Here is a 100,534-nt window from a genome sequence, read left to right as displayed (position 1 = left end):
CGACGCGATGCGGCTGCGGGTGCGCACGATGACCCTGCCCGACAGCTACCAGGACCACGACAGCCCGGACAAGATGTACGCCGAGGCCGGCCTCGACGCCGCCAGCATCGTCCGGAAGGTCGAGGACATCCTCCCCGAGCGTCAGGAAGGGCGTTCGCGTCTCCGCCTCGCTTGAGGGCGTCGTCGCGCGCCACGATCCCGGGCCGCCTGTGGCCCGGATCGCCTTGTCGTGCACGTCATTCGATGACAAAAGCCGGCTTGCTGCGGTGCGATGCCCAAAACGAAGGCATCGCCCGCGTTCCCGTGACGATTCGAGCGTGATGGCAGAGGCGACCCCAAGCGGTTCTTCCGACCTCGGCCCGGTGCTGATCACCGGCGCGAGCGGCTTTCTCGGGCCGGCCCTGGTCGACGTGTTCCGCAACGCCGGATTTCCGGTGCGCATCATGGTGCGCGCCACGAGCCCGCGCACGAACCTGACCTGGTCCGACGTCGAGGTCGTCGAGGGCGACATGCGCGACCCGGAGGCCTGCGCGGCCGCGATGCGGGGCCAGCGCTACCTGATCCACGCCGCCGCCGACTATCGGCTCTGGGCGCCGGACATGGAGGAGATCGTCCGGACCAACCGCGACGGCACCCGCAACCTGATGCGCGCCGCCCTCGAGGCGCGCGTCGAGCGCGTGGTCTATACGTCCAGCGTCGCCACCATCGAGCCGCCGGACGACGGCGTCACGCCCTCGGACGAGACGCGGCCGCTGACGCCCGAGACCGCCATCGGCGCCTACAAGCGCAGCAAGGTCGTGGCCGAGCGCGTGGTCGACGCGATGGTGGCCGGCAGCGGACTGCCCGCGGTGATCGTCAACCCGTCGACGCCGATCGGCCCGCGCGACGTCAAGCCGACGCCGACCGGGCGCATCATCCAGGAGGCGGCGCTCGGCAAGATGCCGGCCTTCGTCGACACCGGCCTCAACCTCGCCCACGTCGACGACGTGGCCGCCGGCCACCTGCTCGCCCTGCGCAGGGGGCGGATCGGCGAGAAGTACATCCTCGGCGGCGAGAACGTGCTGCTCTCGCAGATGCTCGGCGACATCGCCCGCATGGTCGGCCGCAAGCCCCCGACGGTGAACCTGCCGCGGGCCGTGGTCTACCCGATCGCCTTCGTCTCCGAGCAGATGGCGCGCATCACCGGCAAGCAGCCCTTCGCCACGATCGACGGCATCCGCATGTCGCGCTACCGGATGTTCTTCTCCGACGCGAAGGCGCGGGCCGAGCTCGGCTACGCCGCCCGCCCCTACCGGGAGGGGCTGTCCGACGCGATCGACTGGTTCCGCGGCGCGGGATACCTGCCGGGAGCCGAGCGATGAGCGCGTCCGGCACCGCCACGGAGCTGCGCTCGGGCAAGGGTGCGAACGACGAGAACTTCCCCGTCGCCTCGCACCTGATCCATCCGAAGAATCGCGGCGCGATCCTCGCGTTCTACGATTTCGTCCGCGCCGGCGACGACGTCGCCGACCATGCCGCGCTGTCGCCCGAGCGCAAGCTCGCGCTTCTCGACGGTCTCGCCGACGCCCTGACCGGCGCGGGGGCCGCCGACCCGGAGGCCGAGCCGCTCAAGCGCGAGCTCGCCGCCCGCGGGCTGCCGCCGCGCCACGCCCTTGAGCTGCTCGACGCGTTCCGGATGGATGCGCGCAAGAACCGCTACGCCGACTGGGACGAGCTGATCCATTACTGCCGCTACTCGGCGATGCCGGTCGGTCGCTACGTCCTCGACGTGCACGGCGAGGATCCCGCCCGGGTCTGGGCCGCCTCGGACGCGATCTGCGCAGCGCTGCAGATCGTCAACCATCTCCAGGATTGCGGCAAGGATTTTCGCACTCTCGACCGGGTCTACATCCCGCAGGACGCGCTCGATCGGCACGGCGCCACCGTCGCCATGCTGGGAGCCGCCAAGGCGACGCCGCAATTGCGCGCGGTCATCCGCGACTTGGCCGAGCGGACGCTGGGCCTGCTCGACGCGGGCAAGGTGCTGCCGGACCTGATCGACGACCTGCGCCTGTCGCTGGAGATCGCGGCGATCCACCGGCTCGCCGTCGTCCTCGCCCGCGGGCTGCTCGATCGCGATCCGCTCTCGGAGAAGGTCCATCACGGCAAGGCCGGCTTCGCGTTGACGGCGCTCGGGGGCATCGGCGCGACGCTGGCCCGACGGCCGTTCCGAGGCCGCATCGTCCGCGCGGCGCCGCAGGGCAAGGCTTACCCATGACCGTCACCGCCACCGCGACGGCCCTGCCCGCCGACGAGGCCCCGGCCCTGCCGGCGGCCGGCTCGTCGTTCTACACCGCGATGCGCCTGCTGCCGAAGGAGCGGCGCGAGGCGATGTACGCCGTCTACGCGTTCTGCCGTGCGGTCGACGACGTCGCCGACGACGGCGGCGCGGCCGACCTGCGCGCGGCCGAGCTCGACCGCTGGCGCGCCGACATCGACGGGCTCTATGCCGGCAGGCCCGCGGCGCGCGTGCGCGACCTCGTGGTTCCGGTGCAGCGCTACGACCTCAAGCGGGAAGACTTCCACGCCGTGATCGACGGCATGGCGATGGACGCGTTCGAGGACATCGTCGCGCCCGACGCGGCGACCCTCGACCTCTACTGCGACCGGGTCGCCAGCGCCGTCGGGCGCCTGTCCGTGCGGATCTTCGGCATGCCGGAGGCGCTCGGCATCGAGCTCGCCTGGCACGAGGGCCGGGCGCTGCAGCTCACCAACATCCTGCGCGACATCGACGAGGATGCCGAGCGCGGCCGGCTCTACCTGCCGCGGGAAAGGCTCGCCGCGATCGGCCTAACCGATCCGACGCCGCACGCGGCGATCACGCATCCGCGCATCGGCGAGGTCTGCGCCGCGCTCGCGGCGGAGGCCGAGGCGCATTACGCCGCGACCTGGGCGATCATCGCCAAGAGCCCGCGCAAGCCGACCAAGGCGGCCCGTCTGATGGCGGCGGCCTACCGGCTCTACCTCGTCGCGCTGCTCAAGCGCGGCTGGGCGATGCCGCGGGCGCGGGTGAAGCCGAGGAAGCTCGCCCTCGTCGCCGTGGCGCTTCGGCACGGGATCGTCTGATGGCGACGGTCCACGTCGTCGGTGCCGGGCTCGCGGGCCTGTCGGCCGCGGTGTCGCTGGCGGAGCGCGGGGCGCGCGTTGTCGTGCACGAGGCGGCCAAGCAGGCCGGCGGCCGCTGCCGGTCGTACTACGACCCGACGCTCGGTCTCGAGCTCGACAACGGCAATCACCTGCTGCTGTCGGGCAACGCCGACGCCCTCGAGTTCCTGAAGCGCGTCGGCGCGCCGGACGACGCGCTGACCGGCCCGGACGAGGCCGCCTTCCCGTTCGCCGACCTGAAGACCGGCGAGCGCTGGACCCTTCGCCCGAATGCGGGCCGGGTGCCGTGGTGGGTGCTGAGCAAGGCGCGCCGCGTGCCGGGCAGCCGCGCGCGCGACTACCTCGCACCGCTCGGCATCCTGCGGGCGGCAGCCGGCAAGGCGGACGGCGCCGGCGGGACGATCGGCGCCAGCATGGCCTGCGAGGGCGCGCTCTACGACCGGCTCTGGCATCCGGTCCTGCTGGCGGCGCTGAACACCGAGGTCGCCGAGAGCGATGTCGGGCTGGCCGCCAAGATCCTCCGCGAGACGCTGGGCGCCGGCGGGGCGGCTTGCCGCCCGCTTGTGGCGGTGAAGGGCCTGTCCTACGCCTTCGTCGACCCGGCGCTGCGGTACCTCGCATCGCACGGCGCCTCCGTCCGCTTCGGCCGGCGCCTGCGCGGGTTGGGCCTCGGCGCGGCCGGCGTCGAGCGGCTCGACTTCGCCGACGGGGCGGTCGACGTGGCGGCCGGCGATTCGGTGGTGCTGGCCCTGCCGCCCTGGGTCGCCTCCGAGATGCTGCCCGGCCTGTCCGCGCCGAAGGCGTTCCGCTCGATCGTCAACGCCCATTTCAAGATGGTGCCGAAGGCGGGCTCGCCGCTGATCCTCGGCATGGTGAACTCGCTGACCGAGTGGCTCTTCGCCTATCCCGACCGCTATTCGGTCACGATCAGCGGCGCCGACCGCCTGCTCGACGTGCCGCGCGAAGACTTGGCCAAGCAGATCTGGGCCGAGATCGCGACCGTGGCCGACCTTGCCCGTGAACTGCCAAGCTGGCAGATCGTCAAGGAGAAGCGCGCGACCTTCGCCGCGACGCCGGCCGAGGCCGCGCGCCGCGCCGGCGCGGAGACGGCGTGGTCGAACCTCGTGCTCGCGGGCGATTGGACGGCCACCGGGCTGCCCTCGACGATCGAGGGGTCGATCCGCTCGGGCAAGACGGCCGCACTCGCCCTGTCGTGCGATCCGGCACGCACGCGCGGCGCCGCATGAGGCAGGACCGAGACGAGCATGCGTTCGGACCGGCGACGGGCCGGTACGGCCCATGCGTAGGCAGGACGAGACGGGCGAGCCGTGATCCGATCCGGGACGATCGGGCGCGGATCGAGAGTTGTGGCCGTTTGAGGCGAGGATGATGCGAGAGGCTGTGAACAAGGTCGAGGCGCTGCAACGCCCGAAGACCCAGGCGATTTCCCTCGACGACGTCGATCACGGCGTCGCGCGGGCGACCCGCGCCCTGACCGCCCTCGCCCAGGCCGACGGGCACATCTGCTTCGAGCTCGAGGCCGACGCCACGATCCCGTCCGAGTACATACTGTTCCACCAGTTCCGCGACACCCGTCCGCCCGAGGGCCTGGAGTCGAAGATCGGCAATTACCTGCGTCGCACGCAGGAGAAGCATGGCGGCTGGGCCCTCGTCCACGAGGGGCCGTTCGACATGAGCTGCACGGTGAAGGCCTACTTCGCCCTCAAGATGATCGGCGACGACATCGAGGCGCCGCACATGCGCCGGGCGCGCGAGGCGATCCTGTCGCGCGGCGGCGCGGCGCAATCCAACGTCTTCACCCGCTTCATCCTGGCGCTCTACGGCGAGGTGCCGTGGTCGGCGGTGCCGGTGATGCCGGTCGAGGTGATGTTCCTGCCGAAGTGGTTCCCGTTCCACCTCGACAAGGTGTCGTACTGGGCCCGCTGCGTGATGGTGCCGCTCTTCGTGCTGCAGGCGACCAAGCCGCGGGCGAAGAACCCGCGCGGCGTCGGCATCGGTGAGCTGTTCCTGACGCCCCCGTCCAGCGTGCGCCGCTGGCCCGGCAGCCCGCACGCGACCTGGCCGTGGACGCCGATCTTCGGCGCGATCGACCGCGTGCTGCAGAAGGTGGAGGCCTACTTCCCCCATCGCATCCGCCTGCGGGCGATGGAGAAGGCGCGGGCCTGGGTCAGCGAGCGCCTGAACGGCGAGGACGGGCTCGGCGCGATCTTCCCGGCCATGGTCAACACCGTGCTGATGTATGAGGCGATGGGCTACGGCCCGGACCATCCGCAGGTCCGCGTCGCCTGCGACGCGATCGAGAAGCTCGTCGTGGTGAAGGCGCACGAGGCCTACGTGCAACCCTGCGTCTCCCCGGTCTGGGACACCGCTCTGGCCGGGCACGCGCTGCTCGAGGCCGGCGGCACCGATGCCGAGGGGCAGGCCCGCGCCGGCCTCGACTGGCTGCTGCCGCGCCAGGTGCTCGACATCGCCGGCGACTGGGCGGCGGCCAAGCCCAAGGTCCGCCCCGGCGGCTGGGCCTTCCAGTACGCCAACGCCCACTACCCGGACCTCGACGACACCGCCGTCGTGGTGATGGCGATGGATCGCGCCATGCGCCAGCACGGGCTGGTGGCCAACATGCCGGACTACACCGCCTCGATCGCCCGGGCGCGCGAATGGGTCGAGGGCCTGCAGTCGAAGGACGGCGGCTGGGCGGCGTTCGACGCCGACAACAACCACATGTACCTCAATCACATCCCGTTCTCGGATCACGGCGCGCTGCTCGACCCGCCGACCGCGGACGTGACCGCTCGCGTCGTGTCGATGTTGTCGCAGCTCGGCGAGACCCGCGAATCGTCGAAGGCCCTCGATCGCGGCGTGACCTACCTGCTCAACGACCAGGAGCAGGACGGCAGCTGGTACGGCCGCTGGGGCATGAACTTCATCTACGGCACGTGGTCGGTGCTGTGCGCGCTGAACGCGGCCGGGGTCGATCCCGCCTCGCCCGAGATCCGGCGCGCCGTGGAATGGCTGATCCGCATCCAGAATCCGGATGGCGGCTGGGGCGAGGACGCGTCGAGCTACAAGATCGATCCGGCGTTCGAGGCCGGCTCCTCCACCGCATCGCAGACCGCCTGGGCGCTGCTCGCACTGATGGCCGCCGGGGAATGCGACGACCCGGCCGTGACCCGCGGCATCAACTTCCTAGCGCGCACGCAAGGAACCGACGGCTTCTGGAACGAGGAGCGCTACACCGCGACCGGTTTCCCGCGGGTGTTCTACCTGCGCTACCATGGCTATCCGAAGTTCTTCCCGCTCTGGGCGATGGCGCGCTACCGCAACCTCAAGCGCGGCAACAGCCGCCGGGTGGCGTTCGGGATGTGATCGGCCGACTTTGCGCGATCCGAGCGGAGCGGGCACGGGCGGGAAGGACCGTCTGCGCCACCCCGGGCTCGGCGAGCGGTCGGGGTGATTTGTAGGACGGACCGCCGGTGATCGCTTCGCGGATGCCACCCTTTACGATCGTCGACCCATGACCCGCGTGGAGCCGGCGTCCCCTGCCCGCGCGGTCGGTCTCCATGCGCCCGACCCCGCGTCGAGCCTTCCGGTGCTCGCCGTCACGGGCCTCGCCAAGGAACGCCGGCTCGCTTCGGGCCCCGGCGTCGAGGCGGTGGGCGCCGGCGGAAATCCCGCCCGTCTCGCCGCCCTGCTGGCGTCGCGGGACCCGCCCGGCTGCCGCGCGATCGTCAGCATCGGCATCGCGGGCGGTCTCGATCCGAACCTCGTTCCGGGCGACGTGGTGGTCGCGGCCGGAATCGTCGCGGCGGACCGGCGCTACGAGGCCGATCCGGCGGTCGCGGCCGCCCTGCTCGCGCGCCTCGGTCTGCCCGGCGACACGATTCGCTCCGGCGACCTCGCCGGCGTAGATGCTGCGGTGATGAGCGTCGCGGGCAAGGCCGAGCTGCGGGCGCGCACCCGGGCGCTCGCCGTCGACATGGAATCGCACGTCGCCGCCGCCTTCGCGGAGCGGCACGGTCTGCCGTTCGCGGCGATCCGCGTGGTCTGCGATCCGGCGCACCGGGCCTTACCCGCCTTCGCCGCGCAGGCCCTCAAGCCGAACGGCGAGCCCGACATGCTCGCCGTCCTCTCGGCTGTCGCACGAGGATCGGCCCGGATCGGCGATCTCGTCCGCCTCGCCCGCGATTCGAACGCCGCCTTCGGGGCGCTGAGCCGCTGCCGCACGCTCCTCGGCCCGAGCCTCGGGGTGCCGCCGCACGAGGATCGCCGCGGCGCCTGAGCGTGCGGCTTCGGCGATCCTCTAGCTCGCCTGCTACCACTGATAGCGAAGTCCCGCGGTGACGCCGTGGGCGACGCCCGTGCGGGTGCCGATGGCCGCCTGATAGTCGACCCGCCAGCCCAGGTCGTCGGTGAGGCTGCCCTGCAGGCCGGCGCCGGCGCTGACGAAGTCGTCGCGCAGGAACGGCACGGCCACGGCGGCGGTGGCGAGACCGTTCTGGACGCTGGCGAGACGCACGGTGCCGCTGCTGCCTTGCGGACCCGTGGCGAGGTTGTACGCCAAGCGCACCGACGGGATCAGTCCGGCGTGCCCGTAATAGGCCAGCTCGCCGCCGAAGCGCACCGTGGTTTGAACCAGGGTGAGGTCGCGATACGCGATGGTGTTGCCCGCCGCTCCGGTCTCCGTGAAGCCGTCGACGGTGCCGGATAGGTGGGTGATGCCTGCGAACGGCGTCAGCCCGAGGTCGCCGGCTCGGATCGGCACGCCGGCCTCGCCGTCGATCGCGAAGGCGCTGCCCGAGCTGCGCCCGGACGCGGTGAGCCCGTAGGCCGCAGGTCGGCGGATCCCGTCGAGGCTGACCTCCGGCGCGCCGCCGACGATGCCCTGGGCGTAGAAGTCCGCACCGTAGTAGCCGGCATAGGCCGAGACCGTGAAGGCGCTCTGGTCCTGCCGGAAGCCGCCGGCGCGGCTGAGCGACCCGCCGCCGCCGCCGACGGCGACGCCCGCGCGCCAAGCTCCGGGCAGCGGAAGATCGAGTCCGGCGCTGCCCTGCGCGATGGTGCGGTCGAGGGCGAGGCCGCCGTTGCGCGGCTGGTCGGCGAACACAACATCGCCGCCGATCCACAAGCCGCCGGACTGGCTCCAGGGCCCGGCGAGGCCCTGGCCGCGGCGCAGGGCGGCGAGGTGGTCCTGCACGCCCCGTGTCGCCGACGCGGCGAAGCCGAGGGTCGCGCCGCCGAGCCCCTGAAGCACCACGGGCGCCGTCTGCTTCATCACCGCGAGGGAGAGCGGATCGACGTAGGTGGGCAGCGTCAAGCGATAGGCGAGCAGCACCGAATCGTTGTTGATGCCGGCATCGTAGCCCTGACCGTTGATGCTGCCGTGCCGGGTGAGGAAGTCATTGTCGTTGCCGACGAGCAGGAAATAGTCGTTCGGCGCCCGCTCGCTCAGCACCGGCACGAGACCGAGGGCCTCGAACTTCTCCGAGAGCGTGGTCTGGGTCGCCGGGTTGGTGTTGAGGTTCATGCCGAAGCGCCCGAGCTGGACCGGGTTCAGCAGGTTGACGATCTCGGTCGTCTGCGCCGGCTGGACCCCGGGCCGCAGGGTGCCCCCCGGCGAGATCGGGGTGGCCCCGTCGTAGGGGGTGCCGGCGATGTTTGTGGCCTGCGCGATGTCGACCAGCAGGACGCTCTTGTAGACGATCGGCGTGGTGTTGCCGGTGCCGAGCCCGTTCGAATCGCGCGAGAGCGCGAGGAACTGGGTGTCGTTGAGGGCCAGCATGTCGCTCTGTGCCGCCGTCCGGTTCGGCGCGCCGCCGTTGCCGGTGTCGCGGTAGGTCGGCAGCTGCAGCACGTATTCGCGCGCGGGCGCGGCCGGTACCGCGCTGCCGGCGAGGTCGTAGATCAGGATGCGGGTGTTGTTGCGCTGCTGCTGATTCGGGCCGGAATCCTGGAGCGCGGCGCTCTGCAGGATGGTGACGAGGCTGCGGCCGTCGGGGGCCAGCGACAGCGCCTCGAAGCCCTGGTTGTTGCGTCGGCCGGTGTCGGGCGGGTTGATCGAGTTGAAGTCGATCGCCCCGGTCGTGCGCGGCCGGATCGCGTCGGGCACGCCGAGCACGCCCTGAAGCTGCCCGCCGGCGCTGAAGTAATAGATGTTCGGCCCGTACTCGTCGCTGACGTAGAAGGAAACGTCGATTCGCCGCGCGAGACCTTCCGCATCGAGGCTGATCCGGCCTGCGCTCGGCCCGCTCGCCGCCGAAGGCAGCACCGCGCCGAGCTGGGTCGTGGTGCCGGATGCCGGATCGAGACCGCTGAAGCGCCGGCCGTTGGCATCGGTGAGCACGATGCCGCCGTTCGGCACGATCGCGATCTGCCGCTGGGAGGCGATCGATTGCGGCAGGCCCGCGCCGGGATCGGGCGTGAAGCTGAGATTGAAGCGGTTCAGCCGGCCGGCGTAATCGGAGAACAGCCCTCCGCTCGGATCGTTGTAGCCCCGATCGGGCAGCGTGTAGAGCGTGCCGCTGTAGGTGGCCCCCAAGCGCCGCCAGCTGGCGAGGTCGATCGCGAGCGCGGAGAACGAGCCCAGCGTGTCGCCGAGGAAGTCGCGGGTGGTGGCCGGCAGCCGGCCGACGCCCTGGAGACCCTGGTTCACGAAGGTCGCATCGCCGACCGTCACCGCCACCGGGCCGTCGGCCGTCGTCAGGTTCGGCGTGCGGATCGCCTGGGCCGAGGCCGCGTCCGTCAGGAACGCGAGCACGCCGAATGAGCCCACGGCTCGCGCCGCGCCGTACCGTGTCACCATCGCGGGATCCCCCAGCCACTCAAGCTGAGCCGCAGCTAGGGATCGGGCATGACGGCCCGGTGACGGCAGGAAGGATATTTGTCCTGCGTTGGGTCGGCTGCAGACACCGTGTCGCGAAAGGCACGACGCTCCACCGAGCCTCGCCGAAACGAAGGAGGCCCGCACGGTTTCCCGGGCGGGCCTCCTCGAATGCGCGTGGCCGAGCCGTCAGGCCGCGGTGCGGTTGCGGGCTTCGCGCTTGGTGTCGACGCCGGAGGCTTTGATCTCGGAGAGCTTCTGAGCGACGTTGCGGGAGAACACGAACTCTGCCGGGCGCTGGTTCTCGAGGCTGACCTCGGGGGCCATCTCGCCCTCGGTCTTGATCCCGCGGATGGCGTGGATCAGCGGCTTCCAGGGCTTGCGCACCGAATCGACCACCGAGGAGGCCTCGTAGCCCGAGTGGACCATGCAGTCGGCGCACTTCTCGTAGTTGCCGGTGCCGTAGGAATCCCAGTCGGTCTCCTCCATCAGCTCCTTGAACGTGGCCGCGTAGCCCTCGCCGAGCAGGTAGCAGGGCTTCTGCCAGCCGAACACGGTGCGGGTGGGGTTGCCCCAGGGCGTGCAATGGTAGGTCTGGTTGCCGGCGAGGAAGTCGAGGAACAGGCCCGACTGCTGGAACGCCCACTTCTGGCGGCCCTTCTCCTTGCCGGCGCGGAACACGCCACGGAACAGGTCCTTCGTCGCCTTGCGGTTCAGGAAGTGCTGCTGGTCGGGCGCGCGCTCGTAGGCGTAGCCGGGCGAGACGGTGATGCCGTCGATGCCCATCTTGGTCACGCTGTCGAAGAAGTCGGCGATCTTGTCCGAGGACGAGTTGTTGAAGAAGGTGCAGTTGATGGTGACGCGGAAGCCCATCTCCTTCGCCTTAGCGATCGCCGCCACGGCCTTGTCGTAGACGCCGCGCTGGCAGACCGAGCCGTCATGCATCTCCTTGTCGCCGTCGAGATGGATCGACCAGGTGAAGTACGGGCTCGGCTTGTACTCCTTGATCTTCTTCTCGAGCAGCAGCGCGTTCGTGCACACGATCGCGAACTTCTTCTGCGCGATGATGCCCTCGACGATCTGCGGCAGGTCCTTGTGCAGCAGCGGCTCGCCGCCGGCGATCACCACCATCGGGGCGCCGCACTCGCGCACGGATTCCAGCGCGTCCGCCACGGGCAGGCGCTTGTTCAGGATCTCGTCGGGGTAATCGATCTTGCCGCAGCCGGCGCAGGCGAGATTGCAGCGGAACAGGGGCTCCATCATCATCACGAGCGGATAGCGCTTCCGGCCGGTGAGATGCTGCTTGATGATGTAGCTGCCGATCGTCGCGACATACCGGAGGGGGATTCCCAAGATACGGCTCCTGTTTGCGTAGCCCCGAACCAAGGGGCTGCTTAACGTGAAAAAAATTCGAATTCCAGCGCTCTAGCCTGGAACCGATCTGAACGGGCCGGTCCTGGGCCGTTTCGCGTGCGTGTTTGCGGGGCTGACGCAACCGCGCCACAGCCCGAGGGCCGTTCCTGCGAACGCGTCCTGCTTCGGGGGGGACCCCATCCTGCCAATGCGTCGGCAATGCGACGGCAGTCCCGCGAAACACCGCATCCCGTGATATTGCGGTGCGAAACGGCGCCGGCGCCACACATCAATGGGGAGAGCCACCCGCGTCGGAGGTCGCTGCGTTGCAATCGCAGGGCTGCAAGATTACTGAGCGCTGCGGCCTTGGCGCAACGATCGTGCCTCGGATGCGTCCTCATCCCGCGTCGTCCGGTGCGTTCACCGGGTCGGCGCCGCGTCTTCGGCCACACGGCATCGTGAGACGACCGCGTCTCGATCAGGTCCGATCCTGCCTCGATGCGACCGGGTGGATGTGGCGAAGGTCTCGCGCCGTCGACGGGTCCCGCGGGAACCGTCCCGGCAGCATACAAGATGTGAGAGTCGTGCGGCCTCGAAGGGCAGCCGCTCCAGGCAGGTAGGGTACTCGTGATCGAACGTCTCGTCGCGTTTTCCGTCCGACATCGCTGGGTCGTGATCGCTCTGGTGGCCCTGGTCACCGCCGCCAGCACCGGCATCGCGGCGCATCTGTTCCGCATCAACACCGATGTCGAGCGGCTGATCGATCCGAAGGAGCCCTGGCGCCAGGACGAGATCAACTACGAGAAGGCGTTCCCGCAGCGCACGAACACGGTCGTCGCGGTGATCGACGGCAAGACGCCGGAGCAGGCGGAAGAGGCCGCGAGCGCCTTCGCCAAGGCGATCGCCGTCCACAAGAACCTGATCGAGACGGTCTACCGGCCCGACGGCGGCCCCTTCTTCGAGAAGAACGGCCTGCTGCTGCTGCCGCAGGCGGAACTGGAGAAAACCACCGAGCAGCTGGTGCAGCAGCAGGGCCTGCTTGGGCCGCTCGCCTCCGATCCGAGCCTGCGCGGCGTGATGCGGGTGCTGGCGCTCGGCGCCCGCGGCATCAAGAGCGGCGACGCCAAGATCGAGGATCTCGACAAGCCGATGGGCGAGATCGACCGGACGTTGCAGACGGTGCTCGACGGCAAGCCGGCGCGGATGTCCTGGCAGCTCCTGCTGTCGGGCGGCGAGAGCAAGACCACCGACCTGCGCAAGTTCGTGCTGATCCAGCCGGTGCTCGATTTCAACGCGCTGCAGCCGGGCTACACCGCGACGAAGCTGATCCGGAACGTCGCCAAGGAGCTGAACATCGATCCCGAGCACGGGCTCGAGATGCGTCTCACCGGCCCGGTCGCGGTCGCCGACGACGAGTTCGCGACGCTGTCCGACGACGCGCTGCTGAATAACCTCGTCACCGTCGGCGCCATCGTCCTGTTCCTCTGGCTCGCCCTGCGCTCGGCGCCGCTGGTCGTATCGGTGCTGATCACCACCTTCTCCGGCCTGATCGTCACGGCGGCGCTCGGGCTGCTGATGGTGGGCGAGCTCAACCCGATCTCGGTAGCCTTCGCGGCTCTGTTCGTCGGCCTCGGCATCGATTTCGGCATTCAGTTCTCGGTGCGCTACCGCGCCGACCGCTACGAGCAGCCGACGCTCGAGGACGCGATCCGCGCCGCCGCGCGCGGGGTCGGCTGGTCGCTGACCCTGGCGGCGGTGTCGCTGATTGCCGGCTTCTTCGCCTTCCTGCCGACCGCGTTCCGCGGCGTGTCCGAGCTCGGCCTGATCGCCGGCGTCGGTATGGTCGTCGCCTACCTGTTCGCGATCACCCTCCTCCCGGCGCTGATCGCCGTGTTCCGGCCGAAGGGCGAGAAGGCCGCCGTCGAGACCACGTGGCTCGCAGGCGTCGATCCGTGGATCATCCGCAATCGCAAGCCGGTGCTGATCGTCGTCGGCCTCGTCACGCTGGCCGGCGCCCCGCTGCTGTGGAAGCTGCCCTTCGATTCGAACCCGATGCACTTGCGCAGCCCGCACGTGGAATCGATCGCGACCTATCTCGACCTGATCAAGGATCCCGCCACGAGCCCGAACGTCGCCGACGTGCTGGCTCCGAGCGTCGACGCCGTGCCCGAGGTCACGAAGAAGCTCGCCGCGCTGCCGCTGGCCGCCGACATTATGAGCATCGACACCTTCGTGCCGCGCGACCAGGACAAGAAGCTCGCCACCGTCGCCGAGACGGCCGAGCTGCTCGATCCGATCCTCAACCCGACGCGCAAGCCGCCGCCGCCGACCGATGCCGACAACGTCAAGGCCTTGAAGGACACCGCGGCCGCCCTGACCGGCATCGCCGGCGGCAATGCGCCCGGCAGCAAGACCGCCGGCCGTCTCTCCGGCACGCTCGACAAGCTGGCGGCCGCTAAGCCGGCGACGCGCGAGGCCGCCTCGGTCGCCCTCACCACCGATCTCGGCCCGCTGCTCTCGCGGCTGCGGACGGTGCTGCATCCCGAGAAGATCACCCTCGCCAACCTGCCGCCGCAGCTGAAGGCCGAATGGGTCGCCGCCGACGGCCGCGCCCGCATCGAGGTGCATCCGAAGGGCAATTCCAACGACGACGAGGTGCTGCGGCAGTTCGCATCCGAGATCCAGAGCGTCGCGCCGCACGCCACCGGCGCGCCGATCGCCACGACCTCGTCGAGCTACACCATCCTCGGCGCCTTCGTGCAGGCGGCGGTGACCGCCCTGGTGCTGATCTTCATCATCCTCTCGGTGGCGCTGCGGAAGCCTTGGGACGTGGCGATGACGCTCGGGCCGTTGGTGCTCGCCACCTTGTGGACGCTGATGGCGCTGCACGTCGTCGGCATGCCGCTGAACTTCGCCAACATCATCGCCCTGCCGCTGATGCTCGCGGTCGGCGTGGCGTTCCACATCTACTACGTGATCGCCTGGCGGGCCGGCGTCACCGACATGCTGGCCTCCAGCCTGACGCGGGCGATCTTCTTTTCCGCGCTGACCACGGGGACCGCTTTCGGCTCGCTGGTGCTGTCGAGCCATCCCGGCACGGCGAGCATGGGCAAGCTGCTGGCGCTGTCGCTGTTCTTCACGCTCATCGCCGCCTTCTTCGTGGTGCCGGCCTTCCTCGGTCCGCCGCCGGCCAAGCCCGATGCCGATCGCCCCGAGGGGGAAGAGGCCGGCCGGTTGCCCGGCACGGGCCAGGCCGTCCGCCCGGAGCCCGCCGCCGTGAAGTGACGGACGGCAGGCCTTTCTGCTCAAACGCACGGCGTCGTCCCACGGGGACGGCGCCGTTCTCGTTTGGTGGGCAGGCTTTTATCCGCGAGCGACCTCAATCGGCGTGCAGGCTGCGATCAGTGCGCGGGCTTCGCGATGCCGGTCCCGGTCGGCTCGGTCACGTTCGCCTTGGCGGATGCTCCCGCGGCCTTGGAGGCCTGCGGCAGGCTCGTCGCATCGATGACGTCGAAGCGGACGCCGTCCTCGGCCTGCTTCAGCGCGGCATTCGCCTCGTAGTACTTGCCCTGGTCCAGCAGCGTCGCAGCCTGGTCGACATCCGCCGTCGTCTTCGCCAGCGGCACGACGGCCATGATGAAGTTCACGTTCACGCCGGCCAGCTTCAGCTTCTCGGCCGCGCCCTTCCGGTCGCCCTTCTCGAGATTTTTGTTGGCATCGGCCACAGCTGCCGCCTTCTGCGGCGTGGCGACGAAATCCTCGTCGAGCAGCAACTGCCCGTCGACCGGCAGCCACGCGACGGGCTGCTTCATGTCGCCGACGCCGGTGCCCTTGGCCGGCATCGCCTTGGCGGCGGCGGGCGGCTTGAGATCGGCCTCCGCCTTGGTGAACACGCTCTCGTCGGTCTTCGCCTTTGCGAGGACCGCCTGCGCATCGTGGACCAGCGTCTTGGCCTGGGCCGGGTCGGCATCGAAGATCGCGATCCGGGCGAGATGCAGGTCGCGGAAGCCCTTCGCCCCATCGGCCGACAGCTTGCCGACGTCCTTCTGGATCGCGGTTTCGTGGGAGGCGGCGGTCGTCGCGGCTTGGTCGGCGGCGTAGGCGGCGCCCCCGAGGGCGACGGAGGCGGTGAAGACGGTGGCGAGGAGGGTGTAGCGGGTCATGACGACATCTCCGATCCGTCCCATGCGGCGGCGAGGGTCTGTTGCGACGATCGTCTTGTGCCCTGGGGCTGCTGTCGGAACGCGGGCGCCGAAGCCCACGTTGCATGAAATTTTGGTCATCAATCGGACATGCTTCCGAAACGCAAGTCCTGATGAGCTATTTGCGAAGATATACAGTCGTTTGACGGTGTCGTTTCTGAAGCGTTTGAGGCGAAAGCTTCTGCGGGCTCCGTGATGACGTCGTCATCGTCTATTCGGTGCGAAATCCGAAAACCCGCCGCAGACGATCCCCGACCGCGCGACCGCATCCACGGAGGCCCGCGCGACGAGCGCGTCCCGCTCCGCGGCGTAGGCGTAGCCCGGCGCCTCGCCGAGGAAGCCGCCGGCGGTGGCCGGGTGGGTGTAGAGCTCGGTCAGGCCGTCGGGCAGGTGCGCGAGCAGGCCGGCCACGCGGGCGGGCGTCATCGCTCCGGACCAGGCCAGACCCAGGGTTCGATCGGGAATGGTCAGCCCCATCATCCGGGCCCGGACGGCGAGCAGGGTCGCCCAGGGTGCCGTATCGAGGGCCACCCGCGGGGTCGCACCGGGCTCGGCGCGCTTCAGCACCGCCCGCGGCTCGCGCGGCACGCGGATCGAGCGCATCCCGTAACGCGGCCCGATCGACAGCACCGCGCCGGCGATCAACGGATGCACGTGGAAGTGCTTGTGCGCGTTCACGTGATCGAGTGGCAGGCCGGTGATGCGGTAGGCCTCGAACTGCGCGGTGATCTCGGCGGCGAGCTGGCGGCGGGCTGCCGGCTTCAGCGCGAGGTCGAGGCCGAGGCGTTCCATGTCGCGACGCATCAGGCCGGCGTCATCGGTGAGATCCGGCAAGGTGGCGGCCGGCAGCGTCGGCCACGCCTCGACGAGCACCAGGTGCAATCCCACGCGCAGCGACGGCATCCGCTTGGCGCGGGCGACCGCGTCCGCGGCGGCGGGGGCCGAGACCATCAGGCTCCCCGCCGTGAGGATGCCGTCGCGATGGGCCTGCTCGACCGCCTCGTTGACCTCCGGGCTCAGGCCGAAATCGTCGGCGGTGACGACGAGACGCTTCACGAGACACTCCGGTGTACGGGGGCGCGGCTGTTTGCCGGGGGCCTCGGGCCCGGACCCCTGAACGAAGACGGCCGGGCTTTGGGGCCCGGCCGTCTGGATCGGTCATGCGATGGGGCTCATGCGCCCTTATCAGGCGGCCTTGGCGGTGCCCTGACGCTCCTTGAGGAAGCGGTAGAACTCCACGCCCTCGCGCAGGCGGCGCTTCATCATGTCGGGCGAGCGCACCATCTCGGAGACGATCGAGGCGATCTTCGGAGCGCGGAAGTAGAACTTCCGGTAGAACTCCTCCACCGCCGCGAAGATCTCGGCGTGCGACAGGTGCGGGTAGTGCAGCGGCGCGATCTGCACGCCGTTCTCATCCACGAGCTCGGCGTTCTCAACGTCGAGCCAGCCGTTCTCCACCGCCTGCTTGTAGAGGAAGGTGCCGGGGTACGGCGCCGCCAGCGAGGCCTGGATGGTGTGCGGGTTGATGCGCTTGGCGAAGGCGATCGTCTCCTGGATCGTCTCGCGGGTCTCACCCGGCAGGCCGACGATGAAGGTACCGTGGATCGCGATGCCGAGGTCGTGGCAATCCTTGGTGAACTTCTCGGCGACCTCGACGCGCATGCCCTTCTTGATGTTGTTCAGGATCTTCTGGTTGCCGGATTCGTAGCCGACCAGCAGCAGGCGCAGGCCGTTGGCCTTCAGCACCTCGAGGGTCTCGCGCGGAACGTTCGCCTTGGCGTTGCACGACCAGGTGACGCCGAGCTTGCCCAGCTCGCGCGCGATCTCCTCGGCGCGGGGCAGGTTGTCGGTGAAGGTGTCGTCGTCGAAGAAGAACTCCTTCGTCTGCGGGAACTCCTTCAGGCAGTACTTGATCTCCTCGATCACGTGCGCGACCGAGCGGGTGCGATAGGTATGCCCGCCCACCGTCTGCGGCCACAGGCAGAACGTGCAGCGGCTCTTGCAGCCGCGGCCGGAATAGAACGAGATGTAGGGGTGCTTGAGGTACCCGATGAAGTACTTCTCCATCTCGAGATCGCGCTTGTACACGCTCGTGACGAAGGGAAGCTGATCCATGTCGGTCATGATCTCGCGGTCCTCGTTGTGGACCACGACGCCGTCGGCGTTGCGATAGGACAGACCCTTGATCTCCGACATCGGCGTACCGTCGGCGACTTCCTTGACGGTGAAGTCGAACTCGTTGCGGGCGCAGAAGTCGATGCACGGCGCCTGGGCCATCGCGCCGGCGGCGTCCACCGCGACCTTCGCGCCGATCAGGCCGGCGATCAGCTTGGGGTTGGCGGCCTTGAGCGCTTCGACGGTCTTCACGTCCGACTTGAACGACGGCACCGAGGTGTGGAGCACCACCATGTCGAAGTCGTTGGCCTGGGCCACGATCTCGGCCAGCTTGATGTTGTGCGGCGGCGCGTCGATCAGCTTCGAGTTCGGCACCAGGGCGGCCGGCTGGGCGAGCCAGGTCGGGTACCAGAACGACTTGATCTCGCGCTTGGCCTGGTAGCGGGACCCGGCGCCGCCGTCGAAGCCGTCGAAGGTGGGAGCCTGGAGGAAGAGCGTGCGCATGGGGTTCAAGGCCTCAGAGCAGGGCGATCGGATCGAAAGGATGACGGATCGAGGATGGCAAGTTTAAACGACGGGACGGCAAGGTCAGACGGTGGGCGACTCAGCATCCTGGCCGAGATTGCCCTCCGGAATAAGCGTTCCATCCGCAACGACGCGATAATCGTGACCTTTCCATGTCACCGCCCCCGATACGAAGCTCCATGAGAAGTTCGCGAACGAGAGGATGTCGCGGATCGGCAACAGCCAGTACGGATGGGGGCCAATCCCGAAGGCACGCTCCAGCCGCATCGACAGGATGATGCGGCAGGCGAGTGCCAGAGCCGCGACGCCGAGCGCGGTCGCGCCGGCCTCCGGCATCAGCGCGGCGATCAGCGCGATCGGGAAGGCGTGGGTGACGATCGAGCCGGCATAGCCGGCCGGGTCGACGTTGCGGATGGTGCGATTCCAGCGCAGCTCGTGGCTCCACAGGCCCGCGATCGCGGTGTCGACGCAGGTATGCCCGATGGTGAAGTTCGGGATCGCGACCCGGCCGCCGAGCCCGCGCAGCGCCTCGCCGATGGCATAGTCGTCGGCGAGGTCGTCCTTGAAGGTGGCGAACCCGCCGATCTTCGCCAGCGACGCGGCGGTGAAGGCGATGGTCGAGCCGAAGCACGGCTTGGCGAGGCCGAGCGCCGTGCCCATCACGACGTTGGGCAGGAACTGCACGTCGATGGCGAGCGCCGAGAGCTGCGCGAACACGCCCCGGTCGCCGGGAACGCCGTGGTACAGGCAGGTCACCCCGGTCACGCCGGGGGCGGACAGCTCGGCCACGACGCGCTCGAGATAGTCGGGGCGCACCACCATGTCGCTGTCGGCGAGCACCACCACCTCGTGCCGAATCACCTCCGACATGTTGATCAGGTTCGAGACCTTGCGGTTCGAGCCGTGCTGGCGTGCGTCGACGACGAGGTCGATGCTGAGCTGCGGGAAGGCCGCCTCGATGCGCCGCACGACGCCGATCGCCGGGTCGCCGGCGCTCTGCACGCCGAACACGATCTGCACCGGGCCGGCATAGTCCTGGGCGCAGAAGGTCCGCAGGTTCTCGAACAGGTTCGGCTCGAGGCCGCAGAGGGGCTTCAGCACCGTCACCGAGGGCCGCGCCGCATCGTCGGCGAAGGCGGGCGCCACCTTCGCGGAGCACCGCCCGGTGAGGAACGCCGCGGTGAGCGCGTACAGGCAACCCGCGAGCGCGGGGACCAGAAGGATCGGCGAGAGCCAGGTCAGGTCCATGGGAACGTCGCTCGGTCGCAAGGTGCGTGGGATCGATGGGCCGCGGCGTGCGGCACGAAAGCTCTGTGCAGGCCGTTCAAGGCGCCGGTTTGGCGTTCAGCATGCCGTCGGTGCGTTCGCGCAGGAATTTCAGCACCGCGTCGGCGCCGCCGGCCTTGAGCGGCTGGCCGAGGCTCGCCCGCTGACCCGCGACCTCGCTGACGTTGCCGTTGAGCAGGACGTCCTGGATGCGGTTGTCGGAATTCACGACGAAGTCGATCTGCGAATCGTCCCCGTCCGGGGTGGTGACGTGGGTGAGGACGCGCTGGTTCGTGCCGCTCGCCTCGCTCTTGCGCGTCACCTCGAACTTCGCGCCGGCCGCCCGTGCGAGGCGGTTGGCGTAGGTCACGACGAAGTTGCGGCGGAACGCTTCGGTGATCGCGCCCTGCTGCTCGGGCGAGAACTCCGCCCACTTGGCGCCGATCGCCAGGCGGACCATCGCCGGGTAGTCGAAGGACCGCTCCAGGGTCGGGCCGACCGCGTCGATGCGGTCCTTGAGGGTGCCGGCCCCGTTCTTCACGGCGGCGTCGAAGCGGGCGTAGAGCCCGTCGACAACCGCGACCGCCGGGTCGTCGGCGGCGAAGGCCGGAACGGTGCCGGCGACGAGCGTCAGCGCGAGGATCAACCGGCGCATCAGGCGCACTTCTTCAACTCCGGCACCGTAGTGTCCTCGATATGGGCGCTCTGCCCGCGGGGGGGCGCATAGCTGTAGAACGGTCCGAGCGTCGCGGGTGCGGGGACGGCCCCGACCCGGCGAAAGGTGGTCCGGCCCTCCTCCTGCGCGCAGGCCCCGGGCTCGCTCGCCTCGCGGCGCAGGCGGCCCTCCTGCGTGTGCCAGAGCCACAGGCCGGGAACGCCGACGAGGAGGTCGGCCAAGCGCTTGACCAGGGACAGGGCGAGCGCCGCCTCGGCCGGGATGCCGAACAGGGCGCAGAGCGCGATCAGCCCGCCCTCCTGCGCGCCGAGCGCGCCGGGGACCGCGAAGGCGGCGCCGCGCACGGCCTGGGCCAGGCTCTCGATCACGATCGCCTCGGCGAAGCTCACCGAATAGCCCATGAAGTGCAGGCAGACGTAGACCTCGAGCGAGCCGATGACCCAGCCGACGAGGTGCACGCCGATGCCCGAGACGATGCGCAGGGGCGCACCGTAGAGGCGTCGCAGGTTGTCGTAGAGCACGTCGACGGCGCCGAGCGCCTGCCATTCGCGGCCCGAGGCGAAGCGGTCGACGATCCCCTGGATCAGGCGGTGCCCGGCGCGGCGCTGGATCAGGTAGAACGCGCCGATGGCGGGGGCGGCGATGGCGAGGCCGCCGGCGACGGTGCGCACGATCGGCCCGTCGCCCGCGAGCCAGATCAGGAGCCCGAGGCCGGCGACGGTGAAGAGCAGCTGGGTCAGCGCCTGCGTCATCATGTCGACGAACATGCTGGCGCCGGCTAGGCCCCCGGCGATGCCGCGCTTGGCCAGAAGGCGCGCGCCGATGAAGTCGCCGCCCACCGTCGCGACCGGCAGCAGCGTGTTGATGCCCTCGCGCACGAAGCGCAGGTTGATGCAGGCGGCCAAGCTCGGGCGGCCGGCGACGGGGAAGATCACGAACCAGCCGAGGCCGGCCCAGGCGACGGCGACCGCGCGCGCGGCGACCACCGCCAGCGCGCCCCAGCCGGCACTCACCACCGCCGCCGCCACATCCTCGAGACCGGAAGACAGGAACAGGCCGACGACCGTGCAGAGGCCGGCGATCAAGGCCAGGGTCGTCAGACGCTTCATGATCCTCTTTCAAGCTCGGGGGTGGCTTGATGCTGGATTCTCGCCGCGATTTCGACCGAAAAAGACCGCTGCGGACGAGGAGTAAGGCTCAAGTTGCAGCAACGATCGGCAATGTCTATCACCCGATAGACACAGTGCGGACCAAAGCGGCATCAGGGGTTTCGCCCCGAGCAGACCGCCCGCGCAGCGTATCACGAAGGGATCACCATGGACCGCGACGCTTCCCACTCGGCTGGAGAGGCCGTGCTCGACGACGCCCGTACCGACGGCTTCGTCCGCGGCGACCCGGGCGTGCCGGCGCCGCACTCGCCGGTGATGGCCTGGAACGAGTGGGACCCGCTGGAGGAGGTGATCGTCGGCTCGCTCGACGGCGCCACGATCCCGACGCACCACCTGACCGTGATCTTCAACCTGCCGCGCGCCGCGCAGCCGTTCTACCGTTTCGCCTCGGGCTTCCGGTATCCGGCCTTCATGAAGAAGCTCGCGCAGAAGGAGCTCGACAATTTCATCGGCATCCTCGCCGGCGAGGGCGTGAAGATCCGCCGCCCGGACAGCATCGACTTCTCGAAGAAGTACCGCGCCCCGCGCTGGTCGTCCCGCGGCTTCTGCGTCGCCTGCCCGCGCGACCCGTACCTGGTGATCGGCGACGAGATCATCGAGAGCCCGATGTGCTGGCGCTCGCGCTACTTCGAGGGCGACGCCTACCGCTCGCTGTTCAAGGAGTATTTCCGCAACGGCGCGCGCTGGACCTCGGCGCCGCGGCCGCAGCTGACGGACGAGCTCTACAACTACGATTATCGCGTGCCGAACCTGAAGGCCGGCGAGCCGATGCAGTTCACGGTCAACGAGTTCGAGCCGGTCTTCGACGCCGCCGACTTCGTCCGCTGCGGCCGCGACATCTTCGTCACCCGCTCGAACGTCACCAACCTGATGGGCATCGAGTGGCTGCGGCGCCACCTCGGGTCCGGCTTCCGCGTCCACGAGATCGAGAGCCGCTGCCCGCAGCCGATGCACATCGATTCGTCGTTCATGCCGCTCGCGCCCGGCAAGGTGCTGGTCAACCCGGACTACATCGACGTCGAGAAGCTGCCGGCGGTGCTGAAGAAGTGGGACGTGCTGGTCGCCCCGCGTCCCGACCCGGTCGAGGGCTTCATGAGCAAGATCTCGATGTGCTCGCCCTGGACCTCGATCAACGTGCTCGCCATCGACGAGAAGAAGATCGTCGTCGACCAGAGCCAGCCGACGCTGATCAAGGCGCTCAAGGATTGGGGCTTCGATCCGATCCCGGCGCCGTTCCTGAGCTACGGCCCGTTCGGCGGCTCGTTCCACTGCGCGACGCTCGACGTGCGCCGTCGCGGAACGCTGAAGTCGTACTTCTAGGATTTCACTGATCGTCCGCCGCATGATCCCCTCCCCCTCTGCGGGGGAGGGTGGGCCTCGCGTCAGCGACAGTCGGGAGAGGGGAGCGGCCTCTCCGGAAGCGTTGCCCCCTCACCCGACCCGCTTCGCGGGCCACCCTCCCCCGCAGAGGGGGGAGGGAAACCGGCCTCAGCGCGAGAACTTCTTGTACTTGATCTTCTTCGGCATCAGCGAGTCGGCGCCGAGGCGGCGCATCTTGTCGGCCTCGTAGTCGGAGAAGTTGCCCTCGAACCACTCGACGTGGCTGTCGCCCTCGAAGGCGAGGATGTGGGTCGCGATCCGGTTCAGGAACCAGCGATCGTGGCTGATGATCACGGCGCAGCCGGCATAATCCTCCAGCGCGTCCTCGAGCGCCCGCAGCGTCTCCATGTCGAGATCGTTGGTCGGCTCGTCGAGGAGGAGCACGTTGGCGCCACCCTTCAGCGTGCGCGCGAGGTGCACGCGGTTGCGCTCGCCGCCCGACAGCGTGCCGACCTTCTTCTGCTGGTCGCCGCCCTTGAAGGCGAAGGCCGCGCAGTAGGCCCGCGAATTGATCTCGCGCTTGTTGAAATAGATGATGTCGTTGCCGCCCGAGACTTCCTGCCAGACCGTGGCGTTGGGATCGAGCGCGTCGCGCGACTGGTCGACGTAGCCGAGATGCACGGTCTCGCCGACCGAGATCGCGCCGCCGTCGGGCTTCTCCTGGCCGGTGATCATCTTGAACAGCGTCGTCTTGCCGGCGCCGTTCGGGCCGATGACGCCGACGATGCCGCCCGGCGGCAGCTTGAACGACAGGTCCTCGATCAGCAGCCGGTCGCCGAAGGCCTTGTTGAGGTGGTCGAACTCGATGACGTTGTTGCCGAGCCGCTCGTCGATCGGGATCACGATCTGGGCCGCGGCATCGACCTTGTTGTTCTGCTTGGCGACCAGCTCCTCGTAGCGCGTGATGCGCGCCTTCGACTTGGACTGGCGCGCCTTCGGCGAGGCGGCGATCCACTCCTGCTCGCGGGCGATCGAGCGCTGGCGGGCCATGTCCTCGCGGCCCTCCTGCTGCAGGCGCTTCTGCTTCTGCACCAGCCAGGCCGAGTAGTTGCCCTCGTACGGGATGCCCTTGCTGCGATCGAGCTCGAGGATCCAGCTGGTGACGTTGTCGAGGAAGTAGCGATCGTGGGTCACGATCAGGATCGCACCGGGATAGTTCTTCAGGTGGCCTTCGAGCCAGTTCACCGTCTCGGCGTCGAGGTGGTTGGTCGGCTCATCGAGCAGCAGCAGCTCCGGCTCCCACAGCAGCAGCCGGCACAGCGCGACGCGGCGGCGCTCGCCGCCCGACAGCGTGGCGACCGGCTGCTCGTCGCTCGGGCAGCCCAAGGCCTCCATGGCCTGGTCGACCTTGGATTCGAGCTCCCACAGGTTCTTCGATTCGATCTCGTCCTGGAGGCGGGTCATCTCGTCCGCCGTCTCGTCGGAGTAGTTCATCGCGAGCTCGTTGTAGCGGTCGAGCAGCGCCTGCTTCTCGGCGACGCCCTCCATCACGTTCTCGCGGACCGACTTCGTCGGATCGAGCTGCGGCTCCTGCGGCAGGTAGCCGACGCGGGCGCCCTGGGCGACGAAGCCCTCGCCGGTCCACTCGGTGTCGATGCCGGCCATGATCTTCAGCAGGGTCGACTTGCCCGAGCCGTTGATGCCCAGCACGCCGATCTTGGCGTCGGGGTAGAAGGACAGGTTGACGTTGTCCAACACCTTCTTCCCGCCGGTGTAGGTCTTGGTCAGGCCTTTCATGTGGTAGATGAATTCGCGGGCCATCGCAGGCATCCTATCAGGTTCGGCGGGGCCGGCGCGGGAGCGCGCCCGGCCCGATGACGGGTACAGGGCCGCACGGGCAGGCACGCGCCATGCCCGCGGCGAACCCTGCGCGGTACGGTTCTGCGGAGCGTGCGCGTCGCACCCTTCCCCGCAATCCCTGGAGATGATCCCGCTCGCGTATCAGGACGGCCGGTGCCGGGCAAGGATCGGGGCGTGGTGGCCGCTGTGGGACTCGAACCCACACGGGCGAAGCCCGAGGCATTTTAAGTGCCTTCCGTCTACCAATTTCGGCAAGCGGCCCCTCGATGTGCCGAAGCGGTAGCCGCCGGCGTCGGCGAGATCAAGCGTTCGGCGTCCAGCCGTAGAGCCAGGCGTAGCGCGCGCGCATGCCGTCGGGCCCGAGGCGGCGCATCACCGCGTCGCGCACGAAGGCGGTGAGGCCGCCGGCATGGTAGGTCCGGCCGTTGCCGCGGGCGGCGCGCTGCACCCGGCGGACGCGGCGCCGGCGCGCCTTGGTGTAGGCCGCGAGCGCGTCCGCGACCGGATGCTCGGCGAGGCACCGCGTCAGGATCGAGCAGTCCTCGATCGCCAGCGCCGCCCCCTGCGCCAGGAACGGCAGCACCGGGTGGGCGGCATCGCCCAGCAGCGCGACCCGGCCGCGCGCGATCGGCCGCGCCACCGGGCGGTCGGCGAGCGACCAGACCAGCCAGGAATCCGGCACGGTCAGCAGCTCGAGCAGCTCCGGCGCGCAGGTGCGGAAATGCGCGCGCAGCACCGCCGGATCCCCGAGCCGGCCCCAATCCTCGTCGCCCTGCCGCTCGGGCACGATCGCCACGACGTTGAGGTCGCGGCCGGCATGGATCGGGTAGTGGACCACGTGCCGGCCGCGCCCGAGCCACAGACCGGTCGCCTCGCCGGCCAGCGCCTCGGGCACGGCCTCGCGCGGCACGATCGCCCGCCACGCCGCCATCCCGGCGGTCGCGAGCGGGCGTGGGTCGAGGTGCCCGCGGATGCGCGAGCGCAGGCCGTCCGCCCCGATTACCAGGTCGGCCGAGAGGCTGTCGTTGCGGGTGCCGTTGCAGCTTTCGAGGGCGAGGGTGACGGCGTCCTCGGTCTCGGTGAGGCCCATGACGGCACGGCCCATCATCAGGCGGATGCCGGGGCGGGAGCGCACCGCGTCGAGGAGCAGGGTCTGAAGGTCGGCCCGGTGGATGACGTAGTACGGCGCGCCGAACTGCTCGCGGGCCTTGGCGCCCAGCGCCACCGCCCCGATCCGCCGGCCCGAATCGAGGGCGCGGACGGTCACGCCCGGCGGCTCGGAGCCGGCGCGCCGGAGCGCCGCCGCGAGCCCGAGATCGGCGAGCACGCGGCTCGCGTTCGGCGAGAGCTGGAGGCCGGCGCCGACCTCGCTGAAGCCGGTGCGGCGCTCGACCACCGTCACCGCATGGCCGGCGGCGTTCAGCGCCAGCGCCGCGGTCAGGCCGCCGATCCCGCCTCCGACGATGGCGACGGTCAGCGGCGGCTGAGGGTCTCGGGGCATGACCCTATTCGGCCGCCGCCTTCTGATCGTGCCAGACGCATGCCGCCGGGTCGGCATGGCCGGCCTTCAGGTCGGCGCGGTGGCGATATAGCGTCGAGCAGTACTGGCAGATGATCTCGTTGTCGGCGCCCATGTCGAGGAACACGTGCGGATGATCGAACGGCGGCAATGCGCCGATGCACATGAACTCCCGCGAGCCGACATGGATGACCGCGACGCCGAGCTCGTTGTGGAAGTGCGGTACCGCCCTGTCAGCCATCGCGCCGTCCTGTGCCTTGGGACCCCTCGCACCGGGTCGCCCGAGCCCCGCTTATGCCGCCGTGCGTTCGTCCGGCGCAAGCCTGGGGGCGAACGCCGGTCACTTGGCGCCTCGGCGGCCACGCCGTACATAAGCGTTCGAAGACCGACCCGGCGCGGACAAGCCCCTCGATGACCCAGCAAGACCAAGCGACGCGGCGCGTGCCCCAGGCACCGATCCACGGGCCGGAGGGGTTCGCGGGCATGCGCCGTGCCGGACGCCTGACGGCGGAAGGCCTCGACGTGCTGATGGAGGCGACGCAGCCGGGCGTGACCACCGAGGCGCTCGATAAGCTCGCCTACGAGTTCGCGATGGATCACGGCGCCTACCCGGCCTCGCTGCTCTACCGCGGCTATCCGAAGTCGATCTGCACCTCGATCAACCACGTGGTCTGCCACGGCATCCCCAACGACAAGCCGCTGCGCGAGGGCGACATCGTCAACCTCGACATGTGCCTGATCCTCGACGGATGGCACGGCGATTCGAGCCGGATGGCCTTCGTCGGCGAGGTGCCGCGCAAGGCGGCGCGCCTGTGCGAGATCACCTACGAGGCGCTGATGCGGGGCGTCGCCGCGGTGAAGCCCGGCGGATCGACCAACGACATCGGCCGCGCGATCCAGTACTACGCCGAGGGCGAGCGCTGCTCGGTGGTGCGCGACTTCTGCGGCCACGGCCTCGGCCGGAGCTACCACGATGCGCCGACGATCCTGCACTACGTCGAGGCGAGCTACGACGTGCCGCTGCGGCCGGGGCAGTTCTTCACCATCGAGCCGATGATCAACCTCGGCCGGCCGGCGGTGAAGGTGCTCTCCGACGGCTGGACCGCGGTGACGCGCGACCGCTCGCTGTCGGCGCAGTTCGAGCACACGGTGGCCGTCACCGAGACCGGCGTCGAGATCTTCACGGTCTCGCCGAAGGGGCTGCACCAGCCCGGCAACCCGGGCGCTTGAGCTCGTGACGGGCCCGGGCGACGCGGCCGAGGACGGATTGTTCGCCGAGCGGCCGGCCGTCGCGCCGAAGCCCGAGGAGCCGCCGCACTATCTCGGCCACCGCGATCGCCTGCGCGAGCGCTTCGCCAAGCAGGGTGCCGACGCCCTGCCCGACTACGAGATGCTCGAGCTTGCCCTGTTCCGCGCGATCCCGCGGCGGGACGTGAAGCCGCTGGCCAAGGCGCTGATCCGCCGCTTCGGCAGCTTCGCCGAGGTGCTGAGCGCCGATCCGGCCCGGCTCGCCGAGGTCGAGGGCGTCAGCGCCGGCGTGGTCGCCGACCTCAAGTTGATGGAGGCGGCGGGCCGCCGGCTGGCGCGCGGCGCGATCGCCCAGCGCGCGCTGCTCTCCTCCTGGGCCGAGCTCATCGAGTACCTGCGCGCCACCATGGCCTTCGCCACCCGCGAGGAGTTCCGGGTGCTGTTCCTCGACAAGCGCAACCACCTCATCGCCGACGAGATCCAGGGGCGCGGGACCGTCGACCACACGCCGGTCTACCCGCGCGAGGTGGCGCGGCGGTCGCTGGAGCTCTCGGCCACCGCGATCATCCTGGCGCACAACCACCCGTCCGGCGATCCGGCGCCCTCGGCCGCCGACGTGACGATGACGCGCGAAGTGATCGCCGTGCTCAGCCCGCTGAAGATCGTGGTGCACGACCACGTCATCCTCGGCCGGTCAGGCCATGCCAGCCTAAAAGGCCTGCGCCTCATCTGACGCGTGTTTGGAACGAGCCCCGAACGAGGCCGTAATCCCTTTGCGTGGCGCGCCTCTTGCCTCTAGCGTGACGGATCTGGGAGAGACTGAATGGCGGCCGTGGCCTTCGACGAGATGACCGCCTTCGCAGGCGCCGCAACGAGTCCCGACGACGTCCGCGAGGCCTACGGTCAGCTGAAGAACTGGCTCGACACGACGCCGGCCGACCACTTCAACACCCGCCGCAGCCAGGCCGAGCTGCTCTTCCGGCGCATTGGCATCACCTTCGCGGTCTACGGCGACAACGAATCGACCGAGCGGCTGATCCCGTTCGACATCATCCCGCGGGTGATCACCAAGCCGGAATGGGGCTTCCTGGAGCGCGGGCTCAAGCAGCGCGTCACCGCGATCAACATGTTCCTGAAGGACATCTACGGCGCGCAGGAATGCATCAAGGCCGGCATCATCCCGGCCGACCTCGTCTACAAGAACGCGCATTACCGCATGGAGATGCGGTCGTTCCGGGTGCCGCACGACCTCTACGTGCACATCGCGGGGATCGACATCGTCCGCACCGGCGAGAACGACTTTTTCGTGCTCGAGGACAACGCCCGCATCCCGTCCGGCGTGTCGTACATGCTCGAGAATCGCGAGGTGATGCTGCGGCTGTTCCCGGACCTGTTCTCCCGCCACCGCGTCGCGCCGGTCGAGAACTATCCGGACGCGCTGCTGGCGACGCTCCGCAGCCTCGCGCCGGCGACGGCGACCCGCGACCCGACCGTCGTGCTGCTGACGCCCGGGCGCTACAACTCGGCGTTCTACGAGCACTCGTTCCTGGCCGACAAGCTCGGCGTCGAGCTGGTCGAGGCGGGCGACCTCTTCACCAAGGACGACGTGGTCTACATGCGGACCACCGAAGGCCCGCGCCGGGTCGACGTGATCTACCGCCGCCTCGACGACGACTTCCTCGATCCGCTGGTGTTCCGGCCGGATTCGATGCTCGGCGTGCCGGGCATCATGAACGCCTACGAGCGCGGCAGCGTGACGCTCGCCAACGCGGTCGGCACCGGCATCGCCGACGACAAGGCGGTCTACAGCTACATGCCGGAGATCGTGAAGTTCTTCACCGGCGAGGAGCCGATCCTGCACAACGTGCCGACCTATCGCTGCCGCGAGAAGGAGGCCTTCTCCTACGTGATGGACAACCTATCCGAGCTGGTGGTCAAGGAGGTCAACGGCTCGGGCGGCTACGGCATGCTCGTCGGGCCGCACGCGACCAAGCGCGAGATCGAGGAATTCGCCAAGCGCCTGCGCCACGCCCCGGACGGCTTCATCGCCCAGCCGACGCTGTCGCTCTCCACCTGCCCGACCTTCGTCGCCTCCGGGGTGGCCCCGCGCCACGTCGACCTGCGCCCCTTCGTGCTGTGCGGCGCCGACGAGATCCGCATCGTGCCGGGCGGTCTCACCCGCGTGGCGCTGAAGGAAGGATCTTTGGTGGTGAATTCCAGCCAAGGGGGCGGTACGAAGGACACCTGGGTTCTCGACGCGTGATGGCGTGACGCCTGCTTTCACCGAGAACCGCCCAGCGGTGGACGCCCCCGGGCCGAAGCCGAAGAGACCCCAGCGAAACAGCCATGCTCTCCAGGACTGCCGACAACCTCTACTGGCTCTCGCGCTACGTCGAACGGGCGGAGTTCGTCGCCCGCATCCTCGATGCGGCGCATCGCCTGGCCTCGCTGCCGACGAGCTACGGCGGGGGCGAGACCAACGAGTGGGCCTCGGCCCTCGCCTCGGCCGGCGATCCGGAGGTGTTCAAGCCGCACTACGACGGCGTGAATGCCGCGACGGTGTGCGACTTCCTCGCCTTCAGCCCGCACAACCCGTCCTCGATCCGCTCCTGCATCGAGAGCGCCCGCGAGAACGCGCGCAGCGTGCGCACCGCGCTCACCACCGAGATGTGGGACACGATCAACGGCGCCTGGCTCGAGCTGCGGTCCTACGAGAAGAAGGACCTCGACCGCGACGCGTTCACGCGCTTCCTCGATTGGGTGAAGGGCATCTCGCTGACCTTCGACGGCTCGGCCTACCGGACGATGCTGCGCAACGACACCTACTGGTTCACGCGTCTCGGCACCGCGATCGAGCGGGCCGACAACACCGCCCGCATCCTCGACGTGAAGTACAAGATCCTGCTGCCGGACACCGAGAAGATCGGCGGCAGCCTCGACTACTTCCAGTGGACGACGATCCTGCGCGAAGTCTCGGCCTTCAACGCCTATCACTGGGTGTATCGCGAGAGCGTCAAGCCGTTGCTGGTCGCCGACCTCCTGATCCTCAACCGGCAGATGCCGCGCTCCTTCGCCAACTGCTACGGCGTCCTCGTCGAGCATCTCGACCTGATCGCCGACGCCTACGGACGCCGCGGCGCCAGCCAGCGCCTGGCGAGCAACCTGCTCGCACGGCTGGAAAGCGAGGATATCGACCGGGTCTTCGCGTCCGGCCTGCATGAGTTCGTGATCGCTTTCATCGGCGAGAACAACAAGGTCGGCGCCGCCATCGCCGAGCAGTATCTCGGCTGAGGCTTAAGCCGCAGCGGAATACGCGCAGTTCCGCTTCCGCGGTTGCGCGCTCCGTCGGAACGTCGTGTAAAACGTGTGACTCCGGGCGCCGCGGCGTCCATCGCGGGCGCCGTGTCGCCGAGACCGGCGGAGCCAGGACGGGCAGAATCGACGCATGCGCATTCGCGTGGTCCACGAGACCATCTACAGCTACGAGCAACCGGCACGCGGGCTGATCCAGGTCCTGCGGATGACGCCGCGCGACCATGACGGGCAGTACGTCCGGCGCTGGCGGATCGAGCCTTCGGTCGACGGACGGCTCACCGAGCGTGAGGACGGCTACGGCAACGTCGTCCACTGGTTCACGCCGGACCAGGCCTCCGACGCGCTGGTGATTCGCGTCACCGGCGAGGTCGACACCCACGAGACCCACGGCATCGTCCGCGGCGCCGTCGAGCGCCTGCCCGAGACGTTCTACCTGCGCGACACCGACCTCGTGCTGCCGAGCCCGGAGATCCAGGCGCTGTCCGACGCAGTCGCCGGCGCCGGAGACCCGGCCGCCCTCCCCTTCCTGCACCGGCTGATGGCCGCGGTGCACGCGCACATGGCCTACACGCCAGGCCCCGCGAGCGCCGCCGTGCCCTCGCCGAAGGCCTTCGAGGCCGGGGCCGGCGTATGCCAGGACTTCGCCCACGTCTTCATCGCCGCCGCCCGCCACCGGGCGATCCCGGCGCGCTACGTCTCCGGCTACCACCGCCCGGAGGGGAGCGACGCCGAGCAGGAGACGCCGCACGGCTGGGCCGAGGCGCTGGTGCCGGATCTCGGCTGGGTCGGCTTCGATCCGACCACCGGTGACGCCACCACGGAAGCCTATATCCGCGTCGCATCCGGGCTCGACTACCTCGGGGCTGCCCCGATTCGCGGCAGTCGCACCGGCGGCGGCACCGAAACGCTGGACGTGAAGCTCCGGGTGGAGCAAGCCCAGGCGGCACCGCAATCCTGACGCTCCGCGCCTCTTCGAAAAGCCTGATCCCATGACTTACTGCGTCGGCGTCCTCGTCGAGGAAGGCCTGGTGATGATCGCCGACACCCGCACCAATGCGGGGCTCGACGACATCTCGACCTATCGCAAGCTCCATCACTTCAATGTGCCGGGCGAGCGGGTGATGATGCTGGCCTCGGCCGGCAACCTGTCGGTGACGCAATCGGTCCTGAGCCTGCTCTCCGAGGGCGTGCCCGGCGACAACGGCGAGGCCAAGCTGAAGCTCGTCGAGACGACGACGATGTTCGAGGCGGCCCAGCTCGTCGGCCGCGCGATCCGCCACGTGCGCGCGATCGAGAAGGCGGGCTTCGAGGCGGCGAGCCTGCGCTTCTCGGTCTCGCTGCTGTTCGGCGGCCAGATCGGCAGCGAGCCGATGCGGCTGTTCCTGATCTACTCGGCCGGCAACTTCATCGAGTGCAGCACCGATGCACCGTTCCTGCAGATCGGCGAGCACAAGTACGGCAAGCCGATCCTCGACCGGGCGGTGAAGTTCGAGACCGAGCTCTACGATGCGCTCAAGGTCGGACTTGTCTCGATGGATTCGACCATGCGCTCGAATCTCGGCGTCGGCCTGCCGATCGACATCGCGCTGGCGCGCCGCAACGCCCTCGACCTCGAGGTGAATCATCGGATCGAGGCCGGCGAGGGCTACTTCCACGACCTGCGCGAGCGCTGGTCGGCGGCGCTCCGCGCCGCGCATCGGGCGATCCCGCGCCCGCCCTACGGGCCTGCCGCCGCGAAGTAGTTTCTCACGCCGGACATCCTCCAACCGTGAGCTTCACCCTGAGGTGCCGCAGCGAAGCGGAGGCCTCGAAGGAGCCCTGCAGCGCGCGCGCGATTTTTGGAGCCCCCCTTCGAGGTCGCCGACGCGGCACCTCGGGATGAGATCGAGATTGGAGACGAGGCTGAATTGGCGAGCGTCGAATTCTGATCCTGCGTAAGGCTCACGGTGGCCCGTCCGAGGCCGCTTCCCAGGCGCCCAACAGCGCCCGAGCTTCGGCGGAAGGGTCGTCGACCTGCATCAGGCCGCCCATCACGGCCACGCCCGCCGCGCCCGCTCGGCGACACGCGGCGGCGGTGGCGACGTCGATGCCACCCAGCGCGACGACCGGGATTCCGATCCGCGCGGCCGTTGCGATCGCGCCGAGGCCGAGGGCGGGACCGTAGCCGGGCTTGCTCGCCGTGGCGAAGATCGGGCTCAGGGTCGCGTAATCTGCGCCTTCCGCCGCCTCGACGTCGCGCAGGCCGTGCGCCGAGACGCCGACGAGCGCCGAGGTGCCGAGGCGGCGCCTGGCATCGGCGATGGCGGCACGATCCGCGCCGCCGCCGAGATGGACGCTCGCGCCGAGGGCCGCGGCAAGCTCGAGATCGCCGCCGACCGAGAGCACGCCGCCGGCCTCGCGGACGCGTTCCGCGATGCGCTCCGCCAGCACCCGGCGCTCGGGCGGTGGCAGATCCCTGTCGCGAAACCAGACCCACCGGCACCCGCCGTCGAGCGCGGCGGCGATGGTCTCCCCTAGGGGGCGGGGCCCGTGCCGGTCGGTCACCGCAAGGAGCGGCGACGGCAGGCTACGAGCCGACAAGGCCGAGCTGCGGGCTCGACGGCTCGGCCCGGCCGCGGCGCGGGATTCGGCCGGCGCGGTGGGCATCGCGGCCCGCCTGCACGGCGTTGCGCATCGCGCGCGCCATGCGGACGGGATCGTCGGCCTTCGCCACCGCGGTGTTGATCAGGCAGGCGTCGGCGCCCAGCTCCATCGCGATCACCGCGTCGGAGGCCGTGCCGATGCCAGCATCCACGATCACCGGTACGCTCATGCGGCGGCAGATCAGCTCGAGGTTGGCCGGATTGGCGATGCCCATGCCGGAGCCGATTAGCGAGCCCATCGGCATCACCGCGGCGCAGCCGATGTCGGCGAGCCGCTGGCAGACGATCGGGTCGTCGTTGCAGTAGGGCAGCACGACGAAGCCGTCGTCGACGAGGTGGCGGCAGGCCTCGATCAGCTCGGCGACGTCCGGGTACAGGGTCTCGCGGTCGCCGATCACCTCGACCTTGATCCAGTTGGTGTCGAGCGCCTCGCGGGCCAGCTCGGCGGTCATGATCGCGTCGCGGGCGGTCTCGCAGCCGGCGGTGTTCGGCAGGAAGCGGCGTCCTTTCAGGATCTTCACGGTGTCCGAGCCGTGGCCCTGCAGCGAGACCCGGCGGATCGAGGCGGTGGCGACCTCGGCCCCGGAGGCCGCGACCGCATCGCGCATGATCACCTGCGTCGGGTAGCCCGCGGTGCCGATGAACAGCCGCGAGCCCAGCGTGACGCCGGCGATGACGAACGGGTCGTCGGCCTCCGGTCGGAGGGGTGTGAACGTGTCGACCATCTTCTAGCCTCCCTGCATGGCGCGTACGATCTCGATGCGGTCGCCCTCGGAGATCGGTGTGGTGTCCCAGTCGCGGCGGCGGACGACGCGGCCGTTGAGCGCGATGGCGACGCCCTGCGGATCGGTGCTGCCGGTCTCCTCCGCCGCCTGCGCGAACAGGGCGGCGACGTCGGCGGCCTCGATCTCGCGAGCCTGTCCGTTCACCGTCAGCTTCATGCCGACGCCCTCAGCTCGGCGCCCGGCGCGAACCGCGCCAGCGAGAAGTCCTGCGCGACCGCCGGCATCGCGCCCGTCGTGACGAGGGCGGCGATCGCGTCGGCGGTCACCGGGGCGAGCAGGTAGCCGTTGCGATGGTGGCCGGTGGCGACCACCAGGCCGGGGGCGATCTCACCGAGGATCGGCGCGTCGTCGTCCGAGGTCGGGCGGAACCCGCTCCAGACGGCCTCGACCTCCATCTCCTCGATGCCGGGCAGCACCCGGCGCGCGCCTTCGAGCAGGGCATAGAGCCCGCCGGCGGTGACGCCGGGGCGGAAGCCGCAATCCTCGACCGTCGCGCCGACGACGATGTGGCCGTCGCTCTTCGGCGCCATGTGGACCTGCTCGGTCCAGACCATGTGGGAGAGCGTGCCGGTGCGGGCCGTGGTCTTCAGCGCCAGCGACTGTCCCTTCAGCGGGCGCACGGGCAGGGCGAGGCTTTGCGGCAGCAGGCCGCCCTCGCCGCTCCAGGCGCCGGCGGCGAGCACCACGGTCTCGGCCACGACCACGCCGTCGGCGGTGCGCAGGCCCGCGACGCGGCCGCCCGTGCGTTCGAGGGCGACGACCGGGCTGTTCTCGACGAGCGCCACGCCGGCGGCACGGCACGCCTCGACGAGCGCCGCCATCACCCGGCTCGGGTCGACCTGATGATCGAGCGGGCAGAGCACGCCCGCGGTGACCGAGGGGCGGAGGGCCGGCTCGCGGCGACGCACGTCGGCACCCGCGATCCACTCGGCGGCGACGCCCGAGCGGCGCTGCAGGTCGAAGCGGAAGCGCAGGCGCTCGACCTCGTCGCGCCCGATGGCCAGCACCAGCGTCCCGTCCTCGCGGTAGTCGATGTCGAGGCCGGACGCCGCTTCGAGCTCGGCGCGAAACCCCGGCCAGCGCCGGAGCGAATCAAGCGCCAGCGGCAGCAGCGGGTCGGAGCCGGGCTCGTGCTCGGCCGCCGGCGCCAGCATGCCCGTGGCGGCGAGGCTCGCGCCGGAGCCGATGGTCTCCCGCTCGACCACGACGACGGACCGCCCGGCCTGCGCCAGCCGCCAGGCGATCGACAGTCCGATCAGGCCGCCGCCGACGATCGCGACGTCGGCACGCGCCGGCAGCGGGACGGTTGGCCGGGCGCTGCCGCTCGTCCGGCGCGTCCCGATCGGTGATGCTGCGTGACGACCCGAATGACGACCCAAGTGATCCTCCGCGTGCTGTCGCAGAGACCGGGCCTGACGCTTCATCTGAGAAGCTGGGGCACCCCGTCGTCGAAGACGGCGCCCACGGTCCAATCCCTACGCCGGTGTGAACCGGATCAGGTTCGAAGGATTTCCGCGCCGCGGGCCCTCACGAGCCTGCCAGCGGTTTCTCAGCCCCTTGCCGGGGATCTCCCTGGAACACCGCAGATGTGGTCCCGCCGGCCGCCTCGGTCAACCCCGCGGGCCGATCCCCTCCTGCGGATGCGCGCGATTCGTCGTCGCGCCGAGACGGACCGGAAACCCTGTCGGCAGATGGCCGCGCGGTTCCGTCCGGCGGCGGGCACGCCGCCACGCATCGTTCACCGGCGTCGTGCTCGTCTATGCGTCCTCGATCGGCGGGGGCGAAGGTAGGCGATGCGGACGATCCTGATGCTCTGCCTCGCGGCCGGCCTCGTCGCGGGGGTGCTCGGCGGCATCGGCAACCGCCTGACCAGCCGCAAGGCCGCGGCGCCGCCCGTGCCGACGGTGCAACTGGTTGCGTCCGCGCCGACGGCGATCGCGCTCGGTGCCGACCGCAACGGCCACTTCCTCGCCGACGCGCTGGTCGACGGGCGATCGCTGCGCATGATGGTCGACACCGGGGCCACGACGTGCAGCTTCGCGGAAGAGGATGCCGCCCGCCTCGGCATCGTCGTCGGGCCGCGGGACTTCACGCGCCCGGTGATGACCGCCAACGGGACGATCCGCGTCGCGCCGGTGCGGATCGGCACGATCCGGATCGGGCCCGTCACCGTGCGCGACGTCGAGGCCGTGATCGTCCCGAGCGGACGCCTCGGCACGAACCTCCTCGGCATGTCGTTCCTGAAGCGCGTGCGCGACTTCAGCATCGCCGGCGGGACGATGACGCTGCGGGGCTGAGGCCCGCCTCAGCCCCGGCCGCGGTGCGGCTTCGGGCGCGGGCGATAGACCATCATCGGCTCGGCGAACCCATCGAGCACGTGCTCGCCGAGCGGCACCGGATCGCCCCACAGGAAGTCGACGAAGGGCTTCGACATCAGCAGCGGCTCGCCGAGCGTCTTGTTGAGCCGGGCGATGCGGCTCGCCATGTTCACGTCGCGGCCGATGACCGTGAAGTCGAGGCGCGTGCCCGAGCCGACGTTGCCGTAGGCCGCCTCGCCGTGATGGAGCGCGATGCCGGCCATCATCGGCACTGCGAATTGGTGGAGGGTGTTGGCCTCCTCCAGTGCCGCGAGCGCACTTTGTGCCGCCGTCAGCGCCCCCTTGGCGGCGCCGCCGAGGTCGTCACCCGGCTCGCGGAAGATGGCAAGCAGGCCGTCGCCGAGATACTTCAGCACCTCGCCGCCCTCCCGCTCGATCGGCGGCACGAGGCAGTCGAAGAAGATGTTGAGCAGATCGACCGCCTCTTCCGGCGTCATGTTCGCCGAGATGCGGGTGTAGTCGCGCATGTCGGCGAACAGGATCGCCGAGCGGATGCGCTTCACCTGCCCGCGGCGGATGTCGCCCGACAGAATGGCGCGGTGCGGCTCGTCGCCGACGTAGATGCGCAGCACCGTGTCGAGCTGCTTGGTGACGATCCGCATCTCCATCACCGCGGCCAGGGCCGGCATGATGAAGCGCAGGATCGCCACGTCCTCGTCTCGGAATCCGTCCGGGTCGCGGGTGGCGAAGGTGATGCCGTTGTGCGTGCCGTTGGTGAAGAACAGCGGCACCACGATGTAGTGGCGGTAGCCGGCGGCCCTCAGGTCGGGGATCACCGAGTAGGCGTCGTCCGGCGTCTCGGCGAGGTCGAGGATCAGCCATTCGCCGTCCTCGTGCACCTTGCGGAACGGGCTCGCCGCGTAGGCGCGCTCGGAGGCTTCGCCGTGCGGGAACAGGCGCACCGTCGTGCCGGACTCGCGCGTCCAGATGCGGCCGATGCCGGAATATTCCGAGTGCAGCGTATCGATCGCCGTCGAGGTCCGGTCCACCGGAACGCCGACCGCGTTGAGGCGCTCGGCGAAGCCCGCGATCAGGTCGTCGGGCTCGGGCAGGCGGGCGCCCTCGCTCAGCAGCCAGTCGCGGATCGCGACGCAATCCTGCAGCGCGCCGAACGGCACGTCGTCCGCCTCCGAGCCGTCGGCTGCGGCGGTCGGCGGCACGGGTGGATGCTGGCGACGCTCAAGCATACGGCCAAGGTGGGTTCACGAACCGCCAAAGCAAGGTTCCAGCTGACGATGGCGAGATCGATCCGGATCGAAGACCATCATCCCTTCGCCGCCTGGAACGCGAGATCGCGCCGCGAGCACGGCGCGATCCGACGATCGCATTCGGCGAATTCGAGAATGGCGTATCCGACGCTCAGTTGTCCAGGAAGCTCCGCAGCTTCCGGCTCCGGCTCGGATGCTTCAGCTTACGCAGGGCCTTCGCCTCAATCTGACGGATGCGCTCGCGGGTCACCGAGAACTGCTGGCCGACCTCCTCGAGGGTGTGGTCGGTGTTCATGCCGATGCCGAAGCGCATGCGGAGCACCCGCTCCTCGCGCGGGGTCAACGAGGCGAGGACGCGCGTCGTGGTCTCGCGGAGGTTGCTCTGGATCGCCGCGTCGATCGGCAGGACGACGTTCTTGTCCTCGATGAAGTCGCCGAGGTGGCTGTCCTCCTCGTCGCCGATGGGCGTCTCGAGGGAGATCGGCTCCTTGGCGATCTTCAGGACTTTTCGGACTTTCTCGAGCGGCATGGCCAGCTTCTCGGCCAGCTCCTCCGGGGTCGGCTCCCGCCCGATCTCGTGCAGCATCTGGCGCGAGGTGCGGACGATCTTGTTGATCGTCTCGATCATGTGCACCGGGATGCGGATGGTGCGCGCCTGGTCGGCGATCGAGCGGGTGATCGCTTGGCGGATCCACCAGGTGGCGTAGGTCGAGAACTTGTAGCCGCGGCGGTACTCGAACTTGTCGACCGCCTTCATCAGGCCGATGTTGCCCTCCTGGATCAGGTCCAGGAACTGCAGGCCGCGGTTGGTGTACTTCTTGGCGATCGAGATCACGAGGCGGAGGTTGGCCTCGATCATCTCCTTCTTGGCCTGGCGGGCTTCGCGCTCGCCCTTCTGGACCATGTTGACGATCTTGCGGTACTCGCCGATCTCCAGGCCCGTCTCGGAGGCGAGCGTCAGGATCTGCTCACGCAGGTCCGAGACCTGCTTCGAGCCCTTCTCGACGAGGTTCTTCCAGCCCTTGCCGCCGAGCGTCCCGACGCGGGTCATCCAGTTCGGGTCGAGCTCCCAGCCCTGGTAGTGGCGCAGGAACTCGTCGCGGGCGACGCCGTGGCTCTCGGCGTAGCGCATCAGCCGGCCCTCATGCGAGATGAGGCGCTTGTTGATGTCGTACAGCTGCTCGACCAGGGCCTCGATGCGGTTGTTGTTCAGCGACAGCGACTTCACGTCGGCGACGACGGTGTCCTTGAACTCGGCCTGCTTCTTCTCCTGGGCCGGCGTAGTCTTCTCGCTGTTCGCCTTGCGCTCGGTCTCCTCGTTCTGGAGCTTGCGCAGCTTGCGGTAGTTGTTGGCGATCGCGTCGAACGTCTCGAGCACGCGCGGCTTGATCTCGGCTTCCATCGCCGCGAGCGAGACGTTGTTCTCCATGTCATCGTCGTCGTCGCCGCCCTCGGGCGTCGGCGCTTCCGGCTCGCCATCCTCGCCCTCGGCGGCCGCCTCCGCGATCTGCGGGTTCTTGCCGTCGGGGCCGGCATAGGTCGCTTCGAGATCGATGATGTCGCGCAGCAGCACCTTGCCGTCGACGAGCTCGTCGCGCCAGATGATGATCGCCTGGAAGGTCAGCGGGCTCTCGCACAGGCCGGCGATCATCGCCTCGCGCCCGGCCTCGATCCGCTTGGCGATGGCGATCTCGCCCTCGCGCGACAGCAGCTCGACCGAGCCCATCTCGCGCAGGTACATCCGCACCGGATCGTCGGTGCGGTCGGTCGGCTCCTTGGTCGCGGTGACGACGGCGATGGCGCGCGTCGGGGCGACCTCGGCCACCTCCGTGCCCTCGGCGCTCTCCTCGTCGTCCGACGCCTCGCCATTGGCCGGCTTGTCGGCGGCAGCCTCGTCGGTCTCCTCGGCCTCGACGACGTTGATGCCCATCTCGGAGAGCTGGGAAAGGACGTCCTCGAGCTGGTCGGGGTCGGACTGCCCCTCGGGGAGGACCTCGTTGACCTCCTCGTAGGTGATGTAGCCGCGCTTCTTGGCGAGCTTCACCATCCGCTTGACCGAAGCATCCGTCAGGTCGAGGAGCGGCCCATCGGTCTGCTCTGCCGGAGCGGTGTCCGTCTCGTCCCGTTCCGTTGCCTTCGTCGCCATGATCAGCCTATTGTTTCGGCGCGCCACGATGCGGGGGCCTTTCGGCCACGCCGCGCCGTCGGCGCCGCAATGCGTGTGAGACCCGGGCGAACCGCTTCGACCGCGTCGTATTCTCGAGTTCGGTATGCAAGCGAGACGCTTGACCGATTGTTAACCATGCCGCGAAGGCGTGTCGTATTCCGCCATCGCACAGGCCCTACGACACAGTCGAGTCGTTCGTGTCCTGCAGGTCCGCCTCGGTCTCCGCTCCCGCGATCACCGCCAAGCGCTCCTTGACGTCGCACAGCCAAGCGAAGTTCGCCTCTGTTTCTTCTTCGACGAGCGCACGTTCCGCCTGTCGGAGTTCGCTATTTAGCGCGCCGGCCTTGCGGTGCAAGATCACGGCCTGCCGCAAAGCGTCCTCCAGCTTGACGAGATCGGCGTGCGGATCGAGGGCCCAGCGGTCGCCCGGGCGCACCCGTGTCGCCAGCCGCGCGCTCGCCGCCTCGAGACCGGCCCGCGCCAGCCGATTCTCGACCACCGCCACGTCCGGGTCCGCCGCGTCGGCGGCGCGGTCGAGCAGAACCGAGCGCAAGGCCACCGCATCCGCGTCCTCGAGATCGAGGGCGGCGAGATCCTCGGCTTCGAGCCCGAGCAGCTCGGGATGCACGAGGAGGCTCGCCACGATCATCGCCTCGCGCGAGCCGCCGCTGCCGGAGAAGCCGTTCGAGCGGGCGAGGCCCGCGCTCGGCCCGGCCGTCAGCCGCGGCGAGGGCGGCGGATCGCCGGGACGCGGCTTGCGGACGTAGGCATTCGGCCGCCCGCCCGGCTGGTAGGCGCCGCGCTGCTGCGTCGCGCCGCGCGGCGAGAGCCCGCGCAACCGCTCCTCGATCTCGTCGCGGTAGTAGCCCCGCACCGTCTCGTCGCGGATGCCGGCGACGAGGCCGCGCAGCGTCTTGGCCAGGCCCGCCCGGCGCTCGGGCGTGTCGGTCGAGCCGGTCTCGACGGCGCGGCTCCACAGCATCTCGACCAGGGGCTTGGCCGCCTCGACCACCTTGTCGATCGCCCCCGAGCCGCCCGAGCGCAGCAGGTCGTCCGGGTCCTGGCCCTCCGGCAACATCGCGAATCGCAGCGACCGGCCCGGCTCCAGCATCGGCAGCGCCACGTCGAGGGCGCGGAAGGCGGCGCGCTGCCCTGCACCGTCGCCGTCGAAGCACAGCACGGGCTCGTCGGCATGCCGCCACAGCAACGCCAATTGCTCCTCCGTCAGCGCGGTGCCGAGCGGAGCGACGGTGTTGGCATGGCCCGCCATCGTCATCGCGATGACGTCGACGTAGCCCTCGACAGCGATGATCGTGCCGCGATCGTGGGCGCCCTTCCGCGCCCGATTCAGGTTGTACAGCACCTGCCCCTTGTGGAAGAGCGGCGTCTCGGGCGAGTTCAGGTACTTCGCCTTGGCGTCCGCCTGCATCGCCCGGCCGCCGAAGGCGATCACCCGGCCGCGCACGTCGGCGATCGGGAAGATGATGCGGTCGCGGAACCGGTCGTAGGGAACGGCGATGTCGTCGCCGGTCACCAGCAGGCCGAGCTCGCCCATCAGCGCCTTGTCGACGTCCTTGCCCGCCAAGTGGTCGCGCAGGCCGTAGCGGTCGGCCGGAGCGTAGCCGAGGCGGAAGCTCCTGCGGATCTCGGGGCCGAGCTCGCGCCGGTCGAGATAGGCGCGGGCGGCCGCGCCCGCGGGCGAGGCCAGCCGCTCCTCGAACCACGCGGTGGCCAGCTCCATCACCTCGATCGCGCCGCGGCGCTTGGTCTCCATTTCGCGGGTGTCGGCGGTGGGAGCCGGCAACGTCACGCCGGCGTCGGCGGCGAGCCGCTCGACGGCTTCCGGGAAGCTCAGGCCTTCGGTCTCGATCAGGAAGCTGAAGATGTCGCCGTGCTTGCCGGACGAGAAGCAGTGGTAGAACTGCTTCTGGTCGTTGACGTAGAAGGACGGCGTCTTCTCGGCGTTGAACGGCGACAGCCCGCGCCACTCGCGCCCGGCCTTCTTCAGCTTCACCCGCCGGCCGACCACGTCGGAGGCGGGAAGCCGGTTGCGGATCTCTTCGAGGATGTGGGGCGGGTAGCGCACGGAGATGCGGGACTCTTTCGGCAATCGCTCATCATAGCCTGAACCGCCCTAACGAGTCCCCACGGCCGAAAGGCGTCCCGCTTCCGGCAAGCCGTTGACGCGTCGCGTTGTATATACGATCTTCCCGAGGTGCGGCACCGAGACACGCCGGAATGTCGGACGCCTACGAGTGGGACGAGGCCAAGCGTAGCGCCAACCTGCATAAGCACCACATCGACTTCATGGATGCGCTCGAAGTCTTCGCGCATCCGCATATCCTGATCCGATCGGATCGAAATGGAGAGGAGCGGTGGGGCGCACTGGGTCAGGCCGGGGAACGGGTCATCGTGGTCGTCTTCACGCCGCGCGGGCCCAACCGGCGTCTGATCTCTGCGCGTGCCGCGAGGCGAAATGAGAAAGAGCAATATCACGCCTACGTCGCTGGACGATCGTAGCCGCGGCCGCACCGATTGGGCTGCCGTGGATCGGCTGAGCGATGAGGCGATCGCCGAGCGTGTCGCGGCGGACCCCGACGCAGCTCCCCTCGATCTCGACTGGGCGGCCGGGGAGCCGGTGGTTCCAGCGCGCAAGGTCGCGATCTCGATCCGCCTCGACCGGGATCTCGTCGAGCACTTCAAGCGCGGCGGCGACGGGTACCAAAGCCGCATCAATGCCGTGCTGCGTGCCTACGTGGAGGCACGCGGCAAAGGCGATCGTGCTTGACCGGACCTCTCACGCCTTGGCGTTCAGCGCCGCCTTCACCAGCCCGCTCGCCTTCGCGAAATCCATGCGGCCGGCATAGGCGCCCTTCAGCACGGCGATCACCTTGCCCATGTCCTTCGGGCCGGCGGCGCCCGCCTCGGCGATCGCGGCGTCGACGGCGGCCTTGGTCTCGGCCTCGTCCATCTGCCGGGGCAGGTAGCCCTCGATGATCGCGATCTCGGCGCGCTCGTTCTCGGCGAGCTCCGGCCGGCCGCCCTGCTCGTAGACGGAGGCCGATTCGGCGCGCTGCTTGATCATCTTCTGCAGCAGCGCCAGGATCTCGTCGTCGGTCGCCGGCTCCTTGCCGAGCCCGCGCGCCTCGATGTCCTTGTCCTTCAGCGCCGCCTGGATCATGCGGATCGTGGCGAGCTTGGCCTTCTCGCCGGCCTTCATGGCCTCCTTCATCTCGGTGGTGAGGCGGGCGCGCAGCATCGATGTTGTCCTTGTTGTGCAGAAACGGGTGGCTGGCCTGCGGTTTGCAGCGATTGAGCCGCCTTCGACGCGGCCCCACATTGACCCCATCGCCGCGGGCTCGATAAGACCGCGGCACACGATCATCAGCCGCCCGCTCGCGCCGTCTCGACGGCGCCGGTCGAGGCCGGACATAAGCGAGATCACGCCGATGCTGCAAGACAGCGCTTCCGCGCCGAAAGACGGCGCCGCCGCTCAGGCGCGCCCCGCCCCCGCCCCCTGGGCCGAGCCCGTCGCAACCGCCCTGCTGGTTCTGGCCGACGGCACCATCCTCGAAGGCTTCGGCATCGGCCAGACCGGGATCGCCGACGGCGAGGTTTGCTTCAACACCGCGATGACCGGCTACCAGGAGATCCTGACGGATCCGTCCTATGCCGGGCAGATCGTCACCTTCACCTTCCCGCATATCGGCAACACCGGCACCAACGACGAGGACCTCGAGAGCCTCGACGCGGCCCCGGCCTCGGGCGTGCGTGGCACGGTGATCGCCTCGGCCGTGACGCAGCCGTCGAGCTGGCGCTCGTCGTCCCACCTCGATGCGTGGCTGAAGGCCCGCGGCATCCTCGGCATCACCGGGATCGACACCCGCGCGCTGACCGCCCGCATCCGCGACCACGGCATGCCGAACGCGGTGATCGCCAACGATCCCCAGGGCAACTTCGACCGCGAGGCGCTGAAGGCGCGCGCCGCCGCGCTGGCGCCGATGGAAGGCCTCGACCTCGTGCCCCCGGTCACCAGCCGCGAGCGCTCCGACTGGAGCGAGTCGACTTGGACGGTGAAGGCCGGCTACGGCCGCGGCGTTCCGGGCGAGGGCCTGCGGGTTGTTGCGATCGATTACGGGGTGAAGCGCAACATCCTGCGCCTGCTGGCCGAGGCCGGCTGCTCGGTCACGGTCGTGCCGGCCACCACCAGCGCGGCCGACATCCTGGCGTTGAAGCCCGACGGCGTCTTCCTCTCGAACGGCCCCGGCGATCCGGCGGCGACCGGCGAGTACGCCGTCCCGGTGATCCGCGAGCTGCTCGCCGAGAAGGTGCCGACCTTCGGCATCTGCCTCGGCCATCAGCTGATGGGGCTCGCGCTCGGCGGCCGCACGGTGAAGATGGGCCAGGGCCATCACGGCGCGAACCATCCGGTCAAGGACAAGACCACCGGCAAGGTCGAGATCGTCTCGATGAACCACGGCTTCGCCGTCGATCCGGCGAGCCTGCCGGAGACCGCGGTCGAGACCCACGTCTCGCTGTTCGACGGCTCGAATTGCGGGCTGACGCTCACCGACCGCCCGGCCTTCTCGGTCCAGCACCACCCGGAAGCCTCGCCGGGCCCGCGCGACAGCCACTACCTGTTCGAGCGGTTCGTGACGCTGATGCGCTCGGGCACGCCGGAATCCCGCAAGCCCGAGACGGCGGCCTGATCGACCGGTTCCGCCGCCCTCGCAACGCCGAAGACGCCGCGCTCCGCCATGTGGCGGGCGGGGCGCGTGACGATCGCGCCCGGCGGTCGGAAGCAACCGCCGCCTGCCGTCGGTGTTGTTGGTCCACACGATGGATCGACAGCCCGAAAGGCGCATCATGGCCGAGCACGACGCAGACCGCCCCTCGCTGAAGGGGTTTTCCGCGAACGCGGACCGCAACGGGCAGGATCTCGGGCAGGATTCGCCTCTCGACGTCGGCAGCCCGGCCCGGACCCAGGCCGATCTGAAGGGCGACCCGGCGGGCGAGGCCGAGACCGCGCGGATCGCCTCGGGCATGCCGAGCGAGGACACGACCGACCAGACCGAGGCCGAGACGCCGGCCGAGAACCTGCGGGCGATCCGCGGCGAGGGTCAGCCGGGCGCCTCCGCCTCCGAGGCGATCGACCGTGCCACCGCGCCGGTCGGCCACGACGACGGCAAGCGCTGATGGCCCGCGACACGGACGAGGCCTCGCAGACCGTCACCCGCAAGCCGGACGATCAGGTCGGCAGCAGCGGCGAGCCCGCGGCCGGCGGCGGCGGCCACACCGCCGAGCAGTCGGCGATCACCGACATGGGCACGGGCGGCAAGTCCGACCCCGAGCGCAAGTCCGACTGGAAGCAGGGCGGCGAGCCCGGCCGCGCTCCGCCGACGCCCGGCGGATCGTCGGGCGGGCATTCCGACCAGAAGGCGTCGCGCGGCCCGCAGGCCGACGAGACCGTCGCCTCCGGGCATTACAAGGCCGAGCGCGAGGAGGGCGAATGAGCGATCACGACAAGCCGGCGGACGAGACGCCGGACACGGAGAAGCCCGCGAATTCCGCACCCGATGCGGTGATGGACCCGAACGAGAAGACCGAGGGCCATCCGGGCATGGGGCCGAAGGGCGGCGGCACTGACAAGGATACCGACCCAGGCGGCGGGTGAGGCTCGCCGACGGAGCCCTCCTCTCCTGTCGGGAAGCCTTCGCTCCCTCATCGCGGCAGACGCACCTTCCCTCCCCCCTCTGCGGGGGAGGGTGGGCCTCGCGTGAGCGAGGGTCGAGAGAGGGGAGCGACCTCTCCGGACAGCGCGCTCCCCTCTCCCGACCCGCTTCGCGGGCCACCCTCCCCCGCAGAGGGGGGAGGGAGCTGCCCCTAGTTCGATAGCATCACGATATCGACCCAACGAAAAAGGGCCGGGCAATCGCCGCCCGGCCCTTCGTTTTCCGATCTCCAGCTATCCTCAGCTCGCGCTGCTCGCCGCTCCGCCCGAGCGCTCGAAGCGCTTGCGGTCGTTCGGGTCGAGGTGGGTCTTGCGCAGGCGGATCGACTTCGGGGTGACTTCCATCAGCTCGTCGTCCTGAATCCAGGCGAGCGACTTCTCCAGCGTCATCCGGATCGGCGGGGTCAGGCGCACGGCCTCGTCCTTCGAGGTGGTGCGGATGTTGGTGAGCTTCTTGCCCTTGAGCACGTTCACCTCAAGGTCGTTCTCGCGGTTGTGCTCGCCGATGATCATGCCCTGGTAGACCTTGGCGCCGGGCTCGATCATCATCGGGCCGCGGTCCTCGAGGTTCCACATGGCGTAGGCCACGGCCTCGCCCTTGTCGTTCGAGATCAGCACGCCGTTGCGGCGGCCGGCGATCTCGCCCTTGAAGGGCTCGTAGGCCTTGAACAGGCGGTTCATGATCGCCGTGCCGCGCGTGTCGGTCATCAGCTCGCTCTGGTAGCCGATGAGGCCGCGGGTCGGTGCGTGGAAGACGAGGCGCAGGCGATCGCCGCCCGACGGACGCATCTCGATCATCTCGGCCTTGCGCTCGGACATCTTCTGCACGACGACGCCCGAGTACTCCTCGTCGACGTCGACCACGACCTCCTCGATCGGCTCGAGGATGCCGCCGTCCTCGTCCTTCGAGAGCACGACGCGGGGACGCGACACGGCGATCTCGAAGCCCTCGCGGCGCATGGTCTCGATCAGGATCGCCAGCTGCAGCTCGCCGCGACCGGAGACGAAGAAGCTGTCCTTGTCGGCGGCCTCCTCGATCTTCAGCGTGACGTTGCCCTCGCCCTCCTTGAACAGGCGGTCGCGGATCATGCGACTGGTGACCTTGTCGCCCTCGGTGCCGGCGAGCGGCGAATCGTTGACGATGAAGGACATGGTGACGGTCGGCGGATCGATCGGCTGGGCCTGGATCGGGGTCTCGACCTGCGGGTCGCAGAACGTGTCGGCGACGGTGCCCTTCACGAGGCCGGCGATGGAAACGATGTCGCCCGCCTCGCCGACGTCGATCGGCGCCCGCTCGAGGCCGCGGAAGGCGAGGATCTTCGAGACGCGACCGGTCTCCACGAGCTTGCCCTCGCGGTCCATCACCTTGATCGCCTGGTTCGGCTTCACGGTGCCGGAGGCGATGCGGCCGGTGATGATGCGGCCGAGGAACGGGTTGGCCTCGAGCAGGGTGCCGAGCATCCGGAACGGGCCTTCCTCGACGCGGGCCTGCGGCACGTGCTCGAGCACGAGATCGAACAACGGCGCGAGCCCTTCGCTCTGATCGCCGTCCGGCGTCGTGGCCATCCAGCCGGCGCGGCCGGACCCGTAGAGGATCGGGAAGTCGAGCTGGTCGTCGGTGGCGTCGAGCGCCGCGAACAGGTCGAATACCTCATTCACCACCTCGGTGATGCGGGCGTCGGGACGATCGACCTTGTTGATCGCCACGATCGGGCGCAGGCCGATCTTGAGGGCCTTGCCGACCACGAACTTGGTCTGCGGCATCGGGCCTTCGGCCGCGTCCACCAGCACGATCACGCCGTCGACCATCGACAGGATGCGCTCGACCTCGCCGCCGAAGTCGGCGTGGCCGGGGGTGTCGACGATGTTGACGCGGGTATCCTTCCAGACGACCGAGGTCGCCTTGGCCAGGATGGTGATGCCACGCTCCTTCTCGAGGTCGTTCGAGTCCATCGCCCGTTCCTCGACCCGCTGGTTGTCGCGGAAGGAGCCGGACTGCGACAGCAGCTTGTCGACGAGCGTCGTCTTGCCGTGGTCGACGTGGGCGATGATGGCGATGTTGCGCAGCTTCATGGTGTTTCCGAAGCGAGTAGAACCCGCCACGGGACGGACCGCGATTGCAGTCGGCCACGCCGGGTCGAGAACGGGTTCGAGCTATTGCGCCGCAATATAAGGAGTCGGCCTCGGCGGCAAGGGGGCAGCGGTTCTGCGGTGATCGCGAGCCCTGCTCAACCGTTCAGGGCGAGCGGCAGCGCCACGAGCGCGATCGGTAGCGCCAGCAACGCCGCCGGGCGGAGCCAGCCCGGGCGGTAGGACAGGAAGGCGACCACGAGCAGCGCCGCGCCGGTCAGGGCGCCGATCCATTGCACCGGACCGAAGTTCCAGCCTTCCAGCGCCACCGCCGCCACGAAGGAGAGGCCGATGCCGGCCCAGCCGGCGATGCGCAGGGTCCGGGCGCGGGCCGCGCCGGGACGCACCAGGAAGGCGTCGCGATGGTGACGGTCGAGGCTGAGCGCCAGCGCCGACAATCCGGCGAAGCACAGGGCGAGGTTGAGGCCGACGACGATGGCGGTCACGCGCGCAGGGCCTCCCCGCCCGTGATGCCGGCGTCCGCCCGGAGCGCCGGCCGGTGCCGCGCCTGCCCCGCCTTCCGCGCGGCGAGCCCGAGGAGGATGCCGAGGGCGATCATCGCGGCGTCGAAGCCGAGGAAGCGCGTCTCGCCGGCGAGCGGATGCAGGCCGGTGGTGAGCGCGCCGACGACCGGCACCGCTAGGAACAGGCCTCCGACCAGCCCGAGGCCTTCGCGCCAGACCGATTCGGCCGGGCGGAGGGCGCCGGCGACCGCCACCAGCGCCCAGGCGCAGAAGAACGTTCCGACCTCCCAATCCGCGCGGGCGGCAAGGTCGAGCGGCAGCAGGCGGTTGGCCAGGAAGTAGGTGGCGATTCCGGTGGGCAGGCCGACGATGGTCCCGACGTTGAGCGTCCGCACCAGCCGCAGGCCGAAGCCTTCCGCCTCCGCCCCCTGCGGCGCCCGCGCCACGGCCCACAGCACGAGCCCGGTGGCGACGGTGGCGGCGCCCATCACCCCGCACAGGAAGAACAGCACGCGCAGGGTCGCGCCGGCGAAGTGCCCCTCGTGCAGCCCCAGCATGACGGTCGAGGTCTTGGCCGCGGCGCGGGTCGCGCCGTTGCTGCCGAGCATCGCCCCGGTCGCGCCGTCGAACGCGATCTGCGGATGCTCGTGGGCAAGCCCGTGCGGCTCCTCGAAGACCGCAAGCACGGAGGGTGTCGCGTCGGCAGGGTTGAAGACGGAGACCCCTTCCAGCGCCTCGCCCCTGGCGGCGATGCCCTGCGCGACCATGCCGGAGAGCGGCGCCAGGGTGCCGGGCTTCCCGGACGGGACGCGCAGCTCCGGCATCAGCCCGCTGTCGACGTAGAAGCGCATCTCGTCGCCCTTGTAGGCGGAGACGACGCCCCACGGCATGTACATCGGCGCGAGGGTGACGAGGCCGGTATAGGTGATCATCAGGTGGAACGGCAGCGCGAGCACGCCGAACACGTTGTGCGCATCGAGCCAGCCGCGCTGCGAACGACGCCGCCGGAAGGTGAAGAAGTCGGCGAAGATCCTGCGGTGGGTGACGATGCCCGAGACCAGCGCCACCAGCATCACCAGCGCGCAGGTGCCGACGATCCAGCGGCCCCAGAGCGGCGGCATGCCGAGCTCGAAATGGAAGCGGTAGAGGAAGTCGCCGCCGCGTGTGTCGCGGGCCTTGGTCGGCGTCCCGGTGGCGGGATCGAGCAGGGCCTGGTGGAACGGGCCTTCCAGGCTCTTCCACCACATCACGCCGATCAGCGGCTTCTCGGGCTTCGGCAGCTCGATGTACCAGCCGGTGGCGTCGGGCATCGCCCTCTGCAGGTAGGCGGCGGCGAGGTCGGCGGAGCGGGCCGGGTCGCTCGCGGTCTCGGCGAGCTCCGGCCGCATCCACTGCGAGATCTCGGTCCGGTAGTAGCTCGCGGTGCCGGTGACGAAGACGCAAAACAGCACCCAGCCGACGACGAGGCCGGACCAGGCGTGCAGCCACGCCATCGATTGGCGAAAACCCTGCCTCATGCGGCACCGACCGCGGCGAAGCCGCCGGCGAGCCAAAGCCCGCCGCCGAGGACGGCCGCGAGCCCGGCGACCGTCAGGGCGGCACGGCCGAGCGTCGGCGCGGCGAAGACGTAGACCACCACGGCGACCATCACCGCGAAGCTCAGGAGGGTCGCCGTCGCGACCGCCTCGGAGCGGACGAGCGGCAGCGTCAACGACAGCAGGGCGGTCAGCAGCGCCGCCACCGCGTAGCCGCCGGCGACCGCGAGCACGATCCGCCCCACGACCGCGAGGCGGTAGGCCGGACGGCGGCGTGCGTCCTTCTGCGGTGCCATCGGGCCGACTCCACGGGGCTTCACGCCCTCGAAGGGCGGCGTTCCGTGCCGGGGGTAGCAAGGCGCCCTGAGGCCGCGCAACCGCTATGTTTCAGAACCATTCCAGTTCTCGTCCAACGGTTTAGCAGCCGTCGACGACGGGATTGCGGGGTGCGTCTCGAACGTGCGCGACCATCGGCGGGCGACAAGGGGCGTGGGCAAGCGCGCGGCAAGGATTGCTCCGCGGGCGCGCACGCCGCATGCAGGCAGGGTCCAGGCCCGACACGCGAGATGCCGACCCCCGTGACCCAGCCCAAGCCCGATGCGCCCCGTCCGCCGATCCGCTTCCGCGGCCGCTCGTTCATGGCGACCGTGCTCGCGCCGCTGCCCCCGATCGAGGATTGGCTCGCCGATCTCGACGCCCTGCGCCAGCGCGCACCCGCGTTCTTCGCCGGGCGCCCGGTGATCCTCGATCTCACCGGGCTCACGCTCGATCGCGACGACCTGACTGGTCTGGTGGCCGAGCTCTCGGCGCGCGCCATCGCGATCTACGGGATCGAGGGCGCGGCGCCCGCGCTGCTCGGGCCGGGCCTGCCGCCGGCGCTGGCGGGAGGGCGGCCGACCGGGGAGATCGAGATCCCCGAGGCCGAAGCCCCCTCCCCCGAGGCGGCCGTGCCGGCGCCGCCCGCGCAGGCTTCGGCCGTCTCGCTGATCCTCGACGCACCGGTGCGCTCGGGCCAGGCGGTTCTGCATCTCGAGGGCGACGTGACGGTGATGGGCGCCGTCGCCTCGGGCGCCGAGGTGATCGCCGGCGGCTCGATCCACGTCTACGGCGCCCTGCGCGGCCGTGCGATCGCCGGTGCCGCCGGCAACCCGAACGCGCGGATCTGGTGCCGCAAGTTCGAGCCCGAGCTGATCGCGATCGACGGCCTGTACAAGGCCGCCGACGACCTCGATCCGAGCTTCACCGGCCAGGGCGTCGAGGTGCGGCTCGTCGAGGACGCGATCCGCCTGGCGCTGCTGGAGCGCGGCTGAGCCGACATCACAGGATCCGGGCATGAGATTGCGACAGGATCCTCATCCTTAACCGTTCGGTAACCATATCCGCCGTCAATGATCCGGTAAGGAATCGTTGACCCGTGAAAACACAGATCGTTCCGGACCCCGATCGTCCCGTTCCGGCACAGCCCGAGAAAGCCGTTTCCCTGGAGACGGTTGCTGCGCCCGCCGGCACCGAATCGTCCGCGCCCGAGCCGGCTACGGCCGCCTCGGACCCGGCAAAACCTGCCGCCCCGGCGAAGCCCGCCGCCCGACGCGCCCTCGCCTTCCGAGGGCGTGCGTTCAAGGCGATGGCGCTGAAGCCCGAGCCGCCGCTCGCCGACTGGCTGGCGGATCTCGACGCGGCGCTCAAGCGCTCGCAGACCCTGTTCGACGGGCGCGCGATCATCCTCGATCTCGGCGCCCTGCGCCCGGACCACGACGCGCTGCAGGCGCTGGTGGCAGACCTCGTCGGACGACGCGTCCGCATCCTCGGCTTCGAGGGCGTGGAGACGATCGCACCCGGCCTGCCGCCGCTGCTCGTCGGCGGGCGTCCGGCGACCAATCTGGATCTGCCGAAGGTGCCGGACGAGCCGGTCTCCACCTCGATCACCATCGAGGGCTCGGTCCGCTCCGGGCAGACGGTGGTGCATCCCACCGGGGACGTCACGGTGATGGGCTCGGTCTCGTCCGGGGCGGAGATCCTCGCGGGCGGCTCCATCCACATCTACGGCGCGCTGCGCGGCCGGGCGATCGCGGGCGCCGCCCGCAACCCGCGGGCCCGCATCTACTGCCGCAAGTTCCAGCCCGAGCTGCTCGGGATCGATCGCCTCGTCCGCACGGCCGAGGACATCGGAACGCAGCTGCAGGGCAAACCCGTACAGATCTGGCTCGACGGCGGCGCGATCCGCATGGCCGGCCTGGACTGACTTTCGAACTTTCAGAACTCGATCCGATCACCGCAGATCAAGGAGCGACACGCGTGGCAAAGGTTTTGGTCGTCACATCGGGCAAGGGCGGCGTCGGCAAGACGACGACAACGGCGGCACTCGGTGCCGCGATCGCGCAGGGCGGGCAGAGCGTCTGCGTCGTCGATTTCGACGTCGGCCTGCGCAACCTCGACCTCGTCATGGGTGCCGAGCGCCGGGTCGTCTACGACCTCATCAACGTGGTCAACGGCGATGCCAAGCTCAACCAGGCGGTGATCCGCGACAAGCGGCTCGAGACCCTGCACCTGCTGCCGGCCTCGCAGACCCGCGACAAGGACGCGCTCACCGACGAGGGCGTCGCCCGCGTCATGGAAGAGCTCCGCGAGAAGTTCGACTGGGTGATCTGCGATTCGCCCGCCGGCATCGAGCGGGGCGCCCAGCTCGCCATGCGCCACGCCGACGTCGCGGTGGTGGTGACCAACCCGGAAGTCTCGTCGGTGCGCGACTCCGACCGCATCATCGGCCTGCTCGACTCCAAGACGATCAAGGCCGAGCGCGGCGAGAACATGGACAAGCACCTGATCCTGACCCGCTACGACCCCGCCCGGGCCGACCGCGGCGACATGCTCAAGGTCGAGGACGTGCTGGAGATCCTCTCGATCCCGCTCCTGGCGATCATCCCCGAGAGCCAGGAAGTGCTGCGCGCCTCGAACGTCGGCTGCCCGGTGACGCTGAACAACCCGCACTGCGCGCCGGCCCGTGCCTATTCCGACGCGGTGCGCCGGCTCAAGGGCGAAGAGCTGCCGATGACCATGCCGACGGACCGCAAGTCCTTCCTCGACAAGCTGTTCCTGCGGAGGGCCGCATGACCCTCCTCGGTCTCTTCAACAAGCGCGCATCCGGCTCCGTCGCCCGCGAGCGCCTGCAACTGATCCTCGCCCACGAGCGCTCCGAGACCGGCCAGCCCGACCTCGTGATCACGCTGCGCGAGGAGATCCTGGCGGTCATCGCCAAGCACGTCTCGGTCGAGCGCGACAAGGTCAAGATCACGCTCGAACGCGGCGAGGGCGTCTCGACGCTCGGGCTCGACATCGAGCTGCCGCTGATAGCCTCGAAGACGCGGACCGAGGCGAAGCCCGAGAAGGCGGCCCTGGAGAAGGTGGCGCCGGAGAAGCGCAAGCAAGCGGCCTGAATGGCTGCTCCACCCGACTGCCCAGCCCGCGGATCCCAGCGATCCGCGGGCTTTTTCCGTTCGGCCTCGGGACATCGGAACAGGCGCGATCACCCACGAATCGGTGACGGAACGATCGCGGCCGCGCAGCATTCCTAGCCACCCCATTCGGGTTGTGGAGATAGCAATGCGTCGTCTGATCCTGGCATCCATGGTTGCCCTCACCGTTTCCGGCACGGCGTTCGCCGCCGAGAAGCAGACCACCCCGACCACGGCCGCGAAGTTCGTCCCGGTCCCGCAGGACGCGGTGCTGAGCTATAACCTGATCGGCTTGAACGTGATGGACGGCTCGAACAACAACGTCGGCGAGATCAAGGATCTCGCGATCGAGAACGGCAAGCTCAGCAGCTACATCCTCTCGGTCGGCGGCTTCCTCGGCATGGGCGAGCGCTACGTCTCGGTCGAGCCATCTTCCGTGGCGCTCGGCTACGACGAGGGCGCGAAGAAGTGGAAGGCGATCATCGGCGCCACCAAGGACCAGCTCAAGGCGGCGCCCGAGTTCAAGTACGACGGCAAGTTCAAGCGCTGAACCTCAGCCTCGCGACGTTTCGCAAGCGCGTGGAAGCCCGCGGATCGAAGGATCCGCGGGCTTCCTCATGTTTCGATCTTCCCGTCGGCCAGAAAGGCGATCAGCGACGCGTTCACCGCCTCCGCCGCGTCGTGCTGGACCCAGTGGGTCGCCTCGGGAAACCACGCGATGCGGCCCGCATCGCAGAGCGCGAGGCTCGCCTCGGCGAGGCCGGATTCGAGCGCGTGGTCGCGCCGCCCCCACAGGATCAGGGTCGGCATCGTGATCCGCGGCGCGGTGCCGGGCCGCGGAAGGCGTAGCGCCCGGTACCAGTTCAGCATCGCCGTCATCGCTCCGGGCCGGGCCCAGGCCTCGGCGTAGCGATCCAGGTCCGCCGCGGTGAAGCTGCCCTTCCGCCCGGTCTTCGCCAGCGCCTGGCGTAGCACCGCACCGTCGTTCGCGGTCAGGCGCGTTTCGGGCAGGCGCGGGATCTGAAAGAAGCCGACATAGAGGCTGCGCAGCATCTGCGTCGGATGCCGTCGGACGTAGGGGCCGAAGACCGCCGGATGCGGCGCGTTGAGGATCGCCAGCCGCGCGATCCGCTCGGGATGGAACGAGGCCGTCCACCACGCGACGAGGCCGCCCCAATCGTGGCCGACGAGCCGGAACGTCGCGAAGCCGTAATGGTTGGCCAGCTCGATCACGTCGGCGGCGAGCCGGTCGAGATGGTAGGCGGCGAGGCCCTCGGGCTTGTCGCTGAGATTGTACCCGCGCTGGTCGGGCAGGACGAGGCGCAGGCCCGCCTCCGTCAGGGGGCCGATCTGGCGGCGCCAGCCGTACCAGAACTCGGGGAAGCCGTGCAGGACGATCGTGGGAAGCCCGTCCGCCGGACCGGCTTCTGCGACGTGCAGGCGGATGCTCGGCAGAGCGACCGACGACGTCCGGACCGATTCGAGCAAGGCGACCTCCCCTCGTCGCGCGTCGCGGGCGGCGGGACCCCTCGGCACCGCCGCCCCAGCGATGCCCTCAGCCTTCGCGAACGAAGATCATGGTCGAGAGCGGCGGGAGGGTCAGGCTCAGGGAATGACCCTGGCCGTGGCTCTCCGCCGCGTCGGCCTCGCGGCCGCCCATGTTGCCCATGTTCGAGCCGCCGTAGATGCCGGCATCCGAGTTGAACGCTTCGCGATAGAAGCCGCCCGTCGGGACGCCGATGCGGTAGTTCTCGCGCGGCACAGGCGTGAAGTTCGAGACGACGATGGCGATCTCGCCGGCGTCGCGGCCCTTTCGGGCCCAGGCGATCACGCTGTTGTCCTGGTCGTCGGCCACCAGCCACTGGAAGCCCGCCGCCTCGGTGTCGCGGCTGTGCAGTGCCGGCGTCGAGACGTAGAGCCGGTTCAGGTCGCGGATCACGTCCTTGACGCCGGCATGGGCGGGGTCGTCGAGCAGGTGCCAGTCGAGCGACTGGTTGTGGTTCCACTCGCGCTCCTGGCCGAACTCGCCGCCCATGAAGAGCAGCTTCTTGCCGGGATGCCCCCACATGAACCCGAAATAAGCGCGCAGGTTGGCGAACTTCTGCCAGCGGTCGCCGGGCATCTTGCCGAGCAGGGAGCCTTTCCCGTGCACCACCTCGTCGTGGGACAGCGGCAGGATGAAGTTCTCGGAGAAGGCGTAGAGCAGCCCGAAGGTCAGGTCGTGGTGGTGGTAGCGGCGGTGGATCGGGTCCGTCGAGACGAAGTTCAGGGTGTCGTGCATCCACCCCATGTTCCACTTGAAGCCGAAGCCGAGCCCGCCGGTGTAGGTCGGGTGCGAGACGCCGGGCCAGGAGGTGGATTCCTCGGCGACCGTGATCGTGCCGGGGGCGTGCGCGTAGGTCGCCTCGTTGGTCTTGCGCAGGAAGTTGATCGCGTCGAGGTTCTCGTTGCCGCCGTACTGGTTCGGGATCCACTCGCCCTGGCGGCGCGAGTAGTCGAGGTAGAGCATCGAGGCGACGGCATCCACGCGCAGGCCGTCGAGGTGGTAGTGCTCGAGCCAGAACCGGGCATTGGCGGCGAGGAACGTCGCGACCTCGGCCCGACCGAAATTGTAGATGTAGGTGCCCCAATCCTGGTGGAAGCCCTGGCGCGGGTCGGCATGCTCGTAGAGGTGCGTGCCGTCGAACTGGCCGAGGCCGTGCGCGTCGAGCGGGAAGTGGCCGGGCACCCAGTCGAGCATCACGCCGATGCCGGCCTCGTGCGCCGCGTTCACGAAGGCCGCGAAGTCGTCGGGCGTGCCGTGCCGGCTCGTCGGCGCGAACAGCGAGACCGGCTGGTAGCCCCAGGAGCCGTCGAACGGGAACTCGGTGATCGGCAGCATCTCGATATGGGTGAAGCCCATCTCCTTGACGTACGGGATCAGGCGCTCGCCCATCTCCTTGTAGGTCAGGTAGCGGTTGCCCTCGTCGGGCACGCGCGCCCACGAGCCGAGATGCACCTCGTAGATCGAGATCGGGGCGTGGCGCGGGTCCTTGTCGCCGCGGGTCGCCATCCACTGCTTGTCGTGCCAGGCGGGCTCGCTGGTGCCCTGCAGCACGGAGGCCGTCTCCGGTGGGTGCTGCGCGGCGAAGGCGACCGGGTCGGCCTTCAGCGGCAGCAGCGCGCCGTCCGGGCCGCGGATCTCGAACTTGTAGTGCTGACCGGCCTTGAGGCCGGGCACGAACAGCTCCCACAGGCCGCCGTTCTGCCAAAGGCGCATCGGATGGCGGCGGCCGTCCCACTCGTTGAAGTCGCCGACGACGCTGACGCGCCGGGCGTTCGGCGCCCACACCGCGAAGCGGAAGCCGTCGATGCCATCGAGGCAGCCGAGCTGCGCGCCGAGGATCTTGTAGACGAGGTTGGTCCCGACCTCGCGCAGGGTGTCGACGTCGTGCTGCTCCAGCGACGAGCCGAAGCCGTAGGGGTCGTGACGGCGGCGCTTGGCCCCGTCCCAGGTCTCGACCTCGATCTCGTAGAGCGGCCGGCCCTGGCTCTCGACCTTGGCGACCCAGAACCCATCCGGGTGGCGCCGCTCGAACGGCACCGCCTCGCCGCCGACGATGAGCGCGGCGGACTTCGCCTCCGGCAGCACGGCGCGGACCTCCCAGGCTCCGGGCCCGACCTGATGCGGGCCGAGCACGCTGAACGCGTCGCCGTGGTTGGCCGCCATCACCGCCGCGATCGCATCGGGATGCACGCTGTGCGTCGTGCCCGCCTGCGCGGAGCCGGACGGGGCGACATTCGAGACCGGGTTCGTGTCCGACGGATCGGTGCGGGTCGCGAAGGTCTGGTCGATGGCCGTCATTCAGGTGCCTCTCTCGGGTGACCGAAGCGGCGTCCGAGAAGGTCGGACGGCTTCAGGCCGGTCAGTCTCCGCGCGCGCCGACGAAGCCGTTCTTGCCCCGTCGGCACGCGCATGGGATCAGGACGCCTTGGCGTCCTCCAGAATGGTCAGAACCCCACGGGCGGGGATTTCGATCCAGTCGGGGCGGTTGTTGGCCTCGTAATCGACCTCGTAGAGCGCCTTGGTCAGCAGGCAGAGGCGAAGCAGCCGGCCATGCGTCTCGGGGTCGGTCACGGCGGCGCGGCTTTCCGAGACCGCGGTCTCGTAGCCCTTCAGGAACGCCGCATCGATCATGCCACGCCACGCGAAGGCGGCGGTGCGCGCCCGATCCTCCGAATCCGCGAAGCGGCCGGCGATCTCGCGGGTCACCGTCTCGGCGCCGTAGGCGAACGAGCGCAGCATGCCCGCCACGTCGCGCAGCGGCGTCGACTTCGCCCGGCGCTCGTCGGCCGGACGCGAGGGCTCGCCCTCGAAGTCGACCAGCACCAGGTCGCCGCTCGACACCAGCACCTGCCCGAGATGGTAGTCGCCGTGGATCCGCGTCTTGAACGCGCCCTTCGGCGGGTCGCGGGTCAGCGACGCGATCAGGGCATCGACCTCGGCACGACGCCCGGCGAGCGCGACGCTCGACGGGCGGCCCGCATCGAGCCCGCGCTCCGCGATCGCCTTCAGGCCGCGGAAGGCCCGATCGGCCTGGTGCCGGGCATCGGCGCCGAGCACCGCCAGGTCGTCGGCGGTGAAGGGCTCGGCCGCGAAGGCCGCGTCGCCGGTCTCGATCGCGAAGGCATTGTGCATCTCCGCGGTCCGCCGCCCGAGCAGGTCGGCCCAGCGTAGGTGATCGTGGAACGCTTCCGCCGGCGTCGGCGCCTCGCTCTCGGGGGCCAGCACCACGGTCTCGAAATCGCGGCGCAGGCCTTCGAGCATCACCGTCCAGGCGTCGCCCTGGTTGAGGACGAAGCTCTGCAGCACGGCGAGCGCCGTGCGCGTGCCGTCCTCGGCAACGTGCTCGAGGGTGCCGAGCAGCGCCGGCGTGTTCGGGAACTTGGCCTCCTCGGTGAGGAAGCGCCCGACCTCGACTTCCGGGTGCGTGCCCGGCTGCAGGCGGCGCAGCAGCTTGAGCATCATCTTCGCGCCGATGGCGATCGAGGTGTTGCTCTGCTCCGCCGAGAGCCGGCGGACGTCGCTCGCCTCGAACGGCACGCTGTGGTCGAAGGCCGAGGTCGAGGAGAACACGAGCTTGCCGCCCTCGGTCGGGATCTCGCGGCCGTCGCGCATCCCCTCGGCGAGGCAGATCGCGAAGTCCGGCGAGGCCGCCGCGCCGTAGAGCAGGCCGGTGCGCGGGCCGCGGCGCACGCGCGCCACGGCGAATTCGAGCAGCGTCTCGTCCTCGCGCCCCTCGTCGACGCCGACGGGGACGAAGTATTGCTGGCGCTCGCCGTTGGAGAGCTGGACGTCGAGGCGCGGCAGCAGGAAGCGGGCTTCGCCGCCGGCCTCCTTCACGGTCGCGCAGTCGACGACCTGCACGCTCTTGATCCGTGAGCCCTTGGCACCGAACCAGCGCCGGCTGGCGATGAAGGGCGGGATCACCGTGCGCTCGAAGGCGAGGCGCTCGCGACCGGCCATCAGGCTCTCGATGCCGCCGGTGAGCACCAGCGTGAACAGCTCGGGCGCCTCCTTCATCGGCCCGATCGTGCCGGTGTTCGCCGACGACAGCGAGAACCAGTAGAAGCCGTAGGATGGCAGGGTGAGCAGGTAGGGCAGCTCGCCGATCGGCGGGAACTCGGTTCCGCCGGTGAGCTCGATCGGCACGGCGCTGCGCAGCTCGGACAGGTCGAGCTGCACCGCCTGCGGCGCCCGTGACAGGTTGGCGACGCAGAGCACGCGCTCGCCCTCGAACTCGCGGATCCAGGCGAGCACCTTGCGGTTCGACGGATACAGGAACTGCATCGAGCCGCGGCCCAACGCGGTGCTGTTGTTGCGAATGGCGATCATCCGCCGCGTCCAGTTCAGCAGGCTGGTCTGCGACTGCGTCTGCGCCTCGACGTTGAGGGCGTCGAAGCCGTAGATCGGGTCCTGGATCGCCGGCAGGAACAACCGCTGCGGGTTGGCCCGCGAGAAGCCGCCGTTGCGATCGGGCGACCATTGCATCGGCGTGCGCACGCCGTCGCGATCGCCGAGGTAGATGTTGTCGCCCATGCCGATCTCGTCGCCGTAGTACAGCACCGGCGTGCCGGGCATCGACAGCACGAGGGACTTCATCAGCTCGATCTTGCGCCGGTCGTTCTCGAGCAGCGGCGCGAGACGGCGGCGGATGCCGAGGTTGATGCGGGCGCGGCGCTCGGCGGCGTAGAACGACCACAGGTAGTCGCGCTCCTCCGCCGTCACCATCTCGAGCGTCAGCTCGTCGTGGTTGCGCAGGAAGATCGCCCACTGGCACCCTTCCGGGATCTCGGGCGTCTGGCGCATGATGTCGGTGATCGGGTGCCGGTCCTCGCGGGCGATCGCCATGTACATGCGCGGCATCAGCGGGAAGTGGAACGCCATGTGGCATTCGTCGCCGTCGCCGAAATACTGCGCGGTCTCCTCCGGCCACTGGTTGGCTTCCGCCAGCAGCATCCGGTCGGGATAGCTCGCATCCAGCGCCGCGCGGATCGCCTTGATGACCGTGTGGGTCTCGGGCAGGTTCTCGCAGTTCGTGCCGTCCCGCTCGATCAGGTACGGGATCGCGTCGAGGCGCAGGCCGTCGACGCCCATGTCGAGCCAGTAGCGCATCGTTTCGATGACCGCTTCCAGCACCTTCGGGTTGTCGAAGTTCAGGTCGGGCTGGTGGCTGTAGAAGCGGTGCCAGAAATACTGCTTGGCGACCGGATCCCAGGTCCAGTTCGAGGTCTCGGTGTCGAGGAAGATGATCCGCGTGTCCGAATACGGCGTGTCGGTGTCCGACCACACGTAGAAGTCACGCTCGGGCGATCCGGCCGGCGCCTCGCGGGCGCGCTGGAACCACGGATGCTGGTCCGAGGTGTGGTTGATGACCAGCTCGGTGATCACCCGCAAGCCGCGCTCGTGCGCGGCGTCCACGAAGCGCCGGAAGTCGGCCATCGTCCCGTAGGACGGGTTGACCTCCTCGTAGTCGGCGATGTCGTAGCCGTCGTCGCGCAGCGGGGACGGATAGAACGGCATCAGCCAGATGGCGGTGACGCCGAGGTCTCGGACATAATCCAGCCGCTGGGTAAGGCCCTCGAAATCCCCGATCCCGTCGTTGTTCGAGTCGAAGAACGACTTGACGTGGATCTGGTAGATGATGGCGTCACGGTACCATTGCGGATCGCTGCGATCGATCATCGCGTCGTTGCCTCGCACGTCGGATTCAGGGGCGTTGGTGCCGGTCCCGCGCGAGGATGATCGTCGCGTGATCGGTGTGCGGCTGTAGAACCGCAGGATGGTGGCGACAGCGCGACCGACCGGGCCGATCGCGCTGGATTTCTGTTCACACGGGCAGCCTCAGCCCGCAACCCGCTTCGGACGGCTGAGCCGCCAGATGATGCACGAGCGCTCGACGGGATCGAGGGCGATGCGGTGCGACTTGCCGCGCAGCTCGAACGTGTAGCCGTCGAGCAGGTCCTCGACGGCGACCGCCCCGCCGTCGCCCTCGCCAAGCAGCCAGAGCGGCACCTCGTAGGTGCATTCCTGGCGGTTCTTGGGATCGAGGTTGACCATCACGAACACGCAGTTGTCGCGGTCGGGCGTCGTCTTGGCGTAGGCGATGATGCTGTCGTTGTAGGCCGCCGTGAACACGACGTTGCGGAAATCCCAGAGCGCGGGGTTCTCGCGACGGATGTGGTTGAGCTTGATGATGTGCTCGCGGATGTTGCCGGGCCGGTCGTAGTCCCAGGCCTTCAGCTCGTACTTCTCGGAGTTGAGGTACTCCTCCTTGCCGGGATAGGGCGCCGCCTCGCACATCTCGTAGCCGTTGTAGATGCCGTAGACCGACGACAGAGTCGCGGCCAGCGTCGCCCGCACGACGAAGCCGGCGCGGCCGCTCGTCTGGAGGTAATGCGGGTTGATGTCGGGCGTGTTGGCGAAGAAGTTCGGCCGGTAGTACTCGCCCATCTCGCCCGCAAGCTCGGTCGCGTACTCGGTCAGCTCGGCCTTGGTGTTGCGCCAGGTGAAGTAGGTGTAGCTCTGCTGGTAGCCGGCCTTGGCGAGCTTCTTCATCATCTTCGGCCGGGTGAAGGCTTCGGCGAGGAAGAGCGCGTCGGGATAGCGCCCGTTCACCTCGGCGATCACCCATTCCCAGAACGGGATCGGCTTGGTGTGCGGGTTGTCGACCCGGAAGATGCGCACGCCCCGGCTGCACCAGCCGAGCAGGATGTCGCGCAGCTCGATCCACAGCGACGGCAGCGCGCCGCCGTAGAAGTGCACGTTGGAGATGTCCTCGTACTTCTTCGGCGGGTTCTCGGCGAACTTCAGCGTCCCGTCCGGGCGCCACTCGAACCACTCGGGATGGTTCTTGATCCAGGGATGGTCGGGCGAGCACTGGATCGCGAAGTCGAGCGCCACCTCCATGCCGTGGGCCTGGCTCGCCGCGACCAGGCGCTCGAAGTCGGCCAGCGTTCCGAGTTCGGGATGGACCGCCTCGTGGCCGCCCTCCTCGGTGCCGACCGCGTAGACCGAGCCGACGTCGCCCGGCAGCGCCTTCAGGGTGTTGTTCTTGCCCTTGCGGTTGGTGCGCCCGACGGGGTGGATCGGCGTGAAGTACAGCACGTCGAAGCCGAGCTCGCGGATCTCCGGCAGGCGGCGGATCACGTCGTCGAAGGTGCCGTGGCGATTCACGTCCATCGACTGCGAGCGCGGGAAGATCTCGTACCAGGCCGAGAACCGGGCCGCGAGCCGATCGGCGATCACCTGCGCCGACACGGGGTAGCGCGAGGCGTTCACCCGCTCCGCATTGCGGCGGACAAGGCTCGCCGCGTCGGGCACGAGGATGCGGTCGAGCTGGGCGGCCGAGCCGGTCTCCTCGGCGCCGAGCGCGGCGACGAGCGCCTGCAACCGCTCCTTGTCGCGCCCCTCGGCGAGGTCCGCCGCGGTCTGGACCAGGGTGACGCCCTCGATCGTCTCGAGGCGGACGTCGACGCCGGCGTCGCGCTTCTTCAGCGTATCGCGCATCCAGGACGAGAATCCGTCGCGCCAGCCCTCGATGGTGAACTCGTAGCGGGCGTTCTTCTCGAGCGGGAATTGCCCGGCCCAGCGGTCGTTGTCGACGAAGACCATCGGGTCCCGGCGCCATTCGCTCGCGCCGACGACGCGCGACAGGATCGCCGCGTTCAGGATCTCGTGACCGTCCGAGAAGATGTCGGCCTCGATCCGCAGGTTCTCGCCGACGACGCGCTTGACCGGTGAGCGGCCGCCGTCGAGTTCCGGCGTCACCGCCTCGATCACGACGCGGCCGGTGCCGTCCGGCGTTCCGCGGCTCGGCAGCTTGGTCACGGCCGCCGCGACGGCGCTGATGATGCGCAGCTCGCCCGGCGCCAGGTCGATGGCGCTGCCGGGATGGAAGGCGATCGGCTCGGCCTCCGGCGTACGGTCGACGAACGGCCCGAGCAGGCCGCCCGTCCGGGTGATCAGCGCCCCGGCATCGACCGGCACCGGCCTGTCGGTCGGGTTGAAGAGCAGGATGACGGCGTGCCGGGCGGAGGCCGGATGGCCGGAATCGTAGCGGGCGAGCGCGACGAAATCGGCGTCCGGCGCGGAGATCCGGGCCTGCGCGCCCTCGACGTTGGCGGCCGGAAGCTCGGCGCGCAGGGCGTTGATCGCGGCGACATAGGCCGAGATGTCGATCCCGGTCTCGGTTTCGCGGTCCGCCGGCGTCGTGTCGACGACGTGGACCGCGCGGCGATAACCCCACTCGTAGCCGATCGGCATCAGGACGCCGGCCGAGTAGAACGCGGCGAGGGCGTAGCGGCTGCGCAGCTGCGCGGCGACGGCCTCCGGGCCGCCCGACACCTTGGCCGCGAGCCGCGGCATGTCGTGGTTCTCGGGGAAGGCGATCGAGGGGGCGATGACGCGCAGGCGCTCGTACTGCTCCAGCGCCCAGGGCTTCTTCAGATCCCACCACGCGAACGAGTTGAAGAGGTAGTCGAACCCGGCGCCGGCGGTGGCCTTGGCCTCCTCGAAGGTGCAGCCCAGGGTCTCGGCGGCTAACAGGCAACTGGCCTCGCGTGCCTTCGCCTGCCCGATCAGGGCGCGCCACGTTTCCGGCGGGACCTTGTAGGCCGCATCGCAGCGGAAGCCGGCGACGCCGAGGCTCTGGAGATGGGCGATGTAGGCGTCCCAGATCCGGGTCAGCTCGCTGCGCGGGCCCTCCGAATGGTAATCGAGCTCGGCGAGATCGCCCCAGACGGTGCGGATCGACGGATCGTCGGGATCGACCGCCGCCGGGCTGGCGATCGAGCCGTCGGCCTCCTTCACGAACAGGTCCGGCCTGTCGCGGGCGAGGCGGCCGTCGTTGGCGGTGTGGTTGATGACGAGGTCGGTCATCACCGAGAGGCCGATGGCCTCGGCCGCCGTGCAGAAGCACCGGATCTGATCGTCGTCGGAGGTGCCGTCCTGATCGCGGAAGCGATCGTCCAGCCGCTCGGGGTCGGCGACGGCGTAGAGGCTGCCCGAGCCGCCGGTGGCGTGGAACGGGTTCAGGTAGACCCAATCGAAGCCGAGGGCGGCGATCCGCGGCAGCTCGGCCGTCCAGTCCGAGACCCGCCCGACGAGGAGCGGGAACAGGTTGTAGATCCGCGGCCCCTGGATGCGCGCGTCCGAGGCCCGCGTCGCGAGGCCGGCCGGCGGCGCGACGGGGGCGGCCCCATCCGCTGCGGCATTCCTCGATGCGGTGGTCGGTGCGTTCATGCTGGCCTCGAGTTGTTGGATGGCGTCATCGACTAACGCCCGAATGCCGGGTGCGTGCCGTGCCCGCGGATGCGGCGCGGCACGCTCGGATCACGCCCGGCGCCGGAGGACGGCGTAGGGCAGCGCGGAGAACAACGCTCCGAGATCGGCGGAGCCGTCGTAGCCGGCCCCCGTGACGATGTCGTGCCAGGACGTGCCCGCGCCGAGATCGACCGTCGTGCCGGCGAACCCCGCCCCCGACCAGGCGGCGTCCCTGACCAGTCCGGCGACCAGTCGCGGGACCGCGACGAAGATGTCGCCGTCCGCGCTCGCGTCGGAGCGAAGGTAGGCGACGACGTTGTCCGCACGCGGCCCCGTCGCCTCGATCGCCCGGTAGTCGGCCTCGGCATAGAAGGCCGGACGCGCGGCGCGGTCGGCGAGCAGATGCGTCAGGGTCGCCTGCTTCACCCGTCCGTCCGGCCAATGCGCCAGCAGTTCGGGCAGCACCCCCTGGTCCGCAAGAGCGCGTTCCATCGCCGCGTAGTTCACCGGCCGGCGGTTGTCGGGATCGACGAACGAGAAGTCCCAGAACTCGGTGCCCTGGTACACGTCCGGCAGGCCGGGCAGCGTGCATTTGAGGACCGTGCGGCCGAGGCCGGCGATCATCCCGAGATGGGCGAGGCGCCGGGCGAACGGCCGCAGCTTGGCCAGGAACTCGGACCCCGGCGCGATCAGCGCCTCGAACAGCTTGGCGACCGCACCCTCGTAGGCTTCGTCGACGTTGACCCAGCTCGACCTGCGCTTGCCCTCGCGCATCGCCTTCTCGCTGTAGGCGGTCAGGCGCTTGCGGAAATCCTCGATGGCATTCGGCTCGTCGGCATCGAGCAGCTCGAGCGGCCACGCCCCGAGGATGGCCTGGAAGAACATCCACTGGTCGTTGGCGTCCGGCGCCGGCTCGTCGTCAATGGTCGTCAGGTGCGGGACGGCAATCGTGCGCCACAGGTCCCAGGCGCGGGCCCATTCCTCCGGCAGCTCGGACAGGGCGAGCAGGCGCGAGCGCGCGTCCTCGCCGCGCTTGGTGTCGTGGGTCGCCGTCGTGATCATCGCGTTCGGCCAGTCGCGGGCACGCGCCGCCTGGAGCGCGTGGAAGTGCTCCGCGTCGAGGCCGTACTCGCCCGGATCGCCGCCGACCTCGTTGAGGCCGAGCAGCATCGCGTAGCGGTAGAACAGCGTGTCCTCCAGGCTCTTGGCCATCACCGGGCCGGTGAGCTGCTGGAAGCGGCGGCGGAACCGCAGGATCACGATCGGGTCCGGCCGTCCGGGCCCGGAGGTCTCGATCCGGCCGATGAGCGCGGCGGCCGCGAAGTCGTGGACCGAGCGGTCCGGCAGCGCCGACCAGCGCTTGGCCTTGGCGACCGCGCCCTCGATCAGCCGAACGTCCTCGGCCTCGACATCGCTCTCGTCGAGATCCGGCGGCAGGTAGCTGCGATAGGTCGGGAACCGCGCGATGATCTCGATGAGCGCCCGGCGGATCGCATTGACCGAGAAGTCGCGCGTGCGCCGGTCGGCATCGGCGATCTCCTTGAGGTCGGTCGTCAGCACCTCGAGCTCGCTGGCGAAGCTGATCTCGAGGATCTCGGCCTTCGCGGCGCGAAGCTGGAAGCCGTAGGGCTCGTCGAAGCCGGTGGCCCACTCGTAGAGCCGCTTGATCTTGCCGCGCTTGCCCTGGTCGACGAGGATGCCGTCGAGGTGGTTCAGCACGTCGTAGCCGGTGGTGCCGGCGACCGGCCACGGCCGAAGCTTCTCGCCCGGCTCCAGGATCTTCTCGACCACGACGTAGAAGCCCGGTCCGACGGCCGCCTGCAGCGCCCGCGCATAGCCCTGCGGGTCGGCCAAGCCGTCGATGTGGTCGATGCGCAGCCCGTCGATCCGCCCCTCGCGGACGTGCCGGAACACGGTCTCGTGCGAGCGGTGGAAGATGTCGTTCAGCTCGACGCGCAGGCCCGCCAGCGAGTTCACGTCGAAGAAGCGCCGGTAGTTGATGTCGCTCGACGCGACGCGCCAATGAGCGAGGCGATAGGCCTGGCTCTCCAGGAGCCGGTGCAGCGGGCCGAAGCTGTCCGGGCGGCCCTTGAAGCCGTTGAGCAGCTTGAGGCTGCGGTCGATCGCGGCTCGGATCTCAGGCGATGCGGCGCAGACGGCGGCGAGCCGCTGCTTGAGCCCTTCCGCCTCCTCCGGGAAGGCGACGCGGCGCTTCGCGTCGGTCTCGGCGCCCATGGTGCGCAGGCGCTCGGAGATGGCGAGCAGCTCGCCCTGCGCCTCCTCGTCCACGTCGCCGAGCGCCGCCAGCACCCGGTTGAGGATGGTCGGGTAGTTCAGCGGGCGGATCGGGAACTGGTGCTCGTAGTGCCAGACGCTGAAGGCCCCGGCGACCGCGTCGAACTTGAGCTCGAGGTTCCCGTTCTCCAGCGCCTCGCCGTAGCGCTCGCCGAGGAAGGGGATCACCAGGTTGCGGTTGGCGCCCAGGCGTTCCCAATCGATGTCGAAGGCATGGCCGAAGGGCGAGAGCGCGCCCCATTCGAGCACGGACAGCCACCACGGGTTGTCGGCGCCGCCGACGCCCATGTGGTTGGGGACGATGTCGAGCAGCAGCTTCAGCCCGTGCGCCCGCAGCGCGTTGGACAGACGCACGAAGCCGGTCTCGCCGCCGAGCTCAGGGTTGATCGCGCCGTGGTCGACGATGTCGTAGCCGTGGGTCGAGCCGGGCCGGGCCTTCTGCAGCGGCGAGGCGTAGACGTGGCTGATCCCGAGCTTCGCCAGGTACGGGACGATCTTCTCCGCGTCGGCGAAGGTGAAGTCCTTGTGGAACTGCAGGCGGTAGGTCGCGCGCGGCGGGGCGGTCGCGAGGCGGGCGGCACCGGAGCGTGGGCCGCGATCCTCGGCCGACAGGGCGGCGGCGAGCTTCGCCAGCGGGCCGCCCGGCGCGGCGATGGCGGCGAGGTCGCGGTCGAGCTTGCGCCGCCAGTTCGGGTAGCCCTCGGTCGAGCCCGGCACGTTGGCCTGGCTCAGCTCGGAGACGACGTCCTCGTACTGCACCGCGGTCAGCATCGACGGAGCGCGGGCGAGGTAGCGCGCCGCCGCCTCGAACGGGGCCGCGTCCGGCGGCTCGGCGCCGACGATGAGCTGCTGCGCGGCCAGCGCCTCGGACAGGCGCCGGCGCTCGGTGACGCGCTCGTTGCGCTCCGCCTCGGCCCGCTCGGCGTCGTAGAGGCCGAGGGACTGGCGCGTGTCGGTGTCGACCCCGCGCCACCAGCCGACGAAGGTCGGCAGATCGTGCGTGGTGATCGCGGTCAGCGCGTCGCGGGGATAGGCCTCGGGCGCCTTGAACCGCCCGTCTTGCTCACGCTCGAACGCCAAGATCCGGTAGCTGAGGATGCCGGCCTGCATCAGCGCGTCCGAGAAGCCCTCCGGCGCGGTGCCGAGATCCTCGGCGATGACGAGGCACTTGTTGCGATGGCTCTCCAGGCGCAGCACCGCGATCATCGGCTCGAACGGCATCGCCACGTAGGCGCCGTCCTTTGCGCCGCCGCCGAGCGGGATCAGGAACAGGCGGGCGAGCTGGAAGGCGTGGTCGATGCGGATCGCGCCGGCATGGCGCATGTTGGCGCGCACCAGCGCCCGGAAGGCGGCGAGCCCGTCGCGCTCCATCTCGAGCGGATCGAAGGCCGGCAGTCCCCAATCCTGGCCCTTGGGCGCGAGCAGGTCCGGCGGTGCGCCGATCGAGACGCGGTCGGCGAAGCGCTCGGGATGCGACCAGATCTCCGAGCCGCCACGGTCTGCGCCGACGGCGAGGTCGCGGTAGAGGCCGATGCGCATGCCGGTCGCGAGCGCCCGCTCGGAGGCGTCTGCGAGCTGCCGGTCGGCGAGGTACTGGAGCCAGGCGTGATACGACACCGCGTCGCGGTGCTCGTCGGCGAAGGCCGCGACGGCGTCCGTTCCGGCGCGCCGGAATTCCTCCGGCCAGTCGCCGAGCCACTGGGCGCCCCGCCCCTTGAAGTGCTCGAGCAAGGCCTCGAACGTGGAGTGCGATTGAAGATCCTCGCCGCCCTCCTCCCGGAAGGCCGTGAAGCCCGCATCTGCGCCCCGGCTCGCATCCGACTCCGCCCAGAAGTCCTGCAGCACCGGCGAGAGCACGTCCCACACGCCCTGGTGGTCGACCAGCGCGGCGGCGCGCAACGCTTCGACGCGGGGCGCCATCTCGGCGAGACGCCTTTCCGCCCGCGAGCCGACGAAGCCCGGCATGCTCGTCGGCGCGATGAACAGCGTGTCGAGGAACAGGCGCGAGGACGGCGAGTAGGGCGAGATCTTGGTCCGGTCGGCGGCAAACAGGGCGTGCACCGGGCTGAGGCCGAGAAACGATGCGCCGCGCAGGCCCGCATCGCGCGCCGCCTGACCCGCGTCGGCATAGGTGCCGATCCCGAGGTTGGTGTCGGAGCGCAGGCCGTAGAGCTGGGCCGCGAGACCCCAATCGCTGGCGCCCTCGTCGGCATAGGCGCGCGGACGCCAGCAGCGCTGCGGCGCCGAGATGATCCAGGCCTCCGCGGTCCGGTCGCCGAGGGTGACGGCGAGGTGATGGTAGCCCGGCGTCAGCGGCGGCAGCTCGAACCCGGCGGTATCGCTGGACAGGGTTGCCCGGCCCTCACGGGCGTTGCCGCGCTCGTCGACGAGGCGCCAGACCGCCGTCCCCTCCCCGCGAACCGGAACGCGCACCGCGCGGCGCGCCTCGACCGGCAGCAGCGGCGGGATCAGGCCGTTGCGCAGGGCCTCGACCTCGCCGAGGCTCCGGGCGATCTCCTCGTCGGTGCCGACCGCGAAGCCGAGCGCCGCGAGCATGCCGCGGCGGACTTCGAGCGCGGTCTCGACCGGCTTGCCGAAGGCGTCGACGTAGCCGTCGGCGATGCCTGCGAGGTCGGCAAGGCGTTGCAGTGCACTGCTCATCGGGCCGCTTTCGTCAGAAATACACCCGTCCAGGCGGGCAGAGACGCACCGGTGCCGTCCGGCGCATTGGTCCAGACCGGCGTGTCGTCGCCGGCCTCGACGGAGAACGGCGCATCGCCGACATTGGCGACGAACCGCAGGGTCCCGCCCGCGTAGGACCAGGTGCAGTCGACCACGTCGGCGCGGGGAAGGATCGCCTTTGCGTTGCGATAGCCGGACTTGGCGAGCGGCACCACCACGTCCCGGCGCAGGGCCAAGAGCCGGGTGGTCTCGGCCAGCACCTCCCGGTACGGCGAGCGCTCGCGCTCGGACCAGTCCAGCTTCGACGCTTCGAAGGTCTCGGCCTCGGTCGGATCCGGGATCACCGACGTGTCGTCGGCGAAGGCCGCGAAGCTCTTGAACTCCTTGCGGCGCCCTTCCCGGACGGCCTTGTTCAGCTCCGCGTCCGGCGCGAAATCGACGAAGAACAGGAACGGCGTCGAGGCCGACCATTCCTCGCCCATCCACAGCATCGGAATCTGCGGGCTGAGCAGGAGCCCGGCGCGCGCCAGATCGAGCTTCTTCGGATCGGCGAGCTGGCTCAGGCGCTCGCCGAGCGCGCGGTTGCCGACCTGGTCGTGGTTCTGCAGGAACGTCACGAACGCGGTCGGCGGCAGGTGGGCCGAGGGCTCGCCGCGCGGATGGTCGCCCAGCGTCTTGAACGGCTCGCCCTGATAGGCGAACCCCTCCGACAAGCAGCGCGCCAGCCGCTCGACCGGCTTGTCGCTGAAGCTCTCGTAGTAGCCGGAATCCTCGCCCGTCAGCAGCACGTGCCAGCAATGGTGCAGGTCGTCGGCCCACTGGGCGTCGTGCTGGAGCGGCTTGCCCGAGCCGTCGCGCTCGAGCCACTTGGCCTGGTTGGCCTCGTTCTCAAGCATGAGATGGATCTGGCGATCGGGGAAGGCCGCGCGGACCGTCTCGCCGAGCTCGGCCAGGAAGTGCGTCGACGAATCGTCGAGGATCGCGTGGACGGCGTCGAAGCGGATGCCGTCGAAATGGTATTCCTCGAGCCAGTACAGCGTGTTCTGGATGAAGAACTGCCGCACGGTGTGGCCGCTCTCCTTGCCGTCGAAGTTGATGCCCGCGCCCCACGGGGTCTGGTGCCGCTCGGTGAAGAATGTCTTGGCGTAGGCGTGGAGATAGTTCCCGGCCGGCCCGAAGTGGTTGTAGACCGCGTCGAGGTAGACCATCAGCCCGAGCCCGTGCGCGGCGTCGATCAGGCGCTTGAGGTCGTCGGGACGGCCGTAGGCGGCGTCCGGCGCGTAGGGCAGCACTCCGTCGTAGCCCCAGTTGCGGGTGCCCTTGAAGTCGGCGAGCGGCAGCAGCTCGATGGCGGTGACGCCGAGCGCCTTCAGGTCGGCCAGCCGCTTCTGCAGCCCGGCATAGGTGCCCTCCGGCGTCGCGGTGCCGACATGCGTCTCGTAGATCACCGCCTCCTCGAACGGGCGGCCCTTCCACGCGTCGTCGCTCCAGGCGAAGGCGGCCGGGTCGATCACCTCGGACAGGCCCGACACGTCGTCCGGCTGGAAGCGCGAGGCGGGATCGGGCACCACGAGGTCGCCGTCGACGCGGAAGCCGTAGCGGGCGCCGGCCGCGACCCCGGGGACGGTCGTTCGGCGCCAGCCCTCGCCGGCATCCGGAAGCGCGTGATCCGTCCCGTCGACCACCAGCACGACGTCCCGTGCCGTCGGGGCCCAGAGCGCGAAGCGGACGCCTTGGTCCGCGATCTCGGCGCCGAAGGCCATGTTGTGCGTGCGCCGCATCGGGCCACCATCCTCATCGTTCGGGGCTCACGGGTCGGTCCGGATCGCGCGGGGGCGATCCCCGGAACGGTGCCGGGCGTGAACAGCCACGTCTGTCACAGAAGCGGTCGGCCCAGCTCTTGTTCCCCGCACCGCACCCAAACCCTGCCGATCGCGCGGCGGCATTCGGGCGCGAGCTTGGCCGGAGCCGGCGCAAGGTGGGAACGCGCGGGGATCCTGCGGTTGCAGGCGTCGCTCGCGGTCGCGAAAAAGGCGGCGGACGGGCCGGGATCGGGTGCTTGCGCCGGTGCGGCGGGAGGAATAATTAACCGTCTGATATCATTCGTCTTCCCCCACGTCGCGCCGCGCGCGGCGCTTCGGTGTGGGATGCACCTGACAACGGCCCCGGACGCGGGGCCTTCGCCACACGGATAAAAGCCCTTGGCCGACAACGACGAGACAGGGGCCGGCACGCCGCCGCCCGCCAGCGACATCAAGCCCGTCTCCATCACCGACGAGATGCGCCGGTCCTACCTCGACTACGCGATGAGCGTGATCGTGAGCCGGGCGCTGCCGGATGCGCGCGACGGCCTCAAGCCGGTGCACCGGCGCATCCTGTTCGCCGCCTACGAAAGCGGACACCTGCCGGAGCGCAAATACGTCAAGTCGGCCCGCATCGTCGGCGACGTGATCGGCCTCTACCACCCGCACGGCGACCAATCGATCTACGACGCCTTGGTCCGCATGGCGCAGGACTTCTCGATGCGGCTGATGCTCATCGACGGCCAGGGCAACTTCGGCTCGGTCGACGGCGATCCCGCGGCGGCGATGCGCTACACCGAATCGCGGCTCGCCAAGCCGGCGACCGCGCTGCTCGCCGACATCGACAAGAACACGGTCGACTTCCAGCCGAACTACGACGAGTCGCGCGAGGAGCCGTCGGTCCTGCCGGCGCGGTTCCCGAACCTGCTCGTCAACGGCGCCGGCGGCATCGCCGTCGGCATGGCGACCAACATCCCGCCGCACAATCTCGGCGAGCTGATCGACGCCTGCATCGCGTTGATCGACGATCCGGGCCTGACGATCGAGCAGCTCACCGAGATCGTGCCCGGCCCGGACTTCCCGACCGGCGGGGCGATCCTCGGCCGCGCCGGCACCCGCCAGGCCTACGCCACCGGCCGCGGCTCGATCATCATGCGGGCGAAGTCCCACGTCGAGGAGCTTCGCAAGGAGCGCGAGGCGCTGATCTTCACCGAGATCCCGTACCAGGTGAACAAGGCCACGCTGGTCGAGAAGATTGCCGAGCTGGTCAAGGAGAAGCGCGTCGAGGGCATCTCGGACCTGCGCGACGAGTCCGACCGCGACGGCATGCGCATCGTCGTCGAGATCAAGCGCGACGCGATGGCGGAGGTGGTGCTGAACCAGCTCTACCGCTTCACGCCGCTGCAATCCTCGTTCGGCTGCAACATGGTGGCGCTGAACGGCGGCCGCCCCGAGCTGATGAACCTGAAGGACCTGCTCCAGGCCTTCATCGACTTCCGCGAGGAGGTCGTCTCCCGCCGCACCAAGTTCCTGCTGAACAAGGCGCGCGAGCGCGCCCACGTGCTGTGCGGCCTCGCGATCGCGGTCGCCAACATCGACGAGGTGATCCGGCTGATCCGCACCTCGCCCGACCCGAACTCGGCGCGCGAGGCGCTGATGGCCCGCGACTGGCCGGCCCACGACATCGCCCCGCTGATCGCCCTGGTCGACGACCCGCGCCACCGGGTGGCGGACGACGGCACCTACCGCCTCTCGGAGGTGCAGGCCCGCGCGATCCTCGACCTGCGCCTGCAGCGCCTGACCGCGCTCGGCCGCGACGAGGTCGGCGACGAGCTGAAGTCGCTCGCCGACGAGATCGCCGACTACCTCGACATCCTGCGCTCGCGCCAGCGCATCCAGACCATCGTCAAGGACGAGTTCGCCGAGGTGCGGACCCAGTTCGCCACTCCGCGGCGGACGGTGATCCTCGACTACGATTCGAGCGTCGACGACGAGGACCTGATCCAGCGCGAGGACATGGTCGTCACCGTGTCCCATGCCGGCTACGTCAAGCGCGTGCCGCTCTCGACCTATCGGGCCCAGCGCCGCGGCGGCAAGGGCCGCTCCGGCATGTCCACCCGCGAGGAGGATTTCGTCACCCGCCTGTTTGTGGCGAGCACGCATACGCCGGTGCTGTTCTTCTCCAGCCAGGGCCAGGCCTACAAGGAGAAGGTCTGGCGCCTGCCGATGGCGGCGCCGAACGCCCGCGGCAAGGCGCTCGTCAACATTCTGCAGCTGCAGGACCAGGCCGAGCGCATCACCACGATCATGCCGCTGCCCGAGGACGAATCGTCCTGGGACACGCTGGACGTGATGTTCGCGACCGCGTCCGGCGGCGTCCGGCGCAACAAGCTGTCCGACTTCGTGCAGGTGAACCGCAACGGCAAGATCGCGATGAAGCTCGATCCGGGCGACCACATCGTCCACGTCGAGATCTGCCGCCCCGAGCAGAACGTGCTGCTGACCACCGCGCTCGGCCAGTGCATCCGCTTCCCCGTCGAGGACGTCCGCGTCTTCAAGGGCCGCGATTCCACCGGCGTCCGCGGCATCAGCCTCGGCAAGGGCGATCGCGTCATCTCGATGACGATCCTCAACAGCTTCGACGCGACGCCCGAGGAGCGCGTCGGCTTCCTGAAGATGCAGCGCGCCGTCATCGGCGACACCGCACCCGAGGCCGGCGACGCCGATGCCGAGGAGGCTGCCACCGATGCGCCGCTGCTGTCGCAGGAGCGCTACGCCGAGATGGGCGCCAACCAGCAGTTCGTTCTGACGCTGGCCGAGCGCGGCTACGGCAAGCGGACCTCGTCGTTCGAGTACCGGACCTCGGGACGCGGCGGAAAGGGCATCAAGGCGATGGAGGTCAACGCCCGCAACGGCAACCTCGTCGCCTCCTTCCCGGTCGAGGCGGCGGACCAGATCATGCTGGTGACCAATGCCGGCCAGCTCATCCGCGTGCCGGTGGACGACATCCGCGTCGTCGGCCGCGCCTCGCAGGGCGTGACCGTGTTCGACACCGCCAAGGACGAGCGCGTCGTCTCCGTCGAGCACATCGCCGGCGAGGACGAAGGCGGCGAGATCATCGACGAGACGGCGTGAGGCGGAGGCCCTGTAGGGCGGCGGATCCAGCCGTCCTGCAGGGTTTCGGCACCGGCTTTTCGCGCGTGCTAGAAAAAATGATGCTCGGCGTGGGATGATTTTTCCGGGATAAACGTAGCGTATACATTTGACGAAAGCATCGTCGCGACTGGACTAATGATGTTTCCGAGTGTTGCCGCGAAGTCATATTCAAGGTGAGGCGGCGGGGTTACTGGTCTGCAACGTCAGTCCCCAACCCCGGATGCCGCCCGTGCTGAAGTCCTTCGCCCTCGCCGCCGTCGCTTCGGCGACCCTCGCCGCCTCAGCCGGCGCCGCCGACCTTCCGCGCCGGGCCCCGCCGCCGGTGTTCACGCCTGTCCCGGTCTTCACCTGGACCGGATTCTACCTCGGCGCGAATGCCGGCTACGCCTTCTCCGAGCGCGACAACGTCCGCACCGCCGGCATCGGCGCGCTGCAGCTCAACGTCGACCGCGGCCTGCGCCGCTCGAGCGTGCCGCTGCCGCAGGACGGCTTCACCGGCGGCGGCCAGATCGGCTACAACTACCAGTTCACCCCGGGCTCGGGCATCGTCGTCGGCATCGAGGCCGACGCGCAGTACACCGACCTGCAGCGCCGCCGCACCGAGACGATCTTCAACCCGGCCTTCAACCCCAACGTCCTGACCAACAGCTACCGCACCGAGCTGAACTACCTCGGCACCGTGCGCGGCCGCATCGGCTACGCCTTCGACCGGGTGTTCGTGTACGGCACCGGCGGCTTCGCCTACGGCGACCTGACCCAGTCCGTCACGTTTCAGACCGGCGCTCCGGTGACCTACGCCGCCCGCCGCTCCAGCATGGAGACCGGCTACGCCTACGGCGGCGGCATCGAGTACGCGCTGCCGACCGAGTCGTTCCTGAACTTCTTCCGCGCCAGCGCGGTCACGATCAAGGGCGAGTACCTCCGCTACGACCTCGGGAGCCGCAACCTCTTCGTCGCCAATGTCGGCCCCGCCGGCACGCCGGGCATCGGCTACATCTCGCGCCTCTCGACCGAGGGCAGCCTCGCCCGTGCCGGCATCAACTACAAGTTCGGCACGTACTAGGATCTGCGCCGGGCGGCGGGTCGCCCGGATCGATCGAGATCGACCGGAAGGGTGGGAGCGGAAACGCTTCCGCCCTTCCTCGCGTTTCCGGCCGGCGGTCCATTCGCCGGGGCCGGCGGTTCCGTTCGTCACGAAAATCCTCTAGGGCGTTGCGGGCATGAACCGCACCGCGCTCTATGCCGGGTCATTCGATCCGGTGACCAACGGCCATCTCGACGTCGTCCGCCAAGCCTGTCGGCTGGTGCCGCGCCTCGTGATCGCGATCGGCGTCCATCCCGGCAAGGCCCCGCTCTTCTCTGCCGAGGCGCGGGCCGAGCTGCTCGCCGAGACCTGCGCGCCGCTCGCCGCCGCCGAGGGGACGGAGCTGGAGATCGCGACCTTCGACGACCTCGCCGTGACGGCGGCGCGCCGCTGCGGCGCCAGCCTGTTCATCCGCGGCCTGCGCGACGGCACCGATCTCGACTACGAGATGCAGCTTGCCGGCATGAACGGCGCGATGGCGCCCGAAGTCCAAACCGTGTTCCTGCCGGCCTCGATCCAGGTCCGCCCGATCACCGCGACGCTCGTCCGGCAGATCGCCGCGATGGGCGGCGACGTCTCGCCCTTCGTGCCGGCCCAAGTGGCCGAACGCCTCGCGGCCCGCTTCGCGAGCCGCAGCTGAGCCCCCAACGCTTCTCAAGGAGACGATCCCCATGAACCGCCGCAACGCCGTTTTCGCGCTCGCGCTCTCCCTCACGCTCGGGGCCTCCGCCGCCCGCGCCGCCGACGCCAACACCGTCTACCTCGACACCAAGGACGGCCGCGTCACGATCGAGCTGCGCCCGGACATCGCGCCCAAGCACGTCAAGCAGCTCAAGACGCTGATCGCCCAGGGCTTCTACAACGGCCTGAAGTTCCACCGGGTGATGGACGGCTTCATGGCCCAGACCGGCGACCCGAAGGGCAACGGCACCGGCGGATCGAGCCTGCCCGACATCCCGGCCGAGTTCTCCTCGGCGCAGTTCCGCCGCGGCACCGTCGGCATGGCGCGCTCGTCGGATCCGAACTCGGCCAACTCGCAGTTCTTCATCTGTCTCGGCGATGCCTCCTTCCTGAACGGCCAGTACACCGTGGTCGGCCTCGTCTCCGACGGCATGGATGCCGTCGACAAGATCAAGAAGGCGGCGCCCGGCGCCGCCGGCGGCGCGGTCCAGAACCCGGACAAGATCGTCAAAATGCAGCTGGCCGAGAAGGCCAAGTAAGCGGCGATGCGGGGCCTCCGCCGTGCGTCGGCGACCCTCCTCGTCGCCCTCGTGCCCGCCGCCGCGGGCGCCCAGCCGTTCTACGGCTACGCGTTCGACGGCGAAGGCCCCGGCTATCCGCTGAGCCTGCCGCAGACATTGCGGGCGACGATCGTCGTCCCGCTCGCGGTGAAGCCGGTTCCGCGCCCGAACACCCTGGCCGAGCTCTATCCCGCCCTCGCGGCGTGCTGGCGCCCGCCCGCCATCCTCGAGGATGCGTCGAACGTCGAGATCACCGCGCGGCTGTCGCTCCGGCGCGACGGAAGCTTGCTCGGGCCGCCGCGGATCACGTATGCGAGGGGCGTCGGTCCGAAGACGCGCCCGACCCTGGTGCATGCGACGATCGACGGATTGAACCGTTGCCTGCCGGCCCAGATCACGCCCGGCCTCGGCCGAGCGATCGCCGGGCGTCCCGTCGCCCTACGTTTCGTCTACCGGAAGGTCACCGCGAACCGACCCGGATGACGGCCACCGATCACCCCGCCGCGCCGCAGCCAGGCGCAGCGCCCCCGCCCTGAACAACCTGGAGACCGACATGGCCGACACCGAAAACCTCGTCCTCGAGACCACCAAGGGCCGCGTCGTCGTCGCGCTGCGCTCCGACCTCGCGCCGAACCACGTCGAGCGCATCAAGACGCTCGCCGGCCAGGGCTTCTACGACGGCGTGCCGTTCCACCGCGTCATCGACGGCTTCATGGCGCAGACCGGCGATCCCACCGGCACCGGCTCGGGCGGCTCCGACCTTCCCGACCTGAACGCCGAGTTCAACGCCGAGCCGCACACCCGCGGCACCTGCTCGATGGCGCGCACCAACTTCCCGCACTCGGCGAACTCGCAGTTCTTCATCTGCTTCGACGACGCCCGCTTCCTGGACAAGCAGTACACCGTCTGGGGCAAGGTCGTCGAAGGCATGGACGTGGTCGACACGATCAACAAGGGCGAGCCGCCGCGCTCGCCCGACAAGATCGTCAAGGCGACCATCGCCGCCGCCTGAATCCGGACCCGCCCGTCGCCCCCGAGAACCGGGCGACGGGCGGTGCCCCACGCCCCAAGTTTTCTGCACGCGATACCCGTTTCAGTCGTCGATCCCTCGCCCGCGGCGGAGGCGATGCATGCCTCCATCGAGCAAACGTTCGTCGAGCGCGAACTGCCGACGGCAGCCGTATCGGATCGAGGATCGAAAGATCGGGAGGCGCCGACGCCCTACCCGCACCCCCTCCGCGAATGCCGGATCATGCAATTCGGCTGAGCCATTCGCGACGGTGCTATGCCAGGATCGAGCCGTCCGCTTGCAGCGCCATGGCCCCGCCGGCGGTTGCTCGATCGGCGATTGCCCGATCCCGCTCGTCATCGGGCTCAACACGGTGGCCGGACTCGTCACGAACCCGTCTGCGCCCCGAAGGCGGTCGCATCGCTCGCCGTAGCGATGCTTGGGCGGGACCGCTCGCTCGGCGTCGTCCGGGTCGCTGGCGCGCACCCGGAACGCCCGGCGAATTTAACCCATGTTGGTGTCGATCTTGCGCCGGCAACTTAGCGTGACGGTTGCGCTCGCCCGTCATTCGAACACGTCACGGTTGGCGCGTCGATCTCTTCCGCCGCGGAGCCATCGTGCCGAGGCCGGCGCTCGCGGGTGCGGACGCGGACCGACACGATGTCGTCCATGGCCATGCGCGAGCAAGAACACACCGGATGGCCGAGAAGCGGGATACGGGCGTGAGCGAGGCGATCCAGGACGAAACCTTGCAGGCGCCGGTCGCGATCGCCCGCAGCCGCAGGGCGTCCCCCGCAGGTCCGCGCTATCACGCGGTCATCACCGCCCGCGACGGCGCGAAGAGCCTTCACCCGTTGCCGGCATTCGGCGACGACGAAGCCATCGCGCAGGCGCTCGCGCTCGCCGAAGGCCGGGTGATCGAGGTCTGGGACGGCCCGCGCCTGATCGAGCGCTTCAACGCAGTCACCTGGTAGCGCCCGAACCGTTAATGGCAGGCGTCGCGACCGTCGGCATGATCTACAGAAGGGGTGGAGCGGGTACCGGGAATCGAACCCGGGTATTCAGCTTGGAAGGCTGCTGCTCTACCATTGAGCTACACCCGCGATCCGCGCCGGATAGCATGGCGCGGTGAGCTTGAGAAGGCCGGAGACGCTGCGATCCGGCCCCTCCCGGCGTGGTTCTCAGTGCGCCGCGACCTGCCGCGTCGGCACGATGTCGTTGGCCATCACCTCGCCGAACGGGCCGTCGTTGCGGGCGTTCGAGGGGCCGATGCCGGTGGTGGCGCGCAGCGGCAGCTTCGGGAAGACGAGCTCGGCGAAGCGGTAGGCCTCCTCGAGATGCGGGTAGCCGGAGAGGATGAAACGGTCGATCCCGAGATCGATGTACTCCTTCATCCGGTCGGCGACCTGGTCGGCCGAGCCGACCAGCGCCGTGCCGGCACCGCCGCGCACCAGCCCGACGCCGGCCCAGAGGTTCGGCGAGACCTGAAGCTTGTCCCGGCTTCCGCCGTGCAGCGCCATCATCCGGCTCTGCCCGACCGAATCCTGGCGCTTCAGCGTGGCCTGCGCTTTGGCGATCGTGGCGTCGTCGAGCTTCGAGATCAGGCGGTCGGCCGCCGCCCACGCCTCGCCCTCGGTCTCGCGGACGATGACGTGCAGGCGGATGCCGTAGGAGAAGGTCTTGCCGCGCGCCTCCGCGGCCGCCTTCGCGGTCGCGATCTTCTCGGCGACGCCGGCCGGCGGCTCGCCCCAGGTAAGGTAGACGTCGCAATGCTCGGCCGCCACGTCGATGCCGGCCGGCGACGAGCCGCCGAAGTAGAGCGGCGGATAGGGCTTCTGCACCGGGGGGAAGATCAGCCGGCCGTTCTCCGCCGAGAGGTGCTTGCCCGTGAACGAGACGGTCTCGCCGGCCATCAGGCCGCGCCAGATGTGGAGGAACTCGTCGGTCACCGCGTAGCGCGCGTCGTGGTCGAGGAACACGCCGTCGCCGCGCAGCTCCACCGGATCGCCGCCGGTGACGACGTTGATCAGCAGGCGGCCGTCCGAGATCCGGTCCAGCGTCGAGGCCATGCGGGTGGCCGCCGACGGCTCCATCAGGCCGGGACGCACGGCGACCAGGAAGCGCAGGCGCTGCGTCAGCGGCGCAAGCGCCGAGGCGATCACCCAGGAATCCTCGCAGGAGCGGCCGGTGGGCAGCAGCACGCCGTAATAGCCGAGGGCGTCGGCGCCCTGCGCGATCTGGCGGAGATAGCTCAGCGACACGTCGCGCGCGCCCTCCGACGCGCCGAGATAGCGGCCGTCGCCGTGCGTCGGCAGGAACCAGAGGACGTCGGTCTTTCCGTCGGTCGAGGCGGTCATCGAAAGGTCTCCGTGTCGGCTCAGGCCGCCGTGGGCGTGCCGAGCAGGTGCTCGAGGATGCGGCCTTCGAGCCGCGCCAGGTCGGGATCGCCGCGGCGGCGCGGCCGGGGCACGTCGACCCGCAGATCGAGGGCGATGCGGCCTTCGTCGACGACGAGGATGCGGTCGGCCATCGCCACGGCTTCCGCGACGTCGTGGGTCACGAGGAGCGCGGTGAAGCCCTGCGCCCGCCAGATCCGCTCGATCAGGTCCTGCATGCCGATGCGGGTGAGCGCGTCGAGCGCGCCGAGCGGCTCGTCGAGCGCCAGCAGGCCGGGTCCGCTGACCAGCGCCCGGGCGAGCGCCACGCGCTGGCGCTGGCCGCCGGACAGGGTGGCGGGCCAGACGCCGGCCTTGTCGGCCAGGCCGACCTCCTCGAGGGCCGCGAGCGCACGCGCCCGACGCTCGGCCTTGGTGCCGGTGCCGGACAGTCCAACGGCGACGTTGTCGACCACGCGGGCCCAGGGCAGCAGCCGCGGCTCCTGGAACATGATGCGCCGCGGCCGCTGAGACCGGCGCGGACCGGCCTCGGCTTCGTCGAGGCCGATGCGCCCGGAGGTCGGGGTCTCGAGGCCGAGGATCAGGCGCAGCAGGGTGCTCTTGCCGCAACCGGAGCGGCCGACCACCGCCGTGAAGCCGCCGGCGGGCAGGAACAGGTCGAGCCCCGCGATTACGGCGTTGCCGTCGAAGCTCTTTAGAAGGTCGCGGACGGTGACCGCGATGCCGCGTTGCTCCCCCGCCCGGTCGGGAGAGGATCGGGGTGAAGGTTGCGCGCTGCCCGAGGGCGTCGCGACCCTCTCCCCCTGAGACAGCGCAGGCGCGCCGGTGTCTGGTTCCCGCGCCGGCGGCTTGTCGCGGAGTTGGGCGTCGAGCAGCATCAGGCGCTCCTGTAGGCGGGGTTCCAGGCGAGGCAGCTGCGCTCCAGCTGCCGCGTCAGCGCGTCGGCGAGCTTGCCGAGCGCGGCGTAGATCAGGATCGCCAGCACCACGACGTCGACCAGCATGAACTCGCGTGCCTGCATCGCCATGTAGCCGAGGCCCGAGGAGGCCGAGATGGTCTCGGCGACGATGAGCGTCAGCCACATGATCCCGAGGGCGTAACGCAGGCCGACGAAGATCGACGGCAGCGCGCCCGGCAGCACCACGCGGCGGAACAGCTCGGCGTTCGACATGCCGTAGACGCGGCCCATCTCGACCAGGGCCGGATCGACCGAGCGGATGCCGTGCAGGGTGTTGGCGTAGATCGGGAAGAACACGCCGAGCGCCACCAGGAACAGCTTGGCCTCCTCGCCGATGCCAAACCACAGGATCACCAGCGGAATCAGCGACAGGTGGGGCACGTTGCGCACCATCTGAACCGAGGTGTCGGTCAGGCGCTCGGACAGGCGCGAGAGCCCGTTGGCGAGGCCGAGGCCGAAGCCGATGCCGCCGCCGACCACGAAGCCGGCGAGCGCGCGCAGCGTGCTGACGCCGAGATTGGTCCAGAGCTCGCCGGTGCGGCCGGCCTCGATCCCGGCGCGGACCACGTCGAGCGGCGCCGGCATGAAGCGGTTCGAGACCAGGCCGGCCGAGACCGCCGCCTGCCAGCCGACGAGAATCGCCACCGGCAGCAGCCAGGGCACGGCGGCGTCGCGGATGCGGGAGGGGGTGGCGCTCATCGGATCTCGGCCTTGCGTTGCGGGTGGGCCCAGACGGCGTCCGCGACCCGGATCGGTTTCGGCAGGAGGCCGAGGGCGTGGAAGGCGTCGGCCACCGCCTGCTGGTCGGCGATCGTCTGCGCGTCGAGGGCCGCGACCCCGTAGGACAGGCGATCGAGCGCCACCGTGAGCACCGGCGCCGGGATGCCGACCGAGGGCGCAAGCTCGGAGGCGACCGTGCCGCCGTTGCCGGCGGCCCAGGTGTCGACCTCGGCGATCGCCTTCAGGATCGCGGACACGATGTCCGGGCTCGCCTCGGTGAAGACGCGGCGCGACAGGTAGAACTGGCGGTTCGGTGCGATCCCGGTGCCGTCGGCGAGGATGCGCGCACCGGTCGAGCGCTCGGCGGCGGCGAGATAGGGGTCCCAGATCGCCCAGGCGTCGACCGAGCCGCGCACGAAGGCGGCGTTCGCGTCGGCCGGCGAGAGGAAGACGAGCCTGACCGCATCGTAGGCGATGCCGGCCTTCTCCAGGGCGCGCACCACGAGGAAATGGACGTTTGAGCCCTTGTTCAAGGCGATGGTCTTGCCGCGCAGGTCCGAGACGGCGCGAATCGGGCTGTCCTTCGGCACCAGGATCGCTTCGCCCCGCGGGGCCGGCGGTTCGGTGCCGACGTAGCGCAGGTCGGCGTTGGCGGCCTGGGCGAAGATCGGCGGCGCCTCGCCGGCCGAGCCGAGGTCGATCGCCCCGGCGTTCAGCGCCTCGAGCAGCGGCGGACCGGAGGGAAACTCCGACCACGCGACCTCGTAGCCGAGGGGCGCGAGCGCCGTCTCGAGGGTTCCGCGGCCCTTCAGCAGGACCAGCGATCCGTATTTCTGGTAGCCGATCCGGACGGCGGACGCAGCGCGGGCCGGGCGTAACGCGATCGCCGCCGCGAGGCCGAGGCCGGCCGAGAGCAGGGTGCGGCGTCGCAGCGGCACCGAGCCGTCGACGGCGGCGAGACGCGCGGCACGTTGAGGATGAGGGTCGTCGGTCATCGCGGATCAGCCGTTGCGTGCGGGTGGGATCCAGACCGCGTCGGCGACGCGGATCGGCTTCGGGATCAGCTTCAGGGCGTGGAAGCGGTCGGCGATCACCTGCTGCTCGGCGGCGACGCGGTCGTTCATCGGGCCGATGAGGTAGTCGGTGCGGTCGACCGCGCGACGGGTGGCGGCGAGGGGCACGCCGGTGCCCTTCGAAAGCAGGTCGGCGACCTCGCCGCGGTTGTCGCCGCACCAGCGCGCGACGCCGCCGAGCACGTCGATCACCTCGGCCAGCACCGCGCCGCGGCCCTCCGCGAAGGCGCGGCTCGCCAGGAAGAAGTTGTTCTGCCGCGCGATCTCCTTGGCCGTCGCCAGCACGCGGACGCCGTCGCCGCCTTCCGCGATGGCGTAGTACGGATCCCAGATCGTCCAGGCGTCGATGCTGCCGCGCGAGAACGCCGCCGCGGCGTCGGCGGGCGCCAGCGTCACCGGCTCGATGTCGGCGTAGGTGAGGCCCGCCTTCTCCAGCGCGGCGACCGTGAGGTTGTGGGCGCTCGACGCCTTGGCGAAGGCGACGCGCTTGCCCTTCAGCTCAGCCAGCGACCGGATCGTCGAGCCCTTGGGCAGCAGGATGCCCGAGCCCGAGCCGCCGGCCTCCTGCGCCGCGGCGTAGACCAGGCTCGACTTGGCAGCCTGCGCGAAGATCGGCGGGGCGTCGCCAGTCTGGCCGAAATCGATGCTGTCGAGGGACAAGGCCTCGAGCAGCGGCGGCCCGAAGGAGAACTCGATCCAGCGCACGCTATGGCCGAGCTTGGCCAGGCGCTCCTCGATCACGCCCTGCTGCTTGGCGACCACGAGGATGCCGTTCTTCTGGTAGCCGATGCGCAGCACGCCCGGCTCGGCGGCCACCGCCGGACGGGTCAGGGGCAGCGCCGCGGCGAGGGCCGTGGCGACGAGGCGGCGGCGGTCGATCATCGCGGGTCTCAGCGCGCGGCGGCGAGCGCCACGGGGGCGGACGATTCCGCCGCGATCCCGGCGCGCAGCAGGGCCGCGAGCTGGGCGCCGGCCTGGGCGATCCGTTCGCGCACGCCCGCATCGGTCGGGAGGCCGTCGGTGAAGTCCGGATCGGAGCCGTAGACGGTGGTCGGCACCTGGAGGGCGCCGAAGAACCCGAACAGCGGCCGGAACGAATGCTCGACGACGAGCGCGTGGCGGGCGCCGCCGCCGGTGGCGACGATCGCGACCGGCTTATTGGCCAGGGCCGCCGGATCGATCAGGTCGAAGACGTGCTTGAACAGCCCGGTGAAGCTGCCCTTGTAGACCGGCGAGCCGACGACCAGCGCGTCGGCGCCCTCGATCGCCTCGATCACCCGGCGGGCGGGAAGCGACAGCGCATCCCGCGACCAGGCCGCGCCGAGCCCGGTGCCGGCATCGACGAGATCGAACAGCCGAAGGTCGAGGCCGCCGTCGACGGTGGCGGCCTCGGCCACGGCCTCGACCAGGGCGCGGGTCTTGGACGGGCGCTGAAGGTTGGCGCTGAAGCCCACGAGTTTCGGTCGCGTCATCGTCGGATCTCGTCTCGAAAGGAAGGTGGCGCAAGGCACGGGCCGGACGCAAGACGGCCGCGCCGCCACCGCTTCGGACCGTGCCGCGATGTCCTCCCAAAGGTGAGGCGTGCGGTGCACGCGGTCAATGAAACGTTCTTGCAAAAGAACGCTCCGGTTGAGGTGATCGTTGCCCGATGCGATCGTGAGGGGGTTTTTCGTTCTCCTTCACTTCGTGCGCCACGAAACGACCGACCTCTTCCGCGAGCTCGGCCCATGATCGTTCTTTGTGAAGAACGTCGATACGATCGTTCGCGTGGTGCGTCGGCCGCTGCGCTCGGCTCGGGGAAGCTTCGTTCCCCGGAAGGACGGGCGACGGAAATTTCTTGCTCGTTCAGGCAAAAGATTGCGCGTTGCTTCCTTTGACGGCGGCATCGACTTTGAGAATACTTGGCGGGCAGGCAAATCGGCACGACGGCGAGCGGCTGCTCGATGCGATCTTCGATCCGCGACCATGCGGGACGATCGCTCTTCGCCCTTGCGGGAGGCCTGACCGACGAGGAGGCGCAACCCCATGACCAACCGCAACGCGACCGAAGAGCCGATCCGCTTCGCCTACTGGGTGCCGAACGTCTCCGGGGGGCTCGTCATCAGCGCGATCCCGCAGCGCACGAGCTGGGACGGCGATTACAACCGCAAGCTCGCGCGGATCGCCGAGGATGCCGGCTTCGACTACGCGCTGACGCAGATCCGCTTCACCGCCGGCTACGGCGCCGAGTACCAGCACGAATCGGTGGCCTTCAGCCACGCGCTGCTCGCCGTGACGACCAGGCTCAAGGTCATCGCCGCGCTGCTGCCCGGGCCGTGGAACCCGACCATCGCGGCCAAGCAGATCGCAACGATCAGCGAGCTGACCGACAACCGCATCGCGATCAACGTGGTCTCGGGCTGGTTCTCGGGCGAGTTCCGCGCCATCGGCGAGCCGTGGCTCGACCACGACGAGCGCTACCGGCGCTCCGAGGAGTTCATCACCGCGCTTCGCGGGATCTGGACTCAGGAGAACTACACGTTCCGCGGCGATTTCTATCGCTACACCGATTACAACCTCAAGCCGAAGCCGGCGGTGACGCCGGAGATATTCCAGGGCGGCTCGTCGCGGGCGGCGCGCGACATGGCGGCGCGGGTGTCGGATTGGTACTTCACCAACGGCAACACCCCCGAGGGCATCCGGGCGCAGGTCGCCGACCTGCAGGCGAAAGCCGCCGCCAACGGCCATGCGGTCAAGGTCGGCGTGAACGCCTTCGTCATCGCGCGCGACACCGAGGCCGAGGCGCGCGCCGTGCTGCAGGAGATCATCGACCATGCCAACCCGGATGCGGTGAAGGCTTTCGGCCACGAGGCGAAGAACGCCGGCAGGGCTTCGCCCGAGGGCGAGGGCAACTGGGCGAAATCGACCTTCGAGGACCTCGTCCAGTACAACGACGGCTTCAAGACCAACCTGATCGGCACGCCGGACCAGATCGCCGAGCGCATCATCGCGCTCAAGGATGCCGGGACCGATCTCGCGCTGCTGGCCTTCCTGCATTTCCAGGAGGACGTGGCGTATTTCGGCGCGCACATCATCCCGCGGGTCCGCGCGCTCGAAGCGGCCCGCGCCGAGCGCGCTGAGCGCGCCGAGGCGGCGTAGGCGCGCCGATGCCGAGCATCCCCTCGCCGCGCGATCGGGAAGAGGCGGATGCGTATCCGACGACCGCCCTCGAACTTCGGAGACATCGATGAACATCGCCGTCAGCACCCAGGCGCTGTCCGGAACAGCGTCCTCTCGCGGCGTCCCGGGCCCGGCCCGTCCATCCGAGGCCGCCCACATCATCCGCGACGACGCCGAGGCGATCCGCGTCGCCCACGCGCTCGCCGCCTCGATCCGCGAGGGGGCGTCGGAGCGCGACCTCGCGCATGCCCGGCCGCTGGCGGAGCTCGACCGGTTCTCGCAGAGCGGCCTATGGTCGATCAACGTTCCGCGCGAGCACGGCGGCCCCGAGGTGTCGTATCGGACGCTGGCGCAGGTGATCGCCATCGTCGCTGCGGCCGACCCTTCGATCGCGCAGATCGCGCAGAACCACCTCGGCATCGTCGCCGCGATCCGCACCGTGTCGGACCCCGAGCAGCAGGCCCTCCTGTTCGCCGAGGTGCTGCGCGGCACCCGCTTCGGCAACGCGTTCTCGGAGAAGGGCACGGCGCGCGCCGCCGACTTCGCCACCCACTTCACCGACCACGGCGACCACGTGATCGTGCAGGGCCAGAAGTTCTACGCCACTGGGGCGCTGCTCGCCCACCTCGTGCCGATCGTCGCCGTCGACGATGCGGGTCTCGCCTGGTACGCGATCGCCGACCGCAACGCGCCCGGTCTGACGGTGATCGACGACTGGTCGGCCTTCGGCCAGCGCGGCACGGCGAGCGGCACGGTGCTGATCGAGGCCGTGCGGGTGGAGAAGAGCCACCTCGTCCCGGCCTGGAAGGCCTATCAGGAGCTGCCGCGCCTCGACGGGGCGATCTTCCAGATCATCCAGGCGGCGATCGACGCCGGCATCGGCCGCGCGGCCCTCGACGACACCATCGCCTTCGTGCGCGAGAAGGCGCGGCCGTGGATCGATGCCGGTCAGGATCGGGCCTCCGACGACCCCTACACGATCCAGGCCGTCGGCGACCTCACCATCCGCCTGCACGCGGCCGAAGCGATCCTCGACCGCGCCGGCCTCGCGATCGACGCCGCGCTCGTCGACCACGATGCGGGGCTGGTGAACGCCGCCAAGATCGCGGTCGCCGAATCGAAGGTGCTCACCACCGAGATCGCGCTCGCGGCCTCGAACAAGCTGTTCGAGCTCGGCGGCACCCGCTCGACGCTCGCCGAGCACAACCTCGACCGGCACTGGCGCAACGCGCGGACGCACACGCTGCACGACCCCGTCCGCTGGAAGGTGGCGATCGTCGGCAACCACGCGCTCAACGGGGTGGCGCCCCCCTCTCACGCCTGGAGCTGAGGCGCGTCAGGCCGCGCGGATCGCCTCGGCGGTCTCGGCCGGATATTCCTCGTGCGGGCTGAGGGCGCCCGGCACCGGTCGGCCCTCGACGCGGCCCGACGCGACGAGCGCGTCCATCTCGGCGCCGGACCGGCGCGGGGCGCGGCTCGGGCGCAGCACCCGGATCGGCGGCAGGCCGTCGCCGAACAGGGCGAGGAAGGCCTCGCGCGTCGGCACCGGATCGAGCCCGCCGGTGACGAAGGCCGCCGTGCCGAAGCGCGCGCCGCGCTGGCGGGTGATCGCGGTCTTCTCCGCGATCAGCGCGTCGGTGACGTGCGCCGCGTCGCCGTAGACGTGAGCGCGCATCATCCGGCCGATCACCTTGGGCCGGATGTTGAGGGCATAGAGGACGTCGCCCAGCCCCGGCGTCTCGACCGCGCGGCGGATCGCGGTGAATAGGCCCCGGCGCTCCGGTCCCATCACGGTCGGGAGCGGGCCTCGCCAGGTCGGCGCCACCAGGACGAGCCGGGCGAACGCCGTCGGATGCCGGCGGGCGGCGGCCACCAGGTAGCCCGCCGCGTGGCCGGCGGCGACGCCGAGTGCGTAGGGACCGGGTGCAGCCGCGAGCAGCGCGTCGAGGTAGGCGTGGAACGTCGCCGGATTCAGCGGCAGCCGCGCCCGCGGATGCGCACCGAAGCCGGGCCAGTCCGGGATCAGGCAGCGATGGTCCCAGGCGAGCTGGTCGGCGAGGCCGCGCATCTCGGCTCGCGACGCGATCGTCGAGAGCGCCGGCAGCAGCAGCACGTCGGGGCCGGCCCCGATCCGATCGCACGGCGTCGGCACCGAGCGGCCGGCCACCGTGAGGTCGAGGGTCGCGGTCTCGCGCATCGGATCGGGCCCGGCTCGGATCAGGTGCGCAGCAGCTCGTTGATCGCGGTCTTGGCGCGGGTGCCGGCGTCGACGCGCTTGACGATGACGGCGCAGTACAGGCCCGGTCCGGGCGAGCCGTCCGGCAGCGCCTTGCCCGGCATCGTGCCGGAGACGACCACCGAATAGGGCGGCACGCGGCCGTAGAAGACCTCGCCGGTGGTGCGGTCGACGATGCGGGTCGAGGCGCCGATGTAGACGCCCATCGACAGCACGCTGCCCTCGCCGACGATCACGCCCTCGGCCACCTCGGCGCGGGCGCCGATGAAGCAGTTGTCCTCGATGATCACCGGGTTGGCCTGCAGCGGCTCGAGCACGCCGGCGATGCCGGCGCCGCCCGAGATGTGGCAGTTGTCGCCGACCTGGGCGCAGGAGCCGATCGTCACCCAGGTGTCGACCATGGTGCCCTTGCCGACCCGCGCCCCGAGATTGATGAACGACGGCATCAGCACGGCGCCGGGCGCGATGAACGAGCCGCGGCGGACGAAGCAGCCGGGAACGGCGCGGAAGCCCGCGGCGCGGAACTCGGCCTCGCTCCAGCCCTCGAACTTCGAGGGCACCTTGTCCCACCACGGCGCCTCGCCGGGGCCTCCGGAGATCGGCGCCATGTCGTTGAGGCGGAAGGACAGCAGCACCGCCTTCTTCAGCCACTGGTTGACGACCCAATCCTGGTCGCCGCTCTTCTCGGCGACGCGCGCCTCGCCGGAATCGAGCAGGGCGAGGGCCGCCTCGACCGCCTCGCGAACGGCGCCGCGCGTGCTCGTGTCGATGCCGGCGCGGTCCTCCCAGGCGGCTTCGATGGTCTGGGCGAGGGCGGCGTGGGACATGGGTCTTCCGGACAGGGTTTTCGTGAGCGCCCGTGCTTACAAGCGGCCGACCGCCCTGTCACCTGACGGTCCCGATGCGCGGGACGGCGTCAGGCCGCCGTCCCGCAGACGGATCCCCGTGCGCAGCACCCGCGACATCGCCTCGCCGGCTCAGGGCTTCCGCAGCCGCTCGAACCCGAGCCGGCCGGCTCGGGCACTCGAACGCCTGCGTGCAACGGACGCGCCTGGATCGCGCCTCGTTCGGCAACATCTCACGGTTTCGCGGGTAGCTCCCGAAGACCGCGGCTCCGTGCCGACCGGTGCGTGGAGCGATGGGACGGCATGAGACACAAGGCATTACGCGATCAGGTCGTCGTCGTCACCGGCGCGTCGAGCGGCATCGGGCTCGCGACCGCCCGCCGGGCCGCGGCCGGGGGCGCACGCGTGGTGCTGGCGGCCCGCAGCGCCGACGTGCTCGAGACCGTGCGGTCGGAGATCGAGGCGTCCGGCGGCCGGGCGATCGCCGTCGCCTGCGATGTCGGGAACCGGGCCGAGGTCCAGGCCGTGGCCGATCGCGCGGTGGCCGCGTTCGGCGGCTTCGACACCTGGGTGAACGTCGCCGGCCTCACCATCTACGGGCCGCTGCGCGAGGTGTCCGACGCGGACAACGTCCGCCTGATCCAGACCAACCTCTGGGGCACGGTGTTCGGGTCGCTCGTCGCCGTCGAGCACCTGCGCCGCCGCGGCGGTGCGCTGATCAATCTCGGCAGCGTCGCTTCCGACCTCGCCTTCCCGTTCCAGGGCATGTACGTGGCGAGCAAGCACGCCGTGAAGGGGTTCACCGACGCCCTGCGCATGGAGCTGCTGGCCGAGGATGCGCCGGTCTCGGTGACGCTGGTCAAGCCGACCTCGATCGACACGCCGCTGCCGCAGCGGGCGCGCAACTACATGGACCGGGAGCCGATGCTGCCGCCGCCGATCTACCCGCCCGAGGAGGTCGCGAACGCCATCCTGCACGCCGCCGTGCATCCGCAGCGCGACATCATCGTCGGCGGGGGCGGCAAGCTGATGGTGGCCGGCAAGGAATTCGCGCCGGGTGCCTACGATCTGCTGGCGCCGGCGATCATCGCGATGCAGAGGCGCGGCGAGGCACCGCGCGACCCGGCCGGCGCGCTGCATGCGCCGAAGCATGCGGGCGCGGTCCGCGGTACGCAGCCGGGCTACGTGATGCGCACCAGCGCCTACACCCGGGCGACCCTGCATCCGGTCGCCGCGACGGCGGGGCTGATCGGGCTCGGCCTCGCCGCGCTGGCGCTGACGGGCATCGGCAGCAAGGCGGGCAATCCGTCCCGCGAACGCAGGCGCTCGCTCTAGGATGGCCGCCCTGCTGCTCGACACGTCCGGCCTGCCCGGCCCTCCCCCCGAGACCCAGCGCATCGTCCCGCGCAAGATGGTCGACCTGCCGGACGGGCGGTCGATCGCCTATGCCGAGACCGGTGCCGGGCCGGACCTCGTCGCCATCCACGGCACGCTGATGACGCTGGAGGACATGTGGCTCGGTCCGGTGCCGGCGCTCGCCCGGCACTTCCGGGTGGTCGCCGTCGACCGGCCGGGGCACGGACGCAGCACCCGCGCCCGCGGAACCGACGCCTCGCCCTGGCGCCAGGCCGAGCTGATCCACACGGCCGTGCGATCGCTCGGGCTGCATCGCCCGGTGATCGTCGGGCATTCTTACGGTGGCGCCGTCGCGCTGGCCTACGGGCTGCTCTACCCCGACGACGTCGCCGGCATCGTGGCGCTCGCCCCGGTCTGCTTTCCCGAGCTTCGCCTCGAGCAGGTGCTGTTCGGCCCGCGCGCCGCCCCCGTGTCCGGCCCGGTGCTGTCGCGGGCTCTCGGGGCGTCCGCCGACCCGACGCTTCTGCCGATGCTGTGGAACGCGATGTTCCTGCCGCAGACGATGCCGAAGGCCTTCGCCGAGGCGTTCCCGTTCGGGTTCGCCGGGCGGTCCGGCCAGATCGTCGCCGAGGCGGAGGATGCGCTGTCGCTCTGGGTGGCGCTGAGCCGGAGCGCGACGGCCTACGCGACCTGCCGCGTGCCGGTGCGGATCCTGGCGGGCGATGCCGACATCGTTGTCAACCCGATGATCCACGGCGCCCTGGCCGCCCGCCTGATCCCCGGCGCCCGTTACGAGCGGCTGCCGGGCATCGGGCACATGCTGCACCACTTCCGCGCCGACGCGGTGACGGAGGCCGCGCGCGCCGTCCTGCCACGATCGTGACCGCCGGCCACAGTGGCCCGGTCGCTCAATCCGCGTCCAGCATGGCGCGGACCCGGTCGAAGCCCCGGCTCAATCCGGTCAGGTCCTCGGCCAACGCGTCGTGGATCGCGGCCGCGGCGTCGGGGAACTCCTCCAGCACCCTACGCATCAGCGTCGGGGTGATGCGCATGACCTCCGCCGCATCGCGCGCGGTGGCCTCGCTCGGCCGCTCGCCGCGGACGAACAGGGCGAGCCGCCCGATCAGCGCAGAGCGCCCGGCCAGGATCGTCTCGCCGCCGGGCACGCGCGGCTCGAGGGCGATCGTGCCCGACAGGACGATGAAGCCGCCGTCGGCAGGATCGCCGCGGGCGAACAGCCGCTCGCCGGGATCCAGCGACCGGCGCTCGGCGGCGAAGGTGAGCAGGCGCAGGGCGTCGCGCCCGAAGGCTTCGAACACCGGCGCGGCGGCGAGGATCGCGATGTCGTCTTCGATGCCCAACCCGCGCCGGTCCTTCCCCATCCGATCGGCGATCTTTAGCGGAAGCGTCGGGAACGGGGAACGGGCTCAACGCAGCAGCGCCGCCCCGAACAGGTCGGCGTGACGCCCCACGCCGCCGCGCCAGACATGGCGGGCCTCGTGGTCGAGGAGCCAGCGCTTGCGTTCCAGGCCGCCGCCGTAACCGGTGAGCGTGCCGTTCGCGCCGACGACGCGGTGGCACGGTACCACCACGCAGATCGGGTTCGCACCGTTGGCGGCGCCGACCGGGCGCACCGCGCGCGGATGCCCGATTCGCGCCGCGAGCACGCCGTAGCTCTCGGTCGTTCCGGGTGGCACGGCGCGCAACGCGGCCCAGACCGCCCGCTGCAGCACGGTCCCGCCGGTGGCCGTCTCGATCGCGTCGATGGCGTTGAGGTCGCCGTCGAAGTAGTCGGCGAGCGCGCGCAACGCCCCGCTCGGATGCGGGCTGTCGGCGATCGACCAGCCGCCGCGGCCGTAGCCGCGTTCGAGCAGCGTTTCCATGCGGTCGCGATAATCGTCGAAGTCGGCGACCCGCAGCCGCCCGTCCGCGTCGGTGAGGAGGACGAGCGTTCCGATCGGGCTCGCCAGGGTCTCGCGCCGAAGGGCGACCGGGGCGGCCCTCATGCCGGCATCACGGCAGCAGCTTGTAGCCGCCGCCCTCGGTGACGAGAATCGCGGCGAGCCCCGGATTCGGCTCGATCTTCTGCCGGAGCCGGTAGATGTGGGTCTCGAGCGTGTGCGTCGTGACCTGCGCGTTGTAGCCCCAGACCTCGGCGAGCAGCGTGTCGCGGCCGACCACCTCGCGCCCGGCGCGATAGAGGAAGCGCAGGATCGCGGTCTCCTTCTCGGTCAGCTTCAGCTTGGAGCCGCGCTCGCCGACCAGGAGCTTCGCGCCCGGCTTGAAGGTGTAGGGGCCGATCTGGAAGACCGCGTCCTCGGACGCCTCGTGGCTGCGCAGGTGCGCGCGGATGCGGGCGAGCAGGATCGCGAACTTGAACGGCTTGGTGACGTAGTCGTTGGCGCCCGCCTCGAGGCCCTCGACGGTGTCGGCCTCGGAATCCTGCGCCGTCAGCATGATGACCGGCCCCTTGAAGCCGTTCTTCCGCATCAGGCGGACGGCCTCGCGCCCATCCATGTCGGGCAGCCCGACATCCATCACCGCGAGATCGATCCGGTCGGCGGCGACGCGGGCGATTGCCCGGCCCGCATCGACCTCGGCGACCACCGTGAACTCCTCGCAGAGGTCGAGCTGCTCGGTCAGGGTCTCGCGCAGGATCGCGTCGTCGTCGCAGATGAGAAGGCGGTAGGCGTTGGACATCGTCCGAGGAACTCTTCGACAGGGCACGACCGGAACGAGTCGTGCCCCGGAACTCCGGCGCGCGGGCGATCTCGCTCCCAAAAACCCGAGGGTTCTTCGACCCGGGTAGTCGCCTTAGAATAACGCGCTTTTCGCGGCGGGGAATTGCCTTGTGCACAATTATTCGACCATTTCGGTGACATCCTGCCCGTATGGGCCTCGCAGGACGGGGCCGGCACGGGCGGGCGGAGCCGATCGGGGCCCCGAACGCCGAGCCTGGAATCACTCTCGCGCAGCATCATGATTCAACGACCTCGCCCTCCCCGAACCGGCTCCCGACCCGGCAAGACGACCACCCTGGCGACGCTTCGCGTGCACCCGCGCGTCGGCGACCGGCGCAAGGGCCTGCTGCAGGCCGGCGACGCCATCATCCCCTGCGCCCTGGGAAGCGGCGGCATCGTGCAGGTGAAGCGCGAGGGCGACGGCGGATCGCCGCGCGGTCGCGTCCGCCTGCGCGGCGGCAGCTATAGGCCCGACCATCTTCCTCGCCCTGCCACCGCCCTCCCCTTACGCCGGACGGCGCCGGGCGACGGCTGGTGCGACGACGTCCGCGACCGCCGCTACAACCGGCCGATCGCCCTGCCCGCGCCGGGCGTGAGCGCGGAACGGATGTGGCGCGACGACGGTCTCTACGACGTGGTGATCGACCTCGACCACAACCGCGGCCCGATCCGCCCCGGCCGCGGCTCGGCGATCTTCCTGCACATCGCCCGGCCGGGCTACACGCCGACGGAGGGCTGCGTCGCGCTCAAGCGCGCCGACCTGCTCCGGCTCCTGCGCCGCCTCGGGCCGCGCACCAGGCTCGTGATCGGGTGATCGCGCGAGGATCGAGACCAGGACCGTCGGCCGCCATGAAGCCGTGACACCAGAATCTTTGCCTATCCGTGGCTTCTCAACTGGCATCTGGGCCGATACCCTCCTAGCGCAGATCGCCACCGCCGGAGGATGAGCCGTGCCGGACGAGACCACGACGCCGGACGAGCCGGACTACGACCGCCTGCTGCGCGCGAATCTCGAACGCATCTTCAACGAACGCGACGGCGCGGAGCGCGAGCGCGCCCTCGATGAACTCTTCGTCGCCGACCCGGTCATGTACGAGCCGACGACCGTCGTCGTGGGCCGTGCGGCGATCTCCGAGATCGCCGGCAAGCTTCTCGAGCAGTTCGGGCCGGACTTCCGCTTCGCGCCCGATGGCGTCGCGGTCGGGCATCACGGGCTCGGCGTCCTGCGCTGGAAAGGCGGCCCCCGGAACGGGCCGGTCGTCGTCACCGGCGCGGACGTCGCGAACGTCGTCGATGGGCGGATCACCCGCCTCTGGGTCATGCTGGACCCGCCGAAAACCTAGGGGCGCGTCGAGCACCACCGCGTGCGCCACGATGTGGGGTCTTCGCCGGCGTGCGGGGAGCCATCGGCGGCGCGTGGTCGACTTCGAACCGCAGGCGGACCGTCGACCGAACCGATCCCCCTCCGGCCGGGACAGACTTTTGAAGCGTCGGCATAACCAGCCCTTCACCGACGCCGGGTCATGATGCGCCATGACCAGCCCCGTCGCCCGAGCCGTCCAGATCCAGGCCGGTGCCCTGTCTCAGTCGATCGGCACCGCCGTCGCGCGTCAGCAGATCGACGCGCAGAAGGCGGTCGCCGCGCTGGTCGCGGAGACGGCGGTTGCCGTTTCGCCCCCGGTGCCGGCCGCTCAGGGACGGGTCGTCGACCGGACGGTGTAGCCGTCACCTGCGCCATGGTCGTAAGCGGCGCCCGCGATCGGGCTCGATGCCTGATCGCGATGTGTCGGACGCCGGCACGCGGTTTCAGCCGGCGGCCGGCACCGCACCCGGCACCGCCTCCCGCCGCGGCGGGCTCAGCGTGAGGATCAGCGCCGAGGCGACGAGGCACAGCGCGCCTGCGGCGAAGAAGGCCGGCAGGTAGCTCTGCAGCTCGGTCCGCGAGAGGCCGGCGCCGAAGGCCGCCGTCGCCGCGCCGAGCTGGTGCCCGGCGAAGACCCAGCCGAAGACCACGTTGGCGCGCTCGCGCCCGAACCGCTGCGCCGCCAGCTTCACCGTCGGCGGCACGGTGGCGATCCAGTCGAGGCCGTAGAACACCGCGAACAGCGACAGCCCGGCGAAGGAGAAATCGGAGAACGGCAGGCACAGGAGCGAGAGCCCGCGCAGGCCGTAGTACCAGAACAGGAGCCAGCGGTTGTCGTAGCGGTCCGACAGCCAGCCCGAGGCGACCGTGCCGACGAAGTCGAACACGCCCATGCCGGCGAGCACGCTCGCCGCCTGGACCGGGCGCAGGCCGTAATCGGCGCAGAGCGGGATGAAGTGGGTCTGGATCAGCCCGTTGGTGCTCGCGCCGCAGATGAAGAAGGTGAGGAAAAGCACCCAGAACACCCGCGTCCGCGCGGCCTCGCGAAGCGCCGCGATGGCGCCGACGGCGGGCCCGCGCGGCGGGGCGGCATTCGCCGCCGTCTCGCCGTAGGGCAGCAGGCCGACATCCTCCGGCCGGTCGCGCAGCAACAGGAACACGACGAGGGCCGCCAGCCCGAGCAGGCTGCAGACCGTGAGCAGGGCGGCGCGCCAGCCGAGCGCCTCGGTCAGCGCGGCGAGGATCGGCAGCACGATCAGCTGGCCGGTGGCCGAGCTCGCGGTGAGCAGCCCGACGACGAGGCCGCGCCGATGCGAGAACCAGCGCGTCGCCACCGTCGCTCCGAGCACCAGCGCGGTCAGCCCGGTGCCCACGCCAACCACGACGCCCCAGAGCAAGATCAGCTGCCAGAGCTGCGTCATCGCGAGCGAGGCCAGCAACCCCGAGGCGATCAGCGCCAATGCCGCCAGCACGATCCGGCGCGGGCCGTAGCGGTTCATCAGGGCGGCGGCGAAGGGGCCCATCAACCCGAACAGCACGAGGCGGATCGCCAGCGCCGAGGAGATCGAGGCGGTGTCCCAGCCGAATTCCGTCTGCAGCGGCAGGATCAGCACGCCGGGCGCCCCGACCGCGCCGGCCGTGACCAGCATCGTGAGGAAGGTGACCGCGGCCGAGACCCAGCCATAATGCACGCCGCGGCGCGTCAGCGCCCGGGCGAGCGCGCCGGACATCACAGGGGACGGACTGGCGACCATCATCACACCCTCGACCGATTCGGGGCGCCCACGCCCGAAACAGGCATATGCATGTATTTCGGCGGGACGCCAAGCTCGGATTTCCGGCGAAGCGGCGGACCGAACGGAGCCGGCGCGCGTGCGTCGCTAGTCGCGTCCGGCCATGGCGCCGGCGTTCATCAGCCCGTCCGGGTCGATGGCGGCCTTGACGGTCTCGATCAGGGCGAGCCGGGTCGGGTCGGCGTAGCGGCGGAGCAGGTCGCGCTTGAACCGGCCGATGCCGTACTCGGCGCTGAAGCTGCCGCCGAGATCGATCGCCACCGCGTAGAGGTCATGCGCGATGCCCGCCTCGACCCGGCGGGTGAAGGCGAGGCGGTCCTCGCCCGCCGGCACCATCAGGTTGTAGTGGACGTTGCCGTCTCCGACATGGCCATAGAAGGACAGGCGCACGCCCGGCATCCGCTCCGCCACCAGCGCACCGCCGCGGGCCAGGAACGCGCCGAGCTGCGAGACCGGCACCGCGATGTCGAGCTTGACCGAGCCGCCGGCCTGCTTCTCGCCCTCGGGGATGGTCTCGCGCACGGTCCACATCGCCCGGCGCTGCGCCTCGGAGCTCGCCAGCACCGCATCGGTGATCCATGCCCGTTCCATCAGGGCTTCGAGGGCCGCCATCAGCACGTCGTCGAGCGGGATGTGACGCGACGAGGACGAGAGCTCGAGCAGCACCGCCCCGCCGCCTCCTGTGGCGAAGCCGGTCGCGGCGCCGCGCATCTCGGCGACCAGAGCGAGCGACGAGGCCGAGATCAGCTCGAAGGTCGAGACCAGGTCCGAGGTCTCGCGGCGCAGGAACGCGGCGATCTCCGAGATCGGCGCGCCGGCGGCGAGCTGCAGCCACGCGGTCGCGCGGAAGCTCTGCGCCGGCCACAGCTTCAGCACCACCCCGGTGACGATGCCGAGCGTGCCCTCGGCGCCGACGAAGAGCTGCTTCAGGTCGTAGCCGATGTTGTTCTTGCGCAGCCGCTTCATGTCGGAGAGCAGCGACCCGTCCGGCAGGACCGCCTCCAGCCCGAGGACCAGGTCGCGGGTCATGCCGTAGCGCAGCACCTGCAGGCCGCCGGCATTGGTTCCGAGGTTGCCGCCGAGGCGGCAGCTTCCCTCCGCGCCGAGGCTCAGCGGCAGGAGGAGGTCGTGCGCGGCCGCGGCCGCCTGAGCGTCGGCGAGGATCGCCCCGGCATCGCAGGCGAGCGAGAAATCGAGGAGATCGACCGATCGGATCCGCGTCATCCGCTCCAGGCTGACGACCAGCTGCCGTCGTCCGGTTTGCGGCGTCGCCCCGCCGACGTAGCCGGTGTTGCCGCCCTGCGGCACGAGCCCGAAGCCCTCGGCCTTCGCGAGGCGCACGAGCGCCTGCACCTCGGCGACCGACCGCGGCCGCAGCACGGCCGCCGTCTCGCCCTGCATCAGGTCGCGCTGGTCCCGGGTGTAGCGCCCGGTGTCGGAGCCGGTCAGCACCCCACCCTCGCCGAGGAGGCTGCGGAACGGAGCGACGGCATCGGAGAGGGTCATGACAGCTCGCGCGGGTTTCGGACCTCGGGCGCGGACCATGTCGCCCCAACGCCCGGTTGAAAAGCCGCGATCAAGCCTCAGCCGGTCGATCCGCCTCAGACGCATGAGAAAGCGGCAGGGCTCGCACCCCGCCGCTGGATCTCGGCCCTCTGCTCGGGCGCGCCGCCTTTCACCAACGACGGCCCGCGCGTTACGACCGTCGCGATCACGCCGCGGGGAATGACCCGACGGACGACGTCGGCGACGACCTCCAAGCCCGCCAGCCGATCAGCAGCGATTGCCGCCGGCGGTCTGGCCGTACTGCTTCACCGGGAAGTTCTGCTGATTGGCATTGCCCTCGGCGGCGGAACTCATCCGGCAGGTAGCCGGATTGCGGTCGAACCGCTGATCGAAGCCGTCGAACGAACCCGTCGTCTCGACGTCGTAGGGCGCGAAACCGTTGTAACGCGCCGGACGGTCGTGGGCCATTGCCGACGAGATCGTGGCGACGCCAAGAATAGCAGCGGCGGCGATGGCGGCGATACGGGTCTTCATGGTGGCGTCTCGGCTCCTCTGCAGGACAAACCCTGATCCGGGTCCGTTTCTCTCTGCTTGAGACTGAGATGGTGAGCCGCTTACATTTTCGACGTGCCGCCGCGCACGCACCGGCCGGGATTAAAAAGCTTGCCGCAACTACAGCAGATCGCCAGCGTCGGCGTCCTCGTTCGGCAAGATTGCAAGCTTGCGCTGGGGGCGGGCCGCGAGCGCCGCATCGGCTCCAGGCGACAGCGTGACGCCACCCCGCGGGATCGCATGGTCCAGGCGATCGCTCCAAAGACGTCGAGCCGATCGGGCGCACAGGGTCACCGCTGCGCGAGCGGCAGACGTCGATTCGAGCTGGATTGTTCAGGACCGTTGCGGAGAGCGCAACCAAAATGGTGCCGCTTGAGGGATTCGAACCCCCGACCCCCTCATTACGAAACACGGGTTATAGCTCGCAACAGTTGACAGGACTGCTTACCGGACTCCAAAAGTGCTGACCGCGAGAGGGATTGCCCACGGGTAACACCTCATCATGCGCGCGGGAGCGAGCGTAGGCATCCGTCACGCTGCTTACCATGTGCTTACCGGGGCGCGATGCGGCTTACGAACCAGACCGCAGCTTCCGTCGTGCTCCCCGCCGGGCGCGACAAGCTCGTGGTGTTCGACGACGACCTGCCCGGGTTCGGTCTGAGCCTCAGCAAGGGCGGCTCGCGGACCTGGGTCGTGCAGTACCGGAACGCGCTGGGGCAATCGAAGCGGGAGACGTTGGGCAAGGTCGGCGTGCTCACTGCGAGCGATGCGCGCCGGGCCGCCGGCGAGCGGTTGGCGCGGGCGAAGCTCGGCGAGGATCCGCACGCAGAGAAGGTGAAGGCCAAGGCGCGCGCGGCGATCACTTTCGGCGCCGGCGTCGAGCCCTACCTCGAGGCGGTCGCCCCGAAGCTACGCCCGGCCTATCTCAGCGAAGCATCCCGCTACCTCCGGACGGTGTGGCGCCCGCTGCATCGGCTGCCGCTCCACTCCGTCGGCCGACAGCAGATCGCCGATCGCCTGGCGGAGATCCGTCGGGAGACCGGGCCGCACGCGGCTAACCGCGCCCGCTCGGCCCTCTCAGCGCACTTCGCCTGGCTGGTCGGGACCGGGGCGGCCGAGCTCAACCCGGTGATCGGCGTGCCGAAGCCAGCGCCCGAAGTTCGCCGGGCGCGCATCCTCACCGAGGACGAGGTCGCCAAGGTGCTCGGCGCGTGCCGGAACGATGACTTCGGCCGGATCGTGCGGCTGCTGCTGCTAACCGGCCAGCGCCGCGACGAGGTCGCCGGCATGGCGTGGCTCGAGGTCGACCTTGCCGGCGCGCTCTGGTCGCTGCCGGCACATCGGGTGAAGAACGCGCAGGATCACGACGTCCCGTTGTCGGCCCCTGCCCTGCAGATCCTCACCGCCACCGAGCACATCGAGGGCCGGACCCTCGTGTTCGGCCAGGGCGACGGAGGATTCCAGGGGTTTTCGCGGGCGAAGGCGGCGCTCGACGCGCGCGCGGGCGTGACAGGCTGGCGGCTGCACGACCTGCGGCGCACCGCGGCGACGCTGATGGCCGATCGGCTCAAGGTACTGCCGCACGTGGTCGAGGCCGTCCTGAACCACATCTCGGGTCACAAGGCCGGCGTCGCCGGCATCTACAACCGGGCGGTCTACGCGTCCGAGAAGCGCGAAGCCCTAGACCTTCTCGGCGCCTATCTCGCGGGTCTTGAGCCACGCATCCAGGTCGCCTCGGCGGACGCCCAGGCGCCGCTCGCTAAGCCGAAGAAGCGTCGGGCCGCGACCGTCCTTGCAGATCCGGCGAAGGGTCGCCGTACTTAGCCCGACCTCGCGGGCGGCCGCCTGGAACGGCACGACGTGGCGTGCGGTGTCGATCATGGCTGGTCTCCCTCCCCCTCGCGCGCGGGCGGATTGAGGGCGGTGCGGCCGGCGGGGGTGATGTACCAGCGCTCGGCGTTGCTCTCATGGCGCCGGACGAGGCCACGCCTGGCGAGCGTCCGCATGCGGTTCGTTGCCCAAGGTGTGGGCTCCCAGCCCGCGAGACGGCAAGTAAGTGCGCCTTGATCGCCGAGCCGGTCGAGTTCTGTGAGCAGCGTTCGATGGTGCTCCGTCAGTTCACGCATCCCCGCCTCCTGCGGCCTGGGCCGGAATGGCGGGGGCTTGGTCCTCCGCGGCGATGAGAGCGGTCAGGAGGGCGGCGCAGATGGCGAGGGGCGCAGAGTCCGGCCCGCCATCTTGCTCCATGCTGACCGCCTCACGGAAGCCATCAGACTTCGGGTAGACGAGGCGACAGAAGGGGCCGCCTTCCATCTCGCCAACGGCCCACATCGTGCCCGGGAGGACGCGGCCAGCCAACGCCACCGCGGCGTCAATGCTGGCCGTGTAGAAATGGCCGGCAGCCGGATCCCACGGGTTCGCTTCCCCCGGCGTCGCGAACGCGGTGAAGATCTCGTAGTCGAGCCGGCGATCCGGTCCCTCGGCTGCCTTCACCCGCGCCAGCAGCTCGCGCATCACCCCCACGTCAGGCCTGGCCATCGGTCTGTCCTCCTGTGACGGTGAGAGCGCGACGAGCGAGCCCTTCTTCGACGGATGCCTCCATCGCGGCGGCAATATCGCCCGCGTTTCGCATGACGCCCTCGCAGGCGTTCAACGTATCGGCGGATCTCTCAAGAGCCCCGCGCAGCCGCGCCACCTCATCGGCGAGCCGGTCGCGGTCGG

At 70.0% G+C, this 100,534-nt stretch carries 87 protein-coding genes, 2 tRNA genes and 1 riboswitch; of the genes, 41 read left to right on the top strand and 48 right to left on the bottom strand.

The features are described from left to right. The first annotated feature begins 320 nt into the window (after positions 1–320). From hpnA to MKK60_RS23480, 6 genes are all read left to right on the top strand, one after another. Positions 321–1,361: a hopanoid-associated sugar epimerase gene (gene hpnA / locus MKK60_RS23505; RefSeq protein WP_243988777.1), complete on the top strand. Its 1,041-nt coding sequence runs from the start codon at positions 321–323 to the stop codon at positions 1,359–1,361. Then, positions 1,358–2,257, top strand: coding sequence for a squalene synthase HpnC (gene hpnC, locus MKK60_RS23500; RefSeq protein WP_147842111.1), 900 nt, complete (start codon positions 1,358–1,360; stop codon positions 2,255–2,257). Before hpnA ends, hpnC begins: the two co-directional genes overlap by 4 nt. Beyond that, on the top strand, positions 2,254–3,105 hold the full coding sequence (gene hpnD / locus MKK60_RS23495; protein ID WP_243934676.1) for a presqualene diphosphate synthase HpnD: 852 nt from the start codon (positions 2,254–2,256) through the stop codon (positions 3,103–3,105). Before hpnC ends, hpnD begins: the two co-directional genes overlap by 4 nt. After that, positions 3,105–4,391, top strand: coding sequence for a hydroxysqualene dehydroxylase HpnE (hpnE, locus tag MKK60_RS23490; protein ID WP_243988776.1), 1,287 nt, complete (start codon positions 3,105–3,107; stop codon positions 4,389–4,391). Before hpnD ends, hpnE begins: the two co-directional genes overlap by 1 nt. 142 nt (positions 4,392–4,533) lie before the next feature. Next, positions 4,534–6,531, top strand: coding sequence for a squalene--hopene cyclase (gene shc / locus MKK60_RS23485; RefSeq protein WP_243988781.1), 1,998 nt, complete (start codon positions 4,534–4,536; stop codon positions 6,529–6,531). Between the two features lie 148 nt (positions 6,532–6,679). Then, complete coding sequence (locus MKK60_RS23480) at positions 6,680–7,444, top strand: phosphorylase (RefSeq protein WP_243988775.1); 765 nt, start codon at positions 6,680–6,682, stop codon at positions 7,442–7,444. Between the two features lie 33 nt (positions 7,445–7,477). On the opposite strand, the gene MKK60_RS23475 is transcribed toward MKK60_RS23480, so the two are convergent. After that, entirely contained in the window at positions 7,478–9,964 is a 2,487-nt protein-coding gene (locus MKK60_RS23475) for an esterase-like activity of phytase family protein (RefSeq protein ID WP_243988774.1), read from the bottom strand. A 207-nt stretch (positions 9,965–10,171) separates the two neighbouring features. Further along, positions 10,172–11,335, bottom strand: a complete 1,164-nt coding sequence (gene hpnH / locus MKK60_RS23470; protein WP_147725747.1) for an adenosyl-hopene transferase HpnH — start codon at positions 11,333–11,335, stop codon at positions 10,172–10,174. A 627-nt stretch (positions 11,336–11,962) separates the two neighbouring features. Here hpnH and MKK60_RS23465 point away from each other — a divergent pair. After that, positions 11,963–14,620: an MMPL family transporter gene (locus MKK60_RS23465; RefSeq protein ID WP_243988773.1), complete on the top strand. Its 2,658-nt coding sequence runs from the start codon at positions 11,963–11,965 to the stop codon at positions 14,618–14,620. Positions 14,621–14,736: 116 nt separating this feature from the next. Here the strand turns inward: MKK60_RS23465 and MKK60_RS23460 are convergent, their stop codons facing one another. The 6 genes from MKK60_RS23460 to MKK60_RS23435 form a co-directional block, all read right to left on the bottom strand. Further along, positions 14,737–15,498 carry a YfdX family protein gene (locus MKK60_RS23460; RefSeq protein ID WP_243988772.1) on the bottom strand — a complete coding sequence of 254 codons (762 nt, stop codon included), beginning with the start codon at positions 15,496–15,498 and terminating at the stop codon, positions 14,737–14,739. 243 nt (positions 15,499–15,741) lie between these two features. Further along, complete coding sequence (gene hpnK, locus MKK60_RS23455; RefSeq protein WP_243988771.1) at positions 15,742–16,593, bottom strand: hopanoid biosynthesis-associated protein HpnK; 852 nt, start codon at positions 16,591–16,593, stop codon at positions 15,742–15,744. A gap of 129 nt (positions 16,594–16,722) precedes the next feature. Beyond that, on the bottom strand, positions 16,723–18,156 hold the full coding sequence (gene hpnJ, locus MKK60_RS23450; RefSeq protein WP_147725743.1) for a hopanoid biosynthesis associated radical SAM protein HpnJ: 1,434 nt from the start codon (positions 18,154–18,156) through the stop codon (positions 16,723–16,725). Between the two features lie 84 nt (positions 18,157–18,240). Beyond that, the gene (gene hpnI, locus MKK60_RS23445) at positions 18,241–19,425 is read right to left on the bottom strand and encodes a bacteriohopanetetrol glucosamine biosynthesis glycosyltransferase HpnI (protein ID WP_243988770.1); all 1,185 of its coding nucleotides are present in this window, start codon (positions 19,423–19,425) and stop codon (positions 18,241–18,243) included. A gap of 76 nt (positions 19,426–19,501) precedes the next feature. Then, positions 19,502–20,107: a phospholipid-binding protein MlaC gene (locus MKK60_RS23440; protein ID WP_409567447.1), complete on the bottom strand. Its 606-nt coding sequence runs from the start codon at positions 20,105–20,107 to the stop codon at positions 19,502–19,504. Beyond that, on the bottom strand, positions 20,098–21,228 hold the full coding sequence (locus MKK60_RS23435) for a flippase-like domain-containing protein (protein ID WP_243988768.1): 1,131 nt from the start codon (positions 21,226–21,228) through the stop codon (positions 20,098–20,100). The genes MKK60_RS23440 and MKK60_RS23435 overlap by 10 nt, the downstream gene beginning before the upstream one ends. Positions 21,229–21,435: 207 nt before the next feature. On the opposite strand from MKK60_RS23435, the gene MKK60_RS23430 reads away from it, so the two are divergent. Continuing rightward, positions 21,436–22,608, top strand: coding sequence for an amidinotransferase (locus MKK60_RS23430; protein WP_147842102.1), 1,173 nt, complete (start codon positions 21,436–21,438; stop codon positions 22,606–22,608). 168 nt (positions 22,609–22,776) lie between these two features. Here MKK60_RS23430 and ettA read toward each other — a convergent pair whose 3' ends face one another. From ettA to MKK60_RS23410, 4 genes are all read right to left on the bottom strand, one after another. After that, positions 22,777–24,429 carry an energy-dependent translational throttle protein EttA gene (gene ettA / locus MKK60_RS23425; protein WP_147728950.1) on the bottom strand — a complete coding sequence of 551 codons (1,653 nt, stop codon included), beginning with the start codon at positions 24,427–24,429 and terminating at the stop codon, positions 22,777–22,779. Between the two features lie 214 nt (positions 24,430–24,643). After that, positions 24,644–24,729: transfer RNA gene (locus tag MKK60_RS23420), tRNA-Leu, on the bottom strand. Positions 24,730–24,769: 40 nt separating this feature from the next. Next, positions 24,770–25,969 carry an FAD-dependent monooxygenase gene (locus MKK60_RS23415; protein ID WP_243988767.1) on the bottom strand — a complete coding sequence of 400 codons (1,200 nt, stop codon included), beginning with the start codon at positions 25,967–25,969 and terminating at the stop codon, positions 24,770–24,772. Between the two features lie 4 nt (positions 25,970–25,973). Further along, positions 25,974–26,228, bottom strand: coding sequence for a zinc-finger domain-containing protein (locus MKK60_RS23410; RefSeq protein WP_147726292.1), 255 nt, complete (start codon positions 26,226–26,228; stop codon positions 25,974–25,976). A 170-nt stretch (positions 26,229–26,398) separates the two neighbouring features. Here MKK60_RS23410 and map point away from each other — a divergent pair, with 170 nt between their 5' ends. From map to MKK60_RS23380, 6 genes are all read left to right on the top strand, one after another. Next, the gene (gene map / locus MKK60_RS23405; protein WP_243988766.1) at positions 26,399–27,217 is read left to right on the top strand and encodes a type I methionyl aminopeptidase; all 819 of its coding nucleotides are present in this window, start codon (positions 26,399–26,401) and stop codon (positions 27,215–27,217) included. 4 nt (positions 27,218–27,221) lie between these two features. Beyond that, on the top strand, positions 27,222–27,968 hold the full coding sequence (gene radC / locus MKK60_RS23400) for a RadC family protein (protein WP_409567446.1): 747 nt from the start codon (positions 27,222–27,224) through the stop codon (positions 27,966–27,968). A 90-nt stretch (positions 27,969–28,058) separates the two neighbouring features. Further along, positions 28,059–29,498, top strand: coding sequence for a circularly permuted type 2 ATP-grasp protein (locus tag MKK60_RS23395; protein ID WP_147726289.1), 1,440 nt, complete (start codon positions 28,059–28,061; stop codon positions 29,496–29,498). 83 nt (positions 29,499–29,581) lie between these two features. Further along, positions 29,582–30,526 (top strand): alpha-E domain-containing protein, encoded by a 945-nt coding sequence (locus MKK60_RS23390; RefSeq protein ID WP_243988765.1) that lies wholly within the window; start codon positions 29,582–29,584, stop codon positions 30,524–30,526. 154 nt (positions 30,527–30,680) lie between these two features. Next, positions 30,681–31,508, top strand: coding sequence for a transglutaminase domain-containing protein (locus MKK60_RS23385; protein WP_147842143.1), 828 nt, complete (start codon positions 30,681–30,683; stop codon positions 31,506–31,508). Positions 31,509–31,539: 31 nt separating this feature from the next. Then, entirely contained in the window at positions 31,540–32,292 is a 753-nt protein-coding gene (locus MKK60_RS23380; protein WP_147726286.1) for a peptidase, read from the top strand. A gap of 199 nt (positions 32,293–32,491) precedes the next feature. On the opposite strand, the gene MKK60_RS23375 is transcribed toward MKK60_RS23380, so the two are convergent. The 4 genes from MKK60_RS23375 to thiO are packed head-to-tail and all read right to left on the bottom strand — an operon-like array spanning position 32,492 to position 35,356. After that, entirely contained in the window at positions 32,492–33,094 is a 603-nt protein-coding gene (locus MKK60_RS23375) for a thiamine phosphate synthase (protein ID WP_243988764.1), read from the bottom strand. Between the two features lie 22 nt (positions 33,095–33,116). Further along, a complete protein-coding gene (locus MKK60_RS23370; protein ID WP_243988763.1) occupies positions 33,117–33,917 on the bottom strand; it encodes a thiazole synthase in 801 nt (266 codons plus the stop codon). A gap of 3 nt (positions 33,918–33,920) precedes the next feature. After that, the gene (gene thiS / locus MKK60_RS23365) at positions 33,921–34,133 is read right to left on the bottom strand and encodes a sulfur carrier protein ThiS (RefSeq protein WP_147842140.1); all 213 of its coding nucleotides are present in this window, start codon (positions 34,131–34,133) and stop codon (positions 33,921–33,923) included. Then, entirely contained in the window at positions 34,130–35,356 is a 1,227-nt protein-coding gene (gene thiO / locus MKK60_RS23360; RefSeq protein ID WP_279604229.1) for a glycine oxidase ThiO, read from the bottom strand. The genes thiS and thiO overlap by 4 nt, the downstream gene beginning before the upstream one ends. A 75-nt stretch (positions 35,357–35,431) precedes the next feature. Then, positions 35,432–35,560: riboswitch (TPP riboswitch) on the bottom strand. A 210-nt stretch (positions 35,561–35,770) separates the two neighbouring features. On the opposite strand from thiO, the gene MKK60_RS23355 reads away from it, so the two are divergent. Then, on the top strand, positions 35,771–36,274 hold the full coding sequence (locus MKK60_RS23355; protein WP_243934744.1) for a TIGR02281 family clan AA aspartic protease: 504 nt from the start codon (positions 35,771–35,773) through the stop codon (positions 36,272–36,274). An 8-nt stretch (positions 36,275–36,282) separates the two neighbouring features. On the opposite strand, the gene MKK60_RS23350 is transcribed toward MKK60_RS23355, so the two are convergent. The 3 genes from MKK60_RS23350 to dnaG form a co-directional block, all read right to left on the bottom strand. Then, positions 36,283–37,542, bottom strand: a complete 1,260-nt coding sequence (locus MKK60_RS23350) for an adenylate/guanylate cyclase domain-containing protein (RefSeq protein WP_243988762.1) — start codon at positions 37,540–37,542, stop codon at positions 36,283–36,285. A gap of 172 nt (positions 37,543–37,714) precedes the next feature. Then, positions 37,715–39,709, bottom strand: coding sequence for an RNA polymerase sigma factor RpoD (gene rpoD / locus MKK60_RS23345; protein ID WP_243988761.1), 1,995 nt, complete (start codon positions 39,707–39,709; stop codon positions 37,715–37,717). Between the two features lie 196 nt (positions 39,710–39,905). Then, positions 39,906–41,816, bottom strand: a complete 1,911-nt coding sequence (gene dnaG / locus MKK60_RS23340; protein WP_243988760.1) for a DNA primase — start codon at positions 41,814–41,816, stop codon at positions 39,906–39,908. Between the two features lie 152 nt (positions 41,817–41,968). On the opposite strand from dnaG, the gene MKK60_RS23335 reads away from it, so the two are divergent. After that, entirely contained in the window at positions 41,969–42,250 is a 282-nt protein-coding gene (locus MKK60_RS23335) for a BrnT family toxin (protein WP_147842137.1), read from the top strand. After that, positions 42,207–42,518: a BrnA antitoxin family protein gene (locus MKK60_RS23330; RefSeq protein WP_243988759.1), complete on the top strand. Its 312-nt coding sequence runs from the start codon at positions 42,207–42,209 to the stop codon at positions 42,516–42,518. Before MKK60_RS23335 ends, MKK60_RS23330 begins: the two co-directional genes overlap by 44 nt. A 9-nt stretch (positions 42,519–42,527) precedes the next feature. Here the strand turns inward: MKK60_RS23330 and MKK60_RS23325 are convergent, their stop codons facing one another. Next, positions 42,528–42,989, bottom strand: coding sequence for a GatB/YqeY domain-containing protein (locus tag MKK60_RS23325; RefSeq protein ID WP_147842135.1), 462 nt, complete (start codon positions 42,987–42,989; stop codon positions 42,528–42,530). A 190-nt stretch (positions 42,990–43,179) separates the two neighbouring features. Here MKK60_RS23325 and carA point away from each other — a divergent pair, with 190 nt between their 5' ends. The 4 genes from carA (at position 43,180) to MKK60_RS23305 (ending at position 45,404) form a co-directional block, all read left to right on the top strand. Beyond that, positions 43,180–44,439 carry a glutamine-hydrolyzing carbamoyl-phosphate synthase small subunit gene (gene carA / locus MKK60_RS23320; RefSeq protein ID WP_147862853.1) on the top strand — a complete coding sequence of 420 codons (1,260 nt, stop codon included), beginning with the start codon at positions 43,180–43,182 and terminating at the stop codon, positions 44,437–44,439. Positions 44,440–44,596: 157 nt separating this feature from the next. Then, entirely contained in the window at positions 44,597–44,926 is a 330-nt protein-coding gene (locus MKK60_RS23315) for a hypothetical protein (RefSeq protein WP_243988758.1), read from the top strand. Continuing rightward, a complete protein-coding gene (locus tag MKK60_RS23310; RefSeq protein ID WP_147728666.1) occupies positions 44,926–45,243 on the top strand; it encodes a hypothetical protein in 318 nt (105 codons plus the stop codon). The genes MKK60_RS23315 and MKK60_RS23310 overlap by 1 nt, the downstream gene beginning before the upstream one ends. Beyond that, positions 45,240–45,404, top strand: a complete 165-nt coding sequence (locus MKK60_RS23305) for a hypothetical protein (protein WP_243988757.1) — start codon at positions 45,240–45,242, stop codon at positions 45,402–45,404. Before MKK60_RS23310 ends, MKK60_RS23305 begins: the two co-directional genes overlap by 4 nt. Before the next feature lie 297 nt (positions 45,405–45,701). On the opposite strand, the gene typA is transcribed toward MKK60_RS23305, so the two are convergent. The 4 genes from typA to MKK60_RS23285 form a co-directional block, all read right to left on the bottom strand. Beyond that, positions 45,702–47,534 carry a translational GTPase TypA gene (typA, locus tag MKK60_RS23300; RefSeq protein WP_147728668.1) on the bottom strand — a complete coding sequence of 611 codons (1,833 nt, stop codon included), beginning with the start codon at positions 47,532–47,534 and terminating at the stop codon, positions 45,702–45,704. A gap of 155 nt (positions 47,535–47,689) precedes the next feature. Further along, complete coding sequence (locus tag MKK60_RS23295; protein WP_243937304.1) at positions 47,690–48,037, bottom strand: DUF3325 domain-containing protein; 348 nt, start codon at positions 48,035–48,037, stop codon at positions 47,690–47,692. Then, positions 48,034–49,572 carry a PepSY-associated TM helix domain-containing protein gene (locus MKK60_RS23290; protein WP_243988756.1) on the bottom strand — a complete coding sequence of 513 codons (1,539 nt, stop codon included), beginning with the start codon at positions 49,570–49,572 and terminating at the stop codon, positions 48,034–48,036. Before MKK60_RS23290 ends, MKK60_RS23295 begins: the two co-directional genes overlap by 4 nt. Next, positions 49,569–49,886 (bottom strand): iron transporter, encoded by a 318-nt coding sequence (locus tag MKK60_RS23285; protein ID WP_243988755.1) that lies wholly within the window; start codon positions 49,884–49,886, stop codon positions 49,569–49,571. Before MKK60_RS23285 ends, MKK60_RS23290 begins: the two co-directional genes overlap by 4 nt. 270 nt (positions 49,887–50,156) lie before the next feature. On the opposite strand from MKK60_RS23285, the gene minC (MKK60_RS23280) reads away from it, so the two are divergent. The 5 genes from minC (MKK60_RS23280) (at position 50,157) to MKK60_RS23260 (ending at position 53,592) form a co-directional block, all read left to right on the top strand. Further along, positions 50,157–50,900, top strand: a complete 744-nt coding sequence (gene minC / locus MKK60_RS23280) for a septum site-determining protein MinC (protein WP_243937298.1) — start codon at positions 50,157–50,159, stop codon at positions 50,898–50,900. Between the two features lie 314 nt (positions 50,901–51,214). Then, positions 51,215–51,832 carry a septum site-determining protein MinC gene (gene minC / locus MKK60_RS23275; protein ID WP_243988779.1) on the top strand — a complete coding sequence of 206 codons (618 nt, stop codon included), beginning with the start codon at positions 51,215–51,217 and terminating at the stop codon, positions 51,830–51,832. A 53-nt stretch (positions 51,833–51,885) separates the two neighbouring features. Then, on the top strand, positions 51,886–52,701 hold the full coding sequence (gene minD / locus MKK60_RS23270; RefSeq protein ID WP_147726435.1) for a septum site-determining protein MinD: 816 nt from the start codon (positions 51,886–51,888) through the stop codon (positions 52,699–52,701). Beyond that, positions 52,698–53,024: a cell division topological specificity factor MinE gene (minE, locus tag MKK60_RS23265; protein WP_243988754.1), complete on the top strand. Its 327-nt coding sequence runs from the start codon at positions 52,698–52,700 to the stop codon at positions 53,022–53,024. The genes minD and minE overlap by 4 nt, the downstream gene beginning before the upstream one ends. Before the next feature lie 166 nt (positions 53,025–53,190). Then, positions 53,191–53,592 (top strand): PRC-barrel domain-containing protein, encoded by a 402-nt coding sequence (locus tag MKK60_RS23260; RefSeq protein WP_147726433.1) that lies wholly within the window; start codon positions 53,191–53,193, stop codon positions 53,590–53,592. Positions 53,593–53,657: 65 nt separating this feature from the next. Here the strand turns inward: MKK60_RS23260 and MKK60_RS23255 are convergent, their stop codons facing one another. The 6 genes from MKK60_RS23255 to treZ form a co-directional block, all read right to left on the bottom strand. After that, a complete protein-coding gene (locus tag MKK60_RS23255; RefSeq protein WP_243988753.1) occupies positions 53,658–54,530 on the bottom strand; it encodes an alpha/beta fold hydrolase in 873 nt (290 codons plus the stop codon). 67 nt (positions 54,531–54,597) lie between these two features. Continuing rightward, positions 54,598–56,886, bottom strand: coding sequence for a 1,4-alpha-glucan branching protein GlgB (glgB, locus tag MKK60_RS23250; RefSeq protein WP_243988752.1), 2,289 nt, complete (start codon positions 56,884–56,886; stop codon positions 54,598–54,600). A gap of 117 nt (positions 56,887–57,003) precedes the next feature. Next, positions 57,004–60,267 carry a maltose alpha-D-glucosyltransferase gene (gene treS / locus MKK60_RS23245; RefSeq protein ID WP_147841851.1) on the bottom strand — a complete coding sequence of 1,088 codons (3,264 nt, stop codon included), beginning with the start codon at positions 60,265–60,267 and terminating at the stop codon, positions 57,004–57,006. A gap of 159 nt (positions 60,268–60,426) precedes the next feature. Next, entirely contained in the window at positions 60,427–63,825 is a 3,399-nt protein-coding gene (locus tag MKK60_RS23240) for a maltotransferase domain-containing protein (protein ID WP_243988751.1), read from the bottom strand. Between the two features lie 90 nt (positions 63,826–63,915). Continuing rightward, positions 63,916–68,802: a malto-oligosyltrehalose synthase gene (locus MKK60_RS23235; RefSeq protein WP_243988750.1), complete on the bottom strand. Its 4,887-nt coding sequence runs from the start codon at positions 68,800–68,802 to the stop codon at positions 63,916–63,918. Then, a complete protein-coding gene (treZ, locus tag MKK60_RS23230) occupies positions 68,799–70,604 on the bottom strand; it encodes a malto-oligosyltrehalose trehalohydrolase (RefSeq protein WP_243988749.1) in 1,806 nt (601 codons plus the stop codon). The genes MKK60_RS23235 and treZ overlap by 4 nt, the downstream gene beginning before the upstream one ends. 420 nt (positions 70,605–71,024) lie before the next feature. Between treZ and gyrA the strand changes: the two genes are divergently transcribed. From gyrA to MKK60_RS23195, 7 genes are all read left to right on the top strand, one after another. Then, on the top strand, positions 71,025–73,760 hold the full coding sequence (gene gyrA / locus MKK60_RS23225; protein ID WP_243935163.1) for a DNA gyrase subunit A: 2,736 nt from the start codon (positions 71,025–71,027) through the stop codon (positions 73,758–73,760). Positions 73,761–74,010: 250 nt separating this feature from the next. Continuing rightward, positions 74,011–74,844, top strand: a complete 834-nt coding sequence (locus MKK60_RS23220) for an outer membrane protein (protein ID WP_243988748.1) — start codon at positions 74,011–74,013, stop codon at positions 74,842–74,844. Between the two features lie 157 nt (positions 74,845–75,001). After that, the gene (gene coaD, locus MKK60_RS23215) at positions 75,002–75,505 is read left to right on the top strand and encodes a pantetheine-phosphate adenylyltransferase (RefSeq protein WP_147841845.1); all 504 of its coding nucleotides are present in this window, start codon (positions 75,002–75,004) and stop codon (positions 75,503–75,505) included. A gap of 31 nt (positions 75,506–75,536) precedes the next feature. Next, positions 75,537–76,085: a peptidylprolyl isomerase gene (locus MKK60_RS23210; protein WP_147841844.1), complete on the top strand. Its 549-nt coding sequence runs from the start codon at positions 75,537–75,539 to the stop codon at positions 76,083–76,085. 6 nt (positions 76,086–76,091) lie between these two features. Continuing rightward, positions 76,092–76,589 (top strand): hypothetical protein, encoded by a 498-nt coding sequence (locus MKK60_RS23205; protein ID WP_147726644.1) that lies wholly within the window; start codon positions 76,092–76,094, stop codon positions 76,587–76,589. 70 nt (positions 76,590–76,659) lie between these two features. Beyond that, positions 76,660–77,118, top strand: a complete 459-nt coding sequence (locus tag MKK60_RS23200; RefSeq protein WP_147726642.1) for a peptidylprolyl isomerase — start codon at positions 76,660–76,662, stop codon at positions 77,116–77,118. Between the two features lie 719 nt (positions 77,119–77,837). Beyond that, positions 77,838–78,089 (top strand): hypothetical protein, encoded by a 252-nt coding sequence (locus tag MKK60_RS23195; protein WP_147841842.1) that lies wholly within the window; start codon positions 77,838–77,840, stop codon positions 78,087–78,089. Between the two features lie 55 nt (positions 78,090–78,144). Here the strand turns inward: MKK60_RS23195 and MKK60_RS23190 are convergent. The 7 genes from MKK60_RS23190 to MKK60_RS23160 form a co-directional block, all read right to left on the bottom strand. Continuing rightward, positions 78,145–78,218 (bottom strand) — tRNA-Gly (locus MKK60_RS23190). Between the two features lie 78 nt (positions 78,219–78,296). Continuing rightward, positions 78,297–79,472 carry an FMNH2-dependent alkanesulfonate monooxygenase gene (gene ssuD, locus MKK60_RS23185; RefSeq protein ID WP_243988747.1) on the bottom strand — a complete coding sequence of 392 codons (1,176 nt, stop codon included), beginning with the start codon at positions 79,470–79,472 and terminating at the stop codon, positions 78,297–78,299. A gap of 20 nt (positions 79,473–79,492) precedes the next feature. Further along, the gene (locus tag MKK60_RS23180; RefSeq protein ID WP_243988746.1) at positions 79,493–80,389 is read right to left on the bottom strand and encodes an ATP-binding cassette domain-containing protein; all 897 of its coding nucleotides are present in this window, start codon (positions 80,387–80,389) and stop codon (positions 79,493–79,495) included. Further along, positions 80,389–81,168: an aliphatic sulfonate ABC transporter permease SsuC gene (gene ssuC / locus MKK60_RS23175; RefSeq protein WP_243949814.1), complete on the bottom strand. Its 780-nt coding sequence runs from the start codon at positions 81,166–81,168 to the stop codon at positions 80,389–80,391. Before ssuC ends, MKK60_RS23180 begins: the two co-directional genes overlap by 1 nt. Beyond that, complete coding sequence (locus MKK60_RS23170; RefSeq protein WP_243988745.1) at positions 81,165–82,184, bottom strand: sulfonate ABC transporter substrate-binding protein; 1,020 nt, start codon at positions 82,182–82,184, stop codon at positions 81,165–81,167. Before MKK60_RS23170 ends, ssuC begins: the two co-directional genes overlap by 4 nt. Before the next feature lie 6 nt (positions 82,185–82,190). Further along, entirely contained in the window at positions 82,191–83,144 is a 954-nt protein-coding gene (locus tag MKK60_RS23165; RefSeq protein WP_243988744.1) for an aliphatic sulfonate ABC transporter substrate-binding protein, read from the bottom strand. Between the two features lie 8 nt (positions 83,145–83,152). Beyond that, positions 83,153–83,734, bottom strand: coding sequence for an NAD(P)H-dependent oxidoreductase (locus MKK60_RS23160; RefSeq protein WP_243935187.1), 582 nt, complete (start codon positions 83,732–83,734; stop codon positions 83,153–83,155). A 553-nt stretch (positions 83,735–84,287) separates the two neighbouring features. Between MKK60_RS23160 and sfnG the strand changes: the two genes are divergently transcribed. Both sfnG and MKK60_RS23150 read left to right on the top strand, forming a co-directional pair. Further along, on the top strand, positions 84,288–85,400 hold the full coding sequence (sfnG, locus tag MKK60_RS23155; protein ID WP_243988743.1) for a dimethylsulfone monooxygenase SfnG: 1,113 nt from the start codon (positions 84,288–84,290) through the stop codon (positions 85,398–85,400). 88 nt (positions 85,401–85,488) lie between these two features. Then, on the top strand, positions 85,489–86,751 hold the full coding sequence (locus MKK60_RS23150) for an SfnB family sulfur acquisition oxidoreductase (RefSeq protein ID WP_243988742.1): 1,263 nt from the start codon (positions 85,489–85,491) through the stop codon (positions 86,749–86,751). A 6-nt stretch (positions 86,752–86,757) separates the two neighbouring features. Here MKK60_RS23150 and MKK60_RS23145 read toward each other — a convergent pair whose 3' ends face one another. Then, a complete protein-coding gene (locus MKK60_RS23145; protein WP_243988741.1) occupies positions 86,758–87,618 on the bottom strand; it encodes an alpha/beta fold hydrolase in 861 nt (286 codons plus the stop codon). 20 nt (positions 87,619–87,638) lie between these two features. After that, positions 87,639–88,484, bottom strand: coding sequence for a 2,3,4,5-tetrahydropyridine-2,6-dicarboxylate N-succinyltransferase (gene dapD, locus MKK60_RS23140; RefSeq protein WP_147729790.1), 846 nt, complete (start codon positions 88,482–88,484; stop codon positions 87,639–87,641). Positions 88,485–88,805: 321 nt separating this feature from the next. Here dapD and MKK60_RS23135 point away from each other — a divergent pair, with 321 nt between their 5' ends. Further along, positions 88,806–89,837: an SDR family oxidoreductase gene (locus MKK60_RS23135; protein WP_243988740.1), complete on the top strand. Its 1,032-nt coding sequence runs from the start codon at positions 88,806–88,808 to the stop codon at positions 89,835–89,837. Between the two features lies 1 nt (position 89,838). Continuing rightward, the gene (locus MKK60_RS23130; RefSeq protein ID WP_243988739.1) at positions 89,839–90,741 is read left to right on the top strand and encodes an alpha/beta fold hydrolase; all 903 of its coding nucleotides are present in this window, start codon (positions 89,839–89,841) and stop codon (positions 90,739–90,741) included. Positions 90,742–90,766: 25 nt separating this feature from the next. Here MKK60_RS23130 and MKK60_RS23125 read toward each other — a convergent pair whose 3' ends face one another. The 3 genes from MKK60_RS23125 to MKK60_RS23115 form a co-directional block, all read right to left on the bottom strand. Continuing rightward, the gene (locus MKK60_RS23125; protein WP_243988738.1) at positions 90,767–91,219 is read right to left on the bottom strand and encodes a cyclic nucleotide-binding domain-containing protein; all 453 of its coding nucleotides are present in this window, start codon (positions 91,217–91,219) and stop codon (positions 90,767–90,769) included. 66 nt (positions 91,220–91,285) lie between these two features. Beyond that, on the bottom strand, positions 91,286–91,864 hold the full coding sequence (locus MKK60_RS23120; RefSeq protein WP_243988737.1) for a methylated-DNA--[protein]-cysteine S-methyltransferase: 579 nt from the start codon (positions 91,862–91,864) through the stop codon (positions 91,286–91,288). Between the two features lie 7 nt (positions 91,865–91,871). Further along, positions 91,872–92,558, bottom strand: coding sequence for a response regulator transcription factor (locus MKK60_RS23115; RefSeq protein ID WP_147725679.1), 687 nt, complete (start codon positions 92,556–92,558; stop codon positions 91,872–91,874). Positions 92,559–92,837: 279 nt separating this feature from the next. Here MKK60_RS23115 and MKK60_RS23110 point away from each other — a divergent pair, with 279 nt between their 5' ends. From MKK60_RS23110 to MKK60_RS23100, 3 genes are all read left to right on the top strand, one after another. Next, the gene (locus MKK60_RS23110; protein ID WP_243988736.1) at positions 92,838–93,413 is read left to right on the top strand and encodes a L,D-transpeptidase; all 576 of its coding nucleotides are present in this window, start codon (positions 92,838–92,840) and stop codon (positions 93,411–93,413) included. A gap of 136 nt (positions 93,414–93,549) precedes the next feature. Beyond that, the gene (locus MKK60_RS23105; protein ID WP_243988735.1) at positions 93,550–93,942 is read left to right on the top strand and encodes a nuclear transport factor 2 family protein; all 393 of its coding nucleotides are present in this window, start codon (positions 93,550–93,552) and stop codon (positions 93,940–93,942) included. Between the two features lie 190 nt (positions 93,943–94,132). Then, a complete protein-coding gene (locus MKK60_RS23100; protein WP_243988734.1) occupies positions 94,133–94,321 on the top strand; it encodes a hypothetical protein in 189 nt (62 codons plus the stop codon). An 84-nt stretch (positions 94,322–94,405) separates the two neighbouring features. On the opposite strand, the gene MKK60_RS23095 is transcribed toward MKK60_RS23100, so the two are convergent. The 3 genes from MKK60_RS23095 to MKK60_RS23085 all read right to left on the bottom strand — a co-directional run bounded on the left by MKK60_RS23095 (position 94,406) and on the right by MKK60_RS23085 (position 97,795). Then, the gene (locus MKK60_RS23095; protein WP_243988778.1) at positions 94,406–95,695 is read right to left on the bottom strand and encodes an MFS transporter; all 1,290 of its coding nucleotides are present in this window, start codon (positions 95,693–95,695) and stop codon (positions 94,406–94,408) included. A gap of 147 nt (positions 95,696–95,842) precedes the next feature. Continuing rightward, on the bottom strand, positions 95,843–97,261 hold the full coding sequence (locus tag MKK60_RS23090) for an FAD-binding oxidoreductase (protein WP_243988733.1): 1,419 nt from the start codon (positions 97,259–97,261) through the stop codon (positions 95,843–95,845). Positions 97,262–97,528: 267 nt separating this feature from the next. Next, positions 97,529–97,795 (bottom strand): hypothetical protein, encoded by a 267-nt coding sequence (locus tag MKK60_RS23085; RefSeq protein ID WP_243988732.1) that lies wholly within the window; start codon positions 97,793–97,795, stop codon positions 97,529–97,531. A 582-nt stretch (positions 97,796–98,377) separates the two neighbouring features. Here MKK60_RS23085 and MKK60_RS23080 point away from each other — a divergent pair. After that, the gene (locus MKK60_RS23080; protein WP_243988731.1) at positions 98,378–99,637 is read left to right on the top strand and encodes a tyrosine-type recombinase/integrase; all 1,260 of its coding nucleotides are present in this window, start codon (positions 98,378–98,380) and stop codon (positions 99,635–99,637) included. 53 nt (positions 99,638–99,690) lie between these two features. Here MKK60_RS23080 and MKK60_RS23075 read toward each other — a convergent pair whose 3' ends face one another. From MKK60_RS23075 to MKK60_RS23065, 3 genes are all read right to left on the bottom strand, one after another. Next, positions 99,691–99,939: a hypothetical protein gene (locus MKK60_RS23075; RefSeq protein WP_243988730.1), complete on the bottom strand. Its 249-nt coding sequence runs from the start codon at positions 99,937–99,939 to the stop codon at positions 99,691–99,693. Next, positions 99,932–100,327, bottom strand: coding sequence for a hypothetical protein (locus MKK60_RS23070; protein WP_243988729.1), 396 nt, complete (start codon positions 100,325–100,327; stop codon positions 99,932–99,934). Before MKK60_RS23070 ends, MKK60_RS23075 begins: the two co-directional genes overlap by 8 nt. 10 nt (positions 100,328–100,337) lie before the next feature. Further along, the coding region (locus tag MKK60_RS23065; protein ID WP_243988728.1) for a hypothetical protein at positions 100,338–100,534 on the bottom strand (197 nt) is incomplete at its 5' end.

Origin of the sequence: Methylobacterium sp. J-092 (assembly GCF_022829325.1) — a bacterium.
In the GTDB taxonomy this organism is placed as follows: domain Bacteria; phylum Pseudomonadota; class Alphaproteobacteria; order Rhizobiales; family Beijerinckiaceae; genus Methylobacterium.
The sequence above is the reverse complement of the archived record's forward strand: the minus strand, read 5'-3'. Positions and strand labels throughout refer to the sequence as shown.

Coding starts and splice junctions, on each gene's coding strand:
- hpnA (WP_243988777.1), top strand. CDS start 321: ATGGCAGAGGCGACCCCAAGCGGTTCTTCCGACCTCGGCCCGGTGCTG.
- hpnC (WP_147842111.1), top strand. CDS start 1,358: ATGAGCGCGTCCGGCACCGCCACGGAGCTGCGCTCGGGCAAGGGTGCG.
- hpnD (WP_243934676.1), top strand. CDS start 2,254: ATGACCGTCACCGCCACCGCGACGGCCCTGCCCGCCGACGAGGCCCCG.
- hpnE (WP_243988776.1), top strand. CDS start 3,105: ATGGCGACGGTCCACGTCGTCGGTGCCGGGCTCGCGGGCCTGTCGGCC.
- shc (WP_243988781.1), top strand. CDS start 4,534: ATGCGAGAGGCTGTGAACAAGGTCGAGGCGCTGCAACGCCCGAAGACC.
- MKK60_RS23480 (WP_243988775.1), top strand. CDS start 6,680: ATGACCCGCGTGGAGCCGGCGTCCCCTGCCCGCGCGGTCGGTCTCCAT.
- MKK60_RS23475 (WP_243988774.1), bottom strand. CDS start 9,964: ATGGTGACACGGTACGGCGCGGCGCGAGCCGTGGGCTCATTCGGCGTG.
- MKK60_RS23460 (WP_243988772.1), bottom strand. CDS start 15,498: ATGACCCGCTACACCCTCCTCGCCACCGTCTTCACCGCCTCCGTCGCC.
- hpnJ (WP_147725743.1), bottom strand. CDS start 18,156: ATGCGCACGCTCTTCCTCCAGGCTCCCACCTTCGACGGCTTCGACGGC.
- hpnI (WP_243988770.1), bottom strand. CDS start 19,425: ATGGACCTGACCTGGCTCTCGCCGATCCTTCTGGTCCCCGCGCTCGCG.
- MKK60_RS23435 (WP_243988768.1), bottom strand. CDS start 21,228: ATGAAGCGTCTGACGACCCTGGCCTTGATCGCCGGCCTCTGCACGGTC.
- MKK60_RS23430 (WP_147842102.1), top strand. CDS start 21,436: ATGGACCGCGACGCTTCCCACTCGGCTGGAGAGGCCGTGCTCGACGAC.
- ettA (WP_147728950.1), bottom strand. CDS start 24,429: ATGGCCCGCGAATTCATCTACCACATGAAAGGCCTGACCAAGACCTAC.
- MKK60_RS23415 (WP_243988767.1), bottom strand. CDS start 25,969: ATGCCCCGAGACCCTCAGCCGCCGCTGACCGTCGCCATCGTCGGAGGC.
- MKK60_RS23410 (WP_147726292.1), bottom strand. CDS start 26,228: ATGGCTGACAGGGCGGTACCGCACTTCCACAACGAGCTCGGCGTCGCG.
- map (WP_243988766.1), top strand. CDS start 26,399: ATGACCCAGCAAGACCAAGCGACGCGGCGCGTGCCCCAGGCACCGATC.
- MKK60_RS23395 (WP_147726289.1), top strand. CDS start 28,059: ATGGCGGCCGTGGCCTTCGACGAGATGACCGCCTTCGCAGGCGCCGCA.
- MKK60_RS23390 (WP_243988765.1), top strand. CDS start 29,582: ATGCTCTCCAGGACTGCCGACAACCTCTACTGGCTCTCGCGCTACGTC.
- MKK60_RS23385 (WP_147842143.1), top strand. CDS start 30,681: ATGCGCATTCGCGTGGTCCACGAGACCATCTACAGCTACGAGCAACCG.
- MKK60_RS23380 (WP_147726286.1), top strand. CDS start 31,540: ATGACTTACTGCGTCGGCGTCCTCGTCGAGGAAGGCCTGGTGATGATC.
- MKK60_RS23370 (WP_243988763.1), bottom strand. CDS start 33,917: ATGGTCGACACGTTCACACCCCTCCGACCGGAGGCCGACGACCCGTTC.
- thiS (WP_147842140.1), bottom strand. CDS start 34,133: ATGAAGCTGACGGTGAACGGACAGGCTCGCGAGATCGAGGCCGCCGAC.
- MKK60_RS23355 (WP_243934744.1), top strand. CDS start 35,771: ATGCGGACGATCCTGATGCTCTGCCTCGCGGCCGGCCTCGTCGCGGGG.
- MKK60_RS23350 (WP_243988762.1), bottom strand. CDS start 37,542: ATGCTTGAGCGTCGCCAGCATCCACCCGTGCCGCCGACCGCCGCAGCC.
- rpoD (WP_243988761.1), bottom strand. CDS start 39,709: ATGGCGACGAAGGCAACGGAACGGGACGAGACGGACACCGCTCCGGCA.
- MKK60_RS23335 (WP_147842137.1), top strand. CDS start 41,969: ATGTCGGACGCCTACGAGTGGGACGAGGCCAAGCGTAGCGCCAACCTG.
- MKK60_RS23330 (WP_243988759.1), top strand. CDS start 42,207: ATGAGAAAGAGCAATATCACGCCTACGTCGCTGGACGATCGTAGCCGC.
- MKK60_RS23325 (WP_147842135.1), bottom strand. CDS start 42,989: ATGCTGCGCGCCCGCCTCACCACCGAGATGAAGGAGGCCATGAAGGCC.
- carA (WP_147862853.1), top strand. CDS start 43,180: ATGCTGCAAGACAGCGCTTCCGCGCCGAAAGACGGCGCCGCCGCTCAG.
- MKK60_RS23315 (WP_243988758.1), top strand. CDS start 44,597: ATGGCCGAGCACGACGCAGACCGCCCCTCGCTGAAGGGGTTTTCCGCG.
- MKK60_RS23310 (WP_147728666.1), top strand. CDS start 44,926: ATGGCCCGCGACACGGACGAGGCCTCGCAGACCGTCACCCGCAAGCCG.
- MKK60_RS23305 (WP_243988757.1), top strand. CDS start 45,240: ATGAGCGATCACGACAAGCCGGCGGACGAGACGCCGGACACGGAGAAG.
- typA (WP_147728668.1), bottom strand. CDS start 47,534: ATGAAGCTGCGCAACATCGCCATCATCGCCCACGTCGACCACGGCAAG.
- MKK60_RS23290 (WP_243988756.1), bottom strand. CDS start 49,572: ATGAGGCAGGGTTTTCGCCAATCGATGGCGTGGCTGCACGCCTGGTCC.
- MKK60_RS23285 (WP_243988755.1), bottom strand. CDS start 49,886: ATGGCACCGCAGAAGGACGCACGCCGCCGTCCGGCCTACCGCCTCGCG.
- minC (WP_243937298.1), top strand. CDS start 50,157: ATGCCGACCCCCGTGACCCAGCCCAAGCCCGATGCGCCCCGTCCGCCG.
- minC (WP_243988779.1), top strand. CDS start 51,215: ATGGCGCTGAAGCCCGAGCCGCCGCTCGCCGACTGGCTGGCGGATCTC.
- minE (WP_243988754.1), top strand. CDS start 52,698: ATGACCCTCCTCGGTCTCTTCAACAAGCGCGCATCCGGCTCCGTCGCC.
- MKK60_RS23260 (WP_147726433.1), top strand. CDS start 53,191: ATGCGTCGTCTGATCCTGGCATCCATGGTTGCCCTCACCGTTTCCGGC.
- glgB (WP_243988752.1), bottom strand. CDS start 56,886: ATGACGGCCATCGACCAGACCTTCGCGACCCGCACCGATCCGTCGGAC.
- treS (WP_147841851.1), bottom strand. CDS start 60,267: ATGATCGATCGCAGCGATCCGCAATGGTACCGTGACGCCATCATCTAC.
- MKK60_RS23240 (WP_243988751.1), bottom strand. CDS start 63,825: ATGAACGCACCGACCACCGCATCGAGGAATGCCGCAGCGGATGGGGCC.
- MKK60_RS23235 (WP_243988750.1), bottom strand. CDS start 68,802: ATGAGCAGTGCACTGCAACGCCTTGCCGACCTCGCAGGCATCGCCGAC.
- treZ (WP_243988749.1), bottom strand. CDS start 70,604: ATGCGGCGCACGCACAACATGGCCTTCGGCGCCGAGATCGCGGACCAA.
- coaD (WP_147841845.1), top strand. CDS start 75,002: ATGAACCGCACCGCGCTCTATGCCGGGTCATTCGATCCGGTGACCAAC.
- MKK60_RS23210 (WP_147841844.1), top strand. CDS start 75,537: ATGAACCGCCGCAACGCCGTTTTCGCGCTCGCGCTCTCCCTCACGCTC.
- MKK60_RS23205 (WP_147726644.1), top strand. CDS start 76,092: ATGCGGGGCCTCCGCCGTGCGTCGGCGACCCTCCTCGTCGCCCTCGTG.
- MKK60_RS23200 (WP_147726642.1), top strand. CDS start 76,660: ATGGCCGACACCGAAAACCTCGTCCTCGAGACCACCAAGGGCCGCGTC.
- ssuD (WP_243988747.1), bottom strand. CDS start 79,472: ATGACCGCCTCGACCGACGGAAAGACCGACGTCCTCTGGTTCCTGCCG.
- MKK60_RS23180 (WP_243988746.1), bottom strand. CDS start 80,389: ATGCTGCTCGACGCCCAACTCCGCGACAAGCCGCCGGCGCGGGAACCA.
- ssuC (WP_243949814.1), bottom strand. CDS start 81,168: ATGAGCGCCACCCCCTCCCGCATCCGCGACGCCGCCGTGCCCTGGCTG.
- MKK60_RS23170 (WP_243988745.1), bottom strand. CDS start 82,184: ATGACCGACGACCCTCATCCTCAACGTGCCGCGCGTCTCGCCGCCGTC.
- MKK60_RS23165 (WP_243988744.1), bottom strand. CDS start 83,144: ATGATCGACCGCCGCCGCCTCGTCGCCACGGCCCTCGCCGCGGCGCTG.
- MKK60_RS23160 (WP_243935187.1), bottom strand. CDS start 83,734: ATGACGCGACCGAAACTCGTGGGCTTCAGCGCCAACCTTCAGCGCCCG.
- sfnG (WP_243988743.1), top strand. CDS start 84,288: ATGACCAACCGCAACGCGACCGAAGAGCCGATCCGCTTCGCCTACTGG.
- MKK60_RS23150 (WP_243988742.1), top strand. CDS start 85,489: ATGAACATCGCCGTCAGCACCCAGGCGCTGTCCGGAACAGCGTCCTCT.
- MKK60_RS23145 (WP_243988741.1), bottom strand. CDS start 87,618: ATGCGCGAGACCGCGACCCTCGACCTCACGGTGGCCGGCCGCTCGGTG.
- dapD (WP_147729790.1), bottom strand. CDS start 88,484: ATGTCCCACGCCGCCCTCGCCCAGACCATCGAAGCCGCCTGGGAGGAC.
- MKK60_RS23135 (WP_243988740.1), top strand. CDS start 88,806: ATGAGACACAAGGCATTACGCGATCAGGTCGTCGTCGTCACCGGCGCG.
- MKK60_RS23130 (WP_243988739.1), top strand. CDS start 89,839: ATGGCCGCCCTGCTGCTCGACACGTCCGGCCTGCCCGGCCCTCCCCCC.
- MKK60_RS23120 (WP_243988737.1), bottom strand. CDS start 91,864: ATGAGGGCCGCCCCGGTCGCCCTTCGGCGCGAGACCCTGGCGAGCCCG.
- MKK60_RS23115 (WP_147725679.1), bottom strand. CDS start 92,558: ATGTCCAACGCCTACCGCCTTCTCATCTGCGACGACGACGCGATCCTG.
- MKK60_RS23110 (WP_243988736.1), top strand. CDS start 92,838: ATGATTCAACGACCTCGCCCTCCCCGAACCGGCTCCCGACCCGGCAAG.
- MKK60_RS23100 (WP_243988734.1), top strand. CDS start 94,133: ATGACCAGCCCCGTCGCCCGAGCCGTCCAGATCCAGGCCGGTGCCCTG.
- MKK60_RS23090 (WP_243988733.1), bottom strand. CDS start 97,261: ATGACCCTCTCCGATGCCGTCGCTCCGTTCCGCAGCCTCCTCGGCGAG.
- MKK60_RS23085 (WP_243988732.1), bottom strand. CDS start 97,795: ATGAAGACCCGTATCGCCGCCATCGCCGCCGCTGCTATTCTTGGCGTC.
- MKK60_RS23080 (WP_243988731.1), top strand. CDS start 98,378: ATGCGGCTTACGAACCAGACCGCAGCTTCCGTCGTGCTCCCCGCCGGG.
- MKK60_RS23075 (WP_243988730.1), bottom strand. CDS start 99,939: ATGCGTGAACTGACGGAGCACCATCGAACGCTGCTCACAGAACTCGAC.
- MKK60_RS23070 (WP_243988729.1), bottom strand. CDS start 100,327: ATGCGCGAGCTGCTGGCGCGGGTGAAGGCAGCCGAGGGACCGGATCGC.